The sequence below is a fragment of the Thermodesulfobacterium geofontis OPF15 genome, assembly GCF_000215975.1.
Taxonomy (GTDB): domain Bacteria; phylum Desulfobacterota; class Thermodesulfobacteria; order Thermodesulfobacteriales; family Thermodesulfobacteriaceae; genus Thermodesulfobacterium; species Thermodesulfobacterium geofontis.
Genome location: NC_015682.1, coordinates 1 through 113,693 on the forward strand (window position 1 = coordinate 1; position 113,693 = coordinate 113,693).

Here is a 113,693-nt window from a genome sequence, read left to right on the forward strand (position 1 = left end):
TAAAAAATTTTTAGGATAACTTTAATTTTATCTATGGGTCTATCTATGAGTCCTAATTGGGAAAGGATTAAAGGAAGATTTAAAGAGCTTTTGCCGGAAACGATTTTTAGAGTCTGGTTTTCCTCTCTAAATGGGGATATTTTAGAGGATAGTTTAATTATAGAGGTTCCTAATGAATTTACTAAAACTTGGCTACAAGAAAATTATAAAAATGTTATTAATCAAGTTTTGAGGGAATTTGGTCTTAAAGATATTAAATTTTTGGTGAATGAAAAAAAGAGCCCAGAACAATTAATTATTCCTTACAATCCGATTCAGGTTGTTGGAAGAAGGCTTTCTCCTAAATATACTTTTGAAGATTTTGTCGTAGGAAAATGTAATGAATTTGCTTATAATGTTTGCTATCAGATAGCTGAAGAAAGACCCAAAGGTTATTTGGTTTATCTTTATGGTGATTTTGGATTAGGGAAAACTCATTTAACACAGGCTGTAGGAAATGTTTTAATTTCTAAGGGATCTGAGAGGGTCTATTATTTAACTGCTCAGGATTTTCTTAATTATATGATGAAGTATTTGCGCTCTGGAATGGTTGAGGATTTTAAAGAAAAGATAAAAAATGGATGTGATATTCTTTTATTAGAGGAAATACACTTTTTATCTGGAAAGGAATATACTCAAAATGAACTTGCCTTTCTTTTAGATTATCTTCTTGATCAAGGAAAAACAGTAATTTTTACTTCTTTGAAACTTCCTCAGGAGCTTCAAAAAATAGAAAATTCTTTAAGATCAAGGCTTTCTTCTGGATTATTAATAAGGCTTAATAGTCCTGATTTTGCAACCAGAAAAAAAATTATAAGACATAAGGCAAAAAAACAGGGATACAATTTTCCTTATGAGGTAGTTGAATACTTAGCTCGTCAGATAAGAGGAGATGTGAGACAGCTTGAAAGTGCTGTACTTGGTTTAATTGCCCGCTCAAGCTTACTTAAAGAACCTATCAATCTTTCCTTAGCAAAAGAATTAGTAGAGGAAATCGGAATAAAAGAAAGCTCTAATCAGGTAGAAATGATAATTGAGACGGTATGTAGATTTTTTGGGGTGCCAAGAGAGGATATTTTTTCTTCTTCCAGAAAAAAAGAATTAACCCTTGTAAGACAAGTAACTATTTATTTTTTGAGGAACTTATTAAACAAGTCTTTAAAAGAAATATCATCTCTTTTCAAAAAGGAACATTCTACAGTTATTTATAATCTTAAAACCTTTGAAAATAAATTAAAAAGGGATTTGGGTTTAAAAGTAAAGGTAGATTATCTCTTTAAGGAAATTTCAAAAGAGTTGTCTCAGGAAGAACTTGAAATAAAATATGAACTAAATGAATGAGCTTTTTCCTTCTAAATTTTTAAAAGCCTTAGAAAATCTCTTAGGAAAAGAAAGGCTCTTAAAAGAAAAAGAAGATCTTTTTAGTTATTCCTATGATTCTTCTTCTTTAATTAGACTGCCTTCTGCTGTTGCTTTACCAGAAAGGAAAGAGGAAGTAATTGAAATTTTAAGACTTGCTCAAGAATATAAAGTTCCTATTGTTCCAAGGGGAGCAGGAACTGCAACTACAGGAAGTCCTTTAGCGCATAAAGGGGGATTAGTAATTTGTTTTTCAAGAATGGATAGAATACTTGAATTCAATGAGGAAGAAAGGATTGTAAGAGTTGAGCCAGGGGTTTTAAATGGAGAGCTTAAAAAATTTTTAAAAAAATATGGCTTTTTTTATCCTCCAGATCCTTCAAGTTATGAATTTTCAACTATAGGAGGAAATGTAGCAACTGGTGCAGGAGGGCCAAGGGGATTAAAATATGGAACTACCAAAGATTATGTACTTGCCTTAGAAGTAGTTCTTCCTGGAGGAAAGGTTTTAAAAACTGGTCCCTCAACTTTAAAATGCGTAGTTCCCTATAATTTGACTTCTCTTTTTGTTGGTTCTGAAGGAACCTTAGGAGTATTTACAGAAATTGTTTTAAAAGTAATTCCTCTTCCTCAAAAGCGAATTCTTTTTGTTTCAGCTCATGAAAGAGAGGAAGAACCTTTGGAGATAATTACAGAAATTCTTAGGAAAAAATTAACTCCTGCTTGTGCTGAATTTATTGATAAAACAACAATTTTAGCTCTTTCTAAAAGCAAAGGAAGTTTACCAATTTTTGAGAATAAAAATTTTTCATCTCTTTTATATTTAGAACTTGATGGAGAGGGAGAAATTCTTGAAAAAGAAAAAGTTTTAATAGAAAGATTTTATAAAGATTTAGGAATTTCCTTTGAAAAGGCTGAAGATGAAAGTGATATTGAAAACCTATGGGAAATAAGAAGAACTATTTCCCCTTCTTTGAAAGTTCTTGGTAAAAAAAGATTTGCTGAGGATGTGGTTGTACCAAGGAGATTTATGAAGGATCTTCTTTTTAAAATAAGAAAATTGGAAAAGGATTGGGGACTTTATATTTGTTGTTTTGGTCATGCAGGGGATGGGAATTTTCATGTAAATATACTTTTTGATTCGGAAAATGAAGAATCTGCTATAAAGGTGAGAGAGAACGTTTTAAAAGAGGTTATAGAGCTTTCTGGAACTATTTCAGGGGAGCATGGAATAGGTTATATAAAAAGGGGCTTTGTCAATTGGGAGCTTAGTCCTTTACAGATTGAAATAATGAAAAAACTCAAAAAAGTTTTTGATCCAGAGGGGATACTTAATCCACAAGTAAAAATTCCAGATTAATATAGCTTTAACTTATGACCCTTTATAATAAATTGAAAAGACTAATTGGAAGGGCTCTTTTTCATTATGAAATGTTAAAAGATAAAGATTATGTAATTATAGCTCTTTCAGGGGGAGAAGATAGTTTAGTATTGGCTTATTTTTTAAAGGATTGGCAAAAGAAAATGAGAATTGATTGTAAATTTTTAGCTGTTCATTTAGATATGGGATTTCCAAAGGATGAAAATAAATATCAAGAGGGGGTAAAAGAACTTGAAGAATTTTGTAAATCCTTAGAGATTGATTTTTATTTTTCCAAAACTGATTGTGGAATTCAAGCTATAGAGGCTTTTGAAAAAGATATAAGTGCTCCTTGTTTTGTTTGCTCCTGGCATAGAAGAAAATATTTATTTAAATTAGCTCAAGAAAGGGGGGCTAATAAACTTGCCTTTGGGCATCATTTGGATGATGCAATTATAACTTTTTTTATAAACATGTTTTATCATGGAGAACTCTCTACTATTCTTCCTCTCCAAGAAATGTTTAAAGGGAAGCTCTATATTATAAGACCCTTAATTCTTGTGGAAAAGGATTTAATTTCTCGCTTTGTAAAGAAAATGAATTGGAAAGTGCTTGAAAATCCCTGTCCTTTTTCTAAGGAGACAAAGAGAAAAGAAATAGAAAATCTTTTAAATACTTGCATCTATCCTTTAAATCCCAAAATTAAAAGAAACATAGCTACTGCTATTTTTAATCCTAAAATCGAATATTTACCCCGCAAAGTCTGGTAACCCTTTTCGCACTTACGAAGTGAGATAAATTAGAATTATTTTATGTTTTCGCACTTGCGAAGTGAGAAAAGGGAGGGGTTATTTGAAAAGGTTGTAGTAATAGAGGACGGTTCGTACGTAGTTTTGAGTTTCTGAATAAGGGGGGATACCTTTATAAAGTCTTACCTTTTCAGGACCTGCATTATAAGCAGCAAGAGCAAGTTCTAAATCTCTAAATTCCTCAAGAAGTTTTTTTAAGTATAAAGCTCCACCTTTTAAGCTTTCTAAAGGATCGAAAGGATTACTTACTCCTACAAGTTCTGCGGTAGTAGGCATAAGCTGCATAAGACCAAGAGCACCTTTGGGGGAGACAGCCTTTGGATTGAAAGAAGATTCTACTTTTGCGATAGCTTTAAGTAAAGCTGGATCTAAAGAATAAGCTTGAGCAACTTCATTAAACCATCTTTCATCTATATTATAATAACTTGAAGAAAATCCTGTTTTAGAAATAAATTTTCTTGGCTCTTTTACATAAACTTGACATATTTTTTCTGGAAAAACACCTTTAAAATTGGTAAAAATTACTTCCCCTGTTTGAGGATCTTCACATTTATAAATATCAGCATAAGCTTTAGAAAAACCTAAAATTAATAAAAAGATCAAAAGCTTTAAGATTTTGCTCATATTATCAAGAATTATTATAAATTTTCTATTTTTTGTCAAGGCTTACTTTATTATATTTAATTTGACTTTTCGGCAAAAATCTATATAATATTAAACATTAATGCTTAAAACCTATCTATATCCTATTTTTGTTTTTATCATCTCTATATTTACTGGCTTTGTTATTAGGCTAATTTTTAAAAATAGGATTTCCTATTTTAATCAGAAATTTAATTTAGGACTTTCTTTTAAAACAATAGTATTTTTTTCAAACATTTGCTTTTTTTGGATTATTTTACTTGGTATTTATCTTTCTATTTCCATAGTTGAGTTTCCTGCAAAATTTCAGCAAATAATTAATTCTATAAATAAACTTTTAATCATTCTTTTTATAATTACCTTAGCTTGGGTTTCTGCAAAGATTGTTGTAAGTTTTCTTAATTTTTACATGAGAGAAAAAACTGAGCTTCCTCCAAAAGTTTCTATTATTGAGATAATTATAAAAATTGTAATCCTTTTTATAGGTTTTATTTTAATTTTAGACACTTTACACATAAATATTACTCCTTTTATAACTTCCTTAGGGATTGCAGGTTTAGCAGTGGGATTAGCTTTGCAGGATACTTTAAGTAACTTTTTTGCAGGGCTTCATATTTTAATGACTAAACAAATAAAACCAGGAGATTATATTTCTATTGAGGGAGGATTTGAAGGATTTGTAGAAGATATTACTTGGAGAAATACTACCATAAAAACAGTTTCTAATAACTTAGTAATTATTCCTAATTCTAAAATTGCTTCTTCAATTGTAACTAATTACTTTCTTCCTGATAAGGGTTTAACTGTGCCTGTTCAGGTGGGAGTAAGCTATGATAGTGATTTAGAAAAGGTTGAAAGAATAACTCTTGAGGTAGCAAAAGAAGTAATGAAAGAGGTTCCAGGAGGAGTTCCTGATTTTGAACCCTTTATAAGATATCATACCTTTGGAGAATTTAGCATTAATTTTACAGTAGTTTTGAGGGTTCAAAGTTATACAGATAGATATCCTGTAATTCACGAATTCGTGAAAAGACTTCATAAAAGATATAAAGAGGAAGGGATTGAAATTCCATTTCCTATAAGAACAGTTTATCTAAAACATAAAAATTAAAATTTGGTCTCAAAATGTTGAACCTTTTAAGTTTACTTTTAAAAAATTATGCGTAATATTAATATTATGGGAGTAAAGTGTAAGGGTTTTAGCCTTATTGAATTTTTCATAGTTATAGCAATACTTGCTATTTTAGCAAGTATAGGTTTTCCTTCTATTCAAAAACTTTATAGAGTTTATAAATTTAATCAATATGCCTTTGAACTTGAAAATACAGTAAAATGGGCAAAGATTACTGCTATGGAAAGAAGTTCTAATATTTCTATTTGTTTAAATGGAAATGAAATAAGAGTTTATGATGAAGGAACTAAAAGGAGCCCTTCTTGTTCTGGAAATTTATTAAGAATTATGAAAATAAATGATACCTGGATCACTCCTAGTATTTCGGTTGCTTTAAGTCAATCTGGTCTTATGTTTGATCCAAGAGGATTAACTATTTATGGTGGTAATGTTTGTATTACAGATGGTGAGAGATACTTTAAAGCAGTATTACAAAGTGATAGAGGAGCTATAGGGATTAAGAGTGGAAGTGGAAGATGTTAAAAATTAAAGGATTTACTTTAATTGAGGCACTTATTGCTATATTAATTACTGCTATCTTAGCAGTAATTATTGCAGGACTTCTTACAAGCTTTGCTTTTAAAACCTCAGATAGAGTAATTCTTTCTTGCTTAGTAGAGGGAGCTTCTTCTGGAATTTCTGCTTGTAAAGGTGGGAATAGTATAAATTCTATTAATTGCGGAGGTTATACAGTTCAAATAGAAATAAATGGCAATTGTAATCCTCCCTCCAGAAACTGTTCGGAAATTACAGCAACTGCTACGGTGAAGGGATTAAGTTTTTCTTTAACTGATAAAGTTTGCAATTTTGATTAAATTTAAAATGAGTTATTTTATTAAAAAACAAAAAGGTTTTACTATAATAGAGGTTTTAGTAGTAATAGTTCTTTGTGCAATTATTATAATGGCTGCTCTTGGGCTTTATTTTGCCTCAGATAAAATTTTTAAGCAAACAAGACCCATTTCTGATGTTCTTGAAGAAATGAGAAGTGCTATAGCAACCTTAGATTTTGTTTTCTCAAGGTGGGGAGTGGGGGTTCCTTGTTATAACAATAATTGTACCATAGGAACTAATATAGCCGCTTGTACAAGTTATCCTCCCTCTGATCCACTTTGTATAAATTGCAATAGCGGGGATTTTATTTCAGGATGTAGTGATATAGAATTTTATGCAAATCTTGAAGGATATGGGTTTGTGGTTAGTGTTAATGGAACTCAGGCAAATCTTATAAGTTGTAGACTTTCTACAGATGAGAATGATAATTATTATTATATTTGGCAAGGAGAAAAAATAGTAAACTACAATGGTTCAGGATCTCCTCCTATATATCAACTTTTAGGATTAAATCCTAATAATCAAGACTGTATAAATTTTACAGGAGATTCTAATGCTCAAGTTAATGCTTTAGTTAATGGAACCGGCAACTACACACTTCAGCCAGGAGATATGATAACAAGAGTGCTTTATAAAGTAAGGTTGTATGTAGATTATGACTCCGATGATAAAGGATATTGGCTTTATATTAAAAAATTTGATATGGGAAGAGGAACAACTTATACAACAAAGCTTGGAAGAGTAAAAGATTCAAATTCTTTCAAAGTTTATGGAGAGAGAAGAGCTATAAAAGTGGAAGTTGAGTTTCAGAGCCAATCTAAGCCAGAAAAAACTTTAAAAATAATAAGATACTTTGCCCGTTTATAGGGGGTAACTATGAAGAAAAAAGAAAAAGGCTTTGCCCTAATAACTGTTTTAGTTTTCTTTTTGGTTTTATTAATCTTAGGTGTAGGAGGAGCAATTATTACTCAAATGGGATATTTTTCTATAGCTTCAGAGGCTAAATATAGTGTTGCAGAAAAAAATGCAAATAAAGGGTTAATGAAAGCTTTAGAAAATGGGAATTGTAGTAATGATACCTCCGAAGGTATTTTTGGCGGATATAGAGTAGTTGCTGTAAAAGACGATGGATACAATTATTGTTTTGTTTGGTCAGAAGGAAGATATTTGGGGGCAAAGGTTGTAAAAACTACTATTTTTTCTTTAAAGGCTTCAAACTGGGGCGGAACCATGTTTAGAAATTTAAATAATTTATCCTTGGGGGGAAGTCCTGGAGGAGGAAATGCTGCTATTATAGGATATGATAGTCCGGAAAACAATTGTACTGACCCTAATTCCTGTATAGCTTCTGCTCTTGTAACAGGAAACCGGATTGATCCAGGAAATATTGTAATTGCTTGTAATACTAACCCAAATAACCTTGGGAGAGGTCTTGTTTCAACTGTGGATCCCTATGTATATGACCCTAATTTATACAATAAAGATTTAACTTCTCAACTTTTTAATGCAGAAAATAGGGATCAACTACTTCAAAGTTTAAGCGATAATTTTAAGGTGGATTTTGAAAATGGAATGCCTAAAGGATTGGTAGATCCTGAAATTAAATTAAATGTAAATAGTTGCACTGCTTCGGGTAATACTATAACCTGTGGATCAGGAAGCAATGCAGATGTTTTTACTTGGAACCCTACAAAAGGAGCATATAGATACAATAAAGACAATAATTATTATTCAAAGATAGACTTTGGACAAAATGCTCAAATAACTTTCATGGGTAAGTTTGAAGGAGGAGGTTATATAGCAGGCGGTAATATAAGTTTTGATAAAAAGGCCAATGTTAATGCTACTTCACCTCTTGTTTTAGTTGCAAGAAATCAAATTTCTCTTAGTAAGAACCAAATAAATATTTCTAATACCTTTATGTTTGCAAAAAATTATAGTATTACTGCTAATAATTTAACTGTAAATGGTGGGATAATTTATAATGGAGGAGAAAATGGCATGTTAACTATAAACTTACAAAGTGGCTCCCAGCTTGGTACACAGGACCTTCCTGTTCTTATAATATCTGATAATCAAATTAGTATAAGTGGAAGTGGAAATCCAGATATTTGGGGATTAATATTTGCAACTCAAAATAATACTTATTTAAATACTGGTAACGGAGATTTTAAGATCCATGGAGCAATAATCAGTAATTCTTTAACCGGTAATAATATAGACCTAACAGGTAATTTTGAAATCCGTTTTAACTTTGCAACTTTAACAAAACTTGCTAAATTTTTAGGAAATTACAATCTTCTTAAAACACCTGTATGCGGAACAAGTAGGCCAAAAAATCTTTTTACTCTTTTCACTATAAGAACTTATTAATAAGCAAAAAGATAGATAAGGCTTGCTAAGGCTAAAAAAGGACCAAAAGGAATTTCTGTCTTTAAATTTAGCTCCTTTGATATCCCTTTAAATCTATAAAAAAGATATACCCCTAAAAAGGCTAAAATTCCTGTAAAAGAGGCTAAAACCAAAATCCAGTAAAAACTTTTGTATCCTAAGAAAGCTCCTATTCCTCCCATAAGCTTAAAATCTCCCATACCCATTCCGTCTCTTTTAGAAAATTGATAATATATCTCATTTATTAAAAAAAGAAGTCCAATCCCTGAAAGGGAAGATAAAAGACTTTCCCCAAAATTAAGCAAAGGATTAAAATTTATTAAAGAAAAAATTAAGCCTCCCAAAATAAGCCCAAAACTTAAAAAATCAGGAATTTCTTTTATCCTTAAATCTATAAAGGTGATCGGAATAAGGAAAACTACAAAATAGGAAAAACAAAGAAAGGTGCCCCATCCATAGAGAAACTTAAATTTTAGATAAACTAAAAGTAAAAAAACTGCAGTTAAAATTTCTACTAAGGGATAAATAATAGAAATAGGAGCTTTACAATAAGCACATTTTCCTTTTAAAATGAGATAGGATAAAAGCGGGATATTATGATACCATTTGAGGGTCTTTCCGCAATAGGGGCAAAAAGAAAATAAAGGCTTTTTAATAGATAAACCTTTGCTCCACTTATAAATTACTACATTTAAAAAACTACCTATGCAAAGACCAAAAACAAAAATAATAAATTTCATTTCAGATCTTTTAAGTTATTCCTCTATTTTTTCTTCTGTAAAAGTTTTTTCTGAAACTTCTTCTTTTCCAATTTCTTTAAGAGCGGTTTGATAGGCTTTTTTAGCTTCTTCTATATAAAGAAGTGCCTTTAAATAATAGTTCCATACAGGACGCATATTTTTATCTATATCAATTATTTCTATACCAAGCCCAGGGTTTTCAGGAGTACCGTGATGGACAACTACTCCATAAATAGGCACAACCCCAATATCTGGTATTTCTACTTCAAAATAAACGAGTTTTTCAATGGGAATTTTCTTATCCGTTTTTATAAAACATCCTTTGTAGGAAATATTTTGAACTTCATAAGGCTTATCTTCCTCAGGGAAAAAGGCGCGAAGCTTAGTTAAACATCTTGGATATCTTCTAAGGTCTATCATCGCTTAGCTCCTTTAAAATTTTTGGTATAGTTTTTGCTACATCTGTAGCGGTATAGCCAAAAGGTCCTAAATTTTTGCTCAAATATCTTCCTGCGGATCCATGTAAATAAACTGCAAGAGAGGTTGCTATGAAGGGTTCATATTTTTGTGCTATAAAAGCTCCTATAAGACCTGATAAAATATCTCCCTGACCTCCTTGAGAAAGACCAGGTTCATCTATAGAAGATATACCACATCTTCCATCAGGAGAATATATAATACTGTGAGGTCCCTTTAAAACCACTATAGAATCTGTTATCTCAGAAAGTTTTTTAGCAGAACCTAAACGATCTTTCATAATTTCCTCTTTAGGAATTTTTAAAAGTCTTACTGCTTCTCCAGGATGGGGGGTTAAAATTTTAGGTGCCCTATAATTTTTTAAAATTTCAGGATTTTCTGAAAGATGAGTTAAGGCATCAGCATCAATAACTAAGGGGATGTTTAACTCAGATATTAATTCAAAAAGGAGTTTTTTAATTTCTTCACTCAATCCTAATCCAGGACCTATAACTAATACACTTTTATTTTTAGCTAATTCTAAGAGGTCTTTCAAATTTTTATAAGATATTTCACCTTTATCATTTTCTTCAAAGCCTGCAGTTAAAATTTCAGGAATTAAGGAACAATATATGTTTTGAAGAGTTTTAGTAGAAGCAAGAGTTACAAGTCCTGCACCACCTTTTAAACTACCAAGGGCACAAAGAGCTCCTGCTCCACTTTTCCCTCTACTTCCTGCTAAAATAAGCACATGCCCAAAGGTTCCTTTATGGGTATAACCTTTTCTTGGTTTTAAAACCTTTTTAGCCCAATTAAAATCTAAATATTCTCTTTGAGGAGCCTTTTCTTCAATAATTTTTTTTGGGAAACCAATAGGCACAATTTCAAGCTTTCCTGTATACTCTTTTCCAGGATAAAAAAAATGCCCTACCTTAGGAAGTTCAAAAGTTACTGTTAAATCAGCCTTTACTGCAGTTCCTAAGATTTGTCCAGTCTCAGAACATACTCCAGAAGGTATATCAACTGCCACAACTTTGGCTTCTTTTTTTATTTTATAAGCATTTATCTCCTCTATTATTTCCTTAAAAAATCCCTCTATTACTCTTTTAAGACCTGTGCCAAAAATAGCATCTACAATAATTTGAGGAGAATAAAAATAAAGTAAATCTTTAAAAGCAAAAATATTTTCAGGTTTTTCTAAAGAAAAATTTAGTTTTTCAAGAATTTTTAAATTAGTTAGAGCTTCTCCTTTATATTTTTCTTTATCACTAAGTAAAGCTACTTTCACTTCATAGTCTTTATCCCAAAGATAACGGGCACAAACCATTCCATCTCCACCATTATTCCCCGGTCCACAAACAATTAAAACCTTCTTATATCTTTCTAAGGGGAAATAATTTAGAATATTTTCTGCTACTCCTAAACCAGCTCTTTCCATTAAAATCTCTGCAGGAATACCAAGAAAATTAATTACAAATTTATCAAGTTCCTTCATTTCAGAACCAGTGACAACTTTCATGATGGCTTTTTTGTAATACTTAGCTTTTATTTTAATTTTCCTAAAATTACAACTATACTTATAGTATATTCATTTTCATGAGATAGGGCAAGTAAGATTTTTTTACCACCTCTTTTTTTAAATATTTCTTCGGCTTTACCTTTAAGTTCTAAAAAAGGGGTTCCTTTCTCAAAATCTCTTTTTAAAATTATTTCTTTAAAAGAAAAGGGGCTATATCCACCTACAGCTTTAAAAAAAGCCTCTTTTGAGGCAAAAGAAGATGCGAGATGAAAGGCAGTGTTTTTTCTTTTAAGAGAATATTCTATTTCTTCTTCTGAGAATATTTTTCTTAGAAATCTTTCTCCATATTGATTAAGCAATCTTTGAATTCTTGGAATATAAACTAAGTCGATTCCTATTCCTATTAGATCCATTTATTTTTAGCAAGTTCTTCTATAAGATTAATTCTTCTTTCGTGTCTTCCTCCTTCAAAGGGTGTTTCTAAAAAGGTTTTTACAATTTCTATTGCCATAACTTCACCTATGAGTCTTCCTCCAAGAACAAGGATATTTGCGTTGTTGTGAAGTCTTGCCATTTTAGCAGAAAAAGGTTCATGGCAAAGGGCTGCTCTTATCCCAGGAAATCTATTAGCAAAGATACTCATCCCAATCCCTGTTCCACAAATAAGAATTCCTAAGTCAGCTTCTTTATTAAGAATTTTTTCTACAGCCTTTGCTCCATATTCAGGATAATCTACAGATTCAGGAGAAAAACAACCTACATCTATAACTTCATAATTTTCTTTTTTTAAAAATTCTTTTATTTTTTCTTTAAGGAAATAGCCTGCGTGATCTGAGGCTATTACTATTGATTTTCCCATTTTTTAAAAACCAAACAGGCATTATTACCACCAAAACCAAAGGCATTAGAAAGGGCTATTTTAATATCTGCACGACGGGCATAATTAGGAACATAATCAAGATCACATTCTGGATCAGGATTTTCTAAATTTATAGTTGGGGGAACTATTCCTTCATAAAGGGCAAGAACAGTTATTACTGCTTCTAAACCACCTGCTCCTCCAAGTAAATGCCCAGTCATTGATTTAGTTGAAGAAACCATTAATTTATAAGCATGTTCCTTAAAAACACTCTTTATAGCCCTTGTCTCAGCTACATCATTGAGAGGGGTACTTGTTCCATGAGCATTTATATAATCTACTTGAGAAGGTTCAATACCTGCATCTTGAAGAGCTAATTCTATACATTTTGCAGCACCTTCACCATTAGGGGGTGGGGCTGTCATATGATAGGCATCTGAATTAAAACCATATCCAATTAATTCTGCATATATTTTAGCCCCTCTTTTTTGAGCATGTTCCAAATCTTCTAAAATCAATATTCCACAACCTTCTGCTACTACAAAACCATCTCTTTGGGCATCAAAGGGGCGAGATGCTTTTTCAGGTTCTTCATTTCTTGTAGATAAAGCTTTCATAACCGAAAATCCAGCTATACAAAGGGGAGTTATAACACTTTCTGTTCCTCCACAAATCATCACTTTTGCTTTGCCTTCTCTTATTATTCTAAAAGCTTCTCCTATAGCATGATTCCCAGCTGCACAAGCAGTACATACTGCACTATTGGGACCTTTTGCCCCAAATAAAATAGCTACCTGACCAGCAGCCATATTAGGAATAATCATGGGTATAAAAAAGGGGCTAACTCTTTTATAACCTTTTTCATCAAAAACTCTTGTATAATGTTCAATAAGTCCAACCCCTCCCATTCCAACACCTATAATAACTCCAACCTCATCTCCAAGATCTTTTAAAGGTAACTTTGCATCTTCTAATGCCATTCTTGCTCCTGCTATAGCATATTGGATAAAAGTATCTATACGAGAAACAAGTTTAGCAGGCATAAATTCTTCAGGCTTGAAATTCTTTACCTCACCTGCAATTTGACTTGGTAAAGTTGAGGCATCAAACTTGGTAATTTTCCCTATCCCTGATTTACCGGCTTTAATATTTTTCCAAGTTTCCTCAACACCTATTCCAAGAGGAGTTACTGCACCAAGACCTGTTACAACTACTCTTCTTTTCACAACTTTACTCCTAAATTATTGTTCCCCTGTTTTGGCTTTTATATATTCTATAACATCCTTAACTGTTCTTAATTTTTCAGCTTCTTCATCAGGAACCTCCATTCCAAAAGCCTCTTCCATAGCCATAACAAGTTCAACAAGATCAAGAGAATCCGCTCCTAAATCATCTACAAATGATGCTTCAGGTTTAATCTGATCTTTTGAAAGATTTAATTTTTGAGAAATAATCTCAATAACTTTTTCCTCTACTGACATAGATAACCTCCTTGCCAAAAATTTTTTTTCCTACTTTTTTACCAGATTTTCTTAAAAAAACAAGTGAAAAAACTAATAAATACCAAAAAAGATAATAAAATTCCTGCAACAAATATACCTTTCCTTAAAAGGGTTTGTAAAAATAAATAGGAAGTCAATAGGATAAAATACCAAATTAACCCTTTTAAAAAGGGACTTATTACTTGAGAAGGTGTATAATTTTTAACAAAAACCATCGTTGGAAAAAACCCTAAAAAAAGAGGTAAAAAAAGATAAATCACCTTTAAAAATATTTCTGCAACTTCTTCTTTATAGGGTCTATTAACCATTTTTAAAAATTTATATCTTTCAAATAGCTCCTTCAGAGACAAAAATTTTAAAGGCTTTTCTACCATTACTAAAGTTTCTGGCTTTATAGAAAGGTTAGCGGATAAATTTTTAAAAAACTCAGGAGAAAAATTTTTATTTTCTTCTTGAGTAATAACTTCTTTTAGAATCCATTTTTCAGATTTATAAAATCCCTCCTTAGCCCATATAATTTTTTTTAACTCTTCTTTATTTATGAAAACAAGAAGTATATCTTGTAAATATTCACCTTTTGGTTCTAAAGGCTTAGCTATAAGATAAAAATCAGGACCTCTAATAAAAATTTGTTCATTAAATACTAAATATTGTTCTCTTTTCTCAGCTATCTTATAATCCCAAGTATAAAGACTCATAAAAGCTGCTTTAGGAAAAAGGATGCTTATTGCTAATCCAAACAATAAAGAAAAAAGAAAAATTCCCTTTCCTGTGAGAGTTATTAGTTCTTTTTTTGAAAATCCAAGGGATAAAAAACCAAGTAATTCCCCTGTTCTTGTCAACCAAAGAAATAAAATTATTCCTGATAATCCACAAGCAAAGGGAAAAAATTCATATAAATTGGCTAAGGATTTCCAAAAAATATAAGTCAAAAAAAGGTAAAAAGGTTTTTTAAAAGATAAAAACTCTCCCAATTTTTCAAAAAAATCAACTAAAAAATAAAAGGAAGAAAAAATAAACAATAAAAGTAAATTTATCTTTATAAGGTCAACTAAAAGGTATCTTTTATAAATCTTCATAAATATAGCTCTCTTTTTCTTTTTAATCCCACATATTGAAAAACAAGCGAAATACTAATTAAAAAATAAAATATAACAAAACTCCACAAAGGAAAAATTTTCCCATTTTCTCCTAAGGAAGAAAAAAAATTATAAAAAATAAAAAATATCAGAAAGGCTGCAATTCCTATAAAAAAGAGCAAAAATCTATAAGAGGTTTTAAGATAAATACTAAGAAAAAAAGCTTGAAAAGCTAAAAATAAAACTGAGAGAGGAAAAAAAAATCTTTGATAATATTCATTAAAATATTTAAAATAGCTTGAAGTTCCTGGTTTAAGTTTCTCTATTTCTTCTTTTAATTCTGTAAAACTTTTTTCTCCTCTTTTGAAATAAAGCTTTTCTTCTTCAAAGGTTTTTGTATTTAGTTTAAATTTATAATCTCCAAATTTTAAAACCTCTATATTATTTTGAGGATCTCTAAAAATTCCCCATCCCTTAATTAAAATAAATATATTCTCTTTGGGAGAATAACTTCCTTCTTGAGCAATGAAAAAACCTTTTTTACCTTCTTTTTCTCTTTTTAGAAGAAATATATTCTTAAAATAATGGGCTTTATCTTTTAAATCTGATTTTCTCACATAAAGGTAATAATCTTTTCCTAAGGCTATAGGTCTTTTTTCGGGAAAAGATTTTTCTGCTTGAGCTTTAACAAGTTCTATCTGAATCTCCTTTACCCTTCTTTTAGACCAAGGAGAAAGAAAAAAATGGGCTAAAAAGGTTATTATTAAACTAATTAAAGAAAAAATAAGAAGAGGTTTCATAAAGTCTTCTAAGGAAAAACCTAAAGAACAAAAGGCAAGTACTTCTCTTTCATATTTTAGCCTATGAATAGCAAAAAGAACTCCCATAAAGACTGATAAACTATAAATAAAAGATAGAAGCTGAAAAAAGACAAGGATAAAAAGTTGAAAGATCACATTAAAAGGTGGATTAAAATTTAAAAAATCTTGCAATTTGATTATTCCTTGAACAAGAGTTATAATAGCACTAAATATTAAAAAAAAAGAAAAAGTATAAAAAGTATATTCTCTAAGATGATATTTCCAGAAAATTTTCATCTAAATAATTTTAAATTCTTTTTAATAAATTTGAAGAAACCTTAATGAAAAAAGTAAATTTGGGATTATACCTTCATGTGCCCTTTTGTTTAAAAAAATGTCCCTATTGTGATTTTTATTCTATTGAGACAAAGGTTACAAAATATTTAGAAAATAAATTTTTAAAAGCTTTAAAGGAAGAATTAAAACTTTTAAAAAACTTTTTAGAAGAAAGATTTGAAATAAAAGCTCTTTCTTTTATCACCTTTTATGCAGGTGGTGGAACTCCTTCTCTTCTTTCCCCTTATTTTTATGAAGACCTTTTCAATTTTTTAACCAAGAATTTTAATTTTTCTCCCAAAGAATTAACCTTAGAGGCAAATCCTGAAACACTTACTTTAGAAAAGACAAAAGCTTTTTATGAAGTAGGGTTTAATCGTATAAGCTTAGGAGTACAAAGTTTTTCTTCAAGGGGGCTAAAATTTTTGGGAAGACTCCATACTCAAAAAAATATTTTTAAAGCCTTAGGATTTATTAAAAAAAGTGGTTTTAAAAATTTTTCTTTAGATTTTATATTTGGATGGAAAGGACAAGGAGAAAAAACCCTTAAAAGGGAAATATTAAAAGCCTTAAAATTTAATCCTCCCCATTTGTCTTTTTATGAATTAACCTTAGAAAAGGGAACACCCTTTTATCAAATTTTTAAAGGGGAAAAATATTGGATAAAGGACGAAAAGTTAATGAATCTTTATAAAACAATTGAGGAAATTTTAGAAAAAAACGGATATGAAAGATATGAAATTTCCAATTATGCTATACCTAATTATGAATGTAAACACAATCTTCTTTATTGGAAACTTAAACCTTACTTAGGATTAGGTCCCTCTGCTACCTCAAGAGTAGAAAATCTAAGATGGGAAAATCCAAGGAATTTAAATTATTATTTAAATTCCCTTTTAAAAGAAAAAAAACTTCCCTTAAAAATAATTGAAAATCTTAATTCTTATGAATTAGCAAAGGAATATATATTTATGGGATTAAGATTAAAAGAAGGTATAAGTTTAAAAGAATTAAAAAGAAAATATAATTATTATCTGCCAAAAAATGCTTTAGATACTTTGATAAGAGAAAACTTAATAAAAGAAGAAAAGGAAAGAATATCTTTAACCTTTAAAGGAAAACTTCTTCATAATCAAGTGGTTTATTATTTATGGGAAAAGCTATGCAGTTAGTTCCTACTCCTTTTTTAGAAGGCTCTATAATTGTTTATCAGCCTGAAAGGGGTTTTAGATTTGGTATAGATTCTATTTTATTAGCCTATTTTTTAAATTTAAAACCAAAGGATATAGTTTTAGAAGTTGGAGCAGGCTCTGGTATTATTTCACTTATCGCTTTAAAGAGATTTTCTCATGCAAAAATTTTTGCCTTAGAGCTTGAAACACTTTATATAGAATGCCTTAAGAGAAATGTTCTTGAAAATAAATTGCAAGAAAGGCTATTTGTAATTAAAGGAGATATAAGAAATCCACCTTTTAAACCTGGTAATTTTGATGTAGTTTTTTCTAATCCTCCCTATTTCAAAAGTGAAGCTGGAAGAAAAAGTCCTTATGAAATTGAAAATATTACAAGAAGAGATATAGAGTGTGATCTTAATGAATTTTTAAAAAAGGTAAACTATCTTTTAAAAAATAGGGGTAAATTTTATTTAGTTTTTACAGCTCTAAGACTTGCAGAATTAGTATATCTTCTTAAAAACCACAGACTTGAGCCAAAGCTTTTAAGATTGGTTTATTCCTATCCTGGTTCGGAGGCAAAACTTGTTCTTTTATGCGCAGTTAAAGAAGCTAAGGAAGAGATAAGAATTCTTCCACCTCTTTATATTTATGAATCACGTAAAGGTGATTATACCGAAGAGGTAAAAAATTTTCTAAAAAGAATTGATAAGAATTAAAAAGTGTCTTAAAATAATCAAATATGAGAGAAGCTCTTTTATATGAACGTTTGGAAGATAAAAAGGTAAAGTGCAATTTATGTAATCATCATTGTGTTATCTATCCCAATCATACAGGGATTTGTGGAGTTAGAAAAAATGAAGAAGGAGTTCTTTTTTCCTTAGTTTATGGAAAGATAATTGCAGAACATTTAGATCCTATAGAAAAAAAACCGCTTTATCATTTTTTACCAGGCTCATGGAGCTATTCTATAGCAACTGTAGGGTGTAATTTTCGCTGTAGTTTTTGTCAAAATTTTGAAATTTCTCAATATCCTCATATTTATGGAGGCATTCCTGGAAAATTAACCTCACCAAAAGATATTGTAAAAATAGCTAAAGCACAAAGGGCAAAAAGTATTTCCTATACTTACACAGAACCTACTATCTTTTTTGAATTTGCCTATGATTGTGCCAAATTAGCAGAAAATGAAGGATTAAAAAATGTTTTTGTTTCTAATGGTTATATGACAAAAGAAGCTATAGACTATATTAAACCCTATCTTCATGGAATAAATGTAGATTTAAAGGCTTTTAGAGAGGAATTTTATAAAAAGTTTTGTAAAGCTAAACTGCAGCCTGTTTTAGATAATTTAAAATATTTAAAAAGCCAAGGTATATGGGTAGAAATTACTACTCTTATTATTCCGGAAGAAAATGATGATCCAGCTGAATTAAGGGAACTTGCGAATTTTATAAAAACTGAGCTCGGTCCTGATGTTCCCTGGCATATTTCTCGCTTTTTTCCCCATTATCAACTCTTAGATAAACCTTATACTCCTGAAGAAACTTTATTAAAAGCCTATTATATTGGAAAAGAAGTTGGACTTTATTATATCTATATAGGAAATGTTCCTGGGAATCAATATGAAAATACCTATTGTCCAAAATGTAATCATTTGATTATTGAAAGATATGGTTTTAGAGTTTTAAAGATAGATCTTAAACCTGATCTAACCTGTCCCAACTGCGGTTTCTTTATTAATGGAGTGTGGAGTTAAAGATTTTAAAATTTTTGCACCCAGCTGTCCACAAGCAGCATCAATACCAAGACCTTTACTTTTTCTTACAGTAGTTAATATTCCCCTTGAAAGAAGATATTTTTGAAATCTTTCTACCACTTCTTGAGAAGGTCTTTCAAAAGGAATTTCAGGGTGAGGATTGAAAGGAATAAGATTCACTTTAAAAGGATATCCCTTTAAAAGATCCGCTAATTTTTTTGCAGACTCCAAACTATCATTTACATCTTTTATTATTACGTATTCTATAGTAGTTCTACTATTTTTAATGCGAGGGAATTTTTTACAAGCTAAAATAAGCTCTTCAACAGAATATTTTTTAGCTATAGGGATAAGTTCTCTTCTAATTTCATCTGTAGGAGCATGAAGAGATATTGCCAGGGCAGTAGAAAACTCCTTAGCAAGAATTTCCATTTCTTTTAAAAGCCCTACAGTTGAAACAGTAAGTCTTTTTCTGGAATAATTAAATCCCTTAGGATGAGCAAGTATTTTTAGAGCTTTTATAAGATTTTTCAAATTTAAAAGCGGTTCCCCCATCCCCATAAAAACTATATTTCTTAAAGGAAGCTCTTCTTCTTTTTCTTTTAAATACCTTCTTGCAATAACCACTTGAGAAATTATTTCATAAACTTCTAAATTTCTTTTAAAACCAATTTTCCCTGTAACACAAAACTTACAACCTATGGGACATCCTACTTGAGTTGAAACACAAAGAGTATAATGATCTTTTTCTGGAATTATAACTGTTTCAATTAGATTATTGTCTTTTAGTTTTAAAGCAAATTTAACTGTTCCATCTATATCTTCTTCTTTATCAACTATTTCTGGAAGTTCAAGAGAAAAATTTTCAGAAAGTTTTGTTCTTAGGCTCTTTGGAAGATCTGTCATTTCTTCAAAAGTTATAGCATTTTTACAAGTAATCCAATGAAAAATCTGCTCTCCTCTATAGGAAGGTTCTCCAATGATTTCCATTAAATTTTTTAATTCTTCTAATTGATAATTTCTTAAATTTGGTTTATTCATAATTTTTAAAGTTCTAAAGGTTTTACTAAATAAACTGTGGTAAGCTCACTTAATTCCTTTAAAGCTTCTGTTGTGGGAGGTTGATCTAAACTAAGAAGTATTACATTTGTTTTTTTCATAGGGTCTTGCCCTACATACATTCTTGAAATATTTAAATTGTGATTACCAAGAATAGTTCCTATTTTTCCTATTACCCCTGGTCTATCTTCATTAAAAATATAAAGCATATGTCCTTCTGGTAAAGCATCAAGTCTGAATCCATTAATTCTAACTATACGAGGTTCTTTTTTACCAAAAATAGTTCCTTCAACCACTGTATAACCTTCGGTATGTTTTACTTTAGCACTTATAAGAGAGGTAAAATCTTCTGAAATTTCTGTTTTAGATTCTATTATTTTTATATCCCTTTCCTTTGCTCTTATAAGGGCATTAACATAATTTACATCTTCTTTTAAAAATGGAGAAAGAAGTCCTTTAACAAAAGCAAGAGTTATAGGTTTAACATCCAGCTGGGAGATTTCACCTTTGTAAGTAATCTCTACTTCTTGAATAGCTCCTTCTGCGATTTGGGCAGCAAGTAAACCGATTTTTTCTGCAAGAGTAAGTATAGGTGTAATGATTTTTAAAATTTCTGGAGGTAAAGAAGGAACATTTACTGCATTTCTTATTATTCCCTTAAGAAGGTAGTCAACTAATTGTTTTGCTATTTCTATAGCAACTGTTTTTTGAGCTTCTATAGTTGAAGCACCGAGATGGGGGGTTCCAATAAAATTTTCTAAGGAAAGTAAAGGGTGATTGGGATCTACTGGTTCTTTCTCAAAAACATCAAGAGCTGCTCCTGCAACTTTCCCTGAAACCATAGCCCTATAAAGTGCTTCCTCATCTATAATTCCTCCTCTTGCACAGTTTATAATGTACACCCCATCCTTCATCATAGAAAAGGCTTTTTCATCTATAAGATGATAGGTCTCTTTAGTTAAGGGTGTATGAATAGTTATAAAGTCTGATCTTCTAAGTAATTCTTCTAAACTTACAAGTTCTACTCCTTTTTTCTCTGCTGCTTCTGGAGAAACAAAGGGATCATAAGCTATTACTTTCATTTTCATTCCAAGGGCTCTATCTGCAACAATACTTCCTATTCTTCCTAAACCAATAATTCCTAAGACTTTATTATTAAGTTCCACTCCTATAAATTTCTTTTTTTCCCATTTTCCTTCTTTTAGGGATGCTACAGCCTGAGGAATTTTTCTTGCAATTGCAAAAATTAAAGCTAAGGTATGTTCAGCTGCAGATAGAGTATTTCCTCCTGGGACATTCATAACTACTATGCCTTTTTCGTTTGCAGCTTGTAAATCTACATTATCAAGACCTGTTCCTGCTCTTCCTATAACTTTTAAATTTTTTGCCCTTTCAATCACTTCTTTAGTTACTTTGGTTGAGCTTCTTATAATAAGTGCATCAAATTGAGGAATTATTTCTAATAATTCTTCATAAGGAAGACCTGGTTTATAAACAACTTCTAAGCCTGCATTTTTTAAAATTTCTATTCCTTCTTCTGAAATAGGATCTGAAATTAAAACTTTCATTCCCCACTCCTTTTGAAAATTTTTTATAAATATTCTTCCTTTATATAATTTAAAATTACTTCTTCAGCAGATTTTATTCCTTTACCAAGAGGGACTTTATAACCAAAAAGGTTCAACCCCATCTCTAAAGCTGAAAGAGCTATTAAAAGATCAAAAAGAGACTGATTACCCATATGGGTAATTCTTAAAATTTTTCCCTTGAGATGATCTTGTCCTCCTGCAAAAACAACTCCCAATTTACTTCTTAAAAATTTTAAAAGTTCTCCTGTATTTAGTCCATTTGGAGTCTTAATAACTGTAAGAGATTCAGAAGGAACTTCAGGAAAAATTTCTAAATTAAGTGCTGATACTGCTTTTCTACAAGCAAGGGAAAGGATTTGATAGTGTTTAAATAATTTTTCAAGTCCTATTTCTTTTATGCGTTTAAGCATTTTTCTTAATCCTATGAGTAAACTTACAGCAGGAGTGAAAGCTGTAGTATTTTTTTCATAAGCCTTTTTTTCCCTTTGAAGATCAAAATAATATTTAGGAAGTCTTGATTTTTTAGCCATATCTTGGGCTTTATCTGAAAAAGCGATAAAAGACAAACCAGGAGGTAAACTTAAGGCTTTTTGAGAACCTGTAATCACTACATCAAGCCCCCATTTATCCATTGGAAGGTCATAAACTCCAAGAGCAGAAATAGCATCAACTACAATTACTGCAGGGGTATCTTTAACAATTTCTGCAATTTCTTTTATAGGATGTTTAACCCCTGTTGAGGTTTCACAAGCTTGTATTAAAACCCCTTTTATATCTTTTTTAGTTTTTAAAATCTTTTCTACCTCCTCAGGTTTAACAGCTTTCCCCCAAGGAACTTCTATTACTATCGGATCTAAATTATAGGTTTGAGAAAGTTCCAACCATCTTTGTCCAAATTTTCCACCAACTACTATAATTACTTTGTCTTGTGGAGAAAAGAGATTAACAATAGCTGATTCCATAGCACCTGTTCCTGAAGAGGCAAAAAAATAAATTTCTTTTTTGGTTTGAAAAAGATATTTTAGATCTTCTCTAATTTCTTTTAAAATTTCTGAAAATTCTGGCAATCTATGATGGGTAATAGGTTGAGCCATAGATAAAAGTACATCTTCTGCTACAGGAACTGGACCTGGGGTAAAAAGATACCTTTTGTTTAAAAATTCCACTTTATCCTCCTCTAATAACTAAATTTCTATATCCAAAATTTCAAAATTTTTTATCCCTGAGGGTGTATTTACTTGAACTTCGTCTCCTATCTCTTTTCCTATTAAAGACCTTGCTAAAGGAGAATATACAGAAATACTACCATTTGCTGGATCTGCCTCATAGGGACCAACGATTCTATAAGTAATCACTTCTTCAGTATCCAAATTTAATAATTTTACTTTAACTCCAAACTGAACTTTATCTGGAACTTTAGTAAGAGCTGGTATTATTTCTGCATTAGCTAAAATTCCTGATAATTCTTGTATTCTACCTTCTATATAGGCTTGTCTTTCTTTTGCTGCTTCATATTCAGCATTTTCTGAAATATCTCCGTGAGCCCTTGCTTCTTCTATAGCTTTTACCACATTTCTTCTTTCAACTTTGATAAGATATTCAAGCTCTTTTTTAATCTTTTCTATACCCTCTGGAGTAAAAGGTATTTTGTTCATAGGAAACCCCTTTTACATGTTTTAATCAATGCCTAAATGCTCTTTGTCCAGTAAACATCATAGCTATAGGAGGATTATATTCATTACAGGCTTGAATTACTTCCCAATCTCTTACAGAACCTCCTGGTTGTAAAATAGCTGTAATACCATGCTTTGCTGCTACATCTACAGAATCTCTAAAAGGTAAAAATCCATCTGAAATCATAACTGCACCTATAAGACCTGCCTTTTTTTCTTTAGTTTCTTCATCAATTTCCTCTTTTTGAGCTTTAGGTCTTAGACCTTTTTCTATTTCTAATTCTAATTGTTTATAGGGTATTTTATATTTTTCATAGCAGAGAAGATCAGCATATTTGGTATAAGCTTTAAAAATAGCTATTTCAGTACAGCCAACCCTATCTTGTTCCCCTGTTCCTATACTTACTGTACATTCATTTTTAACAAATAATACTGAATTAGAAGTAACACCCATCTCAACAGCCCAACCAAAAATCATATCTTTAATTTCTCTTTCATCAGGTTCTCTAAGACATCTATATTCTATTCCATCTTTTATAGCTACTGCAGGAAGCAGATCTTCCTTTTTTCTAATTTTATTTAGTTGAGAAACCTGAACAATTATACCCCCATCAATAAGACTTTTAAATTCAATTACTCTATATTTGGCATATTCTTCTAATTTATCCAATTTTTTAATTCTTATAATTCTTAAAGATTTTCTTTTCTTTAAAATTTCTATAGTTCCTTCTTCATATTCAGGTGCAGCCAAGACTTCAAAATATTGTTCTGCTATAGCGGATGCACAAGCCTTATCAACAGGTCTATTTAAAGCTATTGCTCCACCAAAAGCAGCTATTCTATCCGCCTTATATGCTTTTAAAAAAGCTTCCTCTATTGTAGTTCCGTAGGCTACTCCAGAAGGATTATTATGTTTTACAATCACACAAGCTGGTTTTTCAGTTAAATATCTTAAAATATTGAGTGCATTATCTATATCAGTAAGATTAATTTTACTTGGATGTTTGCCAAATTGAATAAAATCACTTTCTTTTAAACTGGAAATTAACCCAAGCCCAGGCTTAATAAATTCACACTCTCCTAAAATTAAGTTACCTGCAACTAATTCATAAAGTGCAGCTTCTTGATCCGGATTTTCTCCATATCTTAAACCTTTTTTTTCAAATACACCAGGTTCTATTTCAACTTCCCATCTTTTCTTTTTATAGATAAGAGTTTGGTCTCCAAAAGTAATTCTTAATTCTGAAGGAAAGGGGTCTTCTACAATCGTTCTATACATTTTTTTTAGATCTTCAGCCATAAGTAAACCTCCTACAATTTTTAAAAATTCAATATGCTTAACCCCTTTTAAGAGACAAGATATACTTTATCATATCTTCAGCAATCCTCCAACTAGCTCCAGGAGAACCAATTAGCTTTTTTATAGTAGAAAGTTCTTTTTTGATCTCTGTTCTTGCTTTTTCATTCTCTATAAGCTCTTTTATTTTGTGAGTAATAACACCAATTTTATCTTTTTCTTTTATAACTTCTGGATATATTTCCTTTTGTAAAATTAAATTAGCAAGACTGATATAAGGAACTTTAATTAATTTTTTAGCAATAAAATACATCCAAGAAGGTAAAGAATAAGTAACTATAGCAGGGGTTTCAAGAAGTGCAGCCTCTAAAGTAATAGTTCCTGAGGCAAGAAGAGCCACTGTAGAATATTTTAAAACTTCATATTGAGTATTTTCTATAACTTTAATTTGAGACCTTGCTTTATCCCACAAAAAAGAATCTTTAAGACCTGGAGCTTTAACCATTATTCCTTGAATATGAGGATTTATTTTTTTTAGGTTCTCAAAAATTTTTAAAAACATGGGTATATGACGACTTATTTCTCTTTCTCTACTACCGGGAAAGAAACTTACTAAAGGTTTAGATTTATTAAATTGATATATTTCATAAAAAAACCTTTCTGAAAGATTAGTTTTTATTAAATCCAAAATGGGATGTCCTAAATAAACAGTAGAAATACCATAAGAAGAAAAAAATTCCTTTTCAAAAGGAAGAAGTACATATAATCTATCTACATATTTTCTTAAAATATGAACCCTTTTTTTATTCCAAGCCCATGCCTGAGGAGCTATATAATATATTACGGGATATCCTAATTTTTTAGCTAATTTGGCAATCTTTAAATTGAAACCTGGGAAATCTACTAATATTATTACATCTACCCTTCTTTTTCTTAAAAATTCTTCAATTTTTTTATAGACAAACCAATATTTTTTAAGCTCAGAAAAACTTGGTAACCCTACCAAAGCAAGTGATTCAGCAGGAAATAATATCTCAATACCAAGACTTCTCATCTTAGGTCCACCTATTCCAACAAATTGAAAAGCTGAATTTAGATCTTTTATTCTCTTAATTAGTAAATATCCATAGATATCTCCAGAAATCTCACCTGTAATTATTAAAACCCGAGGGGAGGTTTGATAAATCATAGATATTTTTTTAAATTATTTTCTACTTGCTTTTTTATTTGAAAGGCAAGCTCAAGCGATTTTAAGGCAGATTCTCCTGTCACCTTAACTTTCTCTCCATTGGTTATACATTTAATAAAAGATTCAAGTTCTTCTTTTAAAGGATCACTCTCTGGAAAAGATTTTTTATCTAATTTATATTCTCTTTTTTGAAGATCAACTCTAACCTCTAAATAGCTTTTTTCTATTGTATCTACTACATAATAGGCACCTTTAGAAAATACTCTAAATTTTCTTTGTCTATTAAGCGAAACTCTACTTGCAGTAAAATTACAGGTGGTTCCATCTTCAAAAACTATTCTTGCATTTACAATATCTGGTAAGGGGGTAAAAAGTGGAGCCCCTACAGCATGAATAAACTCAATTTTTTTATAGTTTTTTAAAAGTAAAGCTAAATCAAGATCGTGTATCATAAGATCTAAAATTACGTCTATATCAAGATTTCTTTCTGTAAAAGAAGATAATCTGTGAGCCTCTATAAAGAGAGGATTTTTTACATTTTGCAAAAGCTTTTTGACAGGTTCTTGAAATCTTTCAATATAACCCACTTGGAGAGGAAGATTTTTTTTGATTGAAATTTCAACAAGCTCTTCTGCTAAACTTAATTCATGAGCAAGAGGTTTTTCTAAAAAAACAGCCTTACCTGCAAATAAAAAATCTTTAGCAATTTCATAATGAGTAATGGTTGGAGTTACTATGCTTACTGCATCAACAAAGGGAATAACCTCTTTATAATTAGTAAAAGTTTTTACAGAGCTTCCTTTTTCTTTTAATAAATCAAGAGTTTCTTTAATTCTTTCTGGATTTATATCTACTATAGCAAAAAGCTCTGCGGATGGAATTTCAGTAAATTTTTTAGCATGAAATTTCCCTAAATGTCCTACCCCTATAACTGCTACCTTTACTTTACCCATTTTTATTCTTCTTTACTTTTGTATCCAACTATAGAAATATTGTTTTTATCAGCTAATTTGATAGCAGACTCTTTTTGTAAAAAAAATGTTTTTCCTGCTTCTAAAGCTAAAACCTTAGCTTGTGCTTTAATAAGTGTTTCTATAGTTTTTAACCCAACTACTGGTAGGTCCATTCTTAAGTCCTGAATAGGTTTAGCTACTTTTATAACTACAGTATCTTTTCTAAGTTTACCAGCTCTTAAAATTGTTGCATCTGTCCCTTCCATAGCTTCTATAGCAACTGTCATTTTATTTTTTACTACTACACATTGTCCTATGTCCAAAGAACCAATTATTTTAGCAATTTTAAATCCATATTCTATATCTTCCCATTCTTCTTTTGTAGGAACTCTTTTAGTAAATATTCCTTCAGTAGTCAGAAACTCTTGTAAAAATTCTGAAGGACCCTTTATTATAAATCCTTCATTTTCTAATTCTTCTATAACTCCTTTTAAAATTGAATTATCCTCTTTAATTTTGAGCTTTCTCCATAAAGCTAAAGCTCTAAAATCTGGAATACCAACTTTTAAAGCTTGACTTTTATCTATTTTCCCTAAAAACACAAGCTTTTTGACTCCATTTTCTTTAAAAATTTCAATAAGTTTTCCAAATTGACCAATGGAAATTTTAAAAATCTGAGGAGTAAATTTTTTTAATTTTTCCTTTTGATCATTAGAAAAACAAACAGCAATAATTTCATAATTTTTATCTTTTAAACTCTGAGCTAAAATAATGGGAAATTCACCTTCTCCTGCAATTAAGCCTATTTTATTATCTTCTAAATCCATAAATAACTAAAATGCCTCTTCTCCTTCAAAGGGCTTTCTTCTCATTATACCCTGTTTTGAGGGTTTTTCCAAAAATAGAATAAGTCTTTCTATAACTGGATCCTCACCAAATATATCTCTTAATTCTGTAATTATTTCTTTAATGGTTGAAGGAGCATCTAAAAAATAACCAATAGCTTGAGAAATCTTTCTGATATCTTCTTTTGTAAAACCTGCTCTTCTTAATCCTATAAGATTTATCCCTTGTATCTTTGCAGGAATACCAAAAACCTTCACATAGGGAGGAACGTCTTTATCTACACCACTCATAGCACCAATAAAAGCATAAGCTCCTATTTTACAAAACTGATGAACTGCTGAAAAACCTCCCATAACTACTTTTTCCTCTACTCTTACATGCCCTCCTAAGGTAGCATTATTTGCCATAATTACATGATCTCCTATTTTACAATCATGAGCTACATGGACATAACTCATAAGTAAACAGTTATTTCCTATATAAGTAATCCCATCATCAAAAGCAGTTCCTCTATGAATAGTTACAAATTCTCTAATTATATTATGATCCCCTATCTCCACCCTTGTTTCTTCCCCTTTATAACTAATATGTTGAGGAGGTGTCCCGATTACAGTAAAAGGACCTATTTGATTGTATTTCCCTATTTTGGTATTACTTTCAATATAAGAATGAGCCTTAATAATTGTTCCTTTCCCTATATAAACTTTTGGTCCTATATATACATTGGGACCTATTTCTACATCATCTTCTATTTCAGCCGAAGGATCTATATAAGCTGTAGGTGAAATCTTATTCATTTGTTTTTCTCCTTATTTAAAATTCCTGCTGTAATTTCTGCTTCTGCTACTATTTTTTCATTAACCTTAGCAATAATTGCAGTTTTAATTATGTTCCCTTTTCTTCTAAAGCCTTGAACTTCAATAATAAGTGTATCTCCAGGATAAACAGGTTGTCTAAACCTTGCCCTATCAATCCCTGCAAGAACAAAAAGCTTTCCTTTATATTCTGGAAATAGAGCCATAAGTCCTACTCCTGCAGCCTGAGCCATAGTTTCTAAAATTAAAACTCCTGGCATAATAGGATTTTCTGGAAAATGCCCTATAAAATAAGGCTCATTAATAGTAACATTTTTAATTGCTTTAACATATTCCTTTTCTGCATTTATCTCTACAACTTTATCAATCATTAAAAAGGGATATCTATGAGGTAAAAGCTCAAAAATCTCTTTTATGGTTATCTCACCTTCTCCCATTTTTAACTACCTCCCAATTTTTATCTTATTAGGTTATCCTATAATATCATAAAATTTTTATACAAAAAGAGAAGTTTTTTATTGAAAAATTGAATTTTATTGGTAATTTGGAAACAATGGATAATCTTAAAGAAAAAAAACTAAAGGAGCTTCTTAATTTTTTACAGAAGGATTTTCCTTTGGTTCCAGAACCATTCAAAATTTTAGCTAAAAAATTTTCTCTTGAAGAGAAAGAAATTATAGAGTTTTTAAAAAATCTAAAAAAAAGAAAAATAATAAGACATTTTGGAGCAACTATAGATTCTTATAAACTGGGTTATATCACTTGTTTATGTGCCACAAGTTTACCTGAAGACAAAATAAAATTAGCTTATGAAATAGCAAAGTTTCCGGAAATAACCCATGCTTATCTTAGAGAACATGAACTCAATTTCTGGTTTACAGTGGTTACAAAATCAGAAAGGGATTTAAAAGAATTTTGTAAAAATTTAGAGGAAAAATTTCAAATAAAAATAAAGCTTTTCCCAGCTATAAAAAAATTTAAAGTAAAAGCAGTTTTTGAAATTTAATTTTATTGCATAGCTGCACCAGCCATAACTCCAAGAACAGTAATAGGTACCTGTTCCTCTACTCCTTTAGCAGCTCTATTAACACTCTTTAAAGTTTTTTTAGCTTCTGTATAAAGAGAATCATCTTTTAGTAGTTTCCCAAGAGTCCCTTGCCCACTTTCTATCTGAGCTGTTATCTTTCTTAAATCTTCAGAAATGGCTTTTAAATCTTTATAAAGTTTTTCATCTGTCATCAATTTACCAAGAGTCCCTTCTCCTCTTTCAAGTCTCTTAGAGACACTTTCTAAATTAGCTACGGTTTGTTTTAAGCTTTTATACAATTCTTCATCTTTGACCAGTTTCCCAAGAGTCCCTTGCCCACTTTCTATCTGAGCTGAAACTTTTTTCAAATTCTCCGCAGTTGCAGTTAAATCTTTATAAAGCCTATCATCACTTATAAGTTTACTTAAAGTACCCTGCCCTTTTTCTATTCTTTCTGCAATATTTTTAAAACTTTGGGAAGCATCTCTAATATTTGCCACTAAAATTTTTAAATTTTCTTTTCCTTCCTTAGTACCGATTAATTCTTTTAATCCCTCTACAGTAGGACCTATACTTGCTAAAATTTCATCAACAGAAATTGCACTTTCTGTATAAGCTATCATGGAACCAGGTTGTAGATAGACCTTAGAGTATCCAGGTTTAATATCTATAAATTTATCTCCTAATACACCATAGGTTCTTATAGCTGCAGTTGCATCTTCCTGAATCTTATAACCTTTATAAATTAAAAGCTCCACCTTTGCTTTTCCTTCGGGGGTTAATTCAATCTTTCCTACCCTTCCAATAGGAATCCCTGCCATTTCTATTTTTGCTCCCTTTGTAAGCCCGGAAATGTTATCAAATACTGCATAAATTTTGTAAACATCCTTTGGAGTAAAGGCTTCTTCACCAAGCTTAAAAGTAAGATATAAAAGGGCTACAATTCCTATAAATACAAATATACCAACTTTTATTTCTGTTCCTCCTTTTATAGCCATTTTTAAATCCCCTCCTTTTTATTTTTATACTAAAGCACTTTCTATAAATTTTTTAACAAATTCATTTGTAGAAGTTTTTATTTCTTCAGGGGTCCCTACTTCTATAATAACTCCTTGATGTAAAAAGGCAATATAGTCTGCAAATTTAAAAGCAAGATTTAGGTCATGGCTTACTATTACACAGGTAAGATTATATTTTTCTTTAAGATTTTTGATTAACTCCAAGATTGAAACTTGTAAAATTGGATCAAGTCCTGTTGTTGGTTCATCAAAAAGCACTACCTGTGGTCTAAGGGCAAGGGTTCTTGCAAGGGCTGCTCTCTTTTTCATTCCTCCAGAAAGCTCAGAAGGATATTTATCTTTGGCAGATAGTAAATCTACTGCTGATAGAAGTTCTTCTGCTGTTTTTTCCATTTCAGATTTAGGCATTTTAAAATGCTCTTTTAAAGGAAACATCACATTTTCTTTTACAGTCATAGAATCAAAAAGTGCACCTTCTTGGAATAAAAATCCAATTTTTCTTCTTATTTTCTGTAATTCCTTTTCGGAAAGTTTAGTAATATCTTTATTTTCAAACCATATTTCACCACTATCAGGTTTTAAAAGTCCAACTATATGTTTTAAAAGTACACTTTTACCTGTTCCACTTTGTCCCATTATAAAAGTAACTTTTCCTTCAGGAATAGATAAATTAACTCCTCTCAGAACTTCAAGTCCGTTAAAACTCTTTTTGAGTTCTTTTATAGTAATCATATTTATTAAAAGAAAAGAGTAGTTAATATATAATCGGAAACCAAAATCCCTACTGTGGAAATAACCACAGCTTCAGTAGTTGCTCTACCTACACCTTCTGCTCCTCCAGAAGCATAATATCCTTTATATCCACAAACTGTCACTAAAAAGGCACCAAAAAAAATAGACTTAACAATTCCACTCATAATGTCTTTTAATTCTACCATATCTACCATTCTTGCTGTTAAAAGCCCAGGATCAATATGGAGTAAAAATGTTCCTACTACATAACCTCCTGCAATACCCACAAAATCTGAAATAGCTGTTAAAAGGGGTAAAACTATTATAGCAGCCCATAGTCTTGGACTCATAAGATATTGAATTGGGTTAATAGCCATAATTTTAAGCGCATCAATTTGTTCAGTTATTCTCATACTTCCTAATTCAGCAGAAATAGCTGAACCTGCTCTTGCAATGACAACTACTGCGGTAAGAACAGGTCCTAATTCTCTGGTAAGAGTTAAAGCAACTACACCTCCAAGAATACTTTGAGATCCTACCTTAGCTAAAGCTATATTCACTTGATAAGCAGTAACCATTCCAGAAAAAAGAGAAGTCAAAATTACAACTAACCAAGATTTTACTCCAATAAATTCCATATGTTTTATAAGAAGTTTTATTCTATAAGGAGGGGAAAAAGAATAAATAAAACTTTTTAAAAAGAAAAGAAAAATTCCACCACAATCACTAAGAATTTTAAGAAAAGCTCTTCCTAAGAGAGAAAAAGGATTCATTCTAGGATAGCTCCTTTAGCTCCTGATTGTACCAAGGTATAATATTTTTTCAATATCCCTTTTAATTTTTTTTGCAAGGGTTTCCATTTTTTTCTTCTTCTTTCTAATTCTTCTTCTGAAACTTTTAAATCAAGTCTTCTTTGAGGAATATCTATCTCTATGATATCCCCATCTTCAACAAGTGCAATTGGACCTCCTTCTGCTGCCTCTGGTGAAACATGCCCAATGCAGGCTCCTTGTGTCCCACCACTAAATCTTCCATCAGTTATTAAAGCTACAGAATCACCTAATCCCATACCTATGATTGCTGAAGTAGGAGAAAGCATCTCTCTCATTCCTGGTCCGCCTTTAGGCCCCTCGTATCTAATAACTACAACATCACCAGGTTTTATCTTTCCATCTAAAATAGCTTGGTAAGCTTCTTCCTCTGAATTGAAAACCTTTGCTTTTCCAGAATGTCTTAACATCTTCGGAACAATTGCACTTGTTTTTACTACTGCACCTTCAGGTGCTAAACTCCCATAAAGTATAGCTATTCCTCCTTCTTTATGATAGGGATTTTCAACTGGTCTTATTACTTCATAATTAAGAACTTTTACCCCCTCAAGATTTTCTCTTAAAGTCTTTCCTGTAACAGTTTTTACATCAAGATTTATTATTCCTAATTTAGAGAGTTCTTTCATCACTGCTGGTATACCACCTGCAAAATGAAGATCCACAACTCCATGCTCTCCTGCAGGAATAAGTTTTGCAAGAACAGGTGTTTTTTTAGAAATTTCATCAAAAGTTTTTAAATTAATATCTATTCCTGCTTCCTTAGCAATAGCTAAAAGATGAAGAACTGTATTTGTAGAACAACCTAAAGCCATATCAACAGCTATTGCGTTCTCAAAAGATTCTTTAGTAATCAATTTTTTTGGAGTAAGATTTTTTTTAACCAGCTCCATTATCTTCTTACCAGTTTCCTTAGCAAGTCTTATTCTATCAGCAAATACAGCTGGGATTGTACCATTACCAGGAAGAGCAAGCCCTATAGCTTCACAAAGACAATTCATAGAATTTGCTGTAAACATACCGGCACAGGAACCACATGTAGGACAAGCACAAGCTTCAAGTTCTCTTAATTCCTCTTCAGTCATTTCTTTGGCTTTAACCTTACCAATTCCTTCAAAAACAGAAATTAAATTAGCTCTTTTCCCTTTATAATTTCCTAAAAGCATTGGTCCACCAGCTATAATTATAGAAGGAATATTAAGTCTAAACATAGCCATAAGCATTCCAGGAGTGACTTTATCACAGCTTGTCACTAAAACCAAACCATCAAAAGCATGAGCCATGCTCATTATTTCTATAGAATCAGCAATTATTTCGCGACTGGGCAAAGAATATTTCATGCCTTCGTGATTCATAGCTATGCCATCACACACTCCAATAACGCCAAACTCTACAGGAACTCCTCCTTCCTCCCTAATTCCTGCTTTAACTGCAGATACAATTTGTCTTAAATGAATATGACCTGGAACTATCTCATTAAAAGAGTTAGCAATTCCAATAAGTGGTTTTTTTAGTTCTTCGTCAGTGAATCCAAGTGCTTTAAACAAAGACCTATGGGGGGCTCTCTCTAAACCCTTTTTAACTCTATCACTTCTCATAAAAAATCTCCTTATTTTAAAATTAATTAATTTTAAATAAATGTAACCTTGCTGTCAAGAAAAATTGTATTAAATTTTTAAAAATCAGATATTAAATCAAGGAGGTAATCTTAATGCTTAAAGATGAGGTTGAAAAAGCTTTATCAAAGGTTAGACCTTATTTACAAGCAGATGGAGGAGATGTAGAGTTAGTAGAAGTTACAGAAGATGGGGTAGTAAAGGTAAAATTAAAGGGTGCCTGTGGATCTTGTCCTATGGCTCTTATGACTCTTAAAATGGGAATTGAAAGATATCTTAAAAAGGAAATCCCTGAAGTAACTGAAGTAATAGCTGTTTAATATTTTTAAAATTAATTGGTTTTTAAAAAATAATTAATAAAATTAGTTGAGGTGATAAAAAATGGCAAGAATCACAGTGGAAGATTGTCTTAAAAAAATACCAAGCAGATTTAGATTAATTCACTTAGTTATAGAAAGGGTAAAACAATTAAGAGAAGGGGCTCAACCTTTAATAGAATGTGATAATAAAGAAATCGTTACTGCTTTAAGGGAAATTGCTGCAGGATTAGTCACTCCAGAAAATATAAAGGAATTGAATAAAAAAGAAAAGGTTACCTCTCCTTATGAAATTTCTGAAATTTTAAAACAAAGAAGTTTAAATAAATAAAATGGTTTATAAAGATTATTATGCTATCCTTGGAGTCCCAAGAGATGCAACCCAAGAAGAAATAAAGCGTGCTTACAGAAGGCTTGCTCTAAAATATCATCCTGATAGAAATCCAGGAAATAAAGAAGCTGAAGAGAAATTTAAAGAAATTTCAGAAGCTTACGAAGTTCTTTCAGATCCAGAAAAAAGAGCAATCTATGATGCTTATGGCTATTCTGGACTAAGATCAACAGGTTATAGAGGATTTGAAGATATTTCCGATATTTTTAAAGCCTTTTCCGATATTTTTGAAGAATTTTTTGATTTCTCTTTTGAAGAAAAAGTTCATACCAGACCAAGAGACGGAGCTGATCTTTCTTATGAAATAGCTTTAGACTTAGAAGATCTTTTCCAAGATAAGAAAGTAAAATTGGAGATTGAAAAATTTGAAGTATGTGATTTCTGTAAAGGATTAGGTTATGATCCAGAAAAAGGAGTTAAAACTTGTGAAGTATGTAAAGGGACAGGAAGAGTTACTTATACAGAAGGTTTTTTTAGAATAAGTTATACCTGTCCAGATTGTAAAGGAAAAGGGAAAGCTTATATAGCACGTTGTGAAAAGTGTAAAGGTTCAGGAAAAGTTTGGAAGAAAAAAGAGCTTGAAGTTGTTATTCCTGCTGGTATAGAGGATGGAAGTATATTAAGAATACCAAAAGAGGGTGAACCAGGGCTTTTTGGTGGAAAACCAGGAGATCTATTTTTAAGAGTAAAGGTTAAACCTCATCGCTATTTTTATAGAGAAAAAAACGATATAATAGGACAATTAAAAATTAATTTCATATCTGCTATTTTGGGAGACAAAATAAAAATCCCATACTTTGGAGAGGAGTTAGAAATACAAATACCTCCTGGGATACAACCAGGAGAGGAAATAATTATTGAAGGAAAGGGACTTCCTGACATAAAAACAGGTAAAAAGGGTAATTTAATTTTGAAAATTCAAATAGAGATACCTAAAAAAATAAGTAAAGAAGGAGAAAAACTATTGAGGAAATTTGCTGAATTAGAAGGAATAAAAAATTCTGAGAACGAATTACTTTCGAATTCAAAGGTTTCTAAAAATAAGAAAAACAAGTTTTGGGAAAAATTTATCTTTGGAAATAAATAAGAGGTCCTCAAAATGTCTCAATTTTCTCATCTCACAGAAAAGGGCGAACTTCATATGGTAGATGTAAGTGAAAAATTAGATACAGAAAGGGTTGCCATAGCAAAAGCAGAAGTAATTTTCCCAGAAGAAATTTATCCTCAAATTATTTCTCAAGATATTCCAAAGGGTGATTTTTTAGCTTGTGCTAAGGTAGCTGGCATACTTGCAGCTAAAAAAACACCTGAACTTATACCTCTTTGTCATCCTTTACCTATTACTAAAATCGATATAGAATTTAAATTTATTCCAGAAAAATTTGCTATAGAAGTCACAGGTAAAGTTAAAACTGTAGCTAAAACCGGAGTTGAGATGGAAGCATTAATAGCTACCTCTATAGCAGCTTTAACTATTTATGATATGTGTAAGTCTTTACATAAAGGTATAAAAATTACAGATATCCGTCTAATTTATAAGAGCGGGGGTAAGAGTGGGGAACTTATTTTAGAAGAAAAAGTTTAGGAGGTATTTATGGAAAAAGAAAAGCTTGAATTTTTTAAACAATTACTTTTAAAAAGGAGAGAGGAAATTTTAAAGGAGGTTATGGAAACTAAAAAAGAATTGACAGAGATAGGAGAACCTCTTCCTGATGCCTTAGATCAAGCAACAAGAGAAAGTAATCTTGCTTTTGAATTAAGGTTGAGAGATAGAGAGCAAAAACTTTTGAAGAAAATAGAAAAGGCTTTGAAAAAAATAGAAGAGGGAACTTATGGAATATGTGAAGCCTGTGGAACGGAAATAGATGAAAAAAGACTTATTGCTCGTCCTGAGGCTACTCTTTGTATTGATTGTAAGAGGGCACAGGAGCGGATGGAAAGAATCAAGGGCGAATGAAATTTGTTGAAGTTATTAAGGTCTCCCAAAACAATCTTAAAGGCTTTGATTTAAGATTACCCTTTTATAAGCTCATCGTAGTTACAGGAATCTCTGGTGCTGGTAAATCAAGTTTAGTTTTTGATACTCTTTATGCTGAAGGACAAAGAAGATATTTAGAAACCTTTTCTTCATATGTAAGACAATATTTTGAAAAACTCCCTAAACCAAAAGTTGAAGCCATAAATAATATCCCTCCAGCTCTTGCCTTTCCTCAAGGAAATTATATTAAAACCTCTCGTTCAACAGTAGCAACACTTACTGAAATAAGTCATTTTACTAAAATGCTTTACTATAAAGCAAGCATTCCAAAATGCCCAAAATGCAATCAATATATCTACATTAAAGACCCTCACTTGATTGCTAAAGAAATTATCCAAAATTTTGAAAACATACCTATTTACTTAATTTCTCCCCAAAAAATAAAAACAGATTTCAATTATCTTAAAGAGGGGCTTCTTTCTGCAGGATTTAGTAGAATTCTTTGGGATGGTAAAGTATGTGAGCTTGAAGAAATAGAGAACCCCCCATCTGTTGAAGAAATAGAGGTAGTTATTTATAGGGTTAAACCCTCTGAAGAAGAACTTTCAGAAATTGCTCAAGCTATTGAGCTTGCCTTTAAACTTTCTGATTCCATAAAAGTGAAATCATTATATGGTGAAGAAGTTATTTACACTCGAGAATTAATATGTCCTACCTGTGGATTTAAAGTTCCCCAAAAAACTCCCAATCTTTTTTCTTTCAATACTTCACAGGGTGCTTGTCCTGAATGTAAAGGATTTGGGAATCTTTTAGTAGTTGATTTTAAAGCTTTAGTAAAACATCCTGAAAAATCAATAAAAGATGGAGCAATCCCCCTTCTTGATTATCCTTTTATGTTAGAGGTAAAAATTGATCTCACAGAGTTTTTAAAAAAGAAGGATATAGATTTAAATTTACCTTTTGAAAGACTTCCTTCAGAAATAAAAAGAAAGATATTTTTTGGAGAAGGAGACTGGTATGGACTTAAAGAAGTTATAGATTGGCTTGAAAGTAAAAAATATAAGCCTCATATAAGAATACTTCTTTCAAAACTTAGAAGAGAAATAACTTGCCCTATATGTAAAGGAACCCGATTTAATCCACAAACACTTATTTTTTATATTCAAGACTTAAATATAGGAGATTTTTACAACTTAGAAATATTACAAGCAAAAGAATTTATAAAGGATTTTCTTTCTAAAAATAAACTTCCAGCTGAAGAAAGACTTGCTAAGGAAATTTTAAAGAGGCTTTCTTATTTGGAAGAAGTTGGACTTTCCTATTTAACTTTAAACAGAGCAAGTAAAACCCTTTCTGGAGGAGAAGCAAGTAGATGCCTTTTAACAAGAGCTCTTTCTTCTAATTTAGTAGAAACCCTTTATCTTATTGATGAACCTACTACAGGACTTCATCCCACTGATACTCAGAAAATACTTAAGTTTATGGAAAATCTGGTTTCTCAAAATAATACTGTAGTGGTAGTAGAACATGATCCAGAAATTATTACTCAAGCTGATTTTTTAATAGATCTTGGTCCTGAAGGTGGAGAAAGAGGGGGTTATCTTCTTTATGCAGGAGCCCCAAAAGAAATATTTGAAAAGGACACTCCCACTGCTTTAGCACTTAAATACTTAAGCTCTCCAAGAGAAACCCCATTTTATACTTCTGATTCTTATCCCAAAAAATTAAAAATAATAAAAGCTAAAAAACACAACCTAAAAGAAATATCAGTTTCTTTTCCTGTTAGAGCTATTACTTCTATAGTAGGAGTTTCTGGTTCTGGAAAATCAACCCTTCTTGAAGAAATAATTTATAAAGGTATTACTGCCTATAAACAAAACTCAAGTTTTGATTCCTGTGAAGTTATTGAAGGTTATGAATATTTTTCTCAAGTTCTTTTTATTACTCAGGAACCTTTAGCACGCTCTCCAAGAAGTATAGTTGCTACTTATATAGGAATTCTTCCTTATATTAGAAAACTTCTTGCAAGTACTCCTCTTGCTAAAAAATACGGATATACTGAAGCTTTTTTCTCTTTTAATTCTGAAATTTCACAATGTCCTGAATGTAAAGGACTTGGTTTTGAAGTAATAGAAATGCAATTTCTTTCAGATTTAATTGTTCCTTGTGAAGTGTGTAAAGGAAAAAGATATAGAGATGAGGTCCTTGAAATAAAATGGAAAGATAAAAATATTGCAGAAATACTTGAACTTACTGTAGATTCAGCTATTGAATTTTTTGGGAATCATCCTCTTATAAAAGAAAAATTAATTATATTGCAAAAACTTGGGCTTGGTTATTTAAAGTTAGGACAACCTCTTTCAACTCTTTCAGGAGGAGAAGCACAAAGATTAAAAATTGCAGAAATTTTATCTCAAATAAAGAGTGAAAAAGCACTTATTCTCCTTGATGAACCAACAGTAGGACTTCATTTAAAGGATATAGAAAAACTTATTTCATCTCTAAAATATCTTAAAGAAAAAGGGCATACTATAGTAGTAGTTGAACATCACCCAGAAATAATACTTTCCTCAGACTGGATAATTGAATTGGGTCCTGAAGGTGGAGAAAAAGGAGGTTATCTTCTTTTTGAAGGACCTTTAAAAGAATTTTTAAATTTAAAAAATGAAAAAAGTAAAACTGCTTATTATTTAAAAGAATATTTAAATGGCTTAAAACTTAAAGAAAAGGCTGAGAAAGAAAAAAAATACAATTATGAAGATACTTATATAAAACTTAGAGGTGTAAGGCATCATAATCTCAAAAATATAGATGTAGATTTGCCCAGAGAAAAATTTATTGTAATTACAGGAGTTTCTGGATCTGGAAAATCAACTCTTGCCTTTGATGTTATTTTCACTGAGGGACAAAGAAGATTTTTAGAAACTTTACCCGCCTATTTAAGACAATTTTTAAAACTTTATGAAGAAATAGATTATGACCTTATTTCTGGTATCCCTCCTACAGTAGCTTTAGAACAGAAATCAGGAGAATTGTCTCCCCGTTCTACAGTCGGTACCCTTACAGAAATATTGCCATATTTAAGACTTCTCTATTCAAAGATAAGTAAAACCTATTGCCCAAGATGTAATTCCCAACTAATACCTCGTTCAGAAGAGGAACTTCTTGATTTTGCTAAAAAACTTTTTAAAGAAGAAAATCTTGAAAATGTTGAGATTACCTTTCTTGCACCTTTAGTAAAACATCGTAAAGGAATTTATAGAAATCTTTTTGAAAAACTTTTAAACTCTGGATATCATGAGGTAAGGATCGATTCAACTTTTCATAAACTCCCACCTATACCCTCTTTATCAAGATATAAAGAACATACAATTGAAGCTGTAATTGGTAAAAGTTATTTTAAAAAAACTAAAAATTTTGAAGAGCTATTTTTAAAAACTTTAAAGGAGGGTAAAGGAGAAGCTTTACTTTTGGTAAATTCTAAGGAATTTCTTTTTAGTAAGAAGAGAGCTTGTGTAAAATGCGGAATTAGCCTTCCTGAACCTGATCCCTTACTTTTTGCTTTTAATTCGAAAATCGGAGCTTGTCCTTACTGCCAAGGTCTTGGAAAAATAGAAGATAGTGTCTGTCCTCTATGTAAAGGGAGTAGGTATAAAGACGAAGTCTTTTATTATAAAATAAATGGACTTTCCCTTCCTGAATTTTGTGAGCTTAGTATTGAAAAAGCAATTGAATTTTTAAAAGGGCTTAAACTTGAAGGTAAAGAAAAAATTTTAGCTGAAGGACTTATTTCTGAAATAATATCCAGGCTTGAATATTTAGTTGAACTTGGTGTAGGATATTTAACCCTCGGAAGATCAGCAGATACCCTATCTTCTGGAGAAGCTAAAAGAGTAAGAATATCAGCTGAAATAGGAAGCAATCTTACAGGAGTTGCCTATATTCTTGATGAACCAACAATTGGACTTCATCCCAAAGATAATGCTAAACTAATAAAAGTTTTAAAATCTTTAAGAGATAAGGGAAATACCATAATTGTAGTTGAGCATGATGAAGAAACTATTCTTTCTGCTGATTATGTTGTAGATCTCGGTCCAGGAGGAGGAAAAAAGGGAGGAGAGGTTGTTTTTATAGGAACTCCTTCTGAACTTCTCAGAAATGAAATTTCAGAAACTGCAAAAGCTCTTAGAGATATAAATAGAAAACAGCTAAAAAGTTTTAAAAGAAAACCCTCTAAGTTTATTTTTTTGGAAGGAGCTCATTTAAGAAATCTTAAAAATATAGATGTATCTATTCCTTTAAATGCACTAACAGTTGTAGTAGGAGTTTCTGGTTCTGGAAAATCAACTTTAATATGTGACCTCCTTTATGAAAATTTAAAAACACTTTTAGGCACAAAAACAAAAAATAAAGCAAATTTAGATTTATGGGGAATTAAAAATATAAAAGGATTTGAAAATATAAAAAGAGTCTATTTAGTTGATCATTCTCCAATTGGAAATACACCAAGATCTACTCCGGCAACTTATATAAATGTTTTCACTAATATTAGAGAAGTTTTTGCAAATACTCCTTTAGCAAGACAAAGGGGCTATAAAGAAGGCAGATTTTCTTTTAATACAGAAGAAGGACAATGCCCTCACTGTAAAGGGCAAGGATATCTTAAAGTGGAAATCAAATTTTTACCAGAGGTATACCAGGTTTGTGAATATTGTGAAGGCAAAAGATATAATCCAGAAACCCTTGAAGTCTATTTTAAAGGAAAAAATATTTCTGAAGTTTTGAGTATGGATTTTTCTGAAGCAAGGGAATTTTTTAAACACTTCTCTTCTATTTATCAAAAGCTTGACACTGTATGTAAAATTGGTCTTGATTATTTGAGCCTTGGTCAACCAAGTCCTTCTCTCTCTGGTGGAGAAGCTCAAAGAATAAAACTTGCTAAGGAATTTGTCAAATCTTCAAAAGGAGGGTCTCTTTTTATTTTAGATGAACCTACTACAGGGCTTCATATAAATGATGTAGAAAAATTAGTAAATGTATTACAAGGACTTATTAATAAAGGACATACAGTTATTGTAATAGAACATAATCTTGAACTTATTAAATGGGCAGATTGGATAATTGAACTTGGTCCAGAAGGTGGGGAAAAGGGAGGTTACCTTCTTTTTGAAGGCTCTATTGAAGAATTTTTAAAAACTAATACTATTACTTCAGAGATATTAAGGAATTACTTGAATATTAAGTAACTTATTTTTGTATTTTTTAATTTTTATGGTATAGTTTTTTCAAAAAACAAATAGGGAGATTAACCCTATGAAGGTTAAGAATTGGATGATTACAGAAGTAATAACAGCCTCTCCAGAAGATACAGTGGAAGATGCAATACAACTAATGAGAAGATTTTCTATTAGACATCTTCCAATTGTAGAAAATGGAAAATTAGTAGGACTTGTAACCGAAAGCAATTTAAGAGCTTATCTTTCATCTGAAAAATTACAACTTCCTTTAAAAGAAATTATGATCTTAAATCCTATTACTATAGATCCTGAAACTTCAATTGATGAAGCAGCAAGAATTATATATAAATATAAAATCGGAGGACTTCCAGTTATTACAGAAGGTAAATTAGTAGGAATTATTACCATTACTGATATTTTAGAGGCTTTTATTGAATTGATGGGACTTCTTAAATCTTCTTCTCGTTTGGATGTAATTCCCAAAAAGGATAATTTAGATGAAGTTCTTGAAATAATAAGAAAGGGTGGAGGAAAAATAATTTCTATTGGAATGGATGTCAATTTAAATGGAGAAAAGGTATACTTTATAAGACTCGAAAAGATAGCTCTTGATAAAATAGCTTCAGATTTAGAAACCTTAGGACATAAGGTTGTATCCTTAGTTGAATAGGAGATTTAAGATGAATAATGAATTTAAAGTAAAAAGAAGTATAGAGGAGATAAATAAAAAAATTGAAAAGGGTGAAGTAGTAGTATTGACTGCAGAAGAATTTTCTAAACTTGTAAAAGAGGTAGGACCAGTTCAAGCAGCTAAGGAAGTTGATGTAGTTACTACTGGAACATTTTCTCCTATGTGTTCTTCAGGTGCTTTCATTAATTTTGGACACACTATCCCCACTATTAAAGCCTATAGAGTATGGCTAAATGATGTTCCTGCTTACGGAGGACTTGCTGCTGTTGATCTCTATATAGGTGCAACTGAACCAAGAGAAGATGATCCACTTAATAAAGTTTTTCCTGGACAATTTCTTTATGGTGGTGGTCATGTAATTCATGATTTAGTAGCTGGGAAAAAAATATATTTAAGAGCTCTTGGATATGGAACTCATTGTTATCCAAGAAGAACTTATGAAGTAGAAATAACTATCCATGATTTAAAAAATGCAATATTATGTAATCCAAGAAATGCTTATCAAAATTATAATTGTGCAATAAACCTCTCAGATAAGATTTTATATACCTATATGGGGGTTTTAAAACCTAATCTTGGAAATGCTAATTATGCTACTGCAGGAGTTCTTTCTCCTTTACTTAAAGATCCTTACTTAAAAACTATAGGTATAGGAACGAGAATATTTCTTGGGGGAGCAAAGGGATATGTAATCTGGTGTGGAACTCAACATAATATGGATGTAAAAAGAACTCCCAAAGGAGCACCTATTCAACCAGCAGCGACTTTAATGGTTATAGGTAATTTAAAAGAGATGAGTCCTGAATGGCTGGTTGGAACAAGTCATATAGGTTATGGATGTTCCTTAGCTGTAGGATTAGGAATTCCCATACCTATTTTAAATGAACAAGTGGCTGAATGGGCAGGGCTTTCTGATGAGGATCTCTTTACTCAAGTAATAGACTATTCTTACGATTATCCTAATGGAATAAAAAGAAATTATGGAATTGTAAGTTATGCAGAATTAAAAAGTGGAAAAATAAATATTTTAGGAAACGAGGTCCCAACTTATCCTATATCAAGCTTTTTTAAAGCAAGAAAAATTGCAGAGATACTCAAAAACTGGATCAGAAACGGAGAAATGTTTTTAACTGAACCTGTAGAGAGTTTACCTGGAGCAAAACTTTTTCCTATGAGATAATCTTGGGAGGAAAAAAATGGAAACCTTTTTAATTGTGACACAGATAATTTTAGCTATTCTTATTATTCTTATAGTTTTAATAAATGTAACCAAGGGTTCTGAATATGGAGCAGTCTTTAGAGGTGCAGAAGCAATTTTTGGTGGTGCAGGACCTACTAATTTCTTAAATAAAGTTACTATGATTCTTGTTTTACTTTTTTTCTTAAATTCCATCCTTCTTACCAAAGTTTTTACAGAAAAGCATAAACCTTTGATGTTAAAAACCGGGATTCCTCAGTCTCCGGTTTCCAATGAAACTTTCCCCCCCACCCCTCCTTCTATACCTATACCTCCAAAGGAACCTTTAAAGTTTCCAGAAAGTACTAAATAAATCCATCTCAGAATGAAAAACTTAGTAATCTTTGGAGCTACAGGATCCATAGGAAAAGCAACTATAAAATATATCAAAAACCAACCTCATAGATTTAGAATTATAGGACTTACAGCGAAATCAAAAATTGAAGAACTTCAAAAACTTTCAGAAACTTTTAAAGTACCTTATATAGTCGTAGAAAGGGAAGAAGATGCAAAATTTTTGAATTCCTCTTTAAGTTACAAAGCAAAAGTATTATGGGGAGACGAAGGATTAAAAGAACTTGCTTCTTTAGATTCTGTAGATACAGTAGTTATAGGAATCTCAGGAATAAAAGCTCTTATTCCTACCTATTATGCTTTAAAATCAGGAAAAAGGGTAGCTATAGCGAATAAGGAATGTATTATCTCTGTAGGAAATCTTTTAAAGGAGGTTGCTCAAGAAAATAAAGCTGAACTCATTCCTGTAGACAGTGAACATTCTGCTTTTTTTCAATTATTACAAAAAGAGAAAAAAACATATGTAGAAAAACTTATTCTTACTGCTTCAGGAGGACCTTTTTATAAAACTCCATTAAAGGATTTTTGTAAAATAACACCCGAAAAAGCTATATCTCATCCTGTATGGAAAATGGGTAAAAAAATTTCTGTTGATTCAGCAACTTTAATGAATAAAGGTTTTGAAGTACTTGAAGCTATGGTATTATTTGATTTTCCTTTAGATAAAATTGAAGTAGTTATTCATCCTCAAGGATTAGTCCATGGTATAGTTAAACTTATAGATGGTTGTTATTTAATGCATGTAAGTCCTGCTGATATGAAAATTGCTATAGCTTATGCTTTAAATTATCCAGAAAGAACTGAAGTACCAGTAGAAAATCTTGATCTTACGAAAGCAAAACTTATTTTTAAAAAGCCAAGTTTTAAAAAATTCCCTTGCCTAAAACTCGCTTATGAAGTAGGAAAACTTGGAGGAGCTTATCCTTTAATATTAGAAGCTGCAGATGAAGTAGTAGTTTCTGCTTTTCTTTCTTACAAAATTAGTTTTGATAAAATTCCGTATTTTCTTGAAAAAACCTTAAATGAATTTAAAATACCCTCTATTAATTTTAAAAATATTTATGAGGTTTTAGAGCTTCATAAAAGGGTTTGTGAATTTACTGAAAATCTTATTGAGGGTGTAAATAGATGATCACTTTAATTACTGCTATTTTAGTAATAGGTGTTCTTATTTTTGTTCACGAATTAGGACATTTCTTAGCTGCTAAATTAATAGGTGTGAGGGTTGAAATTTTTTCCTTAGGCTTTGGACCTCGTCTTATTGGATTTAGAACTGAAGAAACAGAATATAGGCTTTCTCTTATACCCTTAGGAGGTTATGTTAAACTTTATGGAGAACATCAGGAGCATCTTTCTCTTTTAGAAAACCCTGAAAAAGCCTTTGCTTTTAAATCGCCTCTACAAAAAGCTATTGTAGTAATTGCAGGACCTTTAGCTAATTTTATCTTAGCCATCTTTATTTTTTGGTTTCTTTTTGCAACTATAGGTACTTATATAGTGCCTGCTAAAATTGGTGAGGTATTGCCTAACTCTCCAGCTGAAAAAGTGGGACTAAAACCTGGAGATGAGATATTAGAAATAAATGGAAAGAAAGTTAAATCCTTTCAAGAACTTGTATTTTTTTTAAGAACTAAAGAACCCCCCAATTTAATCACTTTAAAAATAAGAAGAAATGATCAAATTTTTGAAGTAAAAATTGAACCAGAACTTAAAGAGGACTATAATATTTTTGGCAAAAAAACCAAAATTCCTGTAATAGGAATTAAATCCTCTGAAGAAATAATTCACCAAAAACATGATCTAATTTCTGCTTTTAATTTAGCTATTGAAAAGGTAATAGAACTTACAGGTCTTATTTTTGTAGCTATTTATAAACTTTTTACAGGAGAAATGCCTTTTTCAACCCTTGGAGGACCTATTACTATTGGAAAAATGGCAGGAGAAACTGCAAAAATGGGAATATCCTATTTATTCTCATTTACAGCTGTTCTTTCTGTAAATTTAGGTGTAATAAATATATTACCTCTCCCTATGCTTGATGGAGGACATCTCGTTCTTTTTGGAATTGAGGCTATTAGAAGAAAACCCCTTTCTCTAAAAACTCAAGAACTTATTTTTAAAATTGGTCTTGTTTTGATTATTGCCCTTAGCATAGCAGTTTTTTATAATGATATTTTAAAGCTTTTAAAAGAATGGAATCTCCCCTAATTCTTGCTATTGAAACCTCTGGAAAAACTGGAGGAATAGCCCTTTTTAGGGAAATTATTTTAGGTGAATTAACCTTACTTTCTAAGGAATCCTATTCAAATATCATTTTTAAAAGCCTTCCCTTTCTCGAAAAGAATTTAAACTTTTCTTTAAAGGATTTAGATTATTATGCTATAGATATAGGACCAGGAAGTTTTACAGGATTGAGGATTGGACTTTCTATATTAAAAGGACTGAATTTGGTTTATCCCAAACCTGTTATTCCTGTTTCAAGTTTAGAAGTTTTAACAGTTAATTTTCTCAATTATCCTGGAAATATAGTTAGTCTTGTTGATGCCTATAGTAAAGAGATATTTTTTGCTTCTTATAAATGGGAAAATTTTTATTTAAAAACCATTATTGCACCTATGTGTATACCTTTAAAAGATTTACCTCTTTATATAAATACTCCCTCTTTATTTTTAAGTGAAACCTTAGAAAAATGGAGAGATTTTCTTAAAAGTAGTTTAGAAAATTTTTTACTTGAACCACCCTTTTCTCCTAATTTAAGTGCTGGTTTAGTAGCTAAGTTAGCTTATATTAAATTAAAGCAAGGGATAGTGAAATTAAAGTCTGCTGAATCTCTTTTACCCCTTTATTTGAAACCTTCTGAAGCTGAAAGAAAAAGGGGTTTAAAGATAACATGATAACCTTTCTTTTAAAAAGATTTTTAACCCTTATAATTACACTTTTAGGAATAACTATAATCAGTTTTTCTATTATCCATCTTGCTCCTGGAGGTCCACTAAGTCCTTTAACTGAGTTCAATCCTAAAATTACACCTGAATATAGAGAAAAATTAGTAAAAATGTATGGACTTGATAAACCTCTTTATATACAGTATTTAAACTGGTTAAAGGGGATTGTAAAGCTTGATTTTGGAAAATCCTTTTCTTTAGATCAAAGACCTGTTTGGGATAAAATAAAAGAAAGACTTCCTATAACTATTTTTATAAATGCTTTATCCTTAATTTTAATTCTTTTATTTAGTATTCCTTTAGGTGTTTATTCTGCTGTAAAAGCAGGAAGTACCTTTGATAGAATAACTACCATTATAACTTTTATAGGGTATGCCATGCCAAGTTTTTGGTTAGCTATAGTATTAATGATGATTTTTGGAGTAAAACTTCAGTTACTTCCCATTTCAGGACTTCATTCAACTATTGATTATGATGAAATGAGCCTTTTACAAAAAGTCTTTGATTGGGCTAAACATCTTATTTGTCCTTTATTTGTAGCTACTTTTGGTGGAATGGCTGGAGTTTTAAGGTATGTAAGAAATTCAACTTATGAAGTTTTAAAATCAGATTTTATTCTTTTTGCCAGAGCTAAAGGTCTTCCTGAAAAGGTAATAATTTATAAACATGCTTTAAGAAATGCTCTTTTGCCCCTTATAACTATTTTAGGACTTTCTCTTCCTGGCTTAATTGGAGGAAGTGTTATATTTGAAACCATTTTTGGTATTCCAGGAGTTGGACAACTAATGTGGCAAGCGGTTATGGCAAGAGATTATCCTGTAATTATGGCTAATCTATTTTTAATCTCCCTTCTTACCCTTCTTGGGAATTTTCTTGCAGATATAGGTTATGCCCTTGCTGATCCAAGAATAAGATTGGAAAGCAAATGAAAGAAGTTTTCAAGGAACTTATAAAACATAAAATAGGCTTTGCTTCTTTAATAGTAATTTCAATTTTAGTAATTCTTGCTCTATTTGCTCCTTATATCTCTCCCTATGACCCTTTTGAAATAAATGTTAATAAAATTCTTCTTCCTCCATCTTTTAAACATCCATTGGGAACAGACTTACTTGGAAGAGATGTTTTAAGTCGAATGATTTATGCTTCAAGAATTTCTTTAGAAGTGAGTCTTGTTGCGGTAGGAATTTCTATTGGAATAGGAGTTTTTTTAGGTTCTCTTGCTGGTTATTTAGGAGGATTGGTAGATCAGATTATATCTCGCTTTATAGATATAATGCTTTGTTTTCCAACTATATTTCTAATTTTGGCAGTAATTGCTTATTTAGAGCCTTCTATTTTAACTATAATGATTGTAATTGGAGCTACAAGCTGGATGGGAATAGCAAGACTTATCAGAGCAGAAATAATGTCTTTAAAAGAAAGGGATTTTGTTCTAATAGCTAAGGTTTATGGAGCAGGAACTTTTAGAATTATATTTAAACATCTTCTTCCCAATGCCTTACCACCTATTATGGTTTCAGCTTCCTTAGGATTGGGACAGGCTATTCTTATTGAATCTGCTTTGTCTTTTTTAGGAATAGGGGTTCAACCGCCAATCCCTTCTTGGGGTAATATTTTAATAGAAGGAAAAGAAGCTCTAGAGGTTGCTTGGTGGTTATCTATTTTCCCGGGGCTTGCAATTTTAATTACTATACTTGCTTTTACTTTATTAGGAGAGACTTTACAGGAAATCTTAAATCCTAAAAGGGAGAGAAAGTAATTTATGGTGCCGAGGGCGGGACTCGAACCCGCACGGACTTACGTCCACTAGCCCCTCAAGCCAGCGCGTCTTCCAATTCCGCCACCTCGGCTTTAAGTTTTAATATATTCTCAATTTTTTCTTTGTCAAGATAACTATTTTATTTACTTTTTATAGCTAATAAACCCAAAATAAAAAGAGTTATTATAATAAACCCTTTGGCTACAATTATATTCCAGGTAATATTTTGAAAATGCTGAGGCAATTTCATTAAAATCCAAAAGTAAAAAAGAATTCCTATAAAAATTAAGGAAGTTCCATAAAAAACATAAACCAATAGTTTGGGAATTTTTAAAAAGGTATCTCTAATTAGTTCTTTATAAAAATTATCTACCCCAAATAACCAAACAAAAACTAATATTTCTATAAAGGCAAAAAGGATCAGAAATACTGCTCCTGCCCAAAAATCTAACTCATCAAGAAAACCAGGAACAAAAGCAGAAAGAAAGGCACCAAAGGCTACCATAACTATAGAAAGATTAACAGCTAAATGGTGAGATATTTCTAATTCATCTTCAAAAAATGCAACTAATGGCTGAATAAGAGCTAAAGATGAAGTAAAAGCTGCAATAAAAAGCAAAAAAAACCATATAAAAGAAAAAATATACCCAAAGGGTAAAATAGCTAAAATAGCTGGCATACTCATAAAACCAAGTCTAAAGGTCCCTTCTTGAGCAAGTTGAGGAATAGAGGAGGCTCCAAAAATAGCAAAAGCTGCAGGAATAGCAATAGAAGCACCTATTCCTATTTCTGCCAATTCATTTAATAAAGCTGTATAAATCCCTACTTTCACTACATCTTCATTCTTTTTTACATAGCTTGCATAAGTAGCTATAGCACCCATAGCTAAGGAAAGGGTAAAAAATATCTGACCAGAAGCTTCTACCCAAACTTGAGGATCAGTCAATTTTGAAAAATCAGGTTTAAATATAAAATAAAGCCCCTCAACTCCTTTCCAATTATTTATAGAAAGTGAAACTATGGATAAGAAAATACCCATTAAAAAGAGTAAAGGCAATCCAATTTTAGCTGTAAATTCAATTCCCTTAACCACTCCCCTTTTTAAAACATACCAATTAAGCACTAAAGTTATTAAAAGAAAAAAGATAGCTAAAAGAGAAGGTTGAGTATATTCTTTATAGAATTTTAAAAAGGGTATTAATGCAAGATTAGGATCAGTGTATTCAATAGATTGGGGAAGTTTTTTAAAAAGGGATAAAAAGGCAAATCCGAGAGTCCAAGATTCTATATATATGTAATAACAAACGATAAGAAAGGGAATAGACACACCTAAACTACCTATTATTCTTGGTAAAGAATTTTGATTAAAAAACACCCCCATTATCCCAACCATAGAACCGTGTCCTTTTGAACCTGCATACCTTCCTATAACCCATTCTAAAATCATAAGCGGAAGTCCTAACAAAAAAAGGGAAATAAAATAGGGAACCATAAAGGCTCCCCCCTCCATATAATGCAACCTTAGAAGGAAATCTTAAGATATTTCCAAGCCCTATAGCATTACCTGCAGCTGCTAAAATAAGACCAATTTTAGTTGCCCAAGTTTCTCTTTTTCTCATAATCCTAAAATTAATAGTCCTTTAAATTACATTTGTCAATAATTTTTGTTTTTATTTTGATATAGCAAATTTTTAAAAAAGAAATATATTTAAATTATATGGAAAGCGTTGTAATTGATGGTGTAACCATATATCTTTCTCATCCTGATGAATTAAACATTCCTCTTTATCCAAGGGATGAAATCATTGAACAAATACTTGCTTGCTGGCTTGTTTTAGATGAAAAAGACCTTCCTCTTACACCTCGTCTTGTTGGTAAACCTGGAGTGGGTAAAACAACCCTTGCTTATGCAGCTGCAAAAAGGCTAAATAAAGAGGTCTATATTTTCCAAGCAACTGTTGATACAAGACCAGAAGACCTCATTATAACTCCTGTTATTTCAGAAGATAAAAAGATAAGGTATGTAGCAAGCCCTATTGTTACTGCTATGATAAAAGGTGGAGTAGCTATTATTGATGAAGCAAATAGAATGAGCGAAAAATCTTGGGCTTCACTTGCTCCTCTTCTTGATGCTAGAAGATATGTAGAATCTATTATTGCAGGAATAAAAATAAAGGCTCATCCAGATTTTAGACTCTGTGTTACTATGAATGAAGATGCTTCAACTTTTGAATTACCTGAATATATTCACTCAAGACTGCAACCTCAAATTTTTATAGATTTTCCTTCCTATGAAGAAGAAAAGGCTATTCTAAAAACTAATTTACCTTGGGCTGATGAAGGACTTCTTGATTATATAGTCAGGTTTTTACAAATGGCTCACGAATATGGAGAACTTTATAGTGTAAGAGATGGGGTAAATATAGGACGTTATGTCCTTAAAAAAATTAAATTCTCAAATAAATCTTCTAAGGATTTAACAAATCTTTTACCACTTCTTAAAGAGGCTATTTCAGTAATTCTTGGTCCTCAAGCTTTAATATATCTAAAAGAACTTTTGGAAAATAAGAAACCAACTAAGCCTCTGTTGCGTCCCTTAGATTAATCCAAATATGCTTAAAATTGAAAAAAATTTTAAAAATAGAACCTCAATTTTATATTTTCTGCCTTTTTTCCCAAGTAATCTTGAAATTACTCAAAATATTATAAAACTTTTAGCTGAAGTTAAACCCTCTGCTATAGCAATTACACTTCCATTTTTTATAAAAGATAAATGGTTACTTGCTGTAAAAAGCCTTCCTACTATTTCTGTTCTTTCCCTTACTTATAAAACAAAAGAAAACGAGTATCTAATTGTAGAACCTTTATGCCCTTTGGTTGAGGCAACAAGATATGCTATTTTTTCTGGTGTTCCTATTTTTTTTATAGATTTTCCAAAGGAAGCACAAGAAGAAGATTTAGCTAATTTTACTCCTCTACCTACCTATCTAATTAAAGATTTAGAATTTACTAAATATGTAGATTTAACCCTTTCCTTTTTTGAAGAGCATTTAACAGAAAGAGAAAAATACATTGCAGAAAAAATTCTTGAAATTTCTCAAAAATACGACTCTATGGCTATTATTTTACCTTTTTATCAAGTAAAGGGAGTAATAAGAGCTCTTGAGAGAGCTTCAGGTTTGCTTTATCTTCCTAAAAATATACCTAAGGAAATAGAAATTTATACTTTAAATTTAAAAAGCTTAAGAGAAATTCTTTCTGAGCCAGGATATTTTCAATCTACCTATGAAAAAAATAGGAAAAATTTAATAGAAAATAAAAATTTTGTTCTTGATAGAATTACTTTATATGAAGAAATTTTTGAAAAGGTAAGACAAAAATATTTTAAAGAAACAGGAACAGAACTCTCTCCTAAGGATCTCCAGGTTTTTGGACAATTTTTAAGAAATCTTCTTTTAATAAAAGGTCAGTATGTTCCTGATCTTTATACATTAATTTTAGCAGTAAGAGGAATAGGAGGAGATGAATTTGCTTTCTGGTTTTGGGAGATTGCAACTTTCTATGAATTTCAAAAAGAAGAGCTTTCCCCCTTCCCTATTATAAATCTCTCTCCTGAAGATTTAAGACTTCCTTCTAAAAGACTAAGAATTTCAAGAAAAATAAAAAGCATAAGAAGTAGCTTAAATTTCTTACAAAAATTTACTACAAGAGAAGAAAGAAAAATTTTTAAAAAAGGTTTTACTGGAAAGGTTATTTGTTCTTTTCCTCCAGAGGATGTAGTAGTTGAAACTTTTGGAAAAAAGGTGATGGAAAAAGGACTTAAGGTTATTACAGAAAATTTAAGAAAAATTGAACCTTTTACAACTTCATTAAAAGATGGTTTGGATATAAGGGAAACAATAAGAAAATGGTTTCTTGATGAGACTCCTTATGTAAAAGAAGAACCTCAAGCCCATGCAAAAGCAGGTTCAGTAGTAATAATTTTCGAAGAAGATCCTGACCCATTAACAGGAAAGGAAAGGTATCCTTGGAATTTTACCTGGCATGGAGAGCATCATCAAGAATCGGATATGGCCTTTTATTCTACAGATCCAAAAGAAAACGTAGTAGGTCCTGGTATTGCTAAAGCTAAATATGGGGGTTTCATGCTCACTTATCCTCCTATGAGAGTATATGATATATGGGAAGACCCCTATTTTGATATAGCAACTAATAAAGCTGAAAGACTTCTTTTAGCTGGTATAGATTATAGTTTAGAAAAATATATAATTTATGTAGCTAAAAAACCTCCCAGTAACCTTGCAAAAAAATTTGCCTCTCTTCAAGGTAAAAAAGTAATTTTTTTACCTATTGGTTCATTTTCTAAAAATTTTCTTGAAAAAATAAGGGTATTTCATGTTCTTGAAGGACATCATGTAAGAAAATATGCCCATAAATATATCAAAAAATAAATAATCAAAAATTTGACATATCTGTCAAAATTGTGATATAATTCTAAATATGTTTCTTTTAGAGACCCGAAATCCGCAAATGAAAAAAATTTATGAATTAGCAAAAAAAGTAGCTCCTTCTTCAAGTACAGTTCTTATTCTTGGAGAATCAGGCACAGGAAAAGAAGTCTTAGCAAAATATATTCATTTTTGTAGTAAAAGAAAAGGTCCTTTTGTTCCTATAAATTGTGCTGCTATCCCAGAGGATCTTTTAGAAGCTGAACTTTTTGGATATGAAAAGGGAGCTTTTACAGGAGCAATAAAAAGTAAACCAGGTAAATTTGAGCTTGCCAACCAAGGAACTATTTTTCTTGATGAAATAGGAGATTTAAGCCCTAAACTTCAAGCTAAACTTTTAAGAGTAATTCAAGAAAAACAAGTAGAAAGATTAGGTGGAGATAGAGCTATTAAGATTGAAGTAAGAATTCTTGCTGCAACTAATAAAGATTTGGAAAAGGAGGTTAAAGAAGGGAAATTTAAAGAAGATCTCTTTTTTAGATTAAATGTAATTCCTATAAGGCTCCCTCCTCTAAGAGAAAGGAAAGAAGATATCCCTTTATTAGTAAATTTTTTTTTGAAAAGATTATGTGAAAGAGAAGGAATAGAAGAAAAAACTATTACTCCTGAAGCCTTAGAAACTCTTATGAATTATCATTGGCCAGGAAATATAAGAGAATTGGAAAATTTAATAGAAAGATTAGTGATACTCTCAGAAAATAATGTTATCGGAGTTGAAGATCTTTCTATGTCCTCGTTAGATTTAAAATTTGCTGTAAGAGATGAGTTAATTGAAAAAAAAGAGGTAGAGCTAAAATATACACTTCCTGAAATACCTGAAGAAGGAATTGAATTAAACAAACTTTTAAGGGAAATAGAAATATATTATCTAAAAAAATCTCTTGAAATATCAAAGGGAATCAAAACTAAAGCAGCTAAATTACTAGGATTAAACCGCACAACCTTTATAGAAAAACTTAAAAAATATAATTTGGTATAATTTTTGATAATTTATTGAGCAAATGAAAAAATTAAAATCTTCTTTTATGGCTTTCTTAATCCTTTTAAGTTTTTTATCTATTTTTATTTTCTTTTCTATTTCAATTTCTGAAAGCCCAAAAGATTTGGGTATTATTTTATTTTCTTATAATAAAACCGAAGAAAAAGAAGCTCAATTAAAAAAAGCTGAAGAAACTATACAAAAAATAAAGACTGCCTTTAATCAAAAACTTTACGAAAAGGTCACGGATCTTTTAAAAGAACTACCCCCTGATTTTTCCCTTACTCCTGAAGAAAATTTAATTATTTCTGAAAGTTTTCTTAGGTCTGGTTTTCCAGAAAGGGCTTCTGAATTCTCTGAAAAAGTTATTTCAGTAAAAACTGGAACTCATGAAGCCTGCTTAGCAAATTTAATAAATATAAAAGCCTATATAATAAGAGGTGAATATAAAACTGCCAAAAAAAATTTGGAAGATTTTTTAAATTCTTATTGTGATGAAGGTTTAAAAAAGGAAGCCAAAGTTCTCCTTTATTTTATCAAAGAACTTCCTGCAGAAGAAATTAAAAAATTAGATAAAAATCTAATTATAAAAAATTTTGGAGAAATTTATAAACTTAGAGGGATTTATTTCATAAAAAAAGGAGAACTTAAAAAAGCTGAAGATGATTTTTTTACTTTTATAAATGTATATGGAACTTATAAGGAAGCCCCAGAAGTAATATATCAGTTAGCTGAAGCTTATTTAAAGAAAGACGAAGAAAAGGCAAAAATTTTTTATGAATTAATTATTACCAATTGGGATGGCACCAAAGAAGCCCTTTTTTCTAAATTTAGACTCTATCAAATAGCTTATGAAAAGAGCTTAATTAAAGAACTTCTTCCTGAGAAAACTAAAGAGGATTTAATTTCGTTTGCTACTCTAATTAAAAGTAAATATCCTGAAGAAAAAATAGCTGAAGAAGCAAGCTTTATGATTGTTAAAGTTTCCTTTGAAGATAAAAACTATTTCTCAGCAAGAAAAGGTGCTATAGAATTTTTAAAAACCTATGAAAGAAGTCCATTAATTGATGTAGTCAAAACTTATTATTGTAAAAGTGTAAGCTCTCTTTTTGAAGAAAATTATGAAAAGAAAAATCTTTCCTTAGTAACAAAACTGGAAGTAGAAGATAAGGATCTTTTTGAAAAAACTAAATGTGGAGAAGCTTATTATACATTGGGAGATATTTATTTTAACTATAACCTTTACACTAAAGCTTCTTATTGTTTTATTAGAGCTTATGAACTAAATAATAAAGAGGAACTAATTCCTAAGATTTTGCTTAAATTAGGATTGTTAGCCTTGGAAGATAAAAACTTAGATCTATTTAATGATATTTTTAATTTTTTAGATAAAAGCAAATATAAAGACTCGATAAAAGATCCTTATTATTTTTATTTAAAGGCTTTTTATGAAGGGCAAAAAAACTTAAGTAGTGGAGAATATTATTTAAATTTAGTTTTAAATTCAACTTTATCAGAAAAATTTAAAGAAAAACTCTTAAAATATTTTCGTGACAGAGCTCTTTATTTAAAACAATATGGTAAAGCCTTAGCCTATACAAATAATCCCTTTTTTAAAGCTAAAGCCGATGATTATGTCCTTTTACTTTTGGAAACTTTTAATACTGATAAAGTTGTTTTTGAAAATACTTTAAAATATGCTAAAGAAAAATTTCCCGATAATTTAAAAATAAAATGGTTAGAAGCTTACTATTTAGAAAAAAAAGGAAATATTAAGATTTCTACAGAAATGTGGAAAGAGTTAACGAAAGGGAATTCTTTAGAAAGTGAACTTGCTAAAAGTTATGAAAAAATGAGAAATTTTGTAGAAAGAACTCATCAAACGGTATTTTAATATAATTAATATGAAGGGAAAAATATGTTTAACTGGAGATAGTTTAGAAGTAAAACTTCTTAGAGATTCTCTCTTAGAAAGGGGACTTGAAGTTTTATTTTTTAAAAAATCTGAATTTGATTTTCAAAAGATCCCCTCATCCATAGATGTAATGGTTTACGAACTTTCCTATGAAGAAACTAAAAATCCTTTGTTAGTAGATAATTTTTTTAAATTAGGATTAAAATCTATTGTTTTCTTAGCTGAAAGAGCAGATTTGGAAGATGCTATTGAATTTATTAAGAGAGGAGCTTATGATTTTAAGCTTCTTTCAACCCCTTTTGAAATTATGGAAAAAACTATTTTATATGCCTTAGAAGAAAAAAAGATTTTCTGGCAAGATTCTGCTTTTATCACTAAAAATCCCTATATGCTTAAAATTCTTAAAAAATTAGAGGAGGTTGCTCAAAGCAAAGCTCCTATTCTTCTAGTAGGAGAAACAGGTACAGGAAAGGAACTCCTTTCTAAATATATTCACCAAAAAAGTCCCAGAAGATTTGGCCCTTTTATTGCTATAAACTGTGCAGCCCTACCAGAATCTCTTTTAGAGTCTGAACTTTTTGGTTATGAAAAAGGTGCATTTTCTGGGGCTAATTTTAGAAAAAAAGGAAAAATAGAGTTAGCAGATAAAGGAACCCTTTTATTAGACGAAATTACAGAAATGCACCCACATCTTCAAAGCAAACTTTTAAGAGTTCTTCAAGAAGAAGAGGTAGATCGTTTAGGTGGTTATCAACCTATAAAAGTAGATATAAGGCTAATTTCAACTACTAACAAAAATATCGAAAAAGAAGTTTCTGAAGGACGCTTTAGAAGCGATCTCTTTTATAGAATAAATGTTATTACTGTCAAAATTCCGTCATTAAGAGAAAGAAAGGAAGATATAGAGCTTTTAGCTTTTTATTTTCTGGAAAAATTTTCCACTCTTTATCATAAAAATATAAATGGCTTTACAGAAAGAGCCCTTTCTTTTTTAAAAAATTATCACTTTCCCGGAAATGTGAGAGAATTAAAAAATATGATTGAACGTGCTGTTCTCACTTGCGAAGATAAATTAATAGACTTAGAAAATATTATAGATCCTTTTTCTCAAAACATACCTTCTTCTTATACAGGCACAAATTTTGCAAAAAATTCTATAGAAGTAAAACCGCTTTCAGAATTGGAGAGAGAAGCTATTTTAAAGGCTTTAGAAATATGTAAAGGAAACAGAACTAAAGCAGCAGAACTTTTAGGAATTACTGTTAGAACTTTAAGAAATAAGCTTAAACAATATGAAAGAGAAGGCTTGTTATAGGGAGGTAAAATTCTATGTTAGGTGTATTTGAAAGAACTTTCAATCTTGTAAAAACTGCTTTAAAGATAAGATCTTATAAACATTCTCTTCTTGCATCAAATATAGCTAATGTTGATACTCCTGGGTATAGAAGAAAAGATATTCCCTTTGAAAAAATTATTCAAAGTTATCTTTCTGAGAAAAACCGTCTCAAAACTACTCATCCTAAGCATTTTGATGGATCTTTTAAAAATATAAATAAACTTTTAAAAGCCTATGAAGAAGAAACTTTAGGGACTCCAAATAATGTTAATCTTGAAGAAGAATTGGTTCAGCTTACAGAAAATCAAATGCTATACGAAGCCACACTACAAGCCCTTTCAAAAGAATTAGAAAGGTTGAAAGAAGCAATTACTGAAGGAGGTAGATAAAGATGAACCTACTTAAAATATCACAAATAGTAGGTAGTGGACTTTTAGCTCAAAGAGTAAGATTAAATATTGCTGCCACAAATATTGCAAATTCCCAAGTAACAAGGACTTTAGAAGGAGGACCTTATAGAGCTAAAGTTGTAGTTTTAAAAGCTATCCCTATTTCAGAAAAGAATCCTGAACTTAAAGCTGTAAAAGTAGAAAAAATAGTTGATGATCCCTCTCCTTTTAAAGAGGTTTATGATCCTGGACATCCAGATGCTGATGAAAGAGGAATTGTGAAGTATCCCAATGTAGATGTAATTACTGAAATGGTTGAACTTTTATCTGCAGGAAGAGCTTATGAAGCAAATTTAACTGTTCTTTCCGCTACTAAAAGTATGACTCTAAGAACTTTAGATTTATTAAAATAAAAAGAGAGGCTTAAAATGAAAATTAATCTTAATCCAAATATTCAAATTAAAAATTTACAAAATCTTCAAAATAAAACTTTAGAAAACAAATTAGATTTTAAAAATTTTTTTCTTCAAAAAATAAAAGATATAGACACCTCTCAAAAGGAAGCTCAAAAAATGTTAGAAGCTCTGGCTAAAGGTGAAGATATAGATTTCTCAGAAGTTGCGCTTGCAATATCTAAGGCCGATTTAAATTTTAAACTTCTTCTTAGGATAAGAAATAAAGTTTTAGAAGCTTATCAAGAAATTATGAGAATGCAGATCTAAAATTTTAAAAACAATTTTATAGGAGAAGTTCATGGATTTAAGAAAAATTCCTGATCAACTAATAGATTTTTGGAAAAGATTAGATAAAAGGCAGAAAATACTTTTAATAGGTGGATCAATTGGAATTACTTTGCTTTTAATACTAAGTATTTGGTTATATAATCAGGCTAATTGGGGACTTCTTTATAGAGGTCTTGATGAACAGACAACTGGACAAATTGTGCAATACCTTAAGGAACAAAAAATTCCTTATAAAGTAGAAATGGATGGAAGTATTTATGTACCAAAGGATAAAGTTCCTGAGATAAGAATGGAAATAGCAAGTAAAGGGTTGATTGGAGGAGGTGGTCCTGGATTTGAACTATTTGATAAGGAAAAAATGGGGCTCACAGAGTTTCAAGAAAAAGTAACTTATCAAAGAGCTCTAGAAGGAGAGCTTGCAAGAACCATTATGGGAATAAAAGGAATAAAATCTGCAAGAGTTCATCTTGCTTTACCTAAGGAAACTTTATTTATAGAGGAGGAAAAGCCTCCTAAGGCTTCAGTATTAATAGAACTTAAACCTGGTTATCAACTCACTTCCTCTCAAATAAAAGGTATTGTTAATTTAGTTAGTGGAGCTGTGCCAAAACTTGATCCAAAAAATGTAGCTGTTATAGATGCTAATACTGGAAAAAGTCTTTATACTCCTTCAGAAGAGGAAGAATTACCAGTTACTAAGCTTGCTTATAAAGAAAAAATAGAAAAGCAATTAAAAGATAAAATAGAAGAAATACTTTCAGGAGCTTTAGGATATGGAAAGGCTATAGCTCAAGTATGGGTAGATATTTCCTTTGATAAAGAAAACATTGCAGAAGAAATTTATGATCCTGAAGGAACAGCAATAGTTTCTGAAGAAACAGAGGAAGAACAAAAAATAAGTAAAATACCAGATGAAGGTGGAGAAGCTGGTGTTAAAGGAACTCTCCTTAAGAAAATGGAAGCCACTTCACCTCAACCCCAAGGAGAGACATATTCTAAAAAAAGAATTCTCAAAAATTACGAAGTTAGTAAAAAGGTTAGAAATCTTGAAATTTCACCTGGAAGTATTAAAAAAATAAGTGTAGCTGTTTTGGTTGATAAAAGTGTTTTAGGAGAAAATGCTACTGCAAAACTTGCCTGGATTGAAGAATTGGTGAAGGGTGCTATAGGATATAATCCTGACAGAGGAGATGAAGTGAAAATACAAACAGAAGAATTTGCTAAAATCCCTATGCCAAAACCTAGTATAATAGATTATGTATCTCAGTTTTATAAACCTCTTTTATTAATTGGTGCTTTAATTTTGTTATATCTTTTTGTTATTAGACCTCTTATTAAAGCTCTTACGCCAAAACCTGTTCCTGTAGAAGCACCACCTGCCCGTCCTAGTATACCAACCCCTCCTGAGGAAGAAGAATTAGCTCCTTTACCTCAAGAGATTGCCTTAGGAATTATAAAAAGTCAACCAGAAAGAGCTGCTATGCTTGTTAAAAAGTGGCTTTTAGAAGAAACATTAGAAGAAAGGAAAAAAGCTCTATCTGAGGCTGGATATTAAAAATGGCTAAAATAGATCCTAATAAATTAACTGGACCACAAAAAGCAGCTATTTTTCTTATGTTAATGGGCGAAGAATTTACTTCCGAAGTATATAAATATTTAGATGAAGAGGATATTAAAAGAATAGGAATTGAAATGGCTAAAATTGAATATATACCTGCTGAAGCAGTTAAAAAGGTTTTAGAGGAAGCCAATATAGAAGTAAGAGAAGTTCTGGGAAACATCAATGTTTCTCCAGAGGAATTTTTGAAACAAAGTTTATTAAAAGCTTATGGAGAAAAAGGTAAAGAACTTTATGAAGAAATTAAAAAAGAAATTGGACCTGAAATTTTTAAAAAGTTAAGAAAACTTGATCCTAAAACTATTGCAAGCTTTCTTGCTAATGAACACCCTCAAACTATAGCTATTATCTTAGTTCATCTTGATCCCTATCTATCTGGACAGGTTTTACAACTTCTCCCAGAAAGGATAAGAGGAGATGTACTTTTGAGAATTGCTCTTTTAGATAAAATTGATCCTGAAATTGTAAAAGAAATAAGTGATTCTTTAGAAGCTGAATTACAAAGTGTTGGAGGTGTATTAGGTAAAAAAATTGGAGGACCTGAAAAGGCTGCAGAAATCTTAGCACATGCCGGAAGAACTTTAGAAGATGAACTCCTAACTGAAATTGAGGATGAAAATCCCGCTTTAGCTGAAGAAATAAGAAAACACCTCTTTACCTTCGAAGACTTTCTTAAAGTTGATGATTTTGCAATACAAACTCTCCTTAGAGAAATCTCAACTGATGATTTGAAATTAGCTCTAAAGGGTGCCTCACCTCAAGTAAAGGAAAAATTCTTCAGAAATATGAGTAAACGTGCTGCTGACTTACTTAAAGAAGAATTAGAATTAATGCCTCCTGTTAGAATTACAGAAGTTGAAAAGGCTCAGCAAAATATTATAAGAACTGCCAAAAAATTAGAACAAGAAGGAAAAATAGTTCTTACCAGAGGAGAAGAGGAATTTGTCTAAAATTCTAAAAACTAAGAAAAAGCTTGAGGTTTCAATTATTAAACCTGATTTAGTTCCTACAGAAAATGAAACCTTTCAGTCTCTCTTTGAAGTAAATTTAAAAGTTAGTTCTAAAGAAAAAAATAAAACTAAAGAAGAAGGATTTGAAAAGGGTTATAAAGAAGGATTTAACAAGGGTTATCTTGAAGGATATAAAATGGGGCATAAAGAAGGATTCGAAAAGGGAAAAAAGGAAGCTGAAGAAAAATATAAAAATTTAGCAATAAAATTAGAAGGGGAATTTCAAGAAAAAATTAAAATAGTAGAAACCTTTTTAAAAAATATAGAAAAAGAAACCCGAGAATTGATTATAAATATGGATAAAGAAATTTTAAACTTAGCTTTAGATATAGCTAATAAAATAACTTTAAAAGAAGTTAAGACAGATCCTGAAATTCCACTAAGAATAATAAAAGAAGCTTTAAATTACATTGCTGAAGGGACAGAATTAAATATTAAGGTAAATCCTGAAGAATACAGCTTTTTAGAAAAAAATTTGTCAAAACATATACCTCCTTCTCAAAAAATTAAATTAATCCCTGATGAATCGATTTCTAAGGGAGGAGTATTTATTGAAACTTCCTTAGGGGTTATTGATGCAACTTTTGAAAAGAGATGGAAAAAACTTTTAGATAGTCTTTTTAAAGATGAAGGTTAAAAATTTAGAAGAATACAAAAAAGAGATTTCGCAAATAATTCCTTTTGAAATTTATGGATACGTTACTAAACTCATTGGCTTAACCATTGAAAGTACTGGACCGTTTTTAAAAGTAGGGGATCTTTGTAAAATTGAGGGGCAAAGTACAAATTTAATTGCAGAAGTTATAGGTTTTAAAGATAATAAGCTTTTGCTAACAGCTTTGGGTGATATAAAGGGAATTGAAGTTGGGGCAAAGGTCTTTCCTATAGGTTCTTCTTATGCGCCTGTAGGAGAAGATTTTCTTGGAAGAATAGTAAATGCTTTAGGAGAACCTTTAGATAATAAGAGAAAGCCTAAAATTTCGGATTTTTATCCCCTTTATGGAGAACCTTTAAAACCTTTAGAAAGAGCTCCGATAAAAGAAATTTTAGATGTAGGGATAAAAGCTATTAATGCACTTTTAACTATAGGAAGAGGACAAAGGGTAGCTATAATGGCAGGTTCTGGAGTAGGAAAAAGTACCCTTCTTGGAATGATAGCAAGATATACCAGTGCAGATGTAAATGTTATTGCTTTAATAGGAGAAAGAGGAAGAGAAGTGAGAGAATTTATAGAGAGAGATTTAAAAGAAGATGGGTTAAAAAAATCAGTTGTTGTAGTAGCAACCTCTGACGAAGCCCCATCAATAAGAATAAGAGCTGCCTATTATGCTACTTCTCTTGCTGAATATTTTAGAGATAAAGGATATAAAGTGCTTCTTCTTATGGATTCTTTAACCAGGTTTTGTATGGCAGGAAGAGAAATAGGTCTTGCTTCTGGAGAACCTCCTACAGCTCGTGGATATACTCCCTCTGTATTTGCAATACTTCCTAAGCTTTTAGAAAGAGCCGGTCCAAAAATCGGTGCAGGTGATATTACTGGAATATATAATGTTTTGGTAGAAGGGGATGATTTTAATGACCCCATAGCTGATTCAGTGAGAAGTATAGTAGATGGACATATTGTACTTTCAAGAGACCTGGCTCATGAGGGACACTATCCTCCTATTGATATTCTTGCAAGTATAAGCAGAGTAATGAGAGACATCGTCCCGAAGGAACATTTAGATTTAGCTTATCAAACTATAGCAATTTTAGCTACTTATAAAAAAGCCGAAGATCTTATTAATATAGGAGCTTATGTTAAAGGTTCCAATCCAGATATAGACAGAGCTATTTCTTTAATAGGTGATCTAAAAAATTTTCTAAAACAACCAGTAGAAGAAAAATATTCTTTGGAAGATTCAGTTAACTTATTAAAAGAAATTATTAATAAAAAATTATGAAAAAAAAATTAAAAATTTTAAAACTTTTGACTTGGTATAAAGGCCTTCAGGAGGAACAAGCTAAAATAAGAGTTATAAATTGCCGAATAAACCTTGAAAAACTATTACAAGAAAAAGAAACTATTATTTCTCTTAGAAAGAATTATTACGATTCCTTAGAAAAAAAATGTGTTTTTACTGCTGAAGAATTTAAATATAAATTGTTTCAAATAGAAAAAAATAAAGAATTTGAAAACTTATTAAATAAAAAGATTGATATGCAAAATGAAGAATTAAAAACCCTTCTCAAACTTTTAGAAAAAATTTATAAAGAGCGAAAATTAATGGAGAACGTAAAAAATAAGGTCAAACATATATGGGATTTAGAAAATATTAAAAGATTTTATAAAGAGATGGACGATTTAGTTCTTCTAAGAAGAGGAAGAGATTATGTATAGGTTTTTTAGATTTAAAATAAATTTTAAGTTGAGAACTAAAAATCTTTTTTGGTTTCTAATGGTTTTAGGTATAACTAAATTTATATTAGTAACAGCTTTAATTTTTTCAGAAGTAAGTAGGGTTTCTGCAAAAGAGGGACCTACTGTTACAGGATGTCCTCCTGAATTTTTTGAAGTCCTTGATTTAGAGAAAGCTAAACTCTCCGAGAAGGCTAAAGAAATAGAAATAAGAGAAAAAGAGTTAGAATTAATGGAAAAAAGGATTCGTGAACAAATGATAGCTTTAAAAGATTTAGAAGCTACTATAGACCAAAAACTCAATAAACTTGAAGCTATACAAGATGAAAGAACTAAACTTTTAGCCAGAGCTATATCTGAAATGAGAGCAGGAAAGGCTGCTGAAATTTTAATAAATATGGATAAAGATATGGCTGTAAAAATATTAAGTCAATTAAAAAGTCAACAAATAGCAAGTATTTTAAGTGCTATGCCTCCAGATAAAGCTGCTAATCTTTCTGCAGCTCTTTCTGGTTATCCTCCAAAGGAGTATTAGAAGTATTTAAAGTAGTCTCTGATTTTTGAATAAGCTTACTTAAAAATAAACCAAGTTCAAATAATATATATAAAGGAATAGCAAGAAGAGACATATTGAAGGCATCTGGAGTAGGTGTAACTAAAGCTGCAATAACTACTATTATAAAAAATATTTCTTTTCTATAACTACCAAGTTTTGAAGGATTAATAATTCTTCCCATAGATAAAAAACAGATAAATAAGGGTAACTCAAAAATTAGTCCAAAAGCAAGAATAAAAAAACTAAAGAAATTAACAAAATGACCAAGAGAAATAGCTGGCTCAATTTTTTCTGTTTTAAAAGAAATGAGAAATTTTATTCCGAAAGGAAGAGTAACTTCATAACAAAAAACCACTCCTAAATAAAATAAAAAAAGTCCTAATACATAAAACAACCAAAAATGGCTTTTTTTAAAAGAATAAAGAAAATTGAAAAAAGAAATTAAAAAATACCAAAGGAAAGGAAATAAAAGTATAAAGGTCAAAACCAAAGAAAATTTTAAAAGTGAAACTAACGGTTCTGAAACACTATAAAAGACAAATTTTTGATTATAGCTGGTTTGGAGATGTTTTAAAATATAAGGAGATAACAAGAAAAAAGTTAGATAAATAGCAATTAATAAAAATATTATTAAAATACCTTTATTTTTCCATAATTTTAAAAATCCCTTTAAAAATTGAGCTATTTTTTTAGGGTTCATTAGAGAAGGTTAATTTTTACCCAATCTACAGCGTTTTTAAAAATATAAAGTCCTTGCGCTACTTTGTTTTTTTCTCGGGTCCAACGAGGATGATTAGTCCAGTGATTAAAAGCTTCTGGATGAGGCATAAGTCCGAATATTCTTCCTGTGATATCACATATACCTGCTATTGCTTCTTGAGAACCATTAGGATTAAAGGGATATTTTAAAGTAGGTTCCTTGGTTTCAGGATCTATATATTGAAGAGCAATCTGGTTATTTTTTTTAAGTTCTTCCAAAATTTCTTCATTTTCAGCTATAAAATTTCCCTCTCCATGTCTTACAGGAAGATAAATTTCTTCAAGTCCCTTTAAAAAAATACATGGAGTATTAGGATTTACTTTTAAATAGACCCATCTATCTTCAAATCTACCAGAAATATTATAAGTAAGGGTTACTTTTCTTTGTCCTAAATATTTTCCACCAGGAAGTAAACCCATTTTCACCAAAAGTTGAAACCCATTACATATTCCTAATATAAGTCCGCCCTGATTTAAAAATTTTAATAATTCTTCCCAAAGAGGTATTTTTCCTTTTATTTTAAGAAATTTAAAACGATGTGCACAAGCTTGAGCACTACCCAAATGATCTCCATCTAAAAACCCCCCAGGAAAACAAAGGATATGATAATCAGAAATTCTTTTTTCTCCAAAAAAAATTTCAGATAAATGAACTATCTCAGGCTCTGCTCCAGATACTTTAAAAGCATAAGCAGTTTCTACCTCACAGTTTATTCCATATCCCCAAAAAACAAGAACTTTAACTTTTTTCATATTTCTTTACAAATTTAGATTTTCTTAGTATAGTAACTCTGTTATTATATTTCAAAAAAATTATTTTTCAAAAAATTTTTATCTCCTATGAGGCTTTTTACTTATATTTTATTTTTTTTAGCTCTTTTTTTACCAAATCTTTCCTTAGGAACTCCTCCTTTTCTTGAAATAGACTTAGAAATTTATCCGGAGTCAAATTCTCTTAAAGGTTCTTTCTTTATAGATAAATTAAAGGGAGAATATAAATTTATAACTTCAGATCTAACTATTAATGAAATCCAAACCTCCTCTGAGTTTATTTTTGAACAAGAAGAATTTTTAAAAATTTTTGCTAAAGAAGAAAGTTCTTTATATATCTCCTTTGAAAAAGCCCTCAATCCCTTTCTTTTACCTATAACCATTATCCATCCACCTTTCCCCTATCCTAACAAACCTTTTACTTACCAAATTAAACTCCAAATTCCGGATAATTTAAAAAATATAGAAATTTTAATTCCATCAGAAGAATCAGAAATAAAAAGAGAGTCAAACTTTTTGCTTTATACCTTTAAAACTAAAACTCCTCTATTAGATCCCTGCATAATTATAAGTACTCTTAAATTAGAAAAAATTAAATTTTCTTATAAAAACTTTATTTTTCATTTTTACTATTTCCCACAGCTTTATAATTTATCTGAAAAAGATCTTAAGAGGTTTTTCGAGAATTTTAAACACTTTGCACAATATTTAGAAAATTTAGAAATTTTTCCCTCTTCTCCTAAAACATTTCATATTATTTTAGTTCCTGAAGATTTCCCCAAAATTCAAGATTTTTCAAATACTTTATTTATTAATTATTCATCCCTAAAAGATATAAAACAATTCATCCACTGTTTAGCTAAAAAAGAATTTGAAGATGAAATACTTTTAGAAGAGGAAGAAATAAAAAAAGGTTTAATTACCTATTTAATAGATTATCAATTTTCTGAGAATAAAAAAGATTTTAGGAAATTACAAGCTCTATTTCCTAAAAATGAAACAAAGGCATTCTTTTATTTCTTATTTTTAGCTGAAAAATTGGGTGAAAAAAACTTTATAAACCTTTTCAAAAAATTTTATGAAGAAAGTATTTTTAATTATAAAAGTTTAAAGGATTTTTTAATTTTTGTTCAACAAAATTATCCAGAATTTAAAAATTTCATAATTCCCTATGAGGAATTTCAGAAACTAAGTTTAAGGGGAGAAATAAAAGCTATCACACAAGAAAAAGATTTTTATTTAATAAACTTAACCCTTTATACTAATTTAAATTCGAAAAATCTGGTTACCCCTATACCCATCCCCCTTAAAATAGAAACTGAAAGGGAAAGTAAATTTTTAGTTTTAAATTTAGAAAAGGAAACTCAAGATTTTCAGATTTCTGTTAATGAAAAACCGAAAGCAATATTTATAGATCCAGAATATAAACTTTGGAGAGATTTAAATTTTGAAGAAATACCTAATTGCATAGCTAAACTTTTTTATTCTCAAGGTACCATTATTCTCAAAAGAGACGATCTTCCCATTTATAAAAAATTAATTGATTATTTTAGAAAATTAGGTTATAAGGTATCTTTTTCTTTTGTTGATTTTTCAGAAGTTTCTAATTTTTCTGAAAATTTAATTTATTTAAACATTTCTCCTCTTCTTTGGCAGTTTACCCCACCTTCTGAAGGCTTTTATTTAAAAGTTCTTCCCAATCCTTATAATTCTAATTACATAATAGGATATCTGTATGTTTCTTCCCAAAATGAATTAGATTGGGCTTTAAAAAATTTAGCTTCTCTAAATTTTTATTCAGAAATATTCATACAATCTGGGAAAATTATTTCAAAAAAAGAAGACAAAACTTTAGAAGGTATACCAATATTTATACCCGCCCCCTTAGGGAAATCTTGTATTAAAGAGAATTTTTCATTTAGAGAAGAAGCTTTAAAATTGATCAATTCTCAAATGGTTTTAGTTGGAATAGAAAAAGATTCTCCTTTTTGTAAAGATTATTTTAAAAATTTTTTACAAAGTATTTATAATTTAAACACAAATATCGTTTTAGCCTTAGATTTACCACCCTCTTTTCAGAAGTTTTTAGAGGATTATTTTGAAAATAAAATTTCGGAATCTCAGTTTAAAGAAAATTTTAAAAATATAGATTATCTCAATACGGAAGTAGTTTTAGAAATAATAAATTGGGCAAAAATGAACAAAGTGAAAGTATTTACTATTGGTACTGATTCTGAGCTATTTTTAAAAATTTTAAATAATGGATTAAAAAGCCTTTCACAAGAAGAACTTTCAAAATTACCTGAGATAGACATTTTAAATCCTTCTTATAAAAAGTATTTATCTTCATTATTTATGGCTTCAGAAAATTTACAAAAATTTAATTTTGAAAATTTTTATGAGGCTCAAGTGTTTAGATTAGAAGATTTAGCAGAAAAAATCAAAAAACTTTTAGAAATCTTTAATTCTAAACAATTTATTATATTTATTGAAAGAGATTTAATAATAAAAAATTGGGAACTACCTTTCTATTTACAAAAAAGAAATATCTTAGATTTCAAAATTGTCAATTTTAACTAATAAATTTTAATTGAGGGAAAAATCCCCCAATTAAAATTAAAAAATTTTAACTTTTTTGAGCTGCTTCTTCAAGCTTTTTACCAGGTTTAAATTTTACCACCTTCTTAGCAGGAATCTTAATAGGTTTACCGGTTCTTGGATTTCTACCCTCTCTGGCAGCTCTTTTAACTACTTGAAAGCTTCCAAATCCTACTAACACAACTTTATCACCTTTTGACACCGCCTCTTCAACTGCTTTCATAAAAGCATCTAAAAGTTTCTCTGCAGCTGCTTTTGGTACTTCTGCAATTTCTGCCATTCTTTTTACTAATTCTGCCTTGTTCATACCACCCTCCTTTTATTGAGTTTTTCTTATTTTTATTTTTTATATGAATTTTCTAAATTTTGTCAAGGGTTTTTGAAAAAAAAATTAAAATTTTATTCAAAATTTTTATAAAGATAATTTATATATACTGACAATTAGGACAATAAAAAGTCCCTCTTTGAAATAATTTTTGATACTTCAATTTTTCTCCACATTTAGGACAAACATTATTTTTTTTGCCATAAACTAAAAATCTATTTTGAAATTCTCCCTTTTTACCTTGCACATCCACATAATTTTTAATTGAAGACCCTCTAAAACTAATAGCTTCTTTCAGTAATTCTTTCATTTGAAAAAATAAATTTTTTATCTCTTCTTCTTTTAGATCTTTAGAATTTTTAAATGGACTTATTTGAGCTCTAAAAAGAAGCTCATTTACATATATATTACCTAAACCAGATATAACTTTTTGATCCATTAATAAATTTTTTATATTCCTATTTCTTTTTAAAATTATGGTCTTAAATTCTTCAAAATCTATCTCTAAAGCGTCTTTACCAAGGTTTTTTAGTTCCTTAAGAGTTGAAATTTCTTCAATTTTTGCCATTTTTATTTTACCAAATTTTCTTATATCAAAATAGATTAATTTGTATTTTTCAAAATGAAATCCTAATATAAAATGCTTTTTTTTCTTAATTGTTATTTTTTCTTCATCTTTTTTATCATTAAAAAGAAAAAACGCACCTGTCAATCCCAAATGAAAGAGAAGAAATTCTTTTTCAAAGAAAAAAATTAAATACTTTCCTTTTCTTTTAATGGAAATAAGTTTTGTATTAACAATAGTATCTAAATTTTGAATTTTATTTTTTAAAATAAATTCCTGATTAAAAATTACAATATTTTTTAATTTTTGTCCAATTAGTTTATCTTCTAAACCTAATTTAATTGTTTCTACTTCAGGAAGTTCGGGCATAAAATTTAGTGAGGAATTTTTATTTTATAAATTTCTATTATTGAGATAACCAAACCTAAGATAACTGGACCAAGAAAAAGACCTAAAAGTCCAAATTTAGCAAGACCACCAAGAACCGAAAAAAATACAAGAAGATTGTGAATCCCTGTTCTTCCTCCAATTAAAAGTGGTTTTAAAAAATTATCTACTTGAGCAATTATTAAAACAGAATAAATTAGAAGGATAAGAGCTTTTATATAACTTCCTACAAGTAGCAAATAAATAGTTAAAGGGAGCCAGATTAAACCTGTTCCAAAAATTGGTAGAAATGAAGCGATTGTAGTTAAAAAAGCCCAAAGTAAATATTGAGGAATACCTAATATAAAATACATAAAAAAAGCCAAAAACCCTTGGATAAGGGCTGTTAAAATATTTCCATATAAAACCCCTTTTAAAATAAAAGATACCCTTTGTAAAATTTTTTCTTTTTCTTCTCTTTCTCCAGGGATAAGTTTTATAGTTTCATTTACAAATTTTTCTCCATCAACTAAAAGATAATAAAGGGTAATTAATGTAAATGCCATTTGAAAAGCAAAAGAAAAAAGAAATTTAATAAAACTTTTTAAATATTCCAAACTACTTTGAAGTAAAATTGAAATAAATTGAGCAACTTTTTCCTGAATTTGGGGAATATAGGGCTGAATCTGGTCAATTATTTTAGAAACTAATACATAAATATGAGGGTATTGTTTTAAATCCTCAATAAATTCTTTTAAATCCTTTTGAGTAAGTGGTTCCAAACTTTTTAAAAAAGATAAGATCTGGGAATAAAAATTAAATAAAACAAATCCAAAGGGAACTATAATAAAAACTAAAAGACCTATTATAACAATGATAGCAGAAATTCTCTTATGATTTTTAAGTTTTAAGTTAATACGCTTATATAAAGGGTAAATAAAAAAAGCTAAAATTGCTGCCCAACAAAAAATATAAAATAAAGGACTGAGTAAATATACAAATAATCCCAATACAATTGATACCAAAATTAGTAATATCCAATTGTCTAAATATTTAAACATAAACTTTTAAAATTTTGATTTTTTAATTTGGTAGTATAAAACATTTTGGCAAATTTAAAAGCGTTTTAAAATCTCCAATTTAGGATTTGTTGTAAAGTTTAAAATAAATATTATAATAAAAACATGCCTATTTATGAATTTAAATGTGAAATATGTGGAGAAATTTTTGAGTCCTTCCAAAAAATGGGTGAAGATTTCCCCTCTTGTCCTAAATGTAATTCCAATTATGTAATAAAATTGCCTTCTATATTTGGATTCCAAGATAGAAGTGCAAGAGTTTCTGAGAGAGAAAGGGCTATTTTAAAAAGAGCAAGAGATTACTTAATAGATGGAAAAGTAAAAGATGCAAAACGCTTTTTAGAGAAGGCTAAGGAATTTTATCCTACAGATAGGATAAAAAAACTTCACGAAACCTTAGAAACAAGAAAACCTATAAAAGGTGGGTATATTTGTAGAACGGAACTTATAGTAACTAAAAAGAAGGAGAAATAAGTTATGGGTAAAGAACATGATGAGATTTTTTCAAATCTTATCACTTTTAGTACCTTTATTCTTTCTTTAAATACTGCTGCTTTGGTTCATCTAGGAGAAATACCTGATCCTATAACTAATAAAAAGCAGGTTAATTTAACCCTTGCTAAACAAACTATAGATACTTTAGAAATGTTAAGAGAAAAGACAAAAGGAAATCTTTCTTTAGATGAGGAGAAACTTTTACAAAGTATTATTTATGAGCTCAAACTTAAATTCTTAAAATTAGTTGAATAATTTTATCATGAAAAGTTATTTCCTTCTTTCTCCTGCAAAAATCAATCTTACTCTTCAAGTTTTAAAAAAAAGAGAAAATAATTATCATGAAATATATACTATTTTTCAAAAAATTGATCTTTTTGATGAAATTGAAATAAAAAGAGGAGTAAGAAGTTTTTCTTTAGAATTTTTTTGTGACTATCCTATTCCTTTAGAGGAAAATTTAGTTTATAAAGCCTATAAGTTATTTAGGGAAACCTTTGGTATAAAAGAGGAATTAGCTATAAAAGTTAAAAAAACTATCCCTATTGGTGCAGGGTTAGGAGGAGGAAGCAGTAATGCGGCTTCTATTTTAAAAGGATTAGCCTATCTTTATGGTATAAATTTAGAAAAACTCTATAATTTAGCTAAAATCTTAGGAGCTGATGTACCCTTCTTTTTAAGCCCATACCTTTCTGCTATAGGATTAGGGATAGGAAATGAAATAATGCCTTTTCCCAATTTTTCATCTTGGTACATTATAATATATCCTAATTTTCAAATTAGCACTAAATGGGCTTATGAAAATTTAGGATTGACAAAGTCAAAAAATCCGATTTATTATACCAGCGAAATCCCCCCTTGGCATCAACCTCAAGGACTTATTAATGATTTTGAAAATTTAATTTTTGAAAAATATGAAAGATTAAAGGAGTATAAAGAGATTTTAAAAAAAATTGGAGCTTGTGCAGTGAGTATAAGTGGAACAGGATCTTCAATTTTTGGTGTATTTTATGAAGAGCCACCCTTTTTTGCTTATAAAACTTTGAAATCTCTTTTGAAGGATTGCAAATTATTCTTAGTGAAAAATTTAGAATAATCTTTAGGAGGAGGGATTTTTATGCCTATAAATCAGTTTAAAGTTTTTTCAGGAACCGCTAATCCAGAGCTTGCTCAAAAAATTTGCCATTATTTAAATATTCCTTTAGGAGAATGTATAATTAGAAGGTTTAGTGATGGAGAAATTTTTGTAGAAATAAAAGAAAATATAAGAGGATCTGATGTATTTATTATTCAACCCACATGTCCACCTGTTAATGAAAATTTGATGGAATTATTAATTATGATAGATGCTGCACGAAGGGCTTCAGCAAGAAGAATAACAGCTGTGGTTCCCTATTATGGATATGCAAGACAGGATAGAAAAACAGCCCCTCGTACTCCTATTTCAGCTAAATTGGTTGCCAATTTGATAGTTGTTGCTGGTGCAAGAAGAGTTCTTACTATGGATCTTCATGCTGGTCAGATTCAAGGATTTTTTGATATCCCTGTAGATCATCTCTATGCTTTACCAGTGTTCCTTAAATACATAAAAGAAAATTTCCCTATTGAGAAAATTGTTATTGTTTCTCCTGATGCTGGTGGAGTTGAAAGAGCAAGAGAATACGCTAAAAGATTAAATACAGGAATTGCTATTGTAGATAAAAGAAGAGAAAAACCCAATGAAAGTGCGGTTATGAATATTGTAGGGGAGGTAAAAAACAAAATAGCTATTATTATAGATGATATGATAGATACAGCAGGAACAATGTGTCAAGCAGCAGATGCAATAATGGAAAGAGGAGCAATTGAAGTTTATGGAATGGCTACTCATCCAGTTTTATCAGGAAATGCTGTAGAAAAAATAAGAAAATCCTCTTTGAAGGCACTTTTTGTTAGTGATACCATACCTTTAAAAGAGGAAGCTAAAGCCTTAGAAAAAATAAAGGTCCTATCTGTAGCTAATCTTTTAGGTGAAGCTATAAAAAGAATTCATACCGATGAATCTATTAGTTCTCTATTTATTTAATTTAATTTTAAAAATTGCAGGAGGTGATAAAAAATGAAGCAGGTTATTTTAAATGCTATTAAAAGAGAAAAAACAGGCAAAGAAATTTGTAAAAAATTAAGAAAACAGGGTTTAATTCCCGCTATAGTATATGGACCCCATTTTCAACCCTTACCTATTGCTGTAAAATCAAGCGAATTGGAAAGTGCATTAATAAAACATAAAGGTGAAACCATTCTTTTTAATCTACAATTAGCTAATGGAGAACCCTCAAAAATACAAGCTATTTTGAAAGATCATCAAACCCATCCAGTTACAGATAAAATTATCCATATTGATTTTCTTGCTATTCATGAAAAAGAAACTATAACCATAGATGTTCCTTTAGAATTCATAGGTAAACCTGTGGGAATTAGTAAAGGTGGTATTTTAGAAATTCTATTACATGAATTGACTATAGAATGCCTACCCTCTGAAGTACCTGATAAAATAACTGTAGATATAAGCAATCTTGATATCGGAGATGTTTTACATGTAAAAGATATCAAAGTTCCTAAAGGAATTAAAGTGGTTGATAATCCAGAAGAAACAGTAGCAACTATATTAACAGAAGCTAAAGAAGTAGAAGAAGAGGAAACTTCAGAAAAAACAACTGAATAATTTAAATGTGGCTTTTTTGTGGTCTTGGAAATCCAGGTGAAAAATATAAAGATACTAGACATAATTTTGGCTTTTTAGTTATAGATAATTTTGCTAAAAAACATAGTTTAGATTTTAAATTTTATAAAGATTTAGAAAGTGAAGCTGCCTTTTATGAAGATAAAGCAATTTTAATAAAACCTCTAACTTATATGAATCTTTCAGGAAGAGCTGTTAAAAAATGGATAACAAAAGAAAATATACCATTTACTAATTTACTTGTAATTTATGATGATTTAGATTTACCACTCGGAAAGATTAAAATTTTACCGAAAGGTGGAGCAGGAGGACACAAAGGAATGCTTTCTATAATTGAATCTTTAGGAACTACAGAATTTCCAAGAATGAGATTAGGGATAGGAAAACCTTCAAATGGTTCAGTAATAGATTATGTGCTTTCCCCTTTTTCAAACGAGGAAAAACCAAAAGTAATAAAGGTTTTAGAAATTTCTTCTTCTGCTTTAGAAGATATTCTTAATTTAGGACTTTTTAAAACCATGACAAAATACAATTCTTTAAACGAACTTTTAGAATGAAAATTAATAAAAATCTTAAACTTTTGCAAATTTCTGGTAAAACCTTTCTTTTAAAAGCTGAAGAAATAGGCTATTATTTAATTTCTGTAGGTTTATTGATAGGATTTGCATTACTTGTCTTCGACGGCTTTAAAATCCTTTTAAATATTTTTTCCTATGAAAACCTTAGCCAAGCTGCTATTCTTTTTTTGGATAAAATTCTAATTGCCTTAATTTTTATAGAAATCTTTTATACCGTTCAAGTTGCTTTATTAGAAGAAAGTGCAATAAAATGTGTAGAGCCCTTTCTTTTGGTAGCAATAACTGCTTTAATAAGAAGACTTCTTATTTTAAGCTTTGAAATATCTCATGTCAAAGATATTCCTATTGAAAAACTAAAATATTTTCTTATAGAATTATTAGAAATATGTTTTTTAGTATTAGCTTTACTCTTAGGATTAATTCTTTTAAGAAAAACAAGAAAAGAAAAAAATGCATCCCCAAAATAAGGTTTTAGTTCTTGATTTTGGATCTCAAACTACCCAGCTTATTGCTCGCAGAATAAGAGAACTTGGAGTTTATAGTGAAATTAAACCCTGTTTTATTAGCTTAGAGGAAATTAAAAGCTTTTCCCCCTCTGGTATAGTTTTTTCTGGTGGACCAAGTAGTGTATATGATAAAAATGCACCTCTTATTGATAAAGAAATTTTTAGTCTTGGAATACCAATTTTAGGAATATGTTATGGTGCTCAATTAATTACCTATATTTTAGGAGGGGTTGTTGAAAAAAGTGATAAAAGAGAATTTGGACCAGCTTATATAGAAATCTTAAAAACAAATAAGCTTTTTAAGGGGCTTAAAAAAAACAAAAAATATAAAGTATGGATGAGTCATAGTGATAGAATTGAAAAATTGCCAGAAGGTTTTTATGCTTTAGCAAAAACTGAAAATTCTCCCTTTGCAGCAATAGCTCATGAAACCAAAGCTTTATATGGAGTTCAGTTTCACCCAGAGGTAATACATACTGAAATAGGTAAAAAAATTTTACATAATTTCCTTTTTGAAATATGCAAATGTAAAGCTGATTGGAATATGCCCTCTTTTATTGAAGAAACCATAAAATATATTCGTAACCTTGTTAAAGATGAGGAAAAAGTTATATGTGCCCTTTCAGGAGGTATTGATTCTACTGTTACAGCTATACTTGTACATAAAGCTATAGATGATAGACTTATCCCAATTTTTGTAAATAATGGACTTTTAAGAAAAAATGAACCCGAAGAAGTTTTAGATTTAATGAGAAGTCTTGGACTAAAGGTTCATTATGTGGATGCAAGTTCTATATTTTTATCTCGTTTAAAAGGGATTAAAGACCCAGAAAAAAAGAGAAAAATTATTGGTGAAACCTTTATTGAAATTTTTGAAAGGGAAGCCCAAAAATTTGAAAATGTTAGATATCTTGCTCAGGGAACTCTTTATCCTGATGTAATAGAAAGTACATCTTTTAGAGGACCCTCTGCAACAATTAAAACCCATCATAATGTAGGTGCTCTTCCAGAAAAAATGAATTTAAAACTAATAGAACCTTTAAGAGAGCTTTTTAAAGATGAAGTAAGAAAAATTGCTGAGCTTTTAGGATTACCCAAACATATAGTTTGGAGACAGCCCTTCCCTGGTCCAGGATTAGCTGTAAGGATAATTGGAGAAATTGATGAAGAAAAACTTAATATTTTAAGAGAAGCAGATGCAATAGTAACAGAAGAAATGCTTAAATCAGGATGGTATTATAAGGTGTGGCAAAGTTTTGCTGTTCTTCTCCCTATAAAAACTGTTGGTGTTATGGGAGATTTAAGAACATATGAATATGTAATAGCTATAAGATGTGTGGAAAGTCAAGATGCTATGACTGCAGATTGGGTTAAACTTCCCTATGAAATTTTAGAAAAGCTCTCAAATAGAATAATAAATGAGGTAAAAGGTGTAAATAGAGTTGTATATGATATTTCTCCAAAACCACCAGCTACTATTGAATGGGAATAAATCTTTATAGAAAACTTTTTCATATTCTTGTAGGATTAATCATATATGGTTTAAGCTATAAAATCTCCTATTTTTCTTTGGGTTTAATTTTAATACTTTTATGGACAGGATTATCTCTTTTTGAATTTTTACGTTTGTTTTTTTATAAATATCTTCCTCTAAAATTTTTGTGGTTGCCTCTTCTTAAAGAGGAAGAATATAAAAAAATAAGTGATGCTTGGTATTTTTTAGCTGGAATTTTTTTCAGCTGGTTCATTTTAGATTTAAAATATTTTCAAATTATTCTTTTAATTTTAACCTTAGCAGATCCTTGTGCCTCTATAATTGGATATTATTTTGGTAGAATTAAATTGAAAAGCAGTAAAACCTTAGAAGGTAGCTTAGCTTTTTTTATAACCTCCTTTTTAATCCTTTTTTTTAATATAAAAACCCTTTTTTCTTCCCTTTATTTATGCTCTATAATCTTGTCTTTAGTTGAGGCTTTTACTAAAAGAGATAATTTTTGGATACCACTAATTGGCAGTTTATACCTTAAAATATTAGGATAAAATAATATTATGTTCCAACTCTGGCAATCCTTAGATAATTCTAATTTTTTATGTAAAGCAGTTCTTTATGTCCCAGATAAACCAGGATCTCTTGCTAAATTGGCAAATTCTTTTGGAAAATATGGAATAAATATAACCTACTTTTATTATAACCGCTCTGAACATCCTAATAAAGTAATAATAGAGGCAAAACATGAAGAACTCAGTCCTTTTAAACTCCTTTTTGAAGAGCTTAAAAAAGAAAATTTTTTAGAAGAGAAATATGAAGAAGACCTTCAAATAGTCAATCCAAACAATATTCTCAAAATATCTGTTTATTTGGAAAATAAACCAGGAACCTTAGCAAGATTTGCTGAATTGCTTAAAAAGTATGAAGCAAATGTAATTTACATGATCTATAATGAAGTTATTTCTGAAAACAGAGGTGAAATAGCCTTTTATGTTAAAAAACCTGAACAAATAAATGCCCTTGCTCAAGAAATGAATTTACTTGGATATTATTATAATTTTGAATATTCAGGAACAGATGAAGAAAAAACTAATAAAATAATAGGTCTCAATCTTTTGGAAAGGTTTTTCTTAAGTCTTAAAAAATTAATAGGAGAAGAAGAGACTGAAAAAGTAAAAGAAATTATAATGACTTCTAAGATGCTATCAGAAACATTAATAAATTTCAATAGAGAATCCGGAAAAAATTTAGAAATAGGTCAGATTTTCAATAAAATTTTAACCTTTGCTATCTCCTCAATTTCAAAAAGAGGAAAAAATTTTAATTATAAAAGATTACCTACTCTTCCTATAGGAAAAATTCTTGTTTACTCTTTTCGACCTCCTACAGGAGGAAATATCTATATTTTAAAAGGAGAAACTGAAACAATAATGATAGATGGTTCTTATGGAATTTATTATGAAGATGTAAAAAAAATGCTTGCGGAAAATCAAATTGATCCCTCTAAAATTAAAAAAATCTATTTAACCCATGCTGATGCTGATCATGCAGGTGTAAGCGGTTATTTTGAAGAAGAATATAGAACAGAGGTGTATCTTCATCCTGCATCAAAGGGTATTATAGAAAATGAAAATAGAGCCTACGGAACCGATACCCCTCTTTTTCAATTAAATCATTATTTTACTATTCTGGTAAATTATTTTACCAAATCCAAATTTCCTAAGGATGGGAAATTTTTTGATATAAAACCAAAAGAATTTTGTGGAGCTTTTCCTGTTATAGATTATTTTAGATTAGATGGAATAGAATTTAAAATATTAGAGAGTTTGGGAGGACATATTCCTGGACAAGTCTTTTTCTTATCTGAAGAATTGGGTTTATTTTTTACTGGAGACTATCTCCTTTATGTTCCCAGTTTGAGTGAAGAAGAAAAAAGCTTTCTAAATATTCCCAAATTATTGATGACAAGTACCAATGTAAATTCTAAAGTATTTAGAGAAGAAATGGAGTTATTAAAAAATCTTGCCCAAAAAATAGACTCCTATTTATTAGAGAAGGGAAAAGGTCTATTAATTCTGCCTGGACATGGTGATTACTATCCTATTCGTTTGATTTTTTAATATCTTTATCATTTGACAAAATCTTTTTTGGAGTTATCTTTTAACAAACTTATAAAGGGGAAATAATATCATGAATGATCTTAAAAATTGGGGGATCCTTTTAGAGGAGATTCCTCCAGAGGGGATTAAATTTGATTTTGAAAATATTTCAGACCTTGGAGATGAACTTATTATAAAAGAACCCTTTTCTGGATATTTCAGATTGAAAAAATTGGGAATCGAGGTAAAATTGGAAGGCTTTTTAAAAGGTGTAGTTCTTCTTGAATGTGATAGATGTTTAACTTTTTATGAATTTCCTATTGAACATGCTTTTAAAATAAACATTTTACCACTTGCTTCTCTTAATATAGAGGAAGAAAAGGAACTTTCTGATGAAGAAATGGAGGTTAGTTTTTATGAAAATTCTTGGATCTCCTTTTATGATTTATTAAAGGAGGAGATATTTTTGAGTTTACCATATAAAAAACTTTGCAAACCTGATTGCAAAGGTCTTTGCCCAGTTTGTGGAACAAATTTAAATGAAAATATATGTAAATGCAATGTTTATAAAAAAGAAAGCCCTTTTGCTATTTTAAAAGAACTTTTTTCTGAAAAAAAACTATAAAAGGAGGTTATTTCCTATGGCAGTTCCAAAAAGAAAAACTTCAAGATCAAGAAGAGGAAAAAGAAGAGCTCATAAACATTTAATAGCTTTTCCTCTTTCTTTATGTCCAAAATGTAAATCTCCAAAAATGCCTCATAGAGTTTGCCCTAACTGTGGATATTACAAAGGAAAAGCCTTTATAGAAAAGGAAAGCCCAGATCTTTCCTAAAGTCAAAAATGTATCGGATTGTATTAGATGTAATGGGGGGTGATTTTGCCCCCTTCTCTACTCTAAAAGGAGCTGAGTTAGCTCTTCAAAAATTTCCAGAACTTCATCTTTGTCTGGTAGGTAAAGAAACTGTTCTAAAAAGTTTTAAAAATGAGGAAAGGGTTTCTTTATATTACACTGAAGAAGTTGTAGGAATGGATGAAAGTCCAAAAGATGCTTTAAAAAAGAAAAATGCTTCTATTTTTAAAGGACTTGAATTATTAAAAAATAGAGAGGCACAAGCTTTTGTTTCTGCCGGAAATTCTGGAGCAATAGTTGCAGGTGCTATATTTATTCTTGGAAGAATAGAGGGTGTTAGACGCCCTGCTATTGCTACCTTAATCCCCTCTCTAAAAGAACCTTTTGTTTTAATTGATTCAGGAGCAAATGTAGATTCAAAACCTTTTGATTTATTTCAATTTGGACTTATGGGAAGTATATTCCTTGAAAAAGTTTGGAAAAGAAAAAAACCTAAAATCGCCCTACTTTCTATAGGAGAGGAAATGGGAAAAGGAAACATCTTGGTAAAAAAAGCTCACCAGCTCTTTATTAGTTCAAATTTAAACTATGTAGGAAATATTGAAAGTAGAGATATCTTCCGGGGAGATGTTGATGTAGTTGTGTGTGATGGATTTATTGGGAATATATGCCTTAAACTTTCTGAAGGTTTAGCAGAAGTTATCTTAGAAATGTTAAAAAGTGAAGTAAAAAATTCTTTTATCTATATTTTAGGAATGAAACTTGCTGAAGGAGCTATTAAAAATTTCAAGAAAAAAGCTGATTGGAGAGAACATGGCGGAGCTCCTCTTTTGGGAGTAAAAGGAAATGTTATAATAGCTCATGGAAGATCAGATGCAATTGCTATTAAAAATGCTATAAAAGTTGCTATCGATTTTATAAAATTTAATCCAATTGAACATTTAGAAAAAGCTATCATAGAGACTCTTAAAATAGAGGAAGAATCATGATTTCAAATACCTTAAAATCTGCTATTCTTGGCATAGGAATAGGGGTTCCCTCAAAAATTCTTACTAATTTTGATCTTGAAAAAATGGTAGATACCTCAGATGAATGGATTACAGAACGGACAGGAATAAAAGAGAGAAGAATTTTAGAAGACGGAGAAAATATAAGCAAATATGCTATAAAGGCAAGCTTAGAAGCGTTGGAAAGAGCAAAAGTTTCTCCAGAAGAGATTAATCTTATTATATGTGCAACCCTAACTCCAGATTATTTAATCCCTTCTTTATCTGTATTGGTGCAAGAGGGAATAAGGGCTCACAATGCAGGTGCTTTTGATCTTTCTGCTACTTGTTCGGGTTTTATTTATGGTTTAGCAGTGGCTGATCAGTTTATAAAAAATAACCCTGATTGGAAAATTCTTGTTATTGGAGCTGAAGCTTTGTCCCGTAAAACAAACTGGGAGGATAGAACTACTTGTATACTTTTTGGAGATGGTGCAGGAGCTGTAGTAATTGGCAAAAGTCCTGAACCTGAAAAAAGAGGAATTATTGATTTCATTCTTGGAACAGATGGCTCTCAATGGCATTTACTTACTTTAAAAGGAGGGGGCTCTTGTTTCCCGCCTTTTGATAAGAGACTTCCTAAAGAAGAATATTATATCAAAATGCAAGGAAGAGAGGTCTTTAAAATAGCAGTAAAAATGATGGAGAAGGTTTCTCTTGAACTATTAGAAAGAACCGGTTTAACTACAGAAGATATTAAACTTCTTGTTCCTCATCAAGCTAATTTGAGAATTATAGAATACCTAAGAGAAAAATTAAATCTTCCTAAAGAAAAAGTTTATATAAATATTCATAAATACGGAAATACCTCAGCTGCAAGTATCCCAATAGCTTTATATGAAGCTGAATTAGAAGGGAAAATTCAGAAGGGTGATCTTGTTTTACTTGTAGCCTTTGGAGGAGGGTTTACCTTTGGTGGAGCCCTCCTCCGCTGGTGATTTTATTATCTCTTAAGATTAATCAATTCTTCAAGCATACTATCTGAAACAGTAATAATTCTTGCATCTGCTTGAAACCCTCTCTGAAAGATTATCATCTTAACAAACTGTTCTCCAAGGTCTACATTAGATTGCTCTATAGAATTGGGAGCAATTGTTCCCAGTCCATTAGTTCCTGGTTTTCCTGTGACAGGAGGTCCTGAATGGGTGGTCTCTTTAAAAAGATTACCTCCTACTTTCTGAAGTCTTTCTGGGGCATTAAAATTAGCAAGAGCAACCATCCAAAGAGGAATTACTCTACCATTTGAATAATAACCAGTTATCCTTCCTTCATTATCAGCAGCAATACTTTCTAAAGTCCCTGGTCCATATCCATTTTGGTCATAAAATAAAGTAGCAAAAGGAGCGGAGTATTGGGTTGTTCTAACTGTTTCAGAACGCCATGAAGTTCCATCATGATAATATCCAAAATTAAGCTCTATAGGTTGTAAATTACGAGTAGCTGATGGATCTTCATTACCATTATTATCTGCAATTTTAATTCCTAAAAAATCTGCTATAAGTATAGGATAACTATTTGCTCCAAGTGCTCCTATAGTTGTGGTAAAATAATTGCTCTCTGCAAATGCATCATTAGGAGGTGGATTTTGTGGAATCCCGTTATTATTAACTATTCTAACTAATTGATATTGGTTATTATTGGCATCCCATCCATATCTATAAACATTAAGAAAGTTTTTAACATTTCCCTGAGTGTCAAATTCAAGCATCCCATACATTAATACACCTTTCTTTGTGTTATCAGAAAATCCTTGTCTTAAATCTTCATTAGGATTACAAGTAACTAAAAATTCATAAACAGGCTTGGTTGTAGTTCCATCTGTTAAATTTACAGCTCTATAATAAATAGTTATTTCATGAGGTGTTCCTAAGGAATCATAAATATACAATGAAGTTCTATAATTATAATCGGTTGTTGCAAGAGGTGTAGCCAATGTAGCATCCCATTTCCCCCAAAGAGTAACTTTGTTATTGTCTGTAATAGAATTATCCCCAAAAATAGCATTATTAGTATTATCAATAGTTGTATTTCTTTCAACTTCTGCATTAAGATTGGTAATTACATCAACTAAGCTTGTTTTAACAGGGGGTGAACTTCTATCAATGCGAATATCAGTTATAGCACCAGTTATATCTCCTGTTGCCTCATCGATTTTCCACCCTTGAACTCTTAGTCCTGCTGCATTAACTAAATATCCTTCTTTATCAATCATAAATTGACCATCTCTGGTATAAAAAACTCTTCCTGTTGCTCTGGGATCATTTACTATGAAAAAGCCATTTCCTGCAATAGCAAGGTCTGTTGGATTAGCTGTTGACTCAAAGGAGCCTTGAGTAAAAATTGGATATAATGCCTGAAGGGTTGCTCCTCTACCAAGCTGACCAGAACCAGAAGCAGTATTTATGCTCTGTGCCATTATATCACTAAATGAAACTCTTGAAGCTTTAAAGGCTGTAGTATTAAGATTAGCTACATTATCTCCTACAACACTCATACCATGCCCTAAGGACCTAAGTCCACTTGTTCCTGTAAATAAGGCATCAGTTAAACCCATATTTTTTCACCTCCTTTTTATTATAATATCGGTTATTTATACTTTATTAAAAAAGTATTCTAAAAGTTGGTCTGCAGTAACAATCGTCCTTACATTGCTCTGAAAAGCCCTTTGTAAAACAATTAAGTTTATCATTTCTGTAGCTAAATCTACATTTGATCCCTCCAAAGCACCCGAAATAAGTCTACCTCTCTCATAAAGACCTGGAGCAAATATAAAAGGTGTTGCTCCATCTCTAGCTAAAAATAAATTTGAACCTATTTTAATAAGAGAGTCTTCATATCCTGTAAAATCAGCTAAAAATATTTTAGCTACCTCTATATTTTGTCCGTTTGTATACCAAGCCTTTATTAAGCCTTCTTCAGTGATAACTTCTATTTTATCAAATATTCCCTGAGAATATCCATTTTGATTATAATAAAGTTGGACAAAAGGGTTAGCTAAAAGTTTGCTGGCATAAGAAGCCCTTGTAATACTCCCATCTTTTTCTACCTTAAATCCTAAGTCTAAAGTTATGGTTTGAGTATTTCCTTGAATATTTAAATTAAATTGTGGTCTTCCTAAGGTGGTTAAGTCCAAGGGGGGATCTATATTAGGATCAAAAGAAGAGGGATTAGTAATTTCCCAAAATCTTGCATCTGTAATATCTCCATTTCCTCCAAAACTTAAGATTCCATAAAGAAAAACACCTTGATAAGGACCTTCTCCTCTTCCATCAAGAGTAGGATCTTCAAGGGCAACTAAAATTTCATATTCATTAGAATTAGAAGTTCTGTCTGCATAAAGTTGAAGAATCCTTCTTTCTCCTAAATTATCGTAAATAGGTAAACTCCATACAAAGTCATATCTTCCCTCTTTTAGAGCTACTTCTTGAGTAGCATCATAATTTTTCCATAAAGGATCATCTATTCCCTCTACAGGTTTTCTACTATCAAAAATTACTTGAAGATTTATTTCATCTGTTCCCTTAGGAGGCATAACCTTAGGAATAAGGTAGGGTTTTAAAGATGCTAAATCAGCAGTTTGAGCTGTGGGATCAGCTCCTAAAAGGTAAAGCCCTAAACTATTCTGAAGAGCAAAGTGATTTTCATCTACTTGGTTTACAAAAAATTGTCCATCTCTGGTGTAAAAGATATCTCCTTTTTTGTCTGAAACTATAAAAAATCCCTTCCCAGAAATAGCTAAATCTGTAGGAATATCTGTGGTATTAATTCCTCCTTGAGTATATAAAGTTCTAATGTCTTTGACCTTACTTCCTAATCCCTTTTCTTTCATAAATACTTCATTAGTTGCTAATATTGATTCATTCGCAAATTCATATCTACTTCCTTTAAATCCTGTTGTATTAAGATTAGCAATATTATCAGCTGTTACTCTCATACCAGTAGTAGTAGTACAAACACCACTATAACAGGTATAAATTGTTCCAAATATTCCCATCTTTACTCTCCTATTAATTCTTTTATATCTTTTAGATCTAAGGTGTAATTTCCATTGATTACTATTTGGGTATTATCTCCAAGTTTAGCTCCTGTCACTTTTGCTATCATAGTTGGAGTAATAGTTTTATTGGTATTTTCAGGAATGATTATAGAGAATAGGTAATTACCATCAGGAACTTTATTTCCTTTTAGATCTGTAGCATCCCATTGAATTTTATAATTTCCTGCCTTAAGTCCATTTAATTGTATTTTATCTACCACATTTCCTTTGTCATCCTTTATTACAATTTCTAAATAATTAACAGGCTCATCTAAATTAAACTCTCCTCCAAGAAATTTTCCATTTTCTACCCTTCCTACATTTGTTTCTACTTTTACTTTTTTACCCACAAGATTTGATATATAAGCCAAATCTAAGGACTTAGCCATATTAACTAAGGCATCAAGAGTCTTATTAATTTTAAAAAGTTGATCTACTTGATTAAAAAGGGCAAGCTGAATTGCCATTTCATTATTTTCTATAGGATTCATAGGGTCTTGATACTGAAGTTGAGTAATAAAAAGCTGAATAAAATCCTGCATATCTAAACTTTTCTTTGGAACTCTTTGGGTATTTGGATTATTAGCCGTAGCGATACTCTTTACTTGAGATACCATCAGTTCCCTCCTTTAAACAATATAATAATATTTACCATTCCTATTATAAAACTTAAGTAAATCCCAATTTTTAAGTGCCTTTTTATCAATCTCTTTTACATCTTCAACTTCTGCTTTTTGAGAGTAATTTCTTTTTTCTTTACTAAAGTCTTTCACTAAGTTTTTGTCGTTAAAATTAGATCCTAAGAAAAGTTGAATTTCTTTCAAATTAAAACCTGAATCCTCTAATCCAGCTTTAATAAGGTGCAAATTGTGTTTTAATTCTTGCAATAATTCAGGTTTTTCAACTCGGGCTATTATTTCTATATTTTTATCTTTGACCTTTATTTCTAACTCAAGAGAACCCATCTCAGGTGGTTCAAGTTTTATAAAAGCTTTTTTCTCACCTTCAGGTTGTATTTCTAAACTCATTTCTTTAATCATCTCTAAAAAGCCTTCTGGAAATTTCTGAAAATCTATAATTTTGGTATGCTCTACTTTAACTAAATTTTCCATCCTAAAATCACTTTTTATTAAATTTACATCAAAAATTTTCTGAAAATTATTTTCTTCCATTTTGAATTTCCTTTCTAAGAAATTATAAAGTTTGAATTCTTCTTTCAATATCTCTCCTTTTTTTACTTCTAAATCATTATGACTTGAAGTAAAGTCATTAAAGTCTTTCCTTATATTTAAACTTTTTCCATTGAAATCTACTTCTGATCCACTTTGATCTACATTTTGGTTCATATATCCTTTACTTAAAGAAGCACTAAGCCAATTATGGTTAAGCTTTTGAGGATTATTTTCTATATTTTTAATTTGTAAATTTAGATTTTCTTCAATTTTAGGTTGATTATTATCCTGAAAAGTATTTGTATAAAATGAAAAAGTTTCCCTATCTGGTTGGTTATTTTCTTTGTTTTGAATATAAAAGATTTTGTTACCTTTAATTTTGCTTAAATTTCCTATCTGCCTCAAAAATTCGTAAACTTTTAACTCATCCAACTTTTCTTTGACTAAATTTTCTTCCTTATTAAGATCTTTATTTTTAGAAATATTTAAAATTTGAAAAACTTCTTCTTTATTGATTATATTTTCTACGTCAAAATCAAAAGAGTCAAAAGCGGAGGAAGAACTAACATGTTCAGCACGGGTTAAGTTTTCTGTATTAAAATAAGAAAAAATTTTCTCAAAAATTTGATTAAATTGAGAAAAATCAATTTCTTTATGACTTATTAAAAAAGAAATTAGTTTTTTAATAAAAAGGAATTTATCTTTGTTAAATTGAAAATTATTACTTTCATCTATCTTGTCAGGCTCTAAACTAACTAATTTTTTTTCGTTCAAAGAATTAAAATTATTATAATAAAATAGATAAAACAAATATAAGTTCAATAAATCTAATTCTTTATTTCCATAAGATTTTTCTACTAAATTTGGACATTGATTAAGATCTTCATTAAGATTCCCATTAAGTATTTGGGAAATAGAAAGATTTTCTGAAAAACTTTGATTTTCTGAAAATTGGTTGTTTATTAAATTTAAAAGAATAGACAAAAATAGATCAGATATTTTATTATAAGATTGTGCATTTAAATTCTGTACATTTAAACTTAAAAGATTATTTGAAACCTTAATCATTTTTTATCTCCTCTATAAATAGCTAAAAATAAAATAGCAAAAAATATGCCCAAAAAGGAAAAGAAATTTCTAAAGGTTTTTAAGAAATTTTTAAATGAAATTAAAGAAATTTTTTCCTATTTGAAAATAAAAAGGAAATATTTTCAGATAAAAAATTTCCTTCTAATTTATTTTAATAGGTTTATTTTAATAGGGATAAAACAAAGAGGTAATATAAAAATACATAGTTTTGTAGATAATATCTGTCCAAGGTTTAGGATAAATACCAATTATAATTATTAAAAAAACAGTGATACATACTGGAATTAAAAAGGTAAAATCATATTTAAATTTAAATTCGAATTCTTGCTTATCCATATATACAACTTTCAAAACTCTTAAGTAAGGATAAGCTCCTATTACAGCAAATAAAATGGCAATTAGAGCTACCCATACATATTTAGCTTTAATTAAACTCATGAAAATATAAAATTTAGCTATAAATCCTGCTGTAGGAGGAATACCTGCTAAAGAAAACATAAAAACTAAAAGTAAAAGACTTACAAAAGGTGTTTTTTCACAAAGAGAAGCCATACTGGGAATGTGAAGAAGTTCTCTTTTAAAATTGGCTAAAAAGACCAAAATAGAAAATGTTCCTATAGCCATAATTAAATACACTAACATATAGAATACAGTAAAGCTATAACCTATATAATCAGCACTAACAAGTCCTAATCCTGCATAACCTGCATGAGCAATAGATGAATAAGCTAACATTCTTATTATGTTATCTTGTTTAATTGCCATAATGTTCCCAACTAAAATACTTGCCAAAATTATAGGTATAAGAACTTCTCCTATTTCTATTCTTAAAGAATTAAATCCTACTAAAATTATTTTCACTAAGGTAGCTATAACAGCAAACTTAACAATTCCTGCTATAAAAGAAGTTATAGGAACTGGAGCACTTTCATAGGCATCAGGAGCCCACATATGAAAAGGAACTAAAGAAAGTTTTATAGAAAAACCTATAAGAATAAAAATAAATCCAACTAAAAGCTCCCTTAAATATAAACTTTTTTCTAAGTTTTGAGAAATTTCTTGAAGAATAAAAGTTCCAGTAAAATAATATATTATTCCCAACCCTATAAGAATAAAAACTGATCCAAGGCTTCCCACAATAAAGTATTTTAAAGCTCCTTCTAAGGATGGTCTATTATAAGTATAGTTTAAAGCAATAAGAAAATAAACAGGAAAACTCATTAATTCCATAGCTAAGTATATAGTAACAAGATCCATTCCAGAAAGCATTAAAAATGCTCCTACTATAGAAAAAAGCATTAATCCGTAGTATTCACCAGAATTTAAATTAATGTAATATTGTAAGTAATTATAAGAAATTAAAGAAATTAATAAAGTACCTACTACTAAGAAAAGTTTTAAAGTTGAAGAATAAAAATCTGTTTTATACGAATAGGTAAATTCTCCAAATGGAACAAATAAAATTAAATAACAGGCTAAAATAAGAGTTATGAAAGTAATATAAAAAGCATAGTTTTTATTTTTAACAAATTTGTCTATAAGAAATATAAAAGAAGAAATGAGGATAAAAATTATTTCTGTTAATATTACAGAAAAGTTTAAAGTAATTTCCATAAATCCCCCCAAATTACTTCAAATTCATCAATAAATTTTGAACCGAAGTAGTCATAAAGTTTAAAAATAAATTGGGATATAAGCCAATCCAAAATACCAATATAGTTGGTAAAATAAGAGCTGCTAATTCGTTAATTTTTAAAGGCGGCATTTTTGCAACATTAGGATTTAGTTCTTGGAAGAATACTCTCTGATAAAGCCATAACATATAAGCTGCTCCTACAATTACTCCTAAGGCTCCAAAAACTACCATAGTTTTATTAGAGAGGTATGTTCCTAAAAGAATAAGAAACTCCCCTATAAATCCATTGGTTCCTGGAAGACCAATAGAGGCTAAAGTAAATATCATAAAAAATGCAGCATATACAGGCATTGAGGTTGCAAGCCCTCCATAATAGCTTATAGCTCTACTATGGGTCCTATCATAAACTATCCCTACACACATAAAGAGGGCACCAGTTACGATACCATGATTTATCATTTGTAAAATTGCACCTTTCATAGCTATGGGATTGAAGGAGAAAATGCCTAAGGTAACAAATCCCATATGGCTTACTGAACTATAAGCAATAAGCCTTTTCAAATCTTCTTCTACTAAACATACAAGACCAGCATAAATAATTGCGATTACTGAAAGAACTAACATTAATTTTGAAAAGTACAAAGCTGCTTGTGGAAACATAGGTAAAGCAAACCTTATAAATCCGTAGGCTCCTAATTTGATCAAGATACCAGCTAAGATAACAGATCCTGCAGTAGGAGCTTCTGTGTGAGCATCAGGAAGCCATGTATGAACAGGCCACATAGGAACTTTAATAGCAAAAGCAATAGCAAAACCTAAGAAAAGAAGACTTTCAACTAAAAAGGGATATTTTTGATTAACAAGAATAGTATAATCAAAAGTGCCAAATTTGATATAAAGATATATTATTCCAATTAACATGAAAACCGAACCAAAGAAGGTATAGAGAAAGAACTTTATAGTAGAGTATATTCTTCTTGGTCCGCCCCAAATTCCAATAATTAAATACATAGGAATTAGTATAGCTTCCCAAAAGAGATAAAATATAACCAAATCAAGAGCACAAAATGTTCCCACCATAGCAATATTAGTAAAAAGAAGAGCTAAATAAAATTCCTTCACCAATTCCTTAATTGAATCCCAGGAAATTAATATACAAAGAAGTGTAGTTAAAGTTGAAAGAGGGATAAAAAGAATACTTATACCGTCAACACCTAAAAAATAATAGGAATTAATAAACTCTATCCAGCGCTTTTTCTCTACGAACTGAAATCCAGTTTTAGAAAAATCAAAATTCACAAGTAAATAAATAGACAAAATAGTATCAATAACAATAGTAATTAGGGATATCCATTTTATAAATGATTCATGCTTTCTATCAGTGAAAAGTATTATTAATATTCCAATAAGAGGAAACCAAAGAATCCAAGAAAGCAAATTATTTAATAAAAATTCCATAGTACTCCCCCATCTCAACTATTTCAAATATAAATAAACTAAAAGATATACAATTATACCAATCAAAATAAAAGTAGAATAATGATTAATAATTCCGGTATGCAAAATTCTTAATCCTGTTCCGGTTATATTTACAAGTTTTGCACTACCATTAACAATTCCTTCTATAATTGTATTGTCTGTAATAGCTACTACAATCTTTCTTGAAATCCATAAGGTAGGTCTTACAATTGTATAATGATATAATTCATCAAAGTACCATTTTCTAAATAAAAAGGTATAAAGAGGTTTAACATTTTTAGATAATAATGTCTCAAGTTCTGGTTTCTTAATATATACTAACCAAGCTAAAAAGATTCCAAAGAGACCTGCCAATACTGAAAGAAGCATAAGTAAGTATTCTGTTGAATGGGAAACTTCGTGAACAACTCTTGGATGTCCAAGTACAGGTACTAAAAATTCTTCTATGTAATTTCTTCCACCTAAAGCTTGAGGAATTCCTATCCAACCAGCAACTATAGAACCTATAGCAAGAAAAATGAGAGGAACAGTCATAACTCTTGGAGACTCATGAGGTTTTCCATGTACATATTCCCAGCCTTTAAACTCTCCATAAAAAGCTCTAAAAATAATCCTAAAGGTATAAAAGGCAGTCATTGCTGCAACTATCCATCCTATAAACCATATAAATTTACCCCAGGGATATTTAGAAAAGAAAGCTTGGGCTAAGATTTCGTCTTTGCTAAAAAATCCTGCAAATCCAGGAATTCCAGAAATAGATAAACTCGCTATTAAAAGGGTCCAGTAAGTTATAGGCATATACTTTTTTAATCCACCCATTATTCTTATGTCATTTGGATCTGGTGCATGATGAAGTAAATGAATAATACTTCCTGCTCCTAAGAATAAAAGTGCTTTAAAATAAGCATGAGTAAGAAGATGGAACATTCCCGCTATAAATGCTCCTACTCCACAAGCCATAAACATGTAACCAAGCTGAGAAAGGGTTGAATAAGCAATAACTCTTTTTATATCAAATTGGGTTGGAGCAATAGTTGCTGACATAAAACAAGTAAACGCCCCAATTATAGCAACTATAAACATCATAGCAGAAGATAATTCAAAAAGAGGATTAAGTCTACATACCATAAAAACTCCAGCTGTAACCATGGTAGCAGCATGGATTAAAGCTGAAACAGGAGTAGGACCTTCCATAGCATCAGGAAGCCATACATGAAGCGGAAATTGGGCACTTTTCCCCATAGCTCCACAAAATAAAAGAAAAGCAATTAAAAAAGGAACATGAACTTGGTAACCTAAGATTTCTATATATTTATTAGAAATTTCTGGAAATTTTGGAAAGATTTCATAATAATATAAGGTTCCTAAAAAATAAAAGGCTGTAAAAATTCCTAAAGCAAAACCAAAATCTCCTATTCTATTAACTATAAAAGCCTTTTTTCCCGCATCAGAAGCACTCTTTTTCTGATACCAATAACCAATAAGTAGATAAGAACAAAGTCCAACTCCCTCCCATCCTAAATAAAGCTGAGCTAAATTATTAGAAAGTACAAGCATTAACATAAAGAAAGTAAAAAGCGATATATAAGCAAAAAATCTATAATATCCTGGATCCCCTCCCATATATCCCACAGAATACACATGAATAAGAAATGATACACAAGTTACCATAGTTATCATTGCCGCAGAAAGAGGATCAACTAAAAATCCTAATCCAACCTTTAGATCATAAGCAAACATCCAGGTATAGATATCAAATTGATATATCTTTCCATTTATAACCTCTATTAATACTTTAACAGAAAGTAAAAAGCTAAAAAATAAAGCTAATATAGGTAAAAGGTGAGCTTTGTCTCTAAAATATTTCTTACCAAAAATAAGAGTTATAACACTTGCTATTAAAGGTAAAAAGGGAATCAAAAACACATAAATATCAAAATTGGTAATTAATTCAAATTGTTTTTCAACCATACCTTACCCCTTAAAAGTTGTAATCTCATCTGAATAAACCGTTTTAAGCCTTTTATATATCAAAACAACTAAACTTAGTCCTATAGCAGCTTCAGCTGCAGCCATAGCTATAATAAAAAATACTATAATATATCCACTTATATCCTTAGTAAAATGAGAGATAGCAGCAAATAACACAATAAGTCCATTGAGCATTATCTCTATAGAGATAAGAATAACAATGAGATTTCTTCTGGTAAGAAATCCGAAAAGTCCTATCAAGAAAAGAATTATAGCTAAAATAATATATTGCTCTAAGCTTGGCATTTTACCTCCTTATTTTTATTCAAAAGTTTTTACTTTTCTTATTAAAAACACAGCACCAAGTATAGCTACTAATAGAATCACACCTATTATTTCAAATTGTAAAAGATAGGATTTAAAAAGATAATTTGCTATCCACCATACATTACTTTTTTCCTCTACAGTAAAAGGTAAATAGGCTTTAAAGGATGGTTTTAAAGATATTAAGCTAAAAAAATTTATCATTGAAAAGGCTCCAAAAACTAAGAAAATTATAGCTATTAAACTTGCTTTTCTTATAAAAATATTTCTTTTAGTCTCTTTTCTTAAATTTATTAAATAAACCACAAATAAAAAGAGAACTAATATAGCACCTGCATAAACTATTATCTGGACAACAGTTAGAAATTCTGCACCAAGTGTTAAAAGTAAGAAAGCTTGATGAATTATCATCACTAATACTAATAAAACTGTATATACCGGATGTCTTGAAAAGATAGCAAAAATACTTGAAAATATCATTACAATAGCTAAGTAATAAAAAATTATCAAATCCCAATTCATATCTATACCCCTGTAAATTGGCGTTTTTTTGCAGGTAAAAACTTTTCAGGAATACCTCTTGGTTTCCAGAAAGGATTTAAATAGGGTCTCTTTTGAGTAACTATAAATTCATCCCAGTTTTTAAGAAGCCTTTCCTTATCAAAAAAGAGATCCTCTCTTTTAAATCCTATATATTCATAATATTCTGTAAGAACAATTGCATTTACTGGACAAACCTCCTCACAATAACCGCAATAAACACATCTTAGAGCTTCTATTTCATATTTGATAATTTTTCTTTTCTTTGTCTCTGGATCTGTCTCATATTCTATATTTATGCATCTTGAGGGACAAACTTTTACACAACGTAAACAAGCTATGCATAAAGTATCTCCTGTATTTTCATCCCTTACTAATGCATGGCGTCCTCTAAAACCTGGAGCAGGAACTGGTCTCACCTTATCGTAATACTGAATAGTTACTGGTCTAGCAAATAACATCTTTCTTAGAGTTAAAGCAAGTCCCTTTAAGATTTCAATAAGTAAAGCCTTTTCCAATATCTTCATTACTCTACCCTCTTAGAATATTAGTTTCAAAAGAGCAGTTAAAAACAAATTAATAATTCCAACAGGAATTAATACTTTCCAACCAAGTCCCATTAATTGGTCATAACGATAACGAGGAAGAGTTGCTCTAACCCAAATATAAACAAATAAGAGAAAATATAATTTTATAAGAAACCAGAAAAAAGGAACATAAGGAACTTCAAAAGGCCCAACCCAACCACCTAAAAAACAAGTAACCGCAAGTGCACTCATAACAACCATACCAAAATATTCTGCTAAATAAAATATAGCAAATCTCATAGCACTATATTCTACAAAGTATCCTGCAACAAGCTCTGTTTCTGCTTCTGGCAAATCAAAGGGAACTCTATTACATTCTGCTATAGCTGAAATTATAAATACATAAAAGGCAATAATCTGAGGAATAAGATAAATTTTATAGGGAGAATAAATTTGAGCCTTAACAATATCTATTAAATTAAGACTTCCTGCCATAAGAACTACACTCAAAAGAGCAAGGCTCATAGCAATTTCATAGCTAATAACTTGAGCACTTGCTCTTAAACCTCCTAAAAAAGCATATCTTGAATTAGATGCCCATCCTGAAAGAATTACTCCATAGGCACTAAGGGAACTCAAGGCTAAAATAAACAATAATCCAACGTTTATATTACTAATTACAAATTTTTCCCAAAGAGGAATAAGAGCAACGCCTGTTCCTGCACAAACAAGAGAAATGAAAGGAGCTATATAAAATATAGGTTTATCAACTCCATAAGGAACAAGATCCTCCTTAGTTAATAATTTTAACATATCTGCAATAGGCTGAAGTAACCCCCTTGGACCAACCCTATTAGGACCAAGCCTTTGCTGCATACGAGCTATAATTTTTCTTTCTGCATAGGTTAAATAGGCTACATGAAGTAAGGCGATAACTAATAAGATAACTGCAGTTATTAAAAAATATATTAATCTCTCTAACATCTTTCCTCCTTATCTATCAGAATCACCTAAAACAATGTCTAAGGTACCTATTATTGCTATAAGGTCTGCAATTAAGTGATTTTTAGCCATATATGGAATAGCTGAAATATGAACAAAAGAAGGTGTTCTAACTCTTAATCTCCAGGGTTTATTTGAACCATCACTTACTACATAAACTGCTAATTCTCCTTTTGGAGATTCTATAGAAGCAAATGCCTCTCCAGGAGGAATTACAGGAACTTCTTCTCCCTTAAAAATAACCCCTTTCTTAGGTACAGGTTTAGGTTCAGGTTTTCTTATTTTCTCAGGCATTAAAAGATCAGGAGCATTTTCTGCAACTACTGGTTCTCCTTGAGTCTCAGGAAGTTTATCTAAACATTGTCTTATAATTCTGTTTGACTGTCTCAATTCTTCCATTCTAACACGATATCTATCGTAGGTATCACCATTTTTACCTGTAGGAACAATAAATTCTACTTCCCCATAGGCATCATAAGGTCTAAATTTCCTTACATCATAAGGTACCCCAGAACCTCTTAAAACTGGACCAGTTAATCCAAGATTTATAGCATCTTCTGCAGGAACAACTGCTACTCCCTTAGTTCTTTTAAGCCAAATTCTATTTACATCAATTAAAGTTTCATAATCATAAATTCTTGATGGGAATTCTTCAGTAAATTTATAAAGCTCATCTATAATTTCTTGGGTAAAATCTTGCCTTACTCCACCAACTCTAACATAAGTATGAGTAAGTCTTGCACCACAAATTTTTTCATAAATATTTAAAAGCCATTCTCTGTCTCTAAAACAATATAAAAATACCGTCATAGCTCCTATATCAAGTGCATGAGTAGCAAGCCAAAGTAAATGATTACAAATTCTTGCCATCTCACAAACAATAGTTCTCAACAGTTTTGCTCTTCTGGGAACCTCTAAACCCATAAGTTTTTCAAAAGCTAAAGCAAAAGCAGTGTTATTTGCAGCTGAAGCTATATAGTCTAAACGGTCACTTAATACAATAGTTTGATTATAATTTAGAGTTTCAGCTAATTTCTCAACTCCTCTATGGAGATAACCTATTATAGGTGTACAGTTAACAATAGTTTCTCCTTCTAATTCCAGAAAAAGTCTTAAAACTCCGTGAGTAGAAGGATGCTGAGGCCCCATATTAAGATAAAAGGGCTCTTCCCATTTCTCTTCATTCACTTGTTTTTTATTAATTTCTAAATATGTAGCCATATTCTCACCTTTAACTTTGTTGTTTAACCTTTTCTTTTAATTCTTTATATGTTTTCCATTCTTGTTCTTCTTCTAAATAAACTGGATAATCCTTTCTTAAAGGATGCCCCTCCCAATCATCAGGCATAAGAATTCTTTTTAAATTAGGATGTCCTTTAAAATTTATACCAAACATATCATAACATTCTCTTTCAAACCAATTAGCTGTTTCCCATAAAAGGGTTACTGAATATTGCCAACAATCCTTTTCTGGAATCCTTACTTTTAATCTCAAAAGAATTTTAGTATCAAGGTTATAAAGATGATAAACTACCTCAAAACGTTCTTCAAAATTTTTGTATTTGTAATCTAAATAATCCACTCCACAAAGATCAATTAAATATTTAAACCCCTTTTCCTCTTTTAGATATTTCATTAAATCTAAAAAACCACTTCTTTTACAAATTAAAGTAGGATAATCTTTTTCTTGAATTTCTATAATTACAGAGGAAAATTTTTCTTTTAGTTCATTTAATAATTCTTCCATCTTTTATCTCCAAAATCCCCATTTTTTAGCTTCACTTTTTATTTTTTGTTGAAGATTTAATAGTCCAAAAAGTAATGCCTCTGGTCTTGGAGGACAGCCCGGAATATAAATATCTACAGGTAAAAATTCATCTGCTCCCTGAGCAACAGAATAAGTTTTAAAAATACCGCCAGAACAAGCACAACTTCCCATAGCAATTACATATTTTGGTTCAGGCATTTGATCATACACTCTTCTCACAATAGGAGCCATTTTTTTAGTAACTGTTCCTGCAACAATAAGAACATCTGCTTGGCGAGGTGTTGCTCTAAAAATTATTCCATACCTGTCTAAATCAAAATGACTTGCTCCTGTTGCCATCATTTCAATAGCACAGCAAGCAAGACCAAAGGTTACAGGCCACATTGAACCTGCTCGAGCCCAATTGATTATCTTATCAATGGGACTCAAAACTACAGGTGTTCCTGGAATTTGTCTAATGCCTGGTGCTATTTCAATAGTTTCTTTCTCTATTCCCATTTTAATGCTCCTTCACTCCAAGCATAAATATAGGCTATTAATAACATTAATACAAAAACCCCTATTTCTATAAATCCAAACCAGCTTAATTCTTCAAAAATAACTGCCCATGGATAAAGAAATATTATTTCCACATCAAATACCAAAAATATAACTGCTATTAAATAAAATCTCACTCTAAAAGGGATTCTCGCATCACCTGAAGGATCAAGACCACATTCATAAGGAATTAATTTTTCTGGATGTTTTCTTCTTGGACCTAAAAGAAGGTTAAGTGCAACAAGAGCTATACCAAGCACTAAAAGAAGTAAAGCAAAAATAAAAAGATTAAAATATGGTCCCATTTTAGCCACTCTCCTCTTCTGGTTTTGCTCCTTCTTCTGCCTTTGGTTTTGGTTTAACTTCCACTTTTTTAACTTCTAAAGCTTTATTAGGACAAGCACTCACGCAAAAAGGAAGCTCACCCTTAATAATCCTATCATAACAAAGATCACATTTATTGATTGTTCCTGTATTAAAATTAAATTTAGGAACACCCCAAGGACAAGCCTCAACACAATTTTTACACCCTACACATAACATCATATCAAAAGTTACTGCTCCGTCCTTAATACTTATTGCACCTACAGGACAAGCAGCTCCACATTGAGGCTTTTTACAATGCATACAAGAAAAATAATAGAATTTATCCCCTACTTTATAAATTCCACAATTACTTAATCCAAAATGATTTTCAGCACAAGCTTTTACGCATTCCTCGCATCCATCACAAACTTCAGGATTATGTTGAATTTTATAAGACATATATCCTTCCCTGATTATTAATTTTTAGATTATTTTGGATTTTTTATTTTGCTCATTAAAAAGTCAAGTTTTAAAAAAGTGATAAACACTTATAATTCCCCTTCTCTCTTAGAAATTTTTTAATTTTTATTCAATTTTCTTAATTTTTCTTTATTTTTTTATTTTAAGCGTTTTTACTATCAATATTTCTTAGAAAAAATTATAATATCCTCGTTTTCACTATTTTGAACCATGTAACAAACGCCTTCTAAATACAAAAATAAAAGGGCTAAGAAATAATAAACAACTTCTAAAAATCTAACTTCTTTCCTTTCCTTTATTAATTCTTTAAAAGAAAAAGACAATTTTTTTTCTAAATATTCCTTTAGATCTTCTATATAAAAATTTATAGAGGGAGATGAAAAATTTTTAAGTATTTCTCCTTTAACTTCTTCACGGCTTAAAACTGATAATATAGCTTTTAAAATTAAGTTTTTTTCTCTTTCTCCTGCAAAAATTTTTTTATCCTCTTTTTCAAAAACATAAGGAATTCTACTTAAAAACACTTTCTCAAATAAGATCCTTCCCAAAGGTAAAGCTTGATAGTAATTAAATCTTTCTTCTAAAAAAAATTCTTTAAGAGAGGTTCCTTCTAAATCCTCAACCTTTTCTTCGTTTCCATTATGAATATTAAGTAACAAACAACTTTTTAAATAAATAGCCTCAGAAAGTCTTATCAAAAATTCTAAAAATATCTCATTTAAGTTTGCCAAAGACAAATATTTCTGGGCAGAAAGGACTATATTAGTAAGATTTAAATCTATAAGTTCATATTTATTTTTAAAAATTTTACTTTTGAGCTCTTCAAGATTATTGTAAAGTTCTAAAGAGGGTTCTGAAATTGACATTTATTTAAATTTTCTTACTTAAAATGTGAACTTTCTTAAAGCACCTGTTCATAATTACCTTTATACCTTCTTTTTCTGCTAAATTTTTAGCCTCTTCATTAATTATCCCTTCTTGCATCCATATTACTTTTGGTTTTAATTTTATAGCTTCCTTCACAATGGGTAATACTTGATCAGATCTTCTAAAAATAATAATAACTTCGGGATAAAAATCTGGAGGCAAATCTGATAAGGAAGGATAAACCTTTTTCCCTAAAATTTCTTCTCTTGCAGGATTAACAGGAACTACATTAAATCCTTCTTTAATAAGATAATCCATAACCATATAACTAGGACGTTCAGGATTATGACTTGCTCCAACTATGACAATATTTTTATATTTTTTAGGAATTTCTAATATTTCTTTAGGGATATTTGAATAATCAGGTAATGGGCATGTTTCTTCTAACATTTTTATTCCTTCTCCACTTTTATATTACAGATTTTAAAAAATTTTTCTGGGTCAAGGGAGGCACCACCTACAAGAACACCATCTATATTAGGTTTTTTCATTAGATCCTGAATATTATCTGGGGTAACACTCCCTCCATAAAGAATTCTAATTTGGGTACTTATTTCTTTTGAATAAAGATTCTTTAACCTTTCTCTAATAAAAGAATGAACCTCTTCTGCTTCTTCAGGAGTAGCATTAATTCCGGTTCCAATAGCCCATACAGGTTCATAAGCAATAACAATTTTATCGCCTTTTATATCTTTAATATTTGAAAGTCCTTCTAAAAGTTGCTTTTCTACTACTTCTAAGGTTTTACCTTTATTTCTCTCTTCTAAGGTTTCTCCTACACACAAAATAGGAATAAGTTCAAATTTATATACCCCTTCCACTCTTTTAGCTATCAACTCATTAGATTCTCCAAAAATATGTCTTCTTTCAGAATGTCCTAAAATAACATATTCAACACCTAACTCTTTAAGCATAACAGGAGATATTTCTCCTGTAAAAGCTCCCTTTTCCTCCCAGCAGGAATTTTGTGCTCCTAATTTTAAAGGGGTATTTTTTATAAAATTTTTAGAATAAGCTAAAACAGTAAAAGGAGGAGCTATCATTATTTCTCTATCGGAAAAATCAATTTCAGAAAGTCTTTTTAGAAATTTATTAAAATACTCTTCTGTCTCCTTTAAAGTTTTATTCATTTTCCAATTTCCGGCAAAAAGGTATTTTCTCATTTTTTCTTTAAATTTTAAGAACTTTTAATCCGGGAAGTTCTTTACCCTCAAGATATTCTAAAAAGGCTCCTCCTGCAGTAGAGATGTAAGAAAATGATGTCTCAACTCCAGCAAGTTTAATAGCTAAAATTGTATCTCCTCCTCCTGCAATAGTGGTACCTGGAAGAGCTGCTATTTTTCTTGCTAAAGCAACAGTGCCCTTATGAAAAGGTGGTTTTTCAAAGTAACCAAGGGGACCATTCCATACGAGAGTATTTGCTCCTTCTAAAGCTTGAGAAAACAATTTTATAGTTGATTCTCCTATATCATAAATTTTATCTTCTTTAAGTATTTCAATTAATTCTATTTTCTTAGCAACCCCGTTTCTTTCAACTACTACATCTACAGGAAGATAAATTTTTACTCCATAATCCTTAGCCTCTTTCATTATTTGTTTGGCAACCCCTATATAATCATTTTCTAATAGAGATTCTCCCACTGAATATCCTTTAGCAGCTAAAAAGGTGTTTGCCATAACACCGCCTATTATTAATTTATCTACTTTATTAAGGAGGTTTTTTAAAACTCCTATTTTTGTAGAAACCTTACTTCCTCCTACTATAGCATAAAAGGGGCGTTCAGGTTTTCCTACAATTTTAGATAGATATTTTAATTCTTTTTCCATTTGAAATCCTATACCTTTTTCAGAAACAAACTGAGGAACTCCTACTACTGAGGCATGATTTCTATGACAAACAGAAAAGGCATCATTAATAAATATATCTGCAAATTTGGCCAAAATTTTTGCAAATTCTAAATCGTTTTTTGTTTCCCCTTCATAAAATCTTATATTTTCTAAAAGTAAAACTTCTCCTTCTTTTAATTCTTCTAAAACTTTATTAGCCTCTTCACTCATAATATCTTCCAAAAATTTTACTGGTGCTTTAAGAACCTTTTTTAAATATTCATAAACTGGTTTTAAGGAGTATTCAGGAATTCTTCCTTTTGGTCTTCCAAGATGAGAACAAAGAATTACTTTACCAAAGGAATGAACTACATAATTAATGGTAGGAAGTGTTTCAACTATTCTCGTATCATCAGTAATTTTTCCATTTTCCATAGGAACGTTAAAATCTACTCTAATAAAAACCTTTTTGCCTTTTAAATCAAAATCGCTTAGGGTCTTCATTAAATACCCTCCTTTGATTAGAAATGGGTAATCTTTTTTATAAGATTAATCATTTCTAAAGCTGCTAAAGCTGCTTCAGCCCCTTTATTTCCAGCCTTTGTCCCAGCTCTTTCTATAGCTTGTTCTATAGTATCTGTAGTTAAGATACCAAAAATAACTGGTATACCTGTTTCAAGCATTACCTGCGCTATACCTTTTGAGGTTTCTGCTGCTATATATTCAAAATGAGGTGTTGCCCCTCTTATAATTGTGCCTAAACATAAAATTGCATCAAATTTTTTAGTTTCTGCTAATTTTTTTGCTATAAGAGGAATTTCAAAAGCTCCGGGAACCCAGGTAATATATATATTTTCTTCTGAAACTTTATGCCTTCTTAATGTATCCAAAGCACCCTCTAAAAGTTTCTGGGTTATAAAGATATTAAATCTACTTACTACTATACCTATTTTTACACCTTCTCCTTCATAAATACCTTCTAACACTACACATTTCATTCTCCTACCCCCTCTTTGGTTTCATTTTTATTATAATAAGGAGAATATATAACTATCTTTTCTCCCTTTTTTATATATCCATATTTTGTTCTTAAAAGTTCTTCATAGGGTATATCAGAATTGGATAGTTTCTGAATTTCCTTTTTATAATATCTGTTTTCTTTTTGAATCTCTTCGATTTTTTTCATTTCTCTTTTTACCATAAAACTAAGAATTAAATAAGTAGAAAGAGTAAAGATAATCACTATTATCAAAATCCCTAAAAACCATTTTTTTCTTTTTTTTCGTTTTTTTTTGTAAGGTTTAATAATAATCTGAGACTTGCGTTTGCTTAGCATATTTTTACCTAAAACCATTGCCAAGGAGATGGTGTAGAAGTTTTTTTATCAGATGGAATCTCCGGAGATACCTTAGGTGTGGTTTGAGTATAAGGATAATAGGGAGGAGAGTAAGGTTTTGCAATGTAACCAGGAGGGGGAGGTGGGGGAGGAACAGGAACTTTTATATCAAATTCTTCTTTTTTAGAAAATATTCTCGAAAAAAAACCACTTATCATAGAAAAAGGATTGATTTTAGACAAAAACGGCTTCTCCTCAGAATAAGAAAAAGAAGATGCTGTCTCCAAAGATAAAAGTCTTTTTTTAATTTCTTCAAGATGAGCAACTAATTTTGATGAAATTTCAGAAGAACTTATGTTTTCTTTTACCGAATAAAAAGATTTTGAGGAAGAAGCTTCTATTAAATTAAGTTCAATTTTTGCTTTATCTTTTGCAATCTCAATAAAAGATTTTAAAAAATAATTAACATTAACTTTCTTTTTTTTAAAATCCCTTTCTTTTAAGCTTATAATTTCTATTTGAGAAGGAACTGTCAAAGTGTTATAAATTGTATTTTCTATGTTCTCTTTAAATTGAGAGGGAACTCCTTGCCCTTTAAATTCAGTTGGTAAAATACCAATTCTAATTTGAGCAAGAACTAAAGAGGGGAAAACTATTAAAATCAAAATCAAAAAATATTTCATTTCTTCTGTTCTAAACTTTTCTCTTTTTCTGCTACTAATAGTCTTGTTTTAACAACAGTATCTGGATTTAAACTCATAGAATCTATCCCACATTCTACCAAGAATTCAGCAAAATCTGGAAAATCACTGGGAGCTTGTCCACATATTCCTATTTTTCTATTATTTCTTTTCGCAATCTCTATAACTTCTTTTATAAGTTTTTTAACTGCAGGATTTCTTTCATCATAAATATGAGCAACTAATTCAGAGTCTCTATCAAGGCCTAAGGTTAATTGGGTCAAATCATTAGACCCTATAGAAAAACCATCAAAAATTTTAGCAAATTCTTCTGCTAAAATTACATTACTTGGGATTTCACACATTACATAAACTTCAAGTCCATTTTCTCCCTGTTTAAGTCCATGTTTTTTCATTACCTCTATAACTTTTTTCCCTTCTTCTACAGTCCTACAAAAAGGAATCATTACCTTTACATTAGTCAATCCCATTTCTTCTCTTACTTTTTTAATAGCTTTACATTCTAAGGCAAAAGCGGGTTCAAATTTAGGATCATAATAACGAGAGGCTCCTCTCCATCCTATCATAGGATTTGATTCTATAGGTTCATATAAAAATCCTCCTGCAAGATTAGCATATTCATTAGTTTTGAAGTCTGAAAATCTTACAATTACCTCATTTGGGTAAAAGGCAGCACCAATCATAGCTATCCCTTGAGCAAGTTTATCTACATAAAAATCGGCTTTATTTTCATATCCATATGTTTTTTCCTCTATTATAGATACTACTTTAGCAATCTTTCTATCATTTTTGGCTTTTTCTTTTAATTTTTCATATTCTATCAAAGCTAAAGGATGAATCCCTATATGAGAACTTATAATAAATTCTATTCTTGCAAGTCCAACACCATCATTTGGAATTTGTCCTTGAGCAAAAGCTTGTTCGGGAATACCTATATTCATCATAATTTTTGTTTTGGTTTGGGGTAAAGACTCAAGACCAATTCTTTCTACTTCATAAGGGATTAATCCTTCTAAAACTCTACCTTCTTCTCCTTGAGTACAATCAATAGTAACTTCCATTCCTGTTTTTATAAGTTGAGTAGCAACCTCAGCTCCTACTATACAGGGAATGCCTAGTTCTCTTGAAACAATAGCAGCATGACAGGTTCTACCTCCTTTATCAGTTACAATAGCTGATGCTTTTTTCATAATGGGTTCCCAGTCTGGATCTGTCATAGTAGTTACTAAAACTTCTCCATCTTGAAATTGAGAAATCTCGCTCACATCTAAAATAACCCTTGCTTTGCCTTGACCTATTTTACTGCCTACTGCTTTTCCAGTACATATAACTTTACCCTCACCTTTTAATTTATACACTTCATAATATCTTTGCTGTTTTATAGCATGAACTGTTTCTGGACGTGCCTGAACAATATAAAGTTCTCCTGTACCTACATTCACTCCATCACCATCTTTTGCCCATTCTATATCCATAGGTCTACCATAATGTTCTTCAATAATGATTGCCCATTTAGCAAGAGTTAAAATCTCCTCATCAGTTAATACAAACTTTTTTCTTTCTTCTTTAGAAGTTTTAACTGTTTTAATGGGATTTCTTCTATCCTTTCCATATATTATTTTTATATGTTTACTTCCAAGTTTTTTTGAAAGTATAGGTTTATATCCTAATTTCAAAGTAGGTTTAAAAACATAATATTCATCTGGATTTACTTTACCTTGAACTACAGCTTCTCCCAAACCCCAAGAACCTGTAATATAGACTACATCTCTGAAACCACTTTCAGTATCCAAAGTAAACATAACTCCTGAACAGGCCATATCACTTCTTACCATCTTTTGAACAGCAACAGATAAATAAACTGCAAAATGATTAAATCCTTTATCTTCTCTATAAGATATAGCTCTGTCTGTAAATAAAGAAGCAAAACATCTTTGAACCGCTCTTACTACGTTATCTTCTCCACTTATGTTTAAATAGGTTTCTTGTTGACCTGCAAAGGATGCATCTGGAAGGTCCTCTGCAGTAGCTGAGGATCTTACTGCTACATCAACATTTTGGAAATACATTTCTTCTAATCTCCGATAAGCTTTTTTAATTTCTTCTGCTAAATCATCAGGCATTTTTGCCTTTAAGATAAGGTTTCTTATTTTTTTCCCTCTTGTTTGCAAATCTAATACATTGTGAGTATCAAGCCCTGTTAAAAGTTCTCTTATTTTTCCATCAAGTTGGTTTTCTTTTATAAAGTATTTATAAGCTTCTGCGGTTACAGCAAATCCATAAGGTACCTTTACTCCCTTTTCTGTAAGTTTTGTATACATTTCCCCTAAGGAGGCATTTTTACCTCCTACAAGAGGAACATCTTTATAAGTAATTTCATCAAACCATAATATAAAAGGTTTATGAGCTACCATAAAAATTACCTCCCCCTAAAGCTATGTTTTTCTATTAAAAGGATAATAGCAAAGGTTGCTATTATTGTCAAGTTAATTATAAAGTAAAATTGACTTTGAATTTAATATGTGCTATTTTTAAAATATGCCACAAAAAATAGTTTGTACTAATAAAAAAGCTCATCATCTTTATAATATAGAAGAAACTTATGAAGCTGGGATTCAGCTTCTTGGGTGTGAAGTGAAATCTCTAAGACAAGGGAGAGCTAACTTAAATGACAGTTTTGCAAGGGTAGTTAATGGTGAGGTTTTTCTTTATAACCTTCATATAAGCCCATATCCCCATAGTAGAGAAGCTCAAAATATAGATCCTACAAGAACAAGAAAACTCCTTTTAAGAAAATCTGAAATAAAAAGATTAGCAGGAAAGGTTCAAGAAAAAGGATATACTCTTATTCCATTAAAAATTTATTTTAATGAAAGAGGACTTGCCAAAGTAGAACTTGCTTTGGCTAAAGGTAAAAAGGTTTATGATAGAAGGGAAGAAATTAAAAGAAGAGACTTAGAAAGAGAATTAAAAAGAAAGTTTAAAATTAAATGAAACCCCTTTATCTTTCCATAAAAGGCTTTGGACCCTATCTCAAAGCTGAAATAAAAGAAGATGATTTTAAATTTCTAACAGAAAATAAACTTTTCTTAATCTCTGGAGAAATTGGGGCGGGTAAAACAACTATTTTTGATGCAATTGTCTATGCCCTCTACGGAGAAAGCACTATAGAAGGACGTAACCCAGCTGATCTTATTTCCCATTTTATTAAAAATAAACCTAATATAATTCCTGAAATTAATTTTAAATTTTTTTTAGATGGTAAAACTTATCAAATCATAAGACGTCCTTCCTTTAAAGGAAGGGCTGAAAATGTTTCTTTATGGATTGAAAATAAACTTTTTTCAGCAAAAAAAGAGGAAATAAAAGCAAAAATAAAGGAACTTATAGGACTTGATGCCAAACAGTTCAAAAAAGTCTTTCTTATCCCTCAAGGAGAATATAGAAAAATACTAATTGCTAAGAAGGAAGAAAGAGAGAACCTTCTTGAGACTATCTTTGAAACTTTTCTTTTTTCTAATTTAGAAGATTTTTTAAAAAATAAAATAAAAGATTTAAAAGAACTTTATCAGTCATTAAATGAAAGAGAAGAAGATTTAAAAAAAATTGCTCAAGTATCTAATTTTGAAGAACTAAAAAATAAAATCGAAGAACTTGAAAGAAAACAAAAGGATTTAGAAAACAAATTAAAATTTTATATCCTTAAAAAAGAAAAAATTGAAAAAGAAATAAAAGAAATAGAACATATTTTGCAACTTCAAAGAGAAATTAAAGAACTCTCGGAAAAATTTGAAAATCTTAAAAGTAAAGAAGAGGAAATTTGTATCAAAAAGGAAGTTTTAAAAAAATTAAAAATATTAAAAGAAAACCTAATTTTTTACGAAAATTTTGAAAAAATTAAAATTGAGTTAAAAAATAATCATCAAAAAAAGAAAAATTTAGCAAAAAATCTTTGCCAGATTGAAAAAATACTTGAATCACTTGAGATTGAAATTAAAGAGGTTTATCAAAAGGAAAAGGAAATAGAAAAAAAGAAACAGGAACTTCAAACTTTAAAAGAGTTAGAAAAACGTTTTGAAGAAAAAGAAATATTACACAAAAATTTGGAAAAAGTAGTTGAGCTTTTTCAAAAAAAGGCAAAAGAATTAGAGATTATCAAAGAAAAAATAAATACTTTAAAAAGGGAAGTAGAAAATGCTTTTGAAGAAAAAGACCAATTAAATAGAGCTACTTTTTTATTAAAAGAAAGAGAGATAATCACCGAATCACTCAAAGCCTTTGAAGAATATGAAAAATCAATATCAGAATTAAAAACAACTGAAAAAAAATTTAAAGAATTGAAAGCTTATTACGAAAATCTTGAGAATTTAAAAAGAGATTTAGAAATAAAAAATAGTGCCCAATATTTAGCAAAGTTTTTAAAAGAAGGAGAACCCTGCCCTGTTTGTGGCTCAATTTTTCATCCCCATCCAATTAAAACCGGAAATTTTATAGAAGAATTAAAAAGAAGAGAAAAAGAACTTTTAGAAAAAAAAGAAGAATTAGAAAAGGAAGAAAAGAGGTTTTTTAGCTTACAAGCTAAAATAGAAAATCTTGAAGAAATTTTACAGAACAAGGATAAGGAAAAACTTAACAAAGATTTTGAAAATATAGAAAAGGAACTTTCTAATCTGCCCCAAAAATATTTTCAAAATCCTACAAAAAATTTTGATATACTTTCAGAAATAGAAAAAAAAATCAAAAATCTAAAAACTCAATTAAATTATTTTGAAAATTTGGAAACAAAAAGAAGAGAGGAATTAGAAAACTTAAAAAAAGAGGAAGTAGCATTAAGAGAACGTTTAAATATTATTGAAGAACTTATCAAAAATTATTCTTCTCAAGAATTTAAGTCAAAAATAGATTATTTAGAAAGGGAAATTAAAGAATGGGAAAATAAAAAGGGGGAATTGGAAAATAATATTCGTCTTTTAAGAGAAGAAAAAATAAAAACTCAAACCCAATTAATAAATATAAAAGAATCAATAAAAAAAGATCTTCAGGAATACAAAAAGATTATTAAAAAATTGATTAGTCTAAAAAGAGAGGGCTTTCTAAGTTCTATAAATGATTTCAAAACTCAAGCTTCTACATTATCTAAAATAGAAGAAATTGAAGAGGAAATTTCAGACTTTTTTAATGAATTGGAAAGAATTAAAGAGAGACTTAAAGAAGTTAAAAACAATTTAGAAATTTATAAAAAAAAATGGGAACCCTTAACTCAAAAAACCTTAGAAGAAGAAAAATTATATTCAGAATTAGAATTAAAAAAGAATGAAAAAAGACTTTTAGAAGAGGCTTTAGGAAATTTAAATAAAGATATAGGAAGAGTAGAAAAAGATATATTACATTTTCAAGAAATTTTAATAGCCTATGAAAAATTAATAAAAGATAAAAAATCTTTAGAAGATGAGTATCCATTCTTAGAGGCTTTATACAATATCATTGCTGGAAAAAATAAAAAAGGAGTTTCTTTCCATTCTTTTGTTCTTTCCCTTTTTGCCCAGCTTATTTTAAAAAGGGCTAATTTTTATTTTAAAGAATTTTCCTTTGGTAGATATAAATTTATAGAAGATGAAGTATTACAAAAAAAATTTATTTTAGAAGTTTTTGATCATTATACAGGGAGTAAAAGGGAGACAAAGACTCTTTCTGGAGGTGAATCCTTTTTAGCTACTCTTTCTTTAGCCCTTGGAACTTCAGATGTAATTTTATATTTATATAGGACCCGTCCTTTTGAATCCCTTTTTATTGACGAGGGTTTTGGAAGCCTTGATGAAAATACTCTTGAAAAAGTAGTTAACACCTTATTAAATTTAGCTCATCATAGTGGAAGGATAATTGGAATTATATCTCATTTAAAGGAACTAAAAGATAAATTTCCTGTAGTTTTAGAGGTTTATAAAAATCAATTTTCAGGAAGTTATATAAAAATAAATAAAAACTTTTAAAATGAGATTAAAACTGCTTATTTTAGCAGGAGGTAAAGGAAGTAGATTAGGAGGAAAAAAGGCCATTATACCATTTTTTGGAAAACCTCTTATTTATTGGGTTTTTAAAAATCTAAAAGATCTTTCCTCTCCCATTTATATTTCAGTAAAAAATGAGACTCAAGAAGAAGAAATTAAAAAAGAATTAATTAAAGAAAAAGTAGAATTTGACGAAATAATATTTATTAGAGATTTATATCCAGAAATTGAGGGGCCTTTGTCAGGTATAATTTCAGCTTTAAAACTTTTTTCAGAAGAATCTGCTTTTTTAGTGGCAGCAGTAGATCAACCCTTAATAAGTAAAAATTTTTTAAATTATTTAGATCTACTTTCTTATATTTTTTGCAATCAATTCGTAATAGTAAGTAAAGGAAGAGAAAAAATAAATCCCTTCCCCGGGGTCTATCCCTGTTCTTTGAAAGGAGAAATGGAAACTTTCTTATTTAATTCCCCCAAAAAAAGCCTTTTTAGATTTTTTCAATATTTAACTACAAATCAAAGAATTTTTTTTATTGAAAATGATCAAAAAATAGAAACTGAAACATTTATAAATATTAATACCTTAGAAGATTTAAAAAGAGCAGAAATATGTTTTTACCAGAAGCTGAAGAACCAAAAAATGTAAAAATTTTAGTAGTTGACGACGATGCTTCTACTCGAGAAAACCTTAAAGAAATTCTTTCATTAGAAGGCTATCAAGTTTATACTGCTGAAAATGGAAAAGAGGCTTTAGAGATGTTATCTCATCTCAATCCAGATATAATGGTTGTTGATCTTTTTATGCCTGAATTAGATGGGATATCTCTATGTAAAATTGTAAAGAATAATACTGAAACTGTAGATATAGGAATTATTTTAATCACTGCAGCTAATGATATAGATTCAAGAATTAAAGGGCTTGCAGGAGGAGCTGATGATTTTCTTAATAAACCTTTTCTTATTCCGGAGCTAAAGGCAAGAATAGCCTCTCTTTCTAAAATTAAAAAATATAGAGATTTTTTAAAAAATTATCAAAATCTGTTAGAAAGAGAAGTTGAAAAAAAGACCTCAGAACTTCAAAAACTTTACTTACAATTACAAATAGCTTACAATGAAATCAAAGATCTTTCCTTAGAGATAATTTATAGACTTGCTAAGGCTGCTGAATTTAAAGATGAATATACAGGTTTTCATATTCAAAGAATAGGTTTTTACTCTACAAAAATTGCAGAACATTTAGGATTAAGTAAAGAACAAGTCGAACTTATAAAATATAGTTCCCCTTTACATGATATTGGCAAATTGAGAATTCCCGATCATATTCTATTAAAACCTGGTCCTCTTACTAAAGATGAATGGGAAATAATGAAAACACATACTATTATGGGAGCAAAGATACTTGAAGGCTCAAAAATAAAATATCTAAAGGCTGCAGAAAAAATAGCACTTTTACATCATGAAAAATGGGATGGAACTGGTTATCCTTATGGATTAAAAGGGAAAAAGATACCTCTTTTTGCAAGAATTGTATCCATCGCTGATGTTTTTGATGCTTTAACCTCTGATAGACCTTATAGAAAAGCCTTTTCTGTAGAGGAGGCTTTTGAAATTATTAAAAATGAATCAGGCAAACACTTTGATCCCGAATTAGTTGAGATATTTTTAAAAATTAAGGATGAAATTATAGAAATAAGAACTCTCTTCAAAGACGAAAAAAACAATTTAAGTTTTTAAAATTTCTTTTAATCTCAAAGCATTAGGAACAGCATAGCCTTCTGCTGTGTTATCAAAATAGATAAAAGCTGAATTAATTTTGAAAGTTTTTATTTTCTCAGCAAGCTTTTGAAGTTCCTCTTCCTCATAGCTTGACACATAAAGTTTTTTTGATCCATGAAGTCTAATGTATAAATAGTCTGTAGTTTGCACTTCATACCAAGAAGGATATTTTCCAGCACAATCAGAAAAACATAAGCATACTTTATATTTTTTTAAAAGTTCTATAAACTCATCGTTATGAAAAGAAATATTTCTTATTTCTATAGTGTTAAGATAATCTGAAGGTAAAATCTTTAAAAATTTTTCTAAAGTTTCTTTATGATATTTAAAGGAGGGAGGTAACTGAAATAGAAGAATCTTCCCCTTTTCTTTTAAAGGAGATATAACTTTAAGAAAGTTATTTAAATCTTCTTCTACTTCTCTAAGTTTTTTTATATGAGTTATGGCTTTAGGAGCTTTAACAGAAAAAATAAAATCTTTGGGAGTCTCTTCATACCATTTTTTAAAAGTTTTTGCTGTTGGGATTTTATAGAAAGTAGCATTTATCTCTACAGTATTAAATTGTTGAGAATAAATTTTTAACCATTCTCTGGGTTTACTTTCAAAAGGGTATAAATAGCCTTTAAAAGAATAATAACTCCAGCCACAGGTTCCAATATAATACTTGACTTTCATATCCTTTAAAGTAGAATATTTTTAAAAATTTTAAAGTGATTTTTTTAAATTTTGGTTAAAAATTTCAAAAATGAAAAGGATTTAAAACTCTTTATAAAAAGATTTTTAAAAGAAAATTTAAAAGGCCTTCCTCCAGAAAGTAAGATCGAGATTAAAGTTATTAAAATTAAACCAGCTGAGGTAATTTTAGAATTTCCCTTTTATTCTGAAGGAAATTTAATAAGAGTAAACGAAGTAGATTTTTTGTTAAAAAATCTAATAGATCTTGGAATAAGGGCTCAAGTTAAATATATAGATGATGTGGGAATCTTTGAGGAAAATTAAAAATGCATAAACTAACAGTTTTTGTTCCTTCTGAATTAGAAGCAGAGGTTTTAAAAGATCTTGATTTAGATTTGCAAATTATTGGAATTGGCCCAATTGAATCTGCTTTATCTTCCTATGAAATTTTACTAAACAAAAAAACTAATTTAGTTTTTTTAACTGGTTGGGCTGGAGCCTATCCAGAAACTGAGTTAGATATAGGAGATATAGTAGTAGCAACTCAAGAAATATTTGCTGATTTTGGAAGAAAATATAAAACTCACTATGCTTCTTTCCCTGAAAATTTAAAAGTTTGCAATAGTTGTTCTTTAAACCATGCTTTTACTGAGAAAGTTATTCAACTTTTAGAAGACTTTGATTTAACTCCTGTTGTTGGGAGTTTTTCTACTGTATGTTCAGCAACTTATGATTTAAATAGAGCTTATTTTATAAAGGAAAAATTTGATGTTATAGCAGAAAACATGGAAGGTTTTGGAGTTGCTAAAGCTTGTGAAAAATTAAAGGTTCATATGGTTGAAATAAGAGTGATAAGTAACCTTCTTTCTCAACCAGAAAAGGAGTGGGATAAAACAAAGGCTTCGGAAGTTTTAAAAAAGGTTTGGGAATGCTTAGTGAAAAATTGGAGATAGCTCTTTCTCCTTGTCCTAATGATGTTTTTATAGTTTCAGGAATAATTCTTAAAAAAATTAAATCTCCTTTTGAGGTTAATTTTTATTTTGAAGATATAGAAACTTTAAATAATTTAGCTATAAAAAGAGTTTTTCCAATAATTAAAGCTTCTTTTGCTATATGGAATTTTATCTTTTCTGATTATGAGCTTTTACCTGTTGGCTCTGCCCTTGGATTTAGTGTAGGCCCCTTACTTGTAGGATTAAAATCCTATTCAATTGAAGATTTTAGCAAATTAAAAATTGCTATCCCTGGAAAATATACTACTGCTCATATGCTTTTTAATTTTTATTATCAAGATAAAATAGAAAAAATCTTCGTAAAATATGACCAAGTAATTCCCTTCTTATTAGAAGGTAAAACTGAACTTGGGATTCTTATTCATGAAGGAAGATTTTTGTACTATAAATATGGTTTACATAAAATTTTAGATCTGGGAGAATATTGGGAAAAAATTACTAAAGCCCCTCTTCCCTTAGGAGGATTTTTTATTAAAAAAGCCTTATCAAAAAAAATTAAAAACGAAATTGTTAATCTTTTTAGAAAAAGTATTAATTGGGCTAAAAATAATTGGGGAGAGGTTTTTCCTTTATTAAAAAATTATGCTCAAGAAATGGAAGAAGAAATTATTAAAAAACATGTTGATACCTATGTAAATGAGTATACCTATGAATTAAAAGATTTTGCTTTAGAAGGCTTGACAATTTTAAAGGACTTCTTAAATATTAAAAAATCTTTAAAAGATCTCATTTGGGGAATTTAATTTTATGGAATTATGGAAAGTATTTTTACAAACTGGATATGTGGGAAAATTTGTTCTTTTAATATTACTTATTATGAGTATTCAAAGCTGGTATATAATTATCGCAAATTATTTCAGATATAAAGCTTTTAAAAATCTTCTCTACGAGATAGATTCATTAATAAAAAAGACTAAAGATTTATCCTCTTTAATAAAAGAAACTAAAGAAATGGAAGCTCATCTTTTAGGGCATAGCATAAAAAAAATTGTAGCTTCTTTTGGAGAAATTTATGAAAATTATTTTGAAAAAAGGGATGAATCTAAAAATTTTAATTTAGAAATAGCTCTTAATTTAGCTGAAAAAGAACTTATAGAAAAAGCTTTAATAGAGCAAGAAAATATCATTATGAAATTAAGTAAAGGGTTAGGAGTTCTTGCTACAGTAGGAAATGTAGCACCATTTATAGGTCTTTTTGGAACTGTTTGGGGTATAATGAAAGCCTTTCATGACATTGGCTTAAAAGGTAGCGCAAGTTTAGCAACTGTTGCACCAGGAATTGCAGAAGCTCTTATTAATACAGCTATGGGGCTTTTTTGTGCTATTCCTGCAGTAATAGCCTATAATTATTATCTTTTAAAAAAAGAAGAAACTTCTAAGACTCTTGAGATTCTCTTTAAAAGAATTCTTCTTATTTTGAAAAGGGGTTTTATTTCTTACAAAATTTAAATATTAATTGAAGTTTGTAAAAATTGTATTAAATTAATTTTTTTAAAGGTTTTTATATTTTGAGGAGGGAGGGGCTATAATGGCAACTTGTATAGTAACTGATCAAAATTTTGAAAAAGAGGTTTTAAAATCAGAGGTTCCTGTATTAGTAGATTTTTGGGCAGCATGGTGTGGACCATGTAAAGTTATTGCACCCATTATTGACGAGATAGCAGAAGAATTAGAAGGGAAAGTAAAGGTTTGCAAAATAAATGTTGATGAAAATCCTATAACACCTGGTAAATACGGAATAAGGGCTATCCCTACTTTAATTATTTTTAAAAAGGGAGAACCAATAGAGGTTATCGTTGGAGCAGTATCAAAAAGTGTAATTTTAAATGCCTTAAATAAAGCATTATCTTCTTAAATTTTTATGAGATGAATTTTTTTGATTTTATTAAAAAATCTTTTTTAATTATTTTTTTATTTTTTATTGCGATCTCTTTAAATTCTTGCGGGACCCTTTCAAAAATTTCATCTGGTATAGAAACTCAATTTTCTGAAGCTTTTGGGAAAAAGAAGAAGAAAGAAGAAGAACCTATACTTATTGAACTTTTAAGAGATGCAGAAAAAAATTTTGCTAAAGGAAATTATGAAAAAGCTTATGAAACTTACAAAGAAATAAGAGATAAGTTCCCAGGTTCTCCGCAAGCTGTTCTTGCTCAATTAAGAATGGCAGATTCAAAATTCTGGCAAGAAGATTATTTAGAAGCTATAGCTCTTTATGAGGAGTTTGAAAAATTTTATCCAAATAATGAAGCAATACCTTATGTAATTTATCAAATAGGAACCTGTTATTATAAGATGAAACGTTCTTATGATAGAGATCAAAGTTATACAGAAAAAGCTATCTCTACTTATCAAAGACTATTACAAAACTTTCCTGATAGTCCCTATAGAGCTGAAGCAGAAAAGAGGATTAAAGAACTTAGAGAGCTTTTAGCTCAACATGAATTGTACATAGCTAAATTTTATTATAAGATTAAGTATTATAGA

Annotated in this window: 120 protein-coding genes, 1 tRNA gene and 1 pseudogene (1 of these 122 running past the window's edge); 65 read left to right on the forward strand and 57 right to left on the reverse strand. The window is 30.1% G+C overall.

Annotation, left to right across the window (positions count from 1 at the left end; translation table 11 throughout):
* Window positions 1-45: 45 nt before the first annotated feature.
* The 3 genes from dnaA to TOPB45_RS00020 are packed head-to-tail and all read left to right on the forward strand — an operon-like array spanning window position 46 to window position 3,528.
* Window positions 46-1,380 (forward strand): chromosomal replication initiator protein DnaA, encoded by a 1,335-nt coding sequence (dnaA, locus tag TOPB45_RS00010; protein WP_041430237.1) that lies wholly within the window; start codon window positions 46-48, stop codon window positions 1,378-1,380.
* Window positions 1,373-2,758 (forward strand): FAD-binding oxidoreductase, encoded by a 1,386-nt coding sequence (locus TOPB45_RS00015; RefSeq protein WP_013908819.1) that lies wholly within the window; start codon window positions 1,373-1,375, stop codon window positions 2,756-2,758. Before dnaA ends, TOPB45_RS00015 begins: the two co-directional genes overlap by 8 nt.
* Window positions 2,759-2,772: 14 nt before the next feature.
* On the forward strand, window positions 2,773-3,528 hold the full coding sequence (locus TOPB45_RS00020) for a tRNA lysidine(34) synthetase (protein ID WP_013908820.1): 756 nt from the start codon (window positions 2,773-2,775) through the stop codon (window positions 3,526-3,528).
* Window positions 3,529-3,606: 78 nt separating this feature from the next.
* Here TOPB45_RS00020 and TOPB45_RS00025 read toward each other — a convergent pair whose 3' ends face one another.
* Window positions 3,607-4,191, reverse strand: a complete 585-nt coding sequence (locus TOPB45_RS00025) for a lytic transglycosylase domain-containing protein (protein WP_013908821.1) — start codon at window positions 4,189-4,191, stop codon at window positions 3,607-3,609.
* Window positions 4,192-4,291: 100 nt separating this feature from the next.
* Between TOPB45_RS00025 and TOPB45_RS00030 the strand changes: the two genes are divergently transcribed.
* Genes TOPB45_RS00030 through TOPB45_RS00050 form a run of 5 tightly spaced genes read left to right on the forward strand, consistent with a single transcriptional unit; the run spans window position 4,292 to window position 8,587 of the window.
* On the forward strand, window positions 4,292-5,320 hold the full coding sequence (locus TOPB45_RS00030; protein ID WP_013908822.1) for a mechanosensitive ion channel family protein: 1,029 nt from the start codon (window positions 4,292-4,294) through the stop codon (window positions 5,318-5,320).
* Between the two features lie 48 nt (window positions 5,321-5,368).
* Window positions 5,369-5,863 (forward strand): pilus assembly FimT family protein, encoded by a 495-nt coding sequence (locus TOPB45_RS00035; RefSeq protein WP_013908823.1) that lies wholly within the window; start codon window positions 5,369-5,371, stop codon window positions 5,861-5,863.
* The gene (locus tag TOPB45_RS00040; protein WP_013908824.1) at window positions 5,857-6,195 is read left to right on the forward strand and encodes a prepilin-type N-terminal cleavage/methylation domain-containing protein; all 339 of its coding nucleotides are present in this window, start codon (window positions 5,857-5,859) and stop codon (window positions 6,193-6,195) included. Before TOPB45_RS00035 ends, TOPB45_RS00040 begins: the two co-directional genes overlap by 7 nt.
* 7 nt (window positions 6,196-6,202) lie before the next feature.
* Entirely contained in the window at window positions 6,203-7,081 is an 879-nt protein-coding gene (locus TOPB45_RS00045; protein ID WP_013908825.1) for a PilW family protein, read from the forward strand.
* Window positions 7,082-7,090: 9 nt separating this feature from the next.
* Complete coding sequence (locus TOPB45_RS00050; protein WP_013908826.1) at window positions 7,091-8,587, forward strand: hypothetical protein; 1,497 nt, start codon at window positions 7,091-7,093, stop codon at window positions 8,585-8,587.
* On the opposite strand, the gene TOPB45_RS00055 is transcribed toward TOPB45_RS00050, so the two are convergent.
* From TOPB45_RS00055 to TOPB45_RS00095, 9 genes are read right to left on the reverse strand one after another with little or no spacing between them, the layout of a single operon-like run.
* A complete protein-coding gene (locus tag TOPB45_RS00055) occupies window positions 8,584-9,345 on the reverse strand; it encodes a prepilin peptidase (protein WP_013908827.1) in 762 nt (253 codons plus the stop codon). The genes TOPB45_RS00050 and TOPB45_RS00055 overlap by 4 nt on opposite strands.
* A 15-nt stretch (window positions 9,346-9,360) precedes the next feature.
* Complete coding sequence (locus tag TOPB45_RS00060) at window positions 9,361-9,765, reverse strand: PilZ domain-containing protein (RefSeq protein WP_013908828.1); 405 nt, start codon at window positions 9,763-9,765, stop codon at window positions 9,361-9,363.
* Window positions 9,752-11,320 (reverse strand): bifunctional ADP-dependent NAD(P)H-hydrate dehydratase/NAD(P)H-hydrate epimerase, encoded by a 1,569-nt coding sequence (locus TOPB45_RS00065; RefSeq protein ID WP_013908829.1) that lies wholly within the window; start codon window positions 11,318-11,320, stop codon window positions 9,752-9,754. Before TOPB45_RS00065 ends, TOPB45_RS00060 begins: the two co-directional genes overlap by 14 nt.
* 26 nt (window positions 11,321-11,346) lie before the next feature.
* Complete coding sequence (gene acpS, locus TOPB45_RS00070) at window positions 11,347-11,733, reverse strand: holo-ACP synthase (RefSeq protein ID WP_013908830.1); 387 nt, start codon at window positions 11,731-11,733, stop codon at window positions 11,347-11,349.
* The gene (gene rpiB, locus TOPB45_RS00075) at window positions 11,724-12,179 is read right to left on the reverse strand and encodes a ribose 5-phosphate isomerase B (protein ID WP_013908831.1); all 456 of its coding nucleotides are present in this window, start codon (window positions 12,177-12,179) and stop codon (window positions 11,724-11,726) included. The genes acpS and rpiB overlap by 10 nt, the downstream gene beginning before the upstream one ends.
* On the reverse strand, window positions 12,164-13,405 hold the full coding sequence (fabF, locus tag TOPB45_RS00080; RefSeq protein ID WP_013908832.1) for a beta-ketoacyl-ACP synthase II: 1,242 nt from the start codon (window positions 13,403-13,405) through the stop codon (window positions 12,164-12,166). The genes rpiB and fabF overlap by 16 nt, the downstream gene beginning before the upstream one ends.
* A 15-nt stretch (window positions 13,406-13,420) precedes the next feature.
* A complete protein-coding gene (acpP, locus tag TOPB45_RS00085) occupies window positions 13,421-13,660 on the reverse strand; it encodes an acyl carrier protein (protein WP_013908833.1) in 240 nt (79 codons plus the stop codon).
* A gap of 38 nt (window positions 13,661-13,698) precedes the next feature.
* Complete coding sequence (locus TOPB45_RS00090) at window positions 13,699-14,760, reverse strand: LptF/LptG family permease (RefSeq protein ID WP_013908834.1); 1,062 nt, start codon at window positions 14,758-14,760, stop codon at window positions 13,699-13,701.
* Window positions 14,757-15,857 (reverse strand): LptF/LptG family permease, encoded by a 1,101-nt coding sequence (locus tag TOPB45_RS00095; RefSeq protein ID WP_013908835.1) that lies wholly within the window; start codon window positions 15,855-15,857, stop codon window positions 14,757-14,759. The genes TOPB45_RS00090 and TOPB45_RS00095 overlap by 4 nt, the downstream gene beginning before the upstream one ends.
* A 44-nt stretch (window positions 15,858-15,901) precedes the next feature.
* Between TOPB45_RS00095 and hemW the strand changes: the two genes are divergently transcribed.
* From hemW to amrS, 3 genes are read left to right on the forward strand one after another with little or no spacing between them, the layout of a single operon-like run.
* Window positions 15,902-17,068, forward strand: a complete 1,167-nt coding sequence (hemW, locus tag TOPB45_RS00100; protein ID WP_013908836.1) for a radical SAM family heme chaperone HemW — start codon at window positions 15,902-15,904, stop codon at window positions 17,066-17,068.
* A complete protein-coding gene (locus TOPB45_RS00105) occupies window positions 17,047-17,787 on the forward strand; it encodes a tRNA1(Val) (adenine(37)-N6)-methyltransferase (RefSeq protein ID WP_041430247.1) in 741 nt (246 codons plus the stop codon). The genes hemW and TOPB45_RS00105 overlap by 22 nt, the downstream gene beginning before the upstream one ends.
* Window positions 17,788-17,810: 23 nt before the next feature.
* Window positions 17,811-18,827, forward strand: a complete 1,017-nt coding sequence (gene amrS, locus TOPB45_RS00110; RefSeq protein ID WP_013908838.1) for an AmmeMemoRadiSam system radical SAM enzyme — start codon at window positions 17,811-17,813, stop codon at window positions 18,825-18,827.
* Here the strand turns inward: amrS and rlmN are convergent.
* From rlmN to fabZ, 10 genes are read right to left on the reverse strand one after another with little or no spacing between them, the layout of a single operon-like run.
* On the reverse strand, window positions 18,780-19,868 hold the full coding sequence (gene rlmN / locus TOPB45_RS00115; RefSeq protein ID WP_013908839.1) for a 23S rRNA (adenine(2503)-C(2))-methyltransferase RlmN: 1,089 nt from the start codon (window positions 19,866-19,868) through the stop codon (window positions 18,780-18,782). The genes amrS and rlmN overlap by 48 nt on opposite strands.
* Before the next feature lie 5 nt (window positions 19,869-19,873).
* Window positions 19,874-21,454, reverse strand: coding sequence for a phosphoglycerate dehydrogenase (serA, locus tag TOPB45_RS00120; RefSeq protein ID WP_013908840.1), 1,581 nt, complete (start codon window positions 21,452-21,454; stop codon window positions 19,874-19,876).
* A gap of 23 nt (window positions 21,455-21,477) precedes the next feature.
* Complete coding sequence (locus TOPB45_RS00125; RefSeq protein WP_013908841.1) at window positions 21,478-22,641, reverse strand: pyridoxal-phosphate-dependent aminotransferase family protein; 1,164 nt, start codon at window positions 22,639-22,641, stop codon at window positions 21,478-21,480.
* 18 nt (window positions 22,642-22,659) lie between these two features.
* On the reverse strand, window positions 22,660-23,130 hold the full coding sequence (gene greA, locus TOPB45_RS00130; protein ID WP_013908842.1) for a transcription elongation factor GreA: 471 nt from the start codon (window positions 23,128-23,130) through the stop codon (window positions 22,660-22,662).
* Window positions 23,131-23,155: 25 nt separating this feature from the next.
* On the reverse strand, window positions 23,156-24,448 hold the full coding sequence (locus TOPB45_RS00135) for a phosphoribosylaminoimidazolecarboxamide formyltransferase (protein WP_013908843.1): 1,293 nt from the start codon (window positions 24,446-24,448) through the stop codon (window positions 23,156-23,158).
* 37 nt (window positions 24,449-24,485) lie between these two features.
* Window positions 24,486-25,634 carry a lipid-A-disaccharide synthase gene (gene lpxB, locus TOPB45_RS00140; protein ID WP_013908844.1) on the reverse strand — a complete coding sequence of 383 codons (1,149 nt, stop codon included), beginning with the start codon at window positions 25,632-25,634 and terminating at the stop codon, window positions 24,486-24,488.
* Window positions 25,631-26,587 (reverse strand): Gfo/Idh/MocA family protein, encoded by a 957-nt coding sequence (locus tag TOPB45_RS00145; RefSeq protein WP_013908845.1) that lies wholly within the window; start codon window positions 26,585-26,587, stop codon window positions 25,631-25,633. Before TOPB45_RS00145 ends, lpxB begins: the two co-directional genes overlap by 4 nt.
* Before the next feature lie 2 nt (window positions 26,588-26,589).
* Window positions 26,590-27,414 (reverse strand): LpxI family protein, encoded by an 825-nt coding sequence (locus tag TOPB45_RS00150; protein ID WP_013908846.1) that lies wholly within the window; start codon window positions 27,412-27,414, stop codon window positions 26,590-26,592.
* Window positions 27,415-27,420: 6 nt separating this feature from the next.
* Window positions 27,421-28,230, reverse strand: a complete 810-nt coding sequence (lpxA, locus tag TOPB45_RS00155; protein ID WP_013908847.1) for an acyl-ACP--UDP-N-acetylglucosamine O-acyltransferase — start codon at window positions 28,228-28,230, stop codon at window positions 27,421-27,423.
* Window positions 28,227-28,685 carry a 3-hydroxyacyl-ACP dehydratase FabZ gene (gene fabZ / locus TOPB45_RS00160; protein ID WP_013908848.1) on the reverse strand — a complete coding sequence of 153 codons (459 nt, stop codon included), beginning with the start codon at window positions 28,683-28,685 and terminating at the stop codon, window positions 28,227-28,229. The genes lpxA and fabZ overlap by 4 nt, the downstream gene beginning before the upstream one ends.
* A gap of 116 nt (window positions 28,686-28,801) precedes the next feature.
* On the opposite strand from fabZ, the gene TOPB45_RS00165 reads away from it, so the two are divergent.
* Window positions 28,802-29,254, forward strand: a complete 453-nt coding sequence (locus TOPB45_RS00165) for an Lrp/AsnC family transcriptional regulator (RefSeq protein ID WP_013908849.1) — start codon at window positions 28,802-28,804, stop codon at window positions 29,252-29,254.
* A 2-nt stretch (window positions 29,255-29,256) separates the two neighbouring features.
* Here the strand turns inward: TOPB45_RS00165 and TOPB45_RS00170 are convergent, their stop codons facing one another.
* The 4 genes from TOPB45_RS00170 to ilvD are packed head-to-tail and all read right to left on the reverse strand — an operon-like array spanning window position 29,257 to window position 33,451.
* Entirely contained in the window at window positions 29,257-30,273 is a 1,017-nt protein-coding gene (locus tag TOPB45_RS00170) for an MlaD family protein (RefSeq protein WP_013908850.1), read from the reverse strand.
* Window positions 30,274-30,297: 24 nt separating this feature from the next.
* Window positions 30,298-31,026, reverse strand: a complete 729-nt coding sequence (locus tag TOPB45_RS00175) for an ABC transporter ATP-binding protein (protein ID WP_013908851.1) — start codon at window positions 31,024-31,026, stop codon at window positions 30,298-30,300.
* A 5-nt stretch (window positions 31,027-31,031) separates the two neighbouring features.
* Entirely contained in the window at window positions 31,032-31,799 is a 768-nt protein-coding gene (locus TOPB45_RS00180) for an MlaE family ABC transporter permease (protein WP_013908852.1), read from the reverse strand.
* A complete protein-coding gene (ilvD, locus tag TOPB45_RS00185; protein WP_013908853.1) occupies window positions 31,796-33,451 on the reverse strand; it encodes a dihydroxy-acid dehydratase in 1,656 nt (551 codons plus the stop codon). The genes TOPB45_RS00180 and ilvD overlap by 4 nt, the downstream gene beginning before the upstream one ends.
* Window positions 33,452-33,564: 113 nt before the next feature.
* Between ilvD and TOPB45_RS00190 the strand changes: the two genes are divergently transcribed.
* The 14 genes from TOPB45_RS00190 to TOPB45_RS00255 all read left to right on the forward strand — a co-directional run bounded on the left by TOPB45_RS00190 (window position 33,565) and on the right by TOPB45_RS00255 (window position 48,378).
* The gene (locus TOPB45_RS00190) at window positions 33,565-33,789 is read left to right on the forward strand and encodes a NifU family protein (RefSeq protein WP_013908854.1); all 225 of its coding nucleotides are present in this window, start codon (window positions 33,565-33,567) and stop codon (window positions 33,787-33,789) included.
* A 61-nt stretch (window positions 33,790-33,850) separates the two neighbouring features.
* Window positions 33,851-34,117, forward strand: coding sequence for a DNA-directed RNA polymerase subunit omega (rpoZ, locus tag TOPB45_RS00195; RefSeq protein ID WP_013908855.1), 267 nt, complete (start codon window positions 33,851-33,853; stop codon window positions 34,115-34,117).
* A gap of 1 nt (window position 34,118) precedes the next feature.
* A complete protein-coding gene (gene dnaJ / locus TOPB45_RS00200) occupies window positions 34,119-35,264 on the forward strand; it encodes a molecular chaperone DnaJ (protein WP_013908856.1) in 1,146 nt (381 codons plus the stop codon).
* Between the two features lie 12 nt (window positions 35,265-35,276).
* Window positions 35,277-35,762 (forward strand): cyclic pyranopterin monophosphate synthase MoaC, encoded by a 486-nt coding sequence (gene moaC, locus TOPB45_RS00205; protein WP_013908857.1) that lies wholly within the window; start codon window positions 35,277-35,279, stop codon window positions 35,760-35,762.
* Window positions 35,763-35,771: 9 nt separating this feature from the next.
* Window positions 35,772-36,134, forward strand: a complete 363-nt coding sequence (dksA, locus tag TOPB45_RS00210; RefSeq protein ID WP_013908858.1) for an RNA polymerase-binding protein DksA — start codon at window positions 35,772-35,774, stop codon at window positions 36,132-36,134.
* A complete protein-coding gene (gene uvrA, locus TOPB45_RS00215; protein WP_013908859.1) occupies window positions 36,131-41,401 on the forward strand; it encodes an excinuclease ABC subunit UvrA in 5,271 nt (1,756 codons plus the stop codon). Before dksA ends, uvrA begins: the two co-directional genes overlap by 4 nt.
* A 67-nt stretch (window positions 41,402-41,468) precedes the next feature.
* Window positions 41,469-42,062 carry a CBS domain-containing protein gene (locus TOPB45_RS00220; RefSeq protein ID WP_013908860.1) on the forward strand — a complete coding sequence of 198 codons (594 nt, stop codon included), beginning with the start codon at window positions 41,469-41,471 and terminating at the stop codon, window positions 42,060-42,062.
* Window positions 42,063-42,072: 10 nt separating this feature from the next.
* Complete coding sequence (locus tag TOPB45_RS00225) at window positions 42,073-43,263, forward strand: homocysteine biosynthesis protein (protein WP_013908861.1); 1,191 nt, start codon at window positions 42,073-42,075, stop codon at window positions 43,261-43,263.
* A gap of 16 nt (window positions 43,264-43,279) precedes the next feature.
* On the forward strand, window positions 43,280-43,633 hold the full coding sequence (gene secG / locus TOPB45_RS08430; RefSeq protein WP_013908862.1) for a preprotein translocase subunit SecG: 354 nt from the start codon (window positions 43,280-43,282) through the stop codon (window positions 43,631-43,633).
* Between the two features lie 12 nt (window positions 43,634-43,645).
* Complete coding sequence (gene dxr, locus TOPB45_RS00235) at window positions 43,646-44,806, forward strand: 1-deoxy-D-xylulose-5-phosphate reductoisomerase (RefSeq protein WP_013908863.1); 1,161 nt, start codon at window positions 43,646-43,648, stop codon at window positions 44,804-44,806.
* Window positions 44,803-45,882, forward strand: coding sequence for an RIP metalloprotease RseP (gene rseP, locus TOPB45_RS00240; RefSeq protein WP_013908864.1), 1,080 nt, complete (start codon window positions 44,803-44,805; stop codon window positions 45,880-45,882). The genes dxr and rseP overlap by 4 nt, the downstream gene beginning before the upstream one ends.
* A complete protein-coding gene (gene tsaB, locus TOPB45_RS00245) occupies window positions 45,867-46,568 on the forward strand; it encodes a tRNA (adenosine(37)-N6)-threonylcarbamoyltransferase complex dimerization subunit type 1 TsaB (protein ID WP_013908865.1) in 702 nt (233 codons plus the stop codon). The genes rseP and tsaB overlap by 16 nt, the downstream gene beginning before the upstream one ends.
* Entirely contained in the window at window positions 46,565-47,548 is a 984-nt protein-coding gene (locus TOPB45_RS00250; RefSeq protein WP_013908866.1) for an ABC transporter permease, read from the forward strand. Before tsaB ends, TOPB45_RS00250 begins: the two co-directional genes overlap by 4 nt.
* Window positions 47,545-48,378, forward strand: a complete 834-nt coding sequence (locus TOPB45_RS00255; RefSeq protein WP_013908867.1) for an ABC transporter permease — start codon at window positions 47,545-47,547, stop codon at window positions 48,376-48,378. Before TOPB45_RS00250 ends, TOPB45_RS00255 begins: the two co-directional genes overlap by 4 nt.
* Before the next feature lie 4 nt (window positions 48,379-48,382).
* On the opposite strand, the gene TOPB45_RS00260 is transcribed toward TOPB45_RS00255, so the two are convergent.
* From TOPB45_RS00260 to TOPB45_RS09210, 3 genes and pseudogenes are all read right to left on the reverse strand, one after another.
* Window positions 48,383-48,469, reverse strand: a tRNA-Leu gene (locus tag TOPB45_RS00260).
* A 48-nt stretch (window positions 48,470-48,517) separates the two neighbouring features.
* The gene (locus tag TOPB45_RS00265; RefSeq protein WP_172632666.1) at window positions 48,518-49,870 is read right to left on the reverse strand and encodes an SLC5/6 family protein; all 1,353 of its coding nucleotides are present in this window, start codon (window positions 49,868-49,870) and stop codon (window positions 48,518-48,520) included.
* Window positions 49,871-49,883: 13 nt separating this feature from the next.
* Window positions 49,884-49,997 (reverse strand): annotated as a pseudogene (locus tag TOPB45_RS09210) (hypothetical protein); the annotation flags it as partial.
* 98 nt (window positions 49,998-50,095) lie between these two features.
* Here TOPB45_RS09210 and TOPB45_RS00270 point away from each other — a divergent pair.
* The 14 genes from TOPB45_RS00270 (at window position 50,096) to TOPB45_RS08435 (ending at window position 63,809) form a co-directional block, all read left to right on the forward strand.
* Window positions 50,096-50,983, forward strand: coding sequence for an AAA family ATPase (locus TOPB45_RS00270; RefSeq protein ID WP_013908868.1), 888 nt, complete (start codon window positions 50,096-50,098; stop codon window positions 50,981-50,983).
* Between the two features lie 7 nt (window positions 50,984-50,990).
* Complete coding sequence (locus TOPB45_RS00275; RefSeq protein WP_013908869.1) at window positions 50,991-52,829, forward strand: hypothetical protein; 1,839 nt, start codon at window positions 50,991-50,993, stop codon at window positions 52,827-52,829.
* A gap of 79 nt (window positions 52,830-52,908) precedes the next feature.
* Window positions 52,909-53,865 carry a sigma-54-dependent transcriptional regulator gene (locus TOPB45_RS00280; RefSeq protein WP_049774801.1) on the forward strand — a complete coding sequence of 319 codons (957 nt, stop codon included), beginning with the start codon at window positions 52,909-52,911 and terminating at the stop codon, window positions 53,863-53,865.
* 22 nt (window positions 53,866-53,887) lie between these two features.
* Window positions 53,888-55,759 carry a tetratricopeptide repeat protein gene (locus TOPB45_RS00285; protein WP_013908871.1) on the forward strand — a complete coding sequence of 624 codons (1,872 nt, stop codon included), beginning with the start codon at window positions 53,888-53,890 and terminating at the stop codon, window positions 55,757-55,759.
* Between the two features lie 10 nt (window positions 55,760-55,769).
* Window positions 55,770-57,095, forward strand: a complete 1,326-nt coding sequence (locus TOPB45_RS00290) for a sigma-54 interaction domain-containing protein (RefSeq protein WP_013908872.1) — start codon at window positions 55,770-55,772, stop codon at window positions 57,093-57,095.
* A 14-nt stretch (window positions 57,096-57,109) separates the two neighbouring features.
* Window positions 57,110-57,505 (forward strand): flagellar basal body rod protein FlgB, encoded by a 396-nt coding sequence (gene flgB, locus TOPB45_RS00295; protein ID WP_013908873.1) that lies wholly within the window; start codon window positions 57,110-57,112, stop codon window positions 57,503-57,505.
* A 2-nt stretch (window positions 57,506-57,507) separates the two neighbouring features.
* The gene (gene flgC / locus TOPB45_RS00300) at window positions 57,508-57,918 is read left to right on the forward strand and encodes a flagellar basal body rod protein FlgC (RefSeq protein ID WP_013908874.1); all 411 of its coding nucleotides are present in this window, start codon (window positions 57,508-57,510) and stop codon (window positions 57,916-57,918) included.
* 15 nt (window positions 57,919-57,933) lie between these two features.
* The gene (gene fliE, locus TOPB45_RS00305; protein ID WP_013908875.1) at window positions 57,934-58,227 is read left to right on the forward strand and encodes a flagellar hook-basal body complex protein FliE; all 294 of its coding nucleotides are present in this window, start codon (window positions 57,934-57,936) and stop codon (window positions 58,225-58,227) included.
* A 31-nt stretch (window positions 58,228-58,258) separates the two neighbouring features.
* Window positions 58,259-59,803, forward strand: coding sequence for a flagellar basal-body MS-ring/collar protein FliF (gene fliF / locus TOPB45_RS00310; RefSeq protein ID WP_013908876.1), 1,545 nt, complete (start codon window positions 58,259-58,261; stop codon window positions 59,801-59,803).
* Between the two features lie 2 nt (window positions 59,804-59,805).
* Window positions 59,806-60,816, forward strand: coding sequence for a flagellar motor switch protein FliG (gene fliG, locus TOPB45_RS00315; RefSeq protein ID WP_013908877.1), 1,011 nt, complete (start codon window positions 59,806-59,808; stop codon window positions 60,814-60,816).
* The gene (locus TOPB45_RS00320) at window positions 60,809-61,513 is read left to right on the forward strand and encodes a FliH/SctL family protein (protein ID WP_013908878.1); all 705 of its coding nucleotides are present in this window, start codon (window positions 60,809-60,811) and stop codon (window positions 61,511-61,513) included. Before fliG ends, TOPB45_RS00320 begins: the two co-directional genes overlap by 8 nt.
* Complete coding sequence (locus tag TOPB45_RS00325) at window positions 61,503-62,819, forward strand: FliI/YscN family ATPase (protein WP_013908879.1); 1,317 nt, start codon at window positions 61,503-61,505, stop codon at window positions 62,817-62,819. The genes TOPB45_RS00320 and TOPB45_RS00325 overlap by 11 nt, the downstream gene beginning before the upstream one ends.
* Window positions 62,816-63,256: a hypothetical protein gene (locus TOPB45_RS00330; RefSeq protein WP_013908880.1), complete on the forward strand. Its 441-nt coding sequence runs from the start codon at window positions 62,816-62,818 to the stop codon at window positions 63,254-63,256. Before TOPB45_RS00325 ends, TOPB45_RS00330 begins: the two co-directional genes overlap by 4 nt.
* Complete coding sequence (locus TOPB45_RS08435; protein ID WP_013908881.1) at window positions 63,249-63,809, forward strand: MotE family protein; 561 nt, start codon at window positions 63,249-63,251, stop codon at window positions 63,807-63,809. Before TOPB45_RS00330 ends, TOPB45_RS08435 begins: the two co-directional genes overlap by 8 nt.
* Here the strand turns inward: TOPB45_RS08435 and tatC are convergent.
* Both tatC and TOPB45_RS00345 read right to left on the reverse strand, forming a co-directional pair.
* Window positions 63,763-64,530 carry a twin-arginine translocase subunit TatC gene (gene tatC, locus TOPB45_RS00340; RefSeq protein ID WP_013908882.1) on the reverse strand — a complete coding sequence of 256 codons (768 nt, stop codon included), beginning with the start codon at window positions 64,528-64,530 and terminating at the stop codon, window positions 63,763-63,765. The genes TOPB45_RS08435 and tatC overlap by 47 nt on opposite strands.
* Window positions 64,530-65,342: a phosphoribosylformylglycinamidine synthase subunit PurQ gene (locus TOPB45_RS00345; protein ID WP_013908883.1), complete on the reverse strand. Its 813-nt coding sequence runs from the start codon at window positions 65,340-65,342 to the stop codon at window positions 64,530-64,532. The genes tatC and TOPB45_RS00345 overlap by 1 nt, the downstream gene beginning before the upstream one ends.
* Before the next feature lie 87 nt (window positions 65,343-65,429).
* Between TOPB45_RS00345 and TOPB45_RS00350 the strand changes: the two genes are divergently transcribed.
* Window positions 65,430-67,940, forward strand: coding sequence for a ChaN family lipoprotein (locus TOPB45_RS00350; RefSeq protein ID WP_013908884.1), 2,511 nt, complete (start codon window positions 65,430-65,432; stop codon window positions 67,938-67,940).
* Window positions 67,941-67,986: 46 nt separating this feature from the next.
* Here TOPB45_RS00350 and TOPB45_RS00355 read toward each other — a convergent pair whose 3' ends face one another.
* From TOPB45_RS00355 to TOPB45_RS00365, 3 genes are all read right to left on the reverse strand, one after another.
* On the reverse strand, window positions 67,987-68,265 hold the full coding sequence (locus tag TOPB45_RS00355; protein ID WP_013908885.1) for an HU family DNA-binding protein: 279 nt from the start codon (window positions 68,263-68,265) through the stop codon (window positions 67,987-67,989).
* Window positions 68,266-68,383: 118 nt separating this feature from the next.
* The gene (gene mutM / locus TOPB45_RS00360; RefSeq protein ID WP_013908886.1) at window positions 68,384-69,217 is read right to left on the reverse strand and encodes a bifunctional DNA-formamidopyrimidine glycosylase/DNA-(apurinic or apyrimidinic site) lyase; all 834 of its coding nucleotides are present in this window, start codon (window positions 69,215-69,217) and stop codon (window positions 68,384-68,386) included.
* Window positions 69,218-69,222: 5 nt separating this feature from the next.
* A complete protein-coding gene (locus tag TOPB45_RS00365) occupies window positions 69,223-70,275 on the reverse strand; it encodes an AI-2E family transporter (RefSeq protein ID WP_013908887.1) in 1,053 nt (350 codons plus the stop codon).
* Between the two features lie 123 nt (window positions 70,276-70,398).
* Between TOPB45_RS00365 and TOPB45_RS00370 the strand changes: the two genes are divergently transcribed.
* From TOPB45_RS00370 to TOPB45_RS00435, 14 genes are all read left to right on the forward strand, one after another.
* Window positions 70,399-70,767 carry an FmdB family zinc ribbon protein gene (locus TOPB45_RS00370; RefSeq protein WP_013908888.1) on the forward strand — a complete coding sequence of 123 codons (369 nt, stop codon included), beginning with the start codon at window positions 70,399-70,401 and terminating at the stop codon, window positions 70,765-70,767.
* A gap of 3 nt (window positions 70,768-70,770) precedes the next feature.
* Entirely contained in the window at window positions 70,771-71,043 is a 273-nt protein-coding gene (locus TOPB45_RS00375; RefSeq protein ID WP_013908889.1) for a DUF1844 domain-containing protein, read from the forward strand.
* A 7-nt stretch (window positions 71,044-71,050) separates the two neighbouring features.
* On the forward strand, window positions 71,051-71,884 hold the full coding sequence (gene ispE / locus TOPB45_RS00380; protein ID WP_013908890.1) for a 4-(cytidine 5'-diphospho)-2-C-methyl-D-erythritol kinase: 834 nt from the start codon (window positions 71,051-71,053) through the stop codon (window positions 71,882-71,884).
* A gap of 21 nt (window positions 71,885-71,905) precedes the next feature.
* A complete protein-coding gene (locus TOPB45_RS00385) occupies window positions 71,906-72,853 on the forward strand; it encodes a ribose-phosphate pyrophosphokinase (RefSeq protein ID WP_013908891.1) in 948 nt (315 codons plus the stop codon).
* A 33-nt stretch (window positions 72,854-72,886) separates the two neighbouring features.
* Window positions 72,887-73,492, forward strand: coding sequence for a 50S ribosomal protein L25/general stress protein Ctc (locus TOPB45_RS00390; RefSeq protein WP_013908892.1), 606 nt, complete (start codon window positions 72,887-72,889; stop codon window positions 73,490-73,492).
* A 5-nt stretch (window positions 73,493-73,497) separates the two neighbouring features.
* On the forward strand, window positions 73,498-74,067 hold the full coding sequence (pth, locus tag TOPB45_RS00395) for an aminoacyl-tRNA hydrolase (RefSeq protein ID WP_013908893.1): 570 nt from the start codon (window positions 73,498-73,500) through the stop codon (window positions 74,065-74,067).
* On the forward strand, window positions 74,064-74,555 hold the full coding sequence (locus TOPB45_RS00400; protein ID WP_013908894.1) for a phosphate-starvation-inducible PsiE family protein: 492 nt from the start codon (window positions 74,064-74,066) through the stop codon (window positions 74,553-74,555). Before pth ends, TOPB45_RS00400 begins: the two co-directional genes overlap by 4 nt.
* A complete protein-coding gene (guaA, locus tag TOPB45_RS00405; RefSeq protein ID WP_013908895.1) occupies window positions 74,539-76,086 on the forward strand; it encodes a glutamine-hydrolyzing GMP synthase in 1,548 nt (515 codons plus the stop codon). The genes TOPB45_RS00400 and guaA overlap by 17 nt, the downstream gene beginning before the upstream one ends.
* Window positions 76,077-76,634 carry a diacylglycerol/polyprenol kinase family protein gene (locus TOPB45_RS00410; RefSeq protein ID WP_013908896.1) on the forward strand — a complete coding sequence of 186 codons (558 nt, stop codon included), beginning with the start codon at window positions 76,077-76,079 and terminating at the stop codon, window positions 76,632-76,634. Before guaA ends, TOPB45_RS00410 begins: the two co-directional genes overlap by 10 nt.
* Before the next feature lie 9 nt (window positions 76,635-76,643).
* Entirely contained in the window at window positions 76,644-78,203 is a 1,560-nt protein-coding gene (locus tag TOPB45_RS00415; RefSeq protein WP_013908897.1) for an MBL fold metallo-hydrolase, read from the forward strand.
* 70 nt (window positions 78,204-78,273) lie between these two features.
* A complete protein-coding gene (locus TOPB45_RS08440) occupies window positions 78,274-78,807 on the forward strand; it encodes a YceD family protein (protein ID WP_013908898.1) in 534 nt (177 codons plus the stop codon).
* A 16-nt stretch (window positions 78,808-78,823) separates the two neighbouring features.
* Window positions 78,824-79,015 (forward strand): 50S ribosomal protein L32, encoded by a 192-nt coding sequence (gene rpmF, locus TOPB45_RS00425; protein ID WP_013908899.1) that lies wholly within the window; start codon window positions 78,824-78,826, stop codon window positions 79,013-79,015.
* A gap of 8 nt (window positions 79,016-79,023) precedes the next feature.
* The gene (gene plsX, locus TOPB45_RS00430; RefSeq protein WP_013908900.1) at window positions 79,024-80,022 is read left to right on the forward strand and encodes a phosphate acyltransferase PlsX; all 999 of its coding nucleotides are present in this window, start codon (window positions 79,024-79,026) and stop codon (window positions 80,020-80,022) included.
* Window positions 80,019-81,017, forward strand: a complete 999-nt coding sequence (locus tag TOPB45_RS00435; RefSeq protein WP_013908901.1) for a beta-ketoacyl-ACP synthase III — start codon at window positions 80,019-80,021, stop codon at window positions 81,015-81,017. The genes plsX and TOPB45_RS00435 overlap by 4 nt, the downstream gene beginning before the upstream one ends.
* A gap of 5 nt (window positions 81,018-81,022) precedes the next feature.
* Here TOPB45_RS00435 and TOPB45_RS08445 read toward each other — a convergent pair whose 3' ends face one another.
* The 24 genes from TOPB45_RS08445 to ppsA form a co-directional block, all read right to left on the reverse strand.
* The gene (locus TOPB45_RS08445) at window positions 81,023-82,633 is read right to left on the reverse strand and encodes a flagellar hook protein FlgE (protein ID WP_013908902.1); all 1,611 of its coding nucleotides are present in this window, start codon (window positions 82,631-82,633) and stop codon (window positions 81,023-81,025) included.
* Window positions 82,634-82,669: 36 nt separating this feature from the next.
* Entirely contained in the window at window positions 82,670-84,073 is a 1,404-nt protein-coding gene (locus TOPB45_RS00445) for a flagellar hook protein FlgE (protein WP_013908903.1), read from the reverse strand.
* 2 nt (window positions 84,074-84,075) lie between these two features.
* The gene (locus TOPB45_RS00450; RefSeq protein ID WP_013908904.1) at window positions 84,076-84,732 is read right to left on the reverse strand and encodes a flagellar hook assembly protein FlgD; all 657 of its coding nucleotides are present in this window, start codon (window positions 84,730-84,732) and stop codon (window positions 84,076-84,078) included.
* Between the two features lie 12 nt (window positions 84,733-84,744).
* Window positions 84,745-86,355: a flagellar hook-length control protein FliK gene (locus tag TOPB45_RS00455; protein ID WP_013908905.1), complete on the reverse strand. Its 1,611-nt coding sequence runs from the start codon at window positions 86,353-86,355 to the stop codon at window positions 84,745-84,747.
* Between the two features lie 186 nt (window positions 86,356-86,541).
* Window positions 86,542-87,990 carry an NADH-quinone oxidoreductase subunit N gene (locus TOPB45_RS00460; protein ID WP_013908906.1) on the reverse strand — a complete coding sequence of 483 codons (1,449 nt, stop codon included), beginning with the start codon at window positions 87,988-87,990 and terminating at the stop codon, window positions 86,542-86,544.
* Window positions 87,991-88,003: 13 nt separating this feature from the next.
* On the reverse strand, window positions 88,004-89,470 hold the full coding sequence (locus TOPB45_RS00465) for an NADH-quinone oxidoreductase subunit M (protein WP_013908907.1): 1,467 nt from the start codon (window positions 89,468-89,470) through the stop codon (window positions 88,004-88,006).
* An 18-nt stretch (window positions 89,471-89,488) separates the two neighbouring features.
* Window positions 89,489-91,462 carry an NADH-quinone oxidoreductase subunit L gene (gene nuoL / locus TOPB45_RS00470; protein ID WP_013908908.1) on the reverse strand — a complete coding sequence of 658 codons (1,974 nt, stop codon included), beginning with the start codon at window positions 91,460-91,462 and terminating at the stop codon, window positions 89,489-89,491.
* Window positions 91,463-91,465: 3 nt separating this feature from the next.
* Complete coding sequence (gene nuoK, locus TOPB45_RS00475) at window positions 91,466-91,768, reverse strand: NADH-quinone oxidoreductase subunit NuoK (protein ID WP_013908909.1); 303 nt, start codon at window positions 91,766-91,768, stop codon at window positions 91,466-91,468.
* A gap of 15 nt (window positions 91,769-91,783) precedes the next feature.
* Window positions 91,784-92,308, reverse strand: coding sequence for an NADH-quinone oxidoreductase subunit J family protein (locus TOPB45_RS00480; protein ID WP_013908910.1), 525 nt, complete (start codon window positions 92,306-92,308; stop codon window positions 91,784-91,786).
* Between the two features lie 2 nt (window positions 92,309-92,310).
* The gene (locus TOPB45_RS00485) at window positions 92,311-92,853 is read right to left on the reverse strand and encodes a NuoI/complex I 23 kDa subunit family protein (RefSeq protein ID WP_013908911.1); all 543 of its coding nucleotides are present in this window, start codon (window positions 92,851-92,853) and stop codon (window positions 92,311-92,313) included.
* A gap of 12 nt (window positions 92,854-92,865) precedes the next feature.
* Window positions 92,866-93,837, reverse strand: a complete 972-nt coding sequence (gene nuoH, locus TOPB45_RS00490; protein ID WP_013908912.1) for an NADH-quinone oxidoreductase subunit NuoH — start codon at window positions 93,835-93,837, stop codon at window positions 92,866-92,868.
* Between the two features lie 9 nt (window positions 93,838-93,846).
* Complete coding sequence (locus tag TOPB45_RS00495; protein ID WP_013908913.1) at window positions 93,847-95,076, reverse strand: NADH-quinone oxidoreductase subunit D; 1,230 nt, start codon at window positions 95,074-95,076, stop codon at window positions 93,847-93,849.
* Window positions 95,077-95,086: 10 nt separating this feature from the next.
* Complete coding sequence (locus TOPB45_RS00500; RefSeq protein ID WP_013908914.1) at window positions 95,087-95,602, reverse strand: NADH-quinone oxidoreductase subunit C; 516 nt, start codon at window positions 95,600-95,602, stop codon at window positions 95,087-95,089.
* Between the two features lie 3 nt (window positions 95,603-95,605).
* Complete coding sequence (locus tag TOPB45_RS00505; RefSeq protein ID WP_013908915.1) at window positions 95,606-96,121, reverse strand: NADH-quinone oxidoreductase subunit B; 516 nt, start codon at window positions 96,119-96,121, stop codon at window positions 95,606-95,608.
* The gene (locus TOPB45_RS00510) at window positions 96,112-96,465 is read right to left on the reverse strand and encodes an NADH-quinone oxidoreductase subunit A (protein WP_013908916.1); all 354 of its coding nucleotides are present in this window, start codon (window positions 96,463-96,465) and stop codon (window positions 96,112-96,114) included. The genes TOPB45_RS00505 and TOPB45_RS00510 overlap by 10 nt, the downstream gene beginning before the upstream one ends.
* Window position 96,466: 1 nt before the next feature.
* A complete protein-coding gene (locus TOPB45_RS00515; RefSeq protein ID WP_013908917.1) occupies window positions 96,467-96,925 on the reverse strand; it encodes a 4Fe-4S dicluster domain-containing protein in 459 nt (152 codons plus the stop codon).
* A gap of 179 nt (window positions 96,926-97,104) precedes the next feature.
* The gene (locus tag TOPB45_RS00520; protein WP_013908918.1) at window positions 97,105-97,812 is read right to left on the reverse strand and encodes a hypothetical protein; all 708 of its coding nucleotides are present in this window, start codon (window positions 97,810-97,812) and stop codon (window positions 97,105-97,107) included.
* Window positions 97,813-97,816: 4 nt separating this feature from the next.
* Complete coding sequence (locus TOPB45_RS00525; protein WP_013908919.1) at window positions 97,817-98,263, reverse strand: CoA-binding protein; 447 nt, start codon at window positions 98,261-98,263, stop codon at window positions 97,817-97,819.
* Between the two features lie 2 nt (window positions 98,264-98,265).
* Window positions 98,266-99,036: a triose-phosphate isomerase gene (tpiA, locus tag TOPB45_RS09065; protein WP_013908920.1), complete on the reverse strand. Its 771-nt coding sequence runs from the start codon at window positions 99,034-99,036 to the stop codon at window positions 98,266-98,268.
* A 7-nt stretch (window positions 99,037-99,043) separates the two neighbouring features.
* Window positions 99,044-100,204 carry a phosphoglycerate kinase gene (locus TOPB45_RS09070; RefSeq protein ID WP_013908921.1) on the reverse strand — a complete coding sequence of 387 codons (1,161 nt, stop codon included), beginning with the start codon at window positions 100,202-100,204 and terminating at the stop codon, window positions 99,044-99,046.
* Window positions 100,205-100,221: 17 nt separating this feature from the next.
* Window positions 100,222-100,698: a 6,7-dimethyl-8-ribityllumazine synthase gene (gene ribH / locus TOPB45_RS00540; RefSeq protein WP_013908922.1), complete on the reverse strand. Its 477-nt coding sequence runs from the start codon at window positions 100,696-100,698 to the stop codon at window positions 100,222-100,224.
* Window positions 100,695-101,054 carry an FtsB family cell division protein gene (locus tag TOPB45_RS00545; RefSeq protein ID WP_013908923.1) on the reverse strand — a complete coding sequence of 120 codons (360 nt, stop codon included), beginning with the start codon at window positions 101,052-101,054 and terminating at the stop codon, window positions 100,695-100,697. The genes ribH and TOPB45_RS00545 overlap by 4 nt, the downstream gene beginning before the upstream one ends.
* Window positions 101,045-101,719, reverse strand: coding sequence for a hypothetical protein (locus TOPB45_RS00550; protein WP_013908924.1), 675 nt, complete (start codon window positions 101,717-101,719; stop codon window positions 101,045-101,047). Before TOPB45_RS00550 ends, TOPB45_RS00545 begins: the two co-directional genes overlap by 10 nt.
* Entirely contained in the window at window positions 101,716-104,151 is a 2,436-nt protein-coding gene (ppsA, locus tag TOPB45_RS00555) for a phosphoenolpyruvate synthase (protein ID WP_013908925.1), read from the reverse strand. The genes TOPB45_RS00550 and ppsA overlap by 4 nt, the downstream gene beginning before the upstream one ends.
* 124 nt (window positions 104,152-104,275) lie before the next feature.
* Between ppsA and smpB the strand changes: the two genes are divergently transcribed.
* From smpB to TOPB45_RS00575, 4 genes are read left to right on the forward strand one after another with little or no spacing between them, the layout of a single operon-like run.
* On the forward strand, window positions 104,276-104,731 hold the full coding sequence (smpB, locus tag TOPB45_RS00560; protein WP_013908926.1) for an SsrA-binding protein SmpB: 456 nt from the start codon (window positions 104,276-104,278) through the stop codon (window positions 104,729-104,731).
* On the forward strand, window positions 104,728-107,727 hold the full coding sequence (locus TOPB45_RS00565) for an AAA family ATPase (RefSeq protein WP_013908927.1): 3,000 nt from the start codon (window positions 104,728-104,730) through the stop codon (window positions 107,725-107,727). The genes smpB and TOPB45_RS00565 overlap by 4 nt, the downstream gene beginning before the upstream one ends.
* 1 nt (window position 107,728) lies before the next feature.
* The gene (gene mobA, locus TOPB45_RS00570) at window positions 107,729-108,391 is read left to right on the forward strand and encodes a molybdenum cofactor guanylyltransferase (RefSeq protein ID WP_013908928.1); all 663 of its coding nucleotides are present in this window, start codon (window positions 107,729-107,731) and stop codon (window positions 108,389-108,391) included.
* Complete coding sequence (locus TOPB45_RS00575) at window positions 108,355-109,479, forward strand: response regulator (RefSeq protein ID WP_013908929.1); 1,125 nt, start codon at window positions 108,355-108,357, stop codon at window positions 109,477-109,479. The genes mobA and TOPB45_RS00575 overlap by 37 nt, the downstream gene beginning before the upstream one ends.
* On the opposite strand, the gene TOPB45_RS00580 is transcribed toward TOPB45_RS00575, so the two are convergent.
* Window positions 109,468-110,196, reverse strand: coding sequence for a DUF72 domain-containing protein (locus TOPB45_RS00580; RefSeq protein WP_013908930.1), 729 nt, complete (start codon window positions 110,194-110,196; stop codon window positions 109,468-109,470). The two genes, TOPB45_RS00575 and TOPB45_RS00580, sit on opposite strands and share 12 nt — an antisense overlap.
* Before the next feature lie 51 nt (window positions 110,197-110,247).
* On the opposite strand from TOPB45_RS00580, the gene TOPB45_RS00585 reads away from it, so the two are divergent.
* The 6 genes from TOPB45_RS00585 to TOPB45_RS00610 form a co-directional block, all read left to right on the forward strand.
* On the forward strand, window positions 110,248-110,520 hold the full coding sequence (locus tag TOPB45_RS00585; RefSeq protein ID WP_013908931.1) for a hypothetical protein: 273 nt from the start codon (window positions 110,248-110,250) through the stop codon (window positions 110,518-110,520).
* Window positions 110,521-110,522: 2 nt separating this feature from the next.
* Window positions 110,523-111,149, forward strand: coding sequence for a phosphorylase family protein (locus TOPB45_RS00590; RefSeq protein ID WP_013908932.1), 627 nt, complete (start codon window positions 110,523-110,525; stop codon window positions 111,147-111,149).
* Entirely contained in the window at window positions 111,125-111,952 is an 828-nt protein-coding gene (locus TOPB45_RS00595) for a 1,4-dihydroxy-6-naphthoate synthase (protein WP_013908933.1), read from the forward strand. The genes TOPB45_RS00590 and TOPB45_RS00595 overlap by 25 nt, the downstream gene beginning before the upstream one ends.
* 4 nt (window positions 111,953-111,956) lie before the next feature.
* Entirely contained in the window at window positions 111,957-112,658 is a 702-nt protein-coding gene (locus TOPB45_RS00600; RefSeq protein WP_013908934.1) for a MotA/TolQ/ExbB proton channel family protein, read from the forward strand.
* Window positions 112,659-112,737: 79 nt separating this feature from the next.
* Entirely contained in the window at window positions 112,738-113,064 is a 327-nt protein-coding gene (gene trxA / locus TOPB45_RS00605) for a thioredoxin (RefSeq protein WP_013908935.1), read from the forward strand.
* A gap of 11 nt (window positions 113,065-113,075) precedes the next feature.
* Window positions 113,076-113,693, forward strand: the 5' portion of a protein-coding gene (locus TOPB45_RS00610; RefSeq protein WP_013908936.1) for an outer membrane protein assembly factor BamD. Its footprint extends 165 nt past the window's final position; only the first 618 of its 783 coding nucleotides appear in the window; it begins with the start codon at window positions 113,076-113,078; its stop codon lies off the right edge, out of view.

Coding starts and splice junctions, on each gene's coding strand:
- dnaA (WP_041430237.1), top strand. CDS start 46: ATGAGTCCTAATTGGGAAAGGATTAAAGGAAGATTTAAAGAGCTTTTG.
- TOPB45_RS00015 (WP_013908819.1), top strand. CDS start 1,373: ATGAATGAGCTTTTTCCTTCTAAATTTTTAAAAGCCTTAGAAAATCTC.
- TOPB45_RS00020 (WP_013908820.1), top strand. CDS start 2,773: ATGACCCTTTATAATAAATTGAAAAGACTAATTGGAAGGGCTCTTTTT.
- TOPB45_RS00025 (WP_013908821.1), bottom strand. CDS start 4,191: ATGAGCAAAATCTTAAAGCTTTTGATCTTTTTATTAATTTTAGGTTTT.
- TOPB45_RS00030 (WP_013908822.1), top strand. CDS start 4,292: ATGCTTAAAACCTATCTATATCCTATTTTTGTTTTTATCATCTCTATA.
- TOPB45_RS00035 (WP_013908823.1), top strand. CDS start 5,369: ATGCGTAATATTAATATTATGGGAGTAAAGTGTAAGGGTTTTAGCCTT.
- TOPB45_RS00040 (WP_013908824.1), top strand. CDS start 5,857: ATGTTAAAAATTAAAGGATTTACTTTAATTGAGGCACTTATTGCTATA.
- TOPB45_RS00045 (WP_013908825.1), top strand. CDS start 6,203: ATGAGTTATTTTATTAAAAAACAAAAAGGTTTTACTATAATAGAGGTT.
- TOPB45_RS00050 (WP_013908826.1), top strand. CDS start 7,091: ATGAAGAAAAAAGAAAAAGGCTTTGCCCTAATAACTGTTTTAGTTTTC.
- TOPB45_RS00055 (WP_013908827.1), bottom strand. CDS start 9,345: ATGAAATTTATTATTTTTGTTTTTGGTCTTTGCATAGGTAGTTTTTTA.
- TOPB45_RS00060 (WP_013908828.1), bottom strand. CDS start 9,765: ATGATAGACCTTAGAAGATATCCAAGATGTTTAACTAAGCTTCGCGCC.
- TOPB45_RS00065 (WP_013908829.1), bottom strand. CDS start 11,320: ATGAAAGTTGTCACTGGTTCTGAAATGAAGGAACTTGATAAATTTGTA.
- acpS (WP_013908830.1), bottom strand. CDS start 11,733: ATGGATCTAATAGGAATAGGAATCGACTTAGTTTATATTCCAAGAATT.
- rpiB (WP_013908831.1), bottom strand. CDS start 12,179: ATGGGAAAATCAATAGTAATAGCCTCAGATCACGCAGGCTATTTCCTT.
- acpP (WP_013908833.1), bottom strand. CDS start 13,660: ATGTCAGTAGAGGAAAAAGTTATTGAGATTATTTCTCAAAAATTAAAT.
- TOPB45_RS00090 (WP_013908834.1), bottom strand. CDS start 14,760: ATGAAGATTTATAAAAGATACCTTTTAGTTGACCTTATAAAGATAAAT.
- TOPB45_RS00095 (WP_013908835.1), bottom strand. CDS start 15,857: ATGAAAATTTTCTGGAAATATCATCTTAGAGAATATACTTTTTATACT.
- hemW (WP_013908836.1), top strand. CDS start 15,902: ATGAAAAAAGTAAATTTGGGATTATACCTTCATGTGCCCTTTTGTTTA.
- TOPB45_RS00105 (WP_041430247.1), top strand. CDS start 17,047: ATGGGAAAAGCTATGCAGTTAGTTCCTACTCCTTTTTTAGAAGGCTCT.
- amrS (WP_013908838.1), top strand. CDS start 17,811: ATGAGAGAAGCTCTTTTATATGAACGTTTGGAAGATAAAAAGGTAAAG.
- rlmN (WP_013908839.1), bottom strand. CDS start 19,868: ATGAATAAACCAAATTTAAGAAATTATCAATTAGAAGAATTAAAAAAT.
- serA (WP_013908840.1), bottom strand. CDS start 21,454: ATGAAAGTTTTAATTTCAGATCCTATTTCAGAAGAAGGAATAGAAATT.
- greA (WP_013908842.1), bottom strand. CDS start 23,130: ATGAACAAAATACCTTTTACTCCAGAGGGTATAGAAAAGATTAAAAAA.
- TOPB45_RS00135 (WP_013908843.1), bottom strand. CDS start 24,448: ATGGCTGAAGATCTAAAAAAAATGTATAGAACGATTGTAGAAGACCCC.
- lpxB (WP_013908844.1), bottom strand. CDS start 25,634: ATGATTTATCAAACCTCCCCTCGGGTTTTAATAATTACAGGTGAGATT.
- TOPB45_RS00145 (WP_013908845.1), bottom strand. CDS start 26,587: ATGGGTAAAGTAAAGGTAGCAGTTATAGGGGTAGGACATTTAGGGAAA.
- TOPB45_RS00150 (WP_013908846.1), bottom strand. CDS start 27,414: ATGGATTTAGAAGATAATAAAATAGGCTTAATTGCAGGAGAAGGTGAA.
- lpxA (WP_013908847.1), bottom strand. CDS start 28,230: ATGAATAAGATTTCACCTACAGCTTATATAGATCCTTCGGCTGAAATA.
- fabZ (WP_013908848.1), bottom strand. CDS start 28,685: ATGGGAGAAGGTGAGATAACCATAAAAGAGATTTTTGAGCTTTTACCT.
- TOPB45_RS00165 (WP_013908849.1), top strand. CDS start 28,802: ATGGATAATCTTAAAGAAAAAAAACTAAAGGAGCTTCTTAATTTTTTA.
- TOPB45_RS00170 (WP_013908850.1), bottom strand. CDS start 30,273: ATGGCTATAAAAGGAGGAACAGAAATAAAAGTTGGTATATTTGTATTT.
- TOPB45_RS00175 (WP_013908851.1), bottom strand. CDS start 31,026: ATGATTACTATAAAAGAACTCAAAAAGAGTTTTAACGGACTTGAAGTT.
- TOPB45_RS00180 (WP_013908852.1), bottom strand. CDS start 31,799: ATGAATCCTTTTTCTCTCTTAGGAAGAGCTTTTCTTAAAATTCTTAGT.
- ilvD (WP_013908853.1), bottom strand. CDS start 33,451: ATGAGAAGTGATAGAGTTAAAAAGGGTTTAGAGAGAGCCCCCCATAGG.
- TOPB45_RS00190 (WP_013908854.1), top strand. CDS start 33,565: ATGCTTAAAGATGAGGTTGAAAAAGCTTTATCAAAGGTTAGACCTTAT.
- rpoZ (WP_013908855.1), top strand. CDS start 33,851: ATGGCAAGAATCACAGTGGAAGATTGTCTTAAAAAAATACCAAGCAGA.
- dnaJ (WP_013908856.1), top strand. CDS start 34,119: ATGGTTTATAAAGATTATTATGCTATCCTTGGAGTCCCAAGAGATGCA.
- moaC (WP_013908857.1), top strand. CDS start 35,277: ATGTCTCAATTTTCTCATCTCACAGAAAAGGGCGAACTTCATATGGTA.
- dksA (WP_013908858.1), top strand. CDS start 35,772: ATGGAAAAAGAAAAGCTTGAATTTTTTAAACAATTACTTTTAAAAAGG.
- uvrA (WP_013908859.1), top strand. CDS start 36,131: ATGAAATTTGTTGAAGTTATTAAGGTCTCCCAAAACAATCTTAAAGGC.
- TOPB45_RS00220 (WP_013908860.1), top strand. CDS start 41,469: ATGAAGGTTAAGAATTGGATGATTACAGAAGTAATAACAGCCTCTCCA.
- TOPB45_RS00225 (WP_013908861.1), top strand. CDS start 42,073: ATGAATAATGAATTTAAAGTAAAAAGAAGTATAGAGGAGATAAATAAA.
- secG (WP_013908862.1), top strand. CDS start 43,280: ATGGAAACCTTTTTAATTGTGACACAGATAATTTTAGCTATTCTTATT.
- dxr (WP_013908863.1), top strand. CDS start 43,646: ATGAAAAACTTAGTAATCTTTGGAGCTACAGGATCCATAGGAAAAGCA.
- rseP (WP_013908864.1), top strand. CDS start 44,803: ATGATCACTTTAATTACTGCTATTTTAGTAATAGGTGTTCTTATTTTT.
- tsaB (WP_013908865.1), top strand. CDS start 45,867: ATGGAATCTCCCCTAATTCTTGCTATTGAAACCTCTGGAAAAACTGGA.
- TOPB45_RS00250 (WP_013908866.1), top strand. CDS start 46,565: ATGATAACCTTTCTTTTAAAAAGATTTTTAACCCTTATAATTACACTT.
- TOPB45_RS00255 (WP_013908867.1), top strand. CDS start 47,545: ATGAAAGAAGTTTTCAAGGAACTTATAAAACATAAAATAGGCTTTGCT.
- TOPB45_RS00265 (WP_172632666.1), bottom strand. CDS start 49,870: ATGGTTCCCTATTTTATTTCCCTTTTTTTGTTAGGACTTCCGCTTATG.
- TOPB45_RS00270 (WP_013908868.1), top strand. CDS start 50,096: ATGGAAAGCGTTGTAATTGATGGTGTAACCATATATCTTTCTCATCCT.
- TOPB45_RS00275 (WP_013908869.1), top strand. CDS start 50,991: ATGCTTAAAATTGAAAAAAATTTTAAAAATAGAACCTCAATTTTATAT.
- TOPB45_RS00280 (WP_049774801.1), top strand. CDS start 52,909: ATGAAAAAAATTTATGAATTAGCAAAAAAAGTAGCTCCTTCTTCAAGT.
- TOPB45_RS00285 (WP_013908871.1), top strand. CDS start 53,888: ATGAAAAAATTAAAATCTTCTTTTATGGCTTTCTTAATCCTTTTAAGT.
- TOPB45_RS00290 (WP_013908872.1), top strand. CDS start 55,770: ATGAAGGGAAAAATATGTTTAACTGGAGATAGTTTAGAAGTAAAACTT.
- flgB (WP_013908873.1), top strand. CDS start 57,110: ATGTTAGGTGTATTTGAAAGAACTTTCAATCTTGTAAAAACTGCTTTA.
- flgC (WP_013908874.1), top strand. CDS start 57,508: ATGAACCTACTTAAAATATCACAAATAGTAGGTAGTGGACTTTTAGCT.
- fliE (WP_013908875.1), top strand. CDS start 57,934: ATGAAAATTAATCTTAATCCAAATATTCAAATTAAAAATTTACAAAAT.
- fliF (WP_013908876.1), top strand. CDS start 58,259: ATGGATTTAAGAAAAATTCCTGATCAACTAATAGATTTTTGGAAAAGA.
- fliG (WP_013908877.1), top strand. CDS start 59,806: ATGGCTAAAATAGATCCTAATAAATTAACTGGACCACAAAAAGCAGCT.
- TOPB45_RS00325 (WP_013908879.1), top strand. CDS start 61,503: ATGAAGGTTAAAAATTTAGAAGAATACAAAAAAGAGATTTCGCAAATA.
- TOPB45_RS00330 (WP_013908880.1), top strand. CDS start 62,816: ATGAAAAAAAAATTAAAAATTTTAAAACTTTTGACTTGGTATAAAGGC.
- TOPB45_RS08435 (WP_013908881.1), top strand. CDS start 63,249: ATGTATAGGTTTTTTAGATTTAAAATAAATTTTAAGTTGAGAACTAAA.
- tatC (WP_013908882.1), bottom strand. CDS start 64,530: ATGAACCCTAAAAAAATAGCTCAATTTTTAAAGGGATTTTTAAAATTA.
- TOPB45_RS00345 (WP_013908883.1), bottom strand. CDS start 65,342: ATGAAAAAAGTTAAAGTTCTTGTTTTTTGGGGATATGGAATAAACTGT.
- TOPB45_RS00350 (WP_013908884.1), top strand. CDS start 65,430: ATGAGGCTTTTTACTTATATTTTATTTTTTTTAGCTCTTTTTTTACCA.
- TOPB45_RS00355 (WP_013908885.1), bottom strand. CDS start 68,265: ATGAACAAGGCAGAATTAGTAAAAAGAATGGCAGAAATTGCAGAAGTA.
- mutM (WP_013908886.1), bottom strand. CDS start 69,217: ATGCCCGAACTTCCTGAAGTAGAAACAATTAAATTAGGTTTAGAAGAT.
- TOPB45_RS00365 (WP_013908887.1), bottom strand. CDS start 70,275: ATGTTTAAATATTTAGACAATTGGATATTACTAATTTTGGTATCAATT.
- TOPB45_RS00370 (WP_013908888.1), top strand. CDS start 70,399: ATGCCTATTTATGAATTTAAATGTGAAATATGTGGAGAAATTTTTGAG.
- TOPB45_RS00375 (WP_013908889.1), top strand. CDS start 70,771: ATGGGTAAAGAACATGATGAGATTTTTTCAAATCTTATCACTTTTAGT.
- ispE (WP_013908890.1), top strand. CDS start 71,051: ATGAAAAGTTATTTCCTTCTTTCTCCTGCAAAAATCAATCTTACTCTT.
- TOPB45_RS00385 (WP_013908891.1), top strand. CDS start 71,906: ATGCCTATAAATCAGTTTAAAGTTTTTTCAGGAACCGCTAATCCAGAG.
- TOPB45_RS00390 (WP_013908892.1), top strand. CDS start 72,887: ATGAAGCAGGTTATTTTAAATGCTATTAAAAGAGAAAAAACAGGCAAA.
- pth (WP_013908893.1), top strand. CDS start 73,498: ATGTGGCTTTTTTGTGGTCTTGGAAATCCAGGTGAAAAATATAAAGAT.
- TOPB45_RS00400 (WP_013908894.1), top strand. CDS start 74,064: ATGAAAATTAATAAAAATCTTAAACTTTTGCAAATTTCTGGTAAAACC.
- guaA (WP_013908895.1), top strand. CDS start 74,539: ATGCATCCCCAAAATAAGGTTTTAGTTCTTGATTTTGGATCTCAAACT.
- TOPB45_RS00410 (WP_013908896.1), top strand. CDS start 76,077: ATGGGAATAAATCTTTATAGAAAACTTTTTCATATTCTTGTAGGATTA.
- TOPB45_RS00415 (WP_013908897.1), top strand. CDS start 76,644: ATGTTCCAACTCTGGCAATCCTTAGATAATTCTAATTTTTTATGTAAA.
- TOPB45_RS08440 (WP_013908898.1), top strand. CDS start 78,274: ATGAATGATCTTAAAAATTGGGGGATCCTTTTAGAGGAGATTCCTCCA.
- rpmF (WP_013908899.1), top strand. CDS start 78,824: ATGGCAGTTCCAAAAAGAAAAACTTCAAGATCAAGAAGAGGAAAAAGA.
- plsX (WP_013908900.1), top strand. CDS start 79,024: ATGTATCGGATTGTATTAGATGTAATGGGGGGTGATTTTGCCCCCTTC.
- TOPB45_RS00435 (WP_013908901.1), top strand. CDS start 80,019: ATGATTTCAAATACCTTAAAATCTGCTATTCTTGGCATAGGAATAGGG.
- TOPB45_RS08445 (WP_013908902.1), bottom strand. CDS start 82,633: ATGGGTTTAACTGATGCCTTATTTACAGGAACAAGTGGACTTAGGTCC.
- TOPB45_RS00445 (WP_013908903.1), bottom strand. CDS start 84,073: ATGGGAATATTTGGAACAATTTATACCTGTTATAGTGGTGTTTGTACT.
- TOPB45_RS00450 (WP_013908904.1), bottom strand. CDS start 84,732: ATGGTATCTCAAGTAAAGAGTATCGCTACGGCTAATAATCCAAATACC.
- TOPB45_RS00455 (WP_013908905.1), bottom strand. CDS start 86,355: ATGATTAAGGTTTCAAATAATCTTTTAAGTTTAAATGTACAGAATTTA.
- TOPB45_RS00460 (WP_013908906.1), bottom strand. CDS start 87,990: ATGGAAATTACTTTAAACTTTTCTGTAATATTAACAGAAATAATTTTT.
- TOPB45_RS00465 (WP_013908907.1), bottom strand. CDS start 89,470: ATGGAATTTTTATTAAATAATTTGCTTTCTTGGATTCTTTGGTTTCCT.
- nuoL (WP_013908908.1), bottom strand. CDS start 91,462: ATGGTTGAAAAACAATTTGAATTAATTACCAATTTTGATATTTATGTG.
- nuoK (WP_013908909.1), bottom strand. CDS start 91,768: ATGCCAAGCTTAGAGCAATATATTATTTTAGCTATAATTCTTTTCTTG.
- TOPB45_RS00480 (WP_013908910.1), bottom strand. CDS start 92,308: ATGAATTGGGATTTGATAATTTTTTATTACTTAGCTATTGTAATGATA.
- TOPB45_RS00485 (WP_013908911.1), bottom strand. CDS start 92,853: ATGAAGATATTGGAAAAGGCTTTACTTATTGAAATCTTAAAGGGACTT.
- nuoH (WP_013908912.1), bottom strand. CDS start 93,837: ATGTTAGAGAGATTAATATATTTTTTAATAACTGCAGTTATCTTATTA.
- TOPB45_RS00495 (WP_013908913.1), bottom strand. CDS start 95,076: ATGGCTACATATTTAGAAATTAATAAAAAACAAGTGAATGAAGAGAAA.
- TOPB45_RS00500 (WP_013908914.1), bottom strand. CDS start 95,602: ATGGAAGAATTATTAAATGAACTAAAAGAAAAATTTTCCTCTGTAATT.
- TOPB45_RS00505 (WP_013908915.1), bottom strand. CDS start 96,121: ATGGGAATAGAGAAAGAAACTATTGAAATAGCACCAGGCATTAGACAA.
- TOPB45_RS00510 (WP_013908916.1), bottom strand. CDS start 96,465: ATGGGACCATATTTTAATCTTTTTATTTTTGCTTTACTTCTTTTAGTG.
- TOPB45_RS00515 (WP_013908917.1), bottom strand. CDS start 96,925: ATGTCTTATAAAATTCAACATAATCCTGAAGTTTGTGATGGATGCGAG.
- TOPB45_RS00520 (WP_013908918.1), bottom strand. CDS start 97,812: ATGTCAATTTCAGAACCCTCTTTAGAACTTTACAATAATCTTGAAGAG.
- TOPB45_RS00525 (WP_013908919.1), bottom strand. CDS start 98,263: ATGTTAGAAGAAACATGCCCATTACCTGATTATTCAAATATCCCTAAA.
- tpiA (WP_013908920.1), bottom strand. CDS start 99,036: ATGAGAAAATACCTTTTTGCCGGAAATTGGAAAATGAATAAAACTTTA.
- TOPB45_RS09070 (WP_013908921.1), bottom strand. CDS start 100,204: ATGAAGACCCTAAGCGATTTTGATTTAAAAGGCAAAAAGGTTTTTATT.
- ribH (WP_013908922.1), bottom strand. CDS start 100,698: ATGAAATGTGTAGTGTTAGAAGGTATTTATGAAGGAGAAGGTGTAAAA.
- TOPB45_RS00545 (WP_013908923.1), bottom strand. CDS start 101,054: ATGGTTTTAGGTAAAAATATGCTAAGCAAACGCAAGTCTCAGATTATT.
- TOPB45_RS00550 (WP_013908924.1), bottom strand. CDS start 101,719: ATGAAATATTTTTTGATTTTGATTTTAATAGTTTTCCCCTCTTTAGTT.
- ppsA (WP_013908925.1), bottom strand. CDS start 104,151: ATGGTAGCTCATAAACCTTTTATATTATGGTTTGATGAAATTACTTAT.
- smpB (WP_013908926.1), top strand. CDS start 104,276: ATGCCACAAAAAATAGTTTGTACTAATAAAAAAGCTCATCATCTTTAT.
- TOPB45_RS00565 (WP_013908927.1), top strand. CDS start 104,728: ATGAAACCCCTTTATCTTTCCATAAAAGGCTTTGGACCCTATCTCAAA.
- mobA (WP_013908928.1), top strand. CDS start 107,729: ATGAGATTAAAACTGCTTATTTTAGCAGGAGGTAAAGGAAGTAGATTA.
- TOPB45_RS00575 (WP_013908929.1), top strand. CDS start 108,355: ATGTTTTTACCAGAAGCTGAAGAACCAAAAAATGTAAAAATTTTAGTA.
- TOPB45_RS00580 (WP_013908930.1), bottom strand. CDS start 110,196: ATGAAAGTCAAGTATTATATTGGAACCTGTGGCTGGAGTTATTATTCT.
- TOPB45_RS00590 (WP_013908932.1), top strand. CDS start 110,523: ATGCATAAACTAACAGTTTTTGTTCCTTCTGAATTAGAAGCAGAGGTT.
- TOPB45_RS00595 (WP_013908933.1), top strand. CDS start 111,125: ATGCTTAGTGAAAAATTGGAGATAGCTCTTTCTCCTTGTCCTAATGAT.
- TOPB45_RS00600 (WP_013908934.1), top strand. CDS start 111,957: ATGGAATTATGGAAAGTATTTTTACAAACTGGATATGTGGGAAAATTT.
- trxA (WP_013908935.1), top strand. CDS start 112,738: ATGGCAACTTGTATAGTAACTGATCAAAATTTTGAAAAAGAGGTTTTA.